The organism is Escherichia sp. HH26CH (assembly GCF_009820205.1).
Taxonomy (GTDB): domain Bacteria; phylum Pseudomonadota; class Gammaproteobacteria; order Enterobacterales; family Enterobacteriaceae; genus Escherichia; species Escherichia coli_F.
Genome location: NZ_VNXM01000012.1, coordinates 458,776 through 574,118 on the forward strand (window position 1 = coordinate 458,776; position 115,343 = coordinate 574,118).

Annotated in this window: 101 protein-coding genes and 11 pseudogenes (2 of these 112 only partly in view); 65 read left to right on the forward strand and 47 right to left on the reverse strand. The window is 48.1% G+C overall.

The annotated features are described in order from the left end of the window. A protein-coding gene (gene tqsA, locus FQ015_RS04245) for an AI-2 transporter TqsA (protein ID WP_097412052.1) crosses the window boundary here: on the reverse strand, positions 1-494 show its 5' portion. It extends 541 nt beyond the left edge of the window; only the first 494 of its 1,035 coding nucleotides appear in the window; it begins with the start codon at positions 492-494; its stop codon lies beyond the left edge, outside the window. 134 nt (positions 495-628) lie between these two features. Here tqsA and FQ015_RS24685 point away from each other — a divergent pair, with 134 nt between their 5' ends. The 3 genes from FQ015_RS24685 (at position 629) to mdtI (ending at position 1,587) form a co-directional block, all read left to right on the forward strand. After that, positions 629-799: a protein YdgV gene (locus tag FQ015_RS24685; protein WP_085948401.1), complete on the forward strand. Its 171-nt coding sequence runs from the start codon at positions 629-631 to the stop codon at positions 797-799. A 106-nt stretch (positions 800-905) separates the two neighbouring features. Further along, the gene (gene mdtJ, locus FQ015_RS04250) at positions 906-1,271 is read left to right on the forward strand and encodes a multidrug/spermidine efflux SMR transporter subunit MdtJ (RefSeq protein ID WP_000276155.1); all 366 of its coding nucleotides are present in this window, start codon (positions 906-908) and stop codon (positions 1,269-1,271) included. Further along, positions 1,258-1,587, forward strand: a complete 330-nt coding sequence (gene mdtI, locus FQ015_RS04255; RefSeq protein ID WP_000046674.1) for a multidrug/spermidine efflux SMR transporter subunit MdtI — start codon at positions 1,258-1,260, stop codon at positions 1,585-1,587. The genes mdtJ and mdtI overlap by 14 nt, the downstream gene beginning before the upstream one ends. A gap of 38 nt (positions 1,588-1,625) precedes the next feature. On the opposite strand, the gene FQ015_RS04260 is transcribed toward mdtI, so the two are convergent. The 3 genes from FQ015_RS04260 to asr all read right to left on the reverse strand — a co-directional run bounded on the left by FQ015_RS04260 (position 1,626) and on the right by asr (position 3,031). Continuing rightward, positions 1,626-2,447 carry a trypsin-like serine peptidase gene (locus FQ015_RS04260; protein ID WP_001260847.1) on the reverse strand — a complete coding sequence of 274 codons (822 nt, stop codon included), beginning with the start codon at positions 2,445-2,447 and terminating at the stop codon, positions 1,626-1,628. 99 nt (positions 2,448-2,546) lie between these two features. Further along, the gene (locus FQ015_RS04265; protein ID WP_000233092.1) at positions 2,547-2,630 is read right to left on the reverse strand and encodes a hypothetical protein; all 84 of its coding nucleotides are present in this window, start codon (positions 2,628-2,630) and stop codon (positions 2,547-2,549) included. A gap of 92 nt (positions 2,631-2,722) precedes the next feature. Next, positions 2,723-3,031, reverse strand: a complete 309-nt coding sequence (gene asr / locus FQ015_RS04270) for an acid resistance repetitive basic protein Asr (RefSeq protein WP_001362115.1) — start codon at positions 3,029-3,031, stop codon at positions 2,723-2,725. Positions 3,032-3,301: 270 nt separating this feature from the next. Here asr and FQ015_RS24690 point away from each other — a divergent pair, with 270 nt between their 5' ends. Next, entirely contained in the window at positions 3,302-3,406 is a 105-nt protein-coding gene (locus tag FQ015_RS24690; protein ID WP_001351109.1) for a KPN_01571 family protein, read from the forward strand. Between the two features lie 47 nt (positions 3,407-3,453). Here FQ015_RS24690 and FQ015_RS04275 read toward each other — a convergent pair whose 3' ends face one another. Next, the gene (locus tag FQ015_RS04275) at positions 3,454-4,707 is read right to left on the reverse strand and encodes an MFS transporter (protein ID WP_039021278.1); all 1,254 of its coding nucleotides are present in this window, start codon (positions 4,705-4,707) and stop codon (positions 3,454-3,456) included. Positions 4,708-4,813: 106 nt separating this feature from the next. Here FQ015_RS04275 and FQ015_RS04280 point away from each other — a divergent pair, with 106 nt between their 5' ends. The 3 genes from FQ015_RS04280 to bioD all read left to right on the forward strand — a co-directional run bounded on the left by FQ015_RS04280 (position 4,814) and on the right by bioD (position 7,882). Continuing rightward, complete coding sequence (locus tag FQ015_RS04280; RefSeq protein WP_160523738.1) at positions 4,814-5,707, forward strand: LysR family transcriptional regulator; 894 nt, start codon at positions 4,814-4,816, stop codon at positions 5,705-5,707. A gap of 134 nt (positions 5,708-5,841) precedes the next feature. Next, complete coding sequence (gene mlc, locus FQ015_RS04285) at positions 5,842-7,062, forward strand: sugar metabolism global transcriptional regulator Mlc (RefSeq protein WP_000225276.1); 1,221 nt, start codon at positions 5,842-5,844, stop codon at positions 7,060-7,062. Between the two features lie 124 nt (positions 7,063-7,186). Further along, the gene (bioD, locus tag FQ015_RS04290) at positions 7,187-7,882 is read left to right on the forward strand and encodes a dethiobiotin synthase (RefSeq protein ID WP_000919226.1); all 696 of its coding nucleotides are present in this window, start codon (positions 7,187-7,189) and stop codon (positions 7,880-7,882) included. On the opposite strand, the gene clcB is transcribed toward bioD, so the two are convergent. From clcB to FQ015_RS04325, 7 genes are all read right to left on the reverse strand, one after another. After that, complete coding sequence (gene clcB / locus FQ015_RS04295) at positions 7,835-9,127, reverse strand: voltage-gated ClC-type chloride channel ClcB (RefSeq protein WP_072039623.1); 1,293 nt, start codon at positions 9,125-9,127, stop codon at positions 7,835-7,837. The two genes, bioD and clcB, sit on opposite strands and share 48 nt — an antisense overlap. 157 nt (positions 9,128-9,284) lie before the next feature. Further along, on the reverse strand, positions 9,285-9,899 hold the full coding sequence (gene dmsD / locus FQ015_RS04300; RefSeq protein ID WP_039021280.1) for a Tat proofreading chaperone DmsD: 615 nt from the start codon (positions 9,897-9,899) through the stop codon (positions 9,285-9,287). A 42-nt stretch (positions 9,900-9,941) separates the two neighbouring features. Next, a complete protein-coding gene (gene ynfH / locus FQ015_RS04305) occupies positions 9,942-10,796 on the reverse strand; it encodes a selenate reductase membrane anchor subunit YnfH (RefSeq protein ID WP_039021281.1) in 855 nt (284 codons plus the stop codon). A gap of 1 nt (position 10,797) precedes the next feature. Beyond that, positions 10,798-11,415 carry a DMSO reductase like molybdoenzyme iron-sulfur subunit YnfG gene (gene ynfG / locus FQ015_RS04310; RefSeq protein WP_032184287.1) on the reverse strand — a complete coding sequence of 206 codons (618 nt, stop codon included), beginning with the start codon at positions 11,413-11,415 and terminating at the stop codon, positions 10,798-10,800. 10 nt (positions 11,416-11,425) lie between these two features. Continuing rightward, a complete protein-coding gene (ynfF, locus tag FQ015_RS04315) occupies positions 11,426-13,849 on the reverse strand; it encodes a selenate/tellurate reductase subunit YnfF (RefSeq protein WP_077782408.1) in 2,424 nt (807 codons plus the stop codon). Between the two features lie 60 nt (positions 13,850-13,909). Further along, on the reverse strand, positions 13,910-16,336 hold the full coding sequence (gene ynfE, locus FQ015_RS04320) for a selenate/tellurate reductase subunit YnfE (RefSeq protein ID WP_039021282.1): 2,427 nt from the start codon (positions 16,334-16,336) through the stop codon (positions 13,910-13,912). Between the two features lie 198 nt (positions 16,337-16,534). Beyond that, positions 16,535-16,840 carry a DUF1161 domain-containing protein gene (locus tag FQ015_RS04325; protein WP_039021283.1) on the reverse strand — a complete coding sequence of 102 codons (306 nt, stop codon included), beginning with the start codon at positions 16,838-16,840 and terminating at the stop codon, positions 16,535-16,537. Positions 16,841-16,947: 107 nt separating this feature from the next. On the opposite strand from FQ015_RS04325, the gene FQ015_RS04330 reads away from it, so the two are divergent. Next, a complete protein-coding gene (locus FQ015_RS04330) occupies positions 16,948-17,658 on the forward strand; it encodes a YnfC family lipoprotein (RefSeq protein WP_077760064.1) in 711 nt (236 codons plus the stop codon). Between the two features lie 2 nt (positions 17,659-17,660). On the opposite strand, the gene speG is transcribed toward FQ015_RS04330, so the two are convergent. Further along, the gene (gene speG, locus FQ015_RS04335; RefSeq protein WP_001138584.1) at positions 17,661-18,221 is read right to left on the reverse strand and encodes a spermidine N1-acetyltransferase; all 561 of its coding nucleotides are present in this window, start codon (positions 18,219-18,221) and stop codon (positions 17,661-17,663) included. A gap of 34 nt (positions 18,222-18,255) precedes the next feature. Beyond that, positions 18,256-18,597 (reverse strand): DUF1283 family protein, encoded by a 342-nt coding sequence (locus FQ015_RS04340; protein WP_039021284.1) that lies wholly within the window; start codon positions 18,595-18,597, stop codon positions 18,256-18,258. Positions 18,598-18,731: 134 nt separating this feature from the next. Here FQ015_RS04340 and FQ015_RS04345 point away from each other — a divergent pair, with 134 nt between their 5' ends. The 5 genes from FQ015_RS04345 to FQ015_RS04365 all read left to right on the forward strand — a co-directional run bounded on the left by FQ015_RS04345 (position 18,732) and on the right by FQ015_RS04365 (position 24,484). Further along, complete coding sequence (locus FQ015_RS04345) at positions 18,732-19,058, forward strand: YnfA family protein (protein WP_001314753.1); 327 nt, start codon at positions 18,732-18,734, stop codon at positions 19,056-19,058. A 205-nt stretch (positions 19,059-19,263) separates the two neighbouring features. After that, complete coding sequence (gene rspA, locus FQ015_RS04350) at positions 19,264-20,478, forward strand: starvation-sensing protein RspA (protein ID WP_039021285.1); 1,215 nt, start codon at positions 19,264-19,266, stop codon at positions 20,476-20,478. Positions 20,479-20,489: 11 nt separating this feature from the next. After that, entirely contained in the window at positions 20,490-21,509 is a 1,020-nt protein-coding gene (locus tag FQ015_RS04355) for a Zn-dependent oxidoreductase (protein WP_000836045.1), read from the forward strand. Positions 21,510-21,566: 57 nt separating this feature from the next. Next, entirely contained in the window at positions 21,567-22,934 is a 1,368-nt protein-coding gene (gene ydfJ, locus FQ015_RS04360; protein ID WP_000151245.1) for an MHS family MFS transporter YdfJ, read from the forward strand. Positions 22,935-23,023: 89 nt separating this feature from the next. Next, the gene (locus FQ015_RS04365; protein WP_160523739.1) at positions 23,024-24,484 is read left to right on the forward strand and encodes a mannitol dehydrogenase family protein; all 1,461 of its coding nucleotides are present in this window, start codon (positions 23,024-23,026) and stop codon (positions 24,482-24,484) included. 35 nt (positions 24,485-24,519) lie between these two features. On the opposite strand, the gene ydfZ is transcribed toward FQ015_RS04365, so the two are convergent. The 3 genes from ydfZ to ydfG all read right to left on the reverse strand — a co-directional run bounded on the left by ydfZ (position 24,520) and on the right by ydfG (position 26,421). Next, a complete protein-coding gene (gene ydfZ / locus FQ015_RS04370; RefSeq protein WP_000214712.1) occupies positions 24,520-24,723 on the reverse strand; it encodes a putative selenium delivery protein YdfZ in 204 nt (67 codons plus the stop codon). A 176-nt stretch (positions 24,724-24,899) separates the two neighbouring features. Continuing rightward, positions 24,900-25,586, reverse strand: a complete 687-nt coding sequence (rspR, locus tag FQ015_RS04375; RefSeq protein ID WP_000215540.1) for a DNA-binding transcriptional regulator rspR — start codon at positions 25,584-25,586, stop codon at positions 24,900-24,902. Between the two features lie 88 nt (positions 25,587-25,674). After that, a complete protein-coding gene (gene ydfG, locus FQ015_RS04380) occupies positions 25,675-26,421 on the reverse strand; it encodes a bifunctional NADP-dependent 3-hydroxy acid dehydrogenase/3-hydroxypropionate dehydrogenase YdfG (RefSeq protein ID WP_000636571.1) in 747 nt (248 codons plus the stop codon). A 136-nt stretch (positions 26,422-26,557) separates the two neighbouring features. On the opposite strand from ydfG, the gene dcp reads away from it, so the two are divergent. After that, a complete protein-coding gene (gene dcp, locus FQ015_RS04385) occupies positions 26,558-28,603 on the forward strand; it encodes a peptidyl-dipeptidase Dcp (RefSeq protein ID WP_160523740.1) in 2,046 nt (681 codons plus the stop codon). A gap of 44 nt (positions 28,604-28,647) precedes the next feature. On the opposite strand, the gene FQ015_RS04390 is transcribed toward dcp, so the two are convergent. Further along, positions 28,648-29,166: a 2-oxo-tetronate isomerase gene (locus FQ015_RS04390; protein ID WP_160523741.1), complete on the reverse strand. Its 519-nt coding sequence runs from the start codon at positions 29,164-29,166 to the stop codon at positions 28,648-28,650. A 278-nt stretch (positions 29,167-29,444) separates the two neighbouring features. Here FQ015_RS04390 and ydeI point away from each other — a divergent pair, with 278 nt between their 5' ends. Both ydeI and dgcZ read left to right on the forward strand, forming a co-directional pair. Then, positions 29,445-29,837, forward strand: a complete 393-nt coding sequence (gene ydeI, locus FQ015_RS04395; protein ID WP_000671737.1) for a YdeI family stress tolerance OB fold protein — start codon at positions 29,445-29,447, stop codon at positions 29,835-29,837. A 254-nt stretch (positions 29,838-30,091) separates the two neighbouring features. Further along, positions 30,092-30,982, forward strand: a complete 891-nt coding sequence (gene dgcZ / locus FQ015_RS04400) for a diguanylate cyclase DgcZ (RefSeq protein ID WP_088541879.1) — start codon at positions 30,092-30,094, stop codon at positions 30,980-30,982. A 114-nt stretch (positions 30,983-31,096) separates the two neighbouring features. Here the strand turns inward: dgcZ and mgtT are convergent, their stop codons facing one another. From mgtT to ydeE, 3 genes are all read right to left on the reverse strand, one after another. Beyond that, positions 31,097-31,201, reverse strand: a complete 105-nt coding sequence (mgtT, locus tag FQ015_RS24100; RefSeq protein WP_212734532.1) for a hypothetical protein — start codon at positions 31,199-31,201, stop codon at positions 31,097-31,099. After that, entirely contained in the window at positions 31,201-31,296 is a 96-nt protein-coding gene (gene mgtS, locus FQ015_RS04405) for a protein MgtS (protein ID WP_000901367.1), read from the reverse strand. Before mgtS ends, mgtT begins: the two co-directional genes overlap by 1 nt. A 126-nt stretch (positions 31,297-31,422) precedes the next feature. Next, positions 31,423-32,610: an efflux MFS transporter YdeE gene (gene ydeE, locus FQ015_RS04410; RefSeq protein WP_095157822.1), complete on the reverse strand. Its 1,188-nt coding sequence runs from the start codon at positions 32,608-32,610 to the stop codon at positions 31,423-31,425. Positions 32,611-32,804: 194 nt separating this feature from the next. On the opposite strand from ydeE, the gene eamA reads away from it, so the two are divergent. After that, positions 32,805-33,704, forward strand: a complete 900-nt coding sequence (eamA, locus tag FQ015_RS04415; RefSeq protein ID WP_032184269.1) for an O-acetylserine/cysteine exporter — start codon at positions 32,805-32,807, stop codon at positions 33,702-33,704. A 30-nt stretch (positions 33,705-33,734) separates the two neighbouring features. On the opposite strand, the gene marB is transcribed toward eamA, so the two are convergent. Genes marB through marR form a run of 3 tightly spaced genes read right to left on the reverse strand, consistent with a single transcriptional unit; the run spans position 33,735 to position 34,823 of the window. Then, positions 33,735-33,953, reverse strand: coding sequence for a multiple antibiotic resistance protein MarB (gene marB / locus FQ015_RS04420; protein ID WP_160523742.1), 219 nt, complete (start codon positions 33,951-33,953; stop codon positions 33,735-33,737). Between the two features lie 31 nt (positions 33,954-33,984). Beyond that, a complete protein-coding gene (gene marA / locus FQ015_RS04425) occupies positions 33,985-34,368 on the reverse strand; it encodes an MDR efflux pump AcrAB transcriptional activator MarA (RefSeq protein ID WP_000091199.1) in 384 nt (127 codons plus the stop codon). Between the two features lie 20 nt (positions 34,369-34,388). After that, positions 34,389-34,823, reverse strand: coding sequence for a multiple antibiotic resistance transcriptional regulator MarR (gene marR / locus FQ015_RS04430; protein WP_000843424.1), 435 nt, complete (start codon positions 34,821-34,823; stop codon positions 34,389-34,391). A gap of 211 nt (positions 34,824-35,034) precedes the next feature. Here marR and marC point away from each other — a divergent pair, with 211 nt between their 5' ends. Continuing rightward, positions 35,035-35,700: an NAAT family transporter MarC gene (marC, locus tag FQ015_RS04435; protein WP_000885028.1), complete on the forward strand. Its 666-nt coding sequence runs from the start codon at positions 35,035-35,037 to the stop codon at positions 35,698-35,700. 24 nt (positions 35,701-35,724) lie between these two features. Here marC and ydeA read toward each other — a convergent pair whose 3' ends face one another. The 3 genes from ydeA to ptrR all read right to left on the reverse strand — a co-directional run bounded on the left by ydeA (position 35,725) and on the right by ptrR (position 39,138). Next, a complete protein-coding gene (gene ydeA / locus FQ015_RS04440; protein ID WP_160523743.1) occupies positions 35,725-36,915 on the reverse strand; it encodes an L-arabinose MFS transporter in 1,191 nt (396 codons plus the stop codon). Between the two features lie 148 nt (positions 36,916-37,063). Continuing rightward, positions 37,064-38,179, reverse strand: coding sequence for a putative protein YneK (gene yneK / locus FQ015_RS04445; RefSeq protein ID WP_160523744.1), 1,116 nt, complete (start codon positions 38,177-38,179; stop codon positions 37,064-37,066). Between the two features lie 77 nt (positions 38,180-38,256). Continuing rightward, positions 38,257-39,138, reverse strand: coding sequence for a putrescine utilization regulator PtrR (ptrR, locus tag FQ015_RS04450; RefSeq protein ID WP_160523745.1), 882 nt, complete (start codon positions 39,136-39,138; stop codon positions 38,257-38,259). Positions 39,139-39,238: 100 nt separating this feature from the next. Here ptrR and sad point away from each other — a divergent pair, with 100 nt between their 5' ends. The 6 genes from sad (at position 39,239) to FQ015_RS04480 (ending at position 46,323) form a co-directional block, all read left to right on the forward strand. Beyond that, positions 39,239-40,627: a succinate-semialdehyde dehydrogenase gene (gene sad / locus FQ015_RS04455; protein WP_160523746.1), complete on the forward strand. Its 1,389-nt coding sequence runs from the start codon at positions 39,239-39,241 to the stop codon at positions 40,625-40,627. Positions 40,628-40,690: 63 nt separating this feature from the next. Beyond that, positions 40,691-41,617, forward strand: a complete 927-nt coding sequence (glsB, locus tag FQ015_RS04460) for a glutaminase B (RefSeq protein ID WP_160523747.1) — start codon at positions 40,691-40,693, stop codon at positions 41,615-41,617. Then, a complete protein-coding gene (locus tag FQ015_RS04465; RefSeq protein ID WP_001191038.1) occupies positions 41,617-41,976 on the forward strand; it encodes a DUF4186 domain-containing protein in 360 nt (119 codons plus the stop codon). The genes glsB and FQ015_RS04465 overlap by 1 nt, the downstream gene beginning before the upstream one ends. 138 nt (positions 41,977-42,114) lie before the next feature. Beyond that, a complete protein-coding gene (locus FQ015_RS04470; RefSeq protein ID WP_160523748.1) occupies positions 42,115-43,533 on the forward strand; it encodes a sensor domain-containing diguanylate cyclase in 1,419 nt (472 codons plus the stop codon). Between the two features lie 227 nt (positions 43,534-43,760). After that, complete coding sequence (uxaB, locus tag FQ015_RS04475; protein WP_160523749.1) at positions 43,761-45,212, forward strand: tagaturonate reductase; 1,452 nt, start codon at positions 43,761-43,763, stop codon at positions 45,210-45,212. A 196-nt stretch (positions 45,213-45,408) separates the two neighbouring features. Continuing rightward, positions 45,409-46,323 (forward strand): bestrophin family protein, encoded by a 915-nt coding sequence (locus FQ015_RS04480; RefSeq protein ID WP_001353193.1) that lies wholly within the window; start codon positions 45,409-45,411, stop codon positions 46,321-46,323. 3 nt (positions 46,324-46,326) lie between these two features. Here the strand turns inward: FQ015_RS04480 and tam are convergent, their stop codons facing one another. The 3 genes and pseudogenes from tam to FQ015_RS24600 form a co-directional block, all read right to left on the reverse strand. Next, on the reverse strand, positions 46,327-47,085 hold the full coding sequence (tam, locus tag FQ015_RS04485) for a trans-aconitate 2-methyltransferase (RefSeq protein ID WP_160523750.1): 759 nt from the start codon (positions 47,083-47,085) through the stop codon (positions 46,327-46,329). 88 nt (positions 47,086-47,173) lie between these two features. After that, positions 47,174-47,284 (reverse strand): annotated as a pseudogene (locus FQ015_RS24500) (hypothetical protein); the annotation flags it as partial. Further along, positions 47,271-47,360, reverse strand: a pseudogene (locus tag FQ015_RS24600) (helix-turn-helix domain-containing protein); the annotation flags it as partial. The pseudogenes FQ015_RS24600 and FQ015_RS24500, both read right to left, overlap by 14 nt. 7 nt (positions 47,361-47,367) lie before the next feature. Between FQ015_RS24600 and tnpA the strand changes: the two are divergent. Further along, positions 47,368-47,793: pseudogene (gene tnpA, locus FQ015_RS04500) on the forward strand (IS200/IS605 family transposase); the annotation flags it as partial. 74 nt (positions 47,794-47,867) lie between these two features. On the opposite strand, the gene lsrG reads toward tnpA, so the two are convergent. The 6 genes from lsrG to lsrA are packed head-to-tail and all read right to left on the reverse strand — an operon-like array spanning position 47,868 to position 53,667. Continuing rightward, the gene (gene lsrG, locus FQ015_RS04505) at positions 47,868-48,158 is read right to left on the reverse strand and encodes a (4S)-4-hydroxy-5-phosphonooxypentane-2,3-dione isomerase (RefSeq protein WP_000558527.1); all 291 of its coding nucleotides are present in this window, start codon (positions 48,156-48,158) and stop codon (positions 47,868-47,870) included. A 23-nt stretch (positions 48,159-48,181) separates the two neighbouring features. After that, positions 48,182-49,057 carry a 3-hydroxy-5-phosphonooxypentane-2,4-dione thiolase gene (gene lsrF, locus FQ015_RS04510; RefSeq protein WP_039021840.1) on the reverse strand — a complete coding sequence of 292 codons (876 nt, stop codon included), beginning with the start codon at positions 49,055-49,057 and terminating at the stop codon, positions 48,182-48,184. Positions 49,058-49,083: 26 nt separating this feature from the next. Beyond that, positions 49,084-50,106: an autoinducer 2 ABC transporter substrate-binding protein LsrB gene (gene lsrB, locus FQ015_RS04515; protein WP_039021841.1), complete on the reverse strand. Its 1,023-nt coding sequence runs from the start codon at positions 50,104-50,106 to the stop codon at positions 49,084-49,086. Between the two features lie 11 nt (positions 50,107-50,117). Beyond that, complete coding sequence (gene lsrD, locus FQ015_RS04520) at positions 50,118-51,110, reverse strand: autoinducer 2 ABC transporter permease LsrD (protein ID WP_039021842.1); 993 nt, start codon at positions 51,108-51,110, stop codon at positions 50,118-50,120. Next, complete coding sequence (gene lsrC / locus FQ015_RS04525; protein ID WP_021552079.1) at positions 51,110-52,138, reverse strand: autoinducer 2 ABC transporter permease LsrC; 1,029 nt, start codon at positions 52,136-52,138, stop codon at positions 51,110-51,112. Before lsrC ends, lsrD begins: the two co-directional genes overlap by 1 nt. Further along, positions 52,132-53,667, reverse strand: a complete 1,536-nt coding sequence (gene lsrA / locus FQ015_RS04530) for an autoinducer 2 ABC transporter ATP-binding protein LsrA (protein WP_000958013.1) — start codon at positions 53,665-53,667, stop codon at positions 52,132-52,134. The genes lsrC and lsrA overlap by 7 nt, the downstream gene beginning before the upstream one ends. A 249-nt stretch (positions 53,668-53,916) precedes the next feature. Between lsrA and lsrR the strand changes: the two genes are divergently transcribed. The 7 genes and pseudogenes from lsrR (at position 53,917) to FQ015_RS04560 (ending at position 63,996) form a co-directional block, all read left to right on the forward strand. Next, on the forward strand, positions 53,917-54,870 hold the full coding sequence (lsrR, locus tag FQ015_RS04535) for a transcriptional regulator LsrR (protein ID WP_160523751.1): 954 nt from the start codon (positions 53,917-53,919) through the stop codon (positions 54,868-54,870). A 78-nt stretch (positions 54,871-54,948) separates the two neighbouring features. Beyond that, positions 54,949-56,541: an autoinducer-2 kinase gene (gene lsrK / locus FQ015_RS04540; RefSeq protein ID WP_160523752.1), complete on the forward strand. Its 1,593-nt coding sequence runs from the start codon at positions 54,949-54,951 to the stop codon at positions 56,539-56,541. A gap of 529 nt (positions 56,542-57,070) precedes the next feature. After that, positions 57,071-62,491 carry an ECSE_1600 family autotransporter gene (locus FQ015_RS04545; RefSeq protein ID WP_160523753.1) on the forward strand — a complete coding sequence of 1,807 codons (5,421 nt, stop codon included), beginning with the start codon at positions 57,071-57,073 and terminating at the stop codon, positions 62,489-62,491. A 214-nt stretch (positions 62,492-62,705) separates the two neighbouring features. After that, entirely contained in the window at positions 62,706-62,972 is a 267-nt protein-coding gene (gene hipB, locus FQ015_RS04550) for a type II toxin-antitoxin system antitoxin HipB (RefSeq protein WP_001296726.1), read from the forward strand. A 20-nt stretch (positions 62,973-62,992) separates the two neighbouring features. Then, a pseudogene (locus tag FQ015_RS24105) lies at positions 62,993-63,052 on the forward strand (hypothetical protein); the annotation flags it as partial. 26 nt (positions 63,053-63,078) lie between these two features. Further along, a pseudogene (locus FQ015_RS24110) lies at positions 63,079-63,420 on the forward strand (type II toxin-antitoxin system HipA family toxin); the annotation flags it as partial. A 112-nt stretch (positions 63,421-63,532) separates the two neighbouring features. After that, a pseudogene (locus FQ015_RS04560) lies at positions 63,533-63,996 on the forward strand (hypothetical protein). A gap of 115 nt (positions 63,997-64,111) precedes the next feature. Here the strand turns inward: FQ015_RS04560 and FQ015_RS04565 are convergent. Continuing rightward, the gene (locus FQ015_RS04565) at positions 64,112-64,306 is read right to left on the reverse strand and encodes an MbcA/ParS/Xre antitoxin family protein (protein ID WP_160523754.1); all 195 of its coding nucleotides are present in this window, start codon (positions 64,304-64,306) and stop codon (positions 64,112-64,114) included. A gap of 116 nt (positions 64,307-64,422) precedes the next feature. Here FQ015_RS04565 and FQ015_RS24605 point away from each other — a divergent pair. Continuing rightward, a pseudogene (locus FQ015_RS24605) lies at positions 64,423-64,653 on the forward strand (hypothetical protein); the annotation flags it as partial. Positions 64,654-65,224: 571 nt separating this feature from the next. On the opposite strand, the gene FQ015_RS04570 reads toward FQ015_RS24605, so the two are convergent. Next, positions 65,225-66,751: a hypothetical protein gene (locus FQ015_RS04570; RefSeq protein ID WP_160523755.1), complete on the reverse strand. Its 1,527-nt coding sequence runs from the start codon at positions 66,749-66,751 to the stop codon at positions 65,225-65,227. A 243-nt stretch (positions 66,752-66,994) separates the two neighbouring features. After that, a pseudogene (locus FQ015_RS24115) lies at positions 66,995-67,141 on the reverse strand (helix-turn-helix domain-containing protein); the annotation flags it as partial. 311 nt (positions 67,142-67,452) lie between these two features. Between FQ015_RS24115 and FQ015_RS04575 the strand changes: the two are divergent. Continuing rightward, on the forward strand, positions 67,453-69,408 hold the full coding sequence (locus FQ015_RS04575; RefSeq protein WP_160523756.1) for an ankyrin repeat domain-containing protein: 1,956 nt from the start codon (positions 67,453-67,455) through the stop codon (positions 69,406-69,408). A gap of 55 nt (positions 69,409-69,463) precedes the next feature. On the opposite strand, the pseudogene FQ015_RS04580 reads toward FQ015_RS04575, so the two are convergent. From FQ015_RS04580 to FQ015_RS04590, 3 pseudogenes are all read right to left on the reverse strand, one after another. Continuing rightward, positions 69,464-69,601: pseudogene (locus FQ015_RS04580) on the reverse strand (helix-turn-helix domain-containing protein); the annotation flags it as partial. A gap of 85 nt (positions 69,602-69,686) precedes the next feature. After that, positions 69,687-69,833 (reverse strand): annotated as a pseudogene (locus FQ015_RS04585) (IS481 family transposase); the annotation flags it as partial. 89 nt (positions 69,834-69,922) lie between these two features. Further along, positions 69,923-70,093: pseudogene (locus FQ015_RS04590) on the reverse strand (alpha/beta hydrolase); the annotation flags it as partial. A gap of 455 nt (positions 70,094-70,548) precedes the next feature. On the opposite strand from FQ015_RS04590, the gene fimA reads away from it, so the two are divergent. The 11 genes from fimA (at position 70,549) to FQ015_RS04645 (ending at position 84,114) form a co-directional block, all read left to right on the forward strand. Then, positions 70,549-71,112 carry a type 1 fimbrial major subunit FimA gene (gene fimA / locus FQ015_RS04595; RefSeq protein ID WP_024218640.1) on the forward strand — a complete coding sequence of 188 codons (564 nt, stop codon included), beginning with the start codon at positions 70,549-70,551 and terminating at the stop codon, positions 71,110-71,112. A gap of 361 nt (positions 71,113-71,473) precedes the next feature. Beyond that, the gene (locus tag FQ015_RS04600; protein WP_160523757.1) at positions 71,474-72,184 is read left to right on the forward strand and encodes a fimbria/pilus periplasmic chaperone; all 711 of its coding nucleotides are present in this window, start codon (positions 71,474-71,476) and stop codon (positions 72,182-72,184) included. Between the two features lie 43 nt (positions 72,185-72,227). After that, a complete protein-coding gene (locus tag FQ015_RS04605) occupies positions 72,228-74,879 on the forward strand; it encodes a fimbria/pilus outer membrane usher protein (protein WP_160523758.1) in 2,652 nt (883 codons plus the stop codon). A 13-nt stretch (positions 74,880-74,892) separates the two neighbouring features. Further along, the gene (locus FQ015_RS04610; RefSeq protein ID WP_160523759.1) at positions 74,893-75,423 is read left to right on the forward strand and encodes a fimbrial protein; all 531 of its coding nucleotides are present in this window, start codon (positions 74,893-74,895) and stop codon (positions 75,421-75,423) included. A gap of 12 nt (positions 75,424-75,435) precedes the next feature. Then, entirely contained in the window at positions 75,436-75,939 is a 504-nt protein-coding gene (locus FQ015_RS04615) for a fimbrial protein (RefSeq protein WP_160523760.1), read from the forward strand. Positions 75,940-75,997: 58 nt separating this feature from the next. After that, positions 75,998-76,912 (forward strand): fimbrial protein, encoded by a 915-nt coding sequence (locus FQ015_RS04620; RefSeq protein WP_000516693.1) that lies wholly within the window; start codon positions 75,998-76,000, stop codon positions 76,910-76,912. A 348-nt stretch (positions 76,913-77,260) separates the two neighbouring features. Continuing rightward, positions 77,261-79,540, forward strand: a complete 2,280-nt coding sequence (gene ydeP, locus FQ015_RS04625) for an acid resistance putative oxidoreductase YdeP (protein WP_160523761.1) — start codon at positions 77,261-77,263, stop codon at positions 79,538-79,540. Between the two features lie 247 nt (positions 79,541-79,787). Further along, complete coding sequence (gene safA / locus FQ015_RS04630; protein ID WP_000543389.1) at positions 79,788-79,985, forward strand: two-component system connector SafA; 198 nt, start codon at positions 79,788-79,790, stop codon at positions 79,983-79,985. A 74-nt stretch (positions 79,986-80,059) separates the two neighbouring features. Then, positions 80,060-80,821, forward strand: a complete 762-nt coding sequence (gene ydeO, locus FQ015_RS04635; protein WP_000060467.1) for an acid stress response transcriptional regulator YdeO — start codon at positions 80,060-80,062, stop codon at positions 80,819-80,821. 398 nt (positions 80,822-81,219) lie between these two features. Then, the gene (locus FQ015_RS04640; protein WP_160523762.1) at positions 81,220-82,902 is read left to right on the forward strand and encodes a sulfatase-like hydrolase/transferase; all 1,683 of its coding nucleotides are present in this window, start codon (positions 81,220-81,222) and stop codon (positions 82,900-82,902) included. 51 nt (positions 82,903-82,953) lie between these two features. Further along, positions 82,954-84,114, forward strand: coding sequence for an anaerobic sulfatase maturase (locus tag FQ015_RS04645; RefSeq protein WP_160523763.1), 1,161 nt, complete (start codon positions 82,954-82,956; stop codon positions 84,112-84,114). Here FQ015_RS04645 and FQ015_RS04650 read toward each other — a convergent pair. Then, complete coding sequence (locus FQ015_RS04650) at positions 84,077-84,199, reverse strand: hypothetical protein (protein WP_123059887.1); 123 nt, start codon at positions 84,197-84,199, stop codon at positions 84,077-84,079. The two genes, FQ015_RS04645 and FQ015_RS04650, sit on opposite strands and share 38 nt — an antisense overlap. Before the next feature lie 213 nt (positions 84,200-84,412). On the opposite strand from FQ015_RS04650, the gene FQ015_RS04655 reads away from it, so the two are divergent. The 14 genes from FQ015_RS04655 (at position 84,413) to FQ015_RS04720 (ending at position 106,642) form a co-directional block, all read left to right on the forward strand. Next, complete coding sequence (locus tag FQ015_RS04655; RefSeq protein ID WP_160523764.1) at positions 84,413-86,098, forward strand: ABC transporter ATP-binding protein/permease; 1,686 nt, start codon at positions 84,413-84,415, stop codon at positions 86,096-86,098. A 37-nt stretch (positions 86,099-86,135) separates the two neighbouring features. Next, positions 86,136-88,508 (forward strand): TonB-dependent receptor plug domain-containing protein, encoded by a 2,373-nt coding sequence (locus FQ015_RS04660; RefSeq protein WP_160523765.1) that lies wholly within the window; start codon positions 86,136-86,138, stop codon positions 88,506-88,508. A 56-nt stretch (positions 88,509-88,564) separates the two neighbouring features. Beyond that, entirely contained in the window at positions 88,565-91,348 is a 2,784-nt protein-coding gene (locus tag FQ015_RS04665; protein WP_202385048.1) for a M16 family metallopeptidase, read from the forward strand. A 360-nt stretch (positions 91,349-91,708) separates the two neighbouring features. Further along, complete coding sequence (locus FQ015_RS04670; protein WP_000358930.1) at positions 91,709-93,109, forward strand: glutamate decarboxylase; 1,401 nt, start codon at positions 91,709-91,711, stop codon at positions 93,107-93,109. A gap of 155 nt (positions 93,110-93,264) precedes the next feature. Continuing rightward, positions 93,265-94,800, forward strand: coding sequence for an acid resistance gamma-aminobutyrate antiporter GadC (gene gadC, locus FQ015_RS04675; RefSeq protein ID WP_000246007.1), 1,536 nt, complete (start codon positions 93,265-93,267; stop codon positions 94,798-94,800). A 130-nt stretch (positions 94,801-94,930) separates the two neighbouring features. After that, positions 94,931-96,250 carry a family 10 glycosylhydrolase gene (locus tag FQ015_RS04680; RefSeq protein ID WP_160523767.1) on the forward strand — a complete coding sequence of 440 codons (1,320 nt, stop codon included), beginning with the start codon at positions 94,931-94,933 and terminating at the stop codon, positions 96,248-96,250. 363 nt (positions 96,251-96,613) lie between these two features. Then, positions 96,614-97,996: a diguanylate cyclase DosC gene (gene dosC / locus FQ015_RS04685; RefSeq protein ID WP_160523768.1), complete on the forward strand. Its 1,383-nt coding sequence runs from the start codon at positions 96,614-96,616 to the stop codon at positions 97,994-97,996. A gap of 24 nt (positions 97,997-98,020) precedes the next feature. Next, positions 98,021-100,420 (forward strand): oxygen-sensing cyclic-di-GMP phosphodiesterase DosP, encoded by a 2,400-nt coding sequence (gene dosP / locus FQ015_RS04690; protein ID WP_160523769.1) that lies wholly within the window; start codon positions 98,021-98,023, stop codon positions 100,418-100,420. 257 nt (positions 100,421-100,677) lie between these two features. Beyond that, positions 100,678-101,259, forward strand: a complete 582-nt coding sequence (ddpX, locus tag FQ015_RS04695) for a D-alanyl-D-alanine dipeptidase (protein WP_039021789.1) — start codon at positions 100,678-100,680, stop codon at positions 101,257-101,259. 13 nt (positions 101,260-101,272) lie between these two features. Next, on the forward strand, positions 101,273-102,823 hold the full coding sequence (locus FQ015_RS04700; RefSeq protein WP_000830536.1) for an ABC transporter substrate-binding protein: 1,551 nt from the start codon (positions 101,273-101,275) through the stop codon (positions 102,821-102,823). 1 nt (position 102,824) lies between these two features. Further along, positions 102,825-103,847, forward strand: a complete 1,023-nt coding sequence (locus tag FQ015_RS04705; RefSeq protein ID WP_160523770.1) for an ABC transporter permease subunit — start codon at positions 102,825-102,827, stop codon at positions 103,845-103,847. Beyond that, positions 103,844-104,740: a D,D-dipeptide ABC transporter permease gene (gene ddpC / locus FQ015_RS04710; RefSeq protein WP_105279167.1), complete on the forward strand. Its 897-nt coding sequence runs from the start codon at positions 103,844-103,846 to the stop codon at positions 104,738-104,740. Before FQ015_RS04705 ends, ddpC begins: the two co-directional genes overlap by 4 nt. Next, on the forward strand, positions 104,737-105,723 hold the full coding sequence (locus FQ015_RS04715) for an ABC transporter ATP-binding protein (RefSeq protein ID WP_032184224.1): 987 nt from the start codon (positions 104,737-104,739) through the stop codon (positions 105,721-105,723). The genes ddpC and FQ015_RS04715 overlap by 4 nt, the downstream gene beginning before the upstream one ends. After that, entirely contained in the window at positions 105,716-106,642 is a 927-nt protein-coding gene (locus tag FQ015_RS04720; protein ID WP_160523771.1) for an oligopeptide/dipeptide ABC transporter ATP-binding protein, read from the forward strand. Before FQ015_RS04715 ends, FQ015_RS04720 begins: the two co-directional genes overlap by 8 nt. A gap of 55 nt (positions 106,643-106,697) precedes the next feature. Here the strand turns inward: FQ015_RS04720 and osmC are convergent, their stop codons facing one another. Further along, positions 106,698-107,129: a peroxiredoxin OsmC gene (gene osmC, locus FQ015_RS04725; RefSeq protein ID WP_000152299.1), complete on the reverse strand. Its 432-nt coding sequence runs from the start codon at positions 107,127-107,129 to the stop codon at positions 106,698-106,700. Between the two features lie 343 nt (positions 107,130-107,472). Between osmC and bdm the strand changes: the two genes are divergently transcribed. From bdm to FQ015_RS04755, 6 genes are all read left to right on the forward strand, one after another. Then, the gene (bdm, locus tag FQ015_RS04730; protein ID WP_000495766.1) at positions 107,473-107,688 is read left to right on the forward strand and encodes a biofilm-dependent modulation protein; all 216 of its coding nucleotides are present in this window, start codon (positions 107,473-107,475) and stop codon (positions 107,686-107,688) included. Positions 107,689-107,789: 101 nt separating this feature from the next. Beyond that, a complete protein-coding gene (sra, locus tag FQ015_RS04735) occupies positions 107,790-107,927 on the forward strand; it encodes a stationary-phase-induced ribosome-associated protein (RefSeq protein WP_000841554.1) in 138 nt (45 codons plus the stop codon). Between the two features lie 156 nt (positions 107,928-108,083). Further along, positions 108,084-109,781 carry a malate dehydrogenase gene (gene maeA / locus FQ015_RS04740; RefSeq protein ID WP_000433464.1) on the forward strand — a complete coding sequence of 566 codons (1,698 nt, stop codon included), beginning with the start codon at positions 108,084-108,086 and terminating at the stop codon, positions 109,779-109,781. Positions 109,782-109,915: 134 nt separating this feature from the next. Further along, positions 109,916-110,926 carry an alcohol dehydrogenase AdhP gene (adhP, locus tag FQ015_RS04745; RefSeq protein WP_000642407.1) on the forward strand — a complete coding sequence of 337 codons (1,011 nt, stop codon included), beginning with the start codon at positions 109,916-109,918 and terminating at the stop codon, positions 110,924-110,926. Positions 110,927-111,111: 185 nt separating this feature from the next. After that, on the forward strand, positions 111,112-111,390 hold the full coding sequence (locus tag FQ015_RS04750; protein ID WP_032303016.1) for a type II toxin-antitoxin system RelE/ParE family toxin: 279 nt from the start codon (positions 111,112-111,114) through the stop codon (positions 111,388-111,390). After that, positions 111,390-111,674 carry a HigA family addiction module antitoxin gene (locus tag FQ015_RS04755; protein ID WP_000781370.1) on the forward strand — a complete coding sequence of 95 codons (285 nt, stop codon included), beginning with the start codon at positions 111,390-111,392 and terminating at the stop codon, positions 111,672-111,674. Before FQ015_RS04750 ends, FQ015_RS04755 begins: the two co-directional genes overlap by 1 nt. Before the next feature lie 228 nt (positions 111,675-111,902). On the opposite strand, the gene fdnI is transcribed toward FQ015_RS04755, so the two are convergent. The 3 genes in view from fdnI to fdnG are tightly spaced (at most 12 nt apart) and all read right to left on the reverse strand, a layout consistent with a single transcriptional unit that may run on beyond the window. After that, entirely contained in the window at positions 111,903-112,556 is a 654-nt protein-coding gene (gene fdnI / locus FQ015_RS04760; protein ID WP_000045646.1) for a formate dehydrogenase-N subunit gamma, read from the reverse strand. Next, positions 112,549-113,433 (reverse strand): formate dehydrogenase N subunit beta, encoded by an 885-nt coding sequence (gene fdnH, locus FQ015_RS04765; protein WP_001240580.1) that lies wholly within the window; start codon positions 113,431-113,433, stop codon positions 112,549-112,551. Before fdnH ends, fdnI begins: the two co-directional genes overlap by 8 nt. 12 nt (positions 113,434-113,445) lie before the next feature. Continuing rightward, positions 113,446-115,343, reverse strand: the 3' portion of a protein-coding gene (fdnG, locus tag FQ015_RS04770) for a formate dehydrogenase-N subunit alpha (protein ID WP_148936353.1). It continues 1,150 nt past the right edge of the window; 1,898 of the gene's 3,048 nt are visible here — the last part of the coding sequence; its start codon lies off the right edge, out of view; it ends in the stop codon at positions 113,446-113,448.

Sequence of the window (115,343 nt, forward strand, 5' to 3'; positions counted from 1 at the left end):
ACTTCGAGCAGCATAAACAACACCGTCAGCAGCAATAAAAATATTGATGACATGGCATTAGATAACTGCGTCAGTAGATTGGTGAGCAAGGTCATCGCTGCGTTCGGGTCAATGTAATGCGCCAGTTGGTCAACTGAGACATCAATCCCTACGCGTTGCAACAACGGTTCAAGAGCTTGAAGTGGTGTCATAATGGAGTTGCGATATTGCGGCAACGTCCTCGTCAATTCATTGAGCGCGGACCCCAGATAAGCTAGCAGCAACACCATTGCCATCACGATGATGGTCATCAAAGTCGACACCGCCAGTACACGCGGCACTCGCCAGCGGACCATGTGTTGCACCAGCGGGTTAAGAATAACAGCAATAAATAATGCGAGAATAAACGGCACGATGATCTCGGCGGCAAAACGGATACCACAGAGAATAATGACCAGCATTCCCAACATAATGACGATTTTTAGACCATTGAGCGTGATGATCGGCTTTGCCATGCTTGTCCCCGTTTTTTCTTTCTTTGCTAATAATAATGTCTTTTTCGTTCCGTCATCATAACGAAAATCAATCCGCTCGGGTAAAGAAGTGAAAATATTTTGAGTTAATTCTTAAGCTATGATACAAATCAGGCGTGTTCAACTACCGAGGACAATTATCATCCGCGATGATGAGAAGCAACACTGCGGATAATTGTAATATTATGGACAATTTGTTCAGGACGTTATTTTCTACATTTACCCATCTTCGTACCTCATCCACTATCTTGCTCGTAGGTGAGCAGCACTGGCGCAACGCGCTTTAGTCCTTTCTTCTGCCTAACCTTGCGCTATGCGCGGGGCTTGATCACTTTGCTCTGGTTTCGCTGAATTGAGCGAAAGATAAAATAATTCTCTTGCAGGAGAAGGACGATGTATATTTATTGGATTTTATTAGGTCTGGCTATTGCTACGGAAATTACCGGCACGCTGTCAATGAAATGGGCGAGCGTCAGTGAGGGTAATGGCGGTTTTATTTTAATGCTGGTGATGATTTCTCTGTCGTATATATTTCTCTCCTTCGCCGTTAAAAAAATCGCCTTAGGCGTAGCTTATGCGCTGTGGGAAGGTATCGGTATTTTATTGATTACCTTGTTTAGCGTTTTGTTATTCGATGAAAGTTTATCGCTGATGAAAATTGCCGGGTTAACGACCCTGGTGGCTGGGATTGTATTAATCAAATCAGGTACCCGTAAAGCGTGTAAACCTGAGCCGGAGGTGAACCATGGCGCAGTTTGAATGGGTACACGCCGTCTGGCTGGCATTGGCAATCGTGCTGGAAATCGTTGCTAATGTCTTTTTGAAATTTTCTGACGGCTTTCGTCGCAAAATCTATGGTTTGCTCTCCCTGGCGGCGGTGCTGGCTGCCTTTAGTGCGCTTTCTCAAGCCGTTAAAGGGATTGACTTGTCTGTAGCCTATGCATTGTGGGGCGGATTTGGTATTGCCGCCACGTTAGTCGCAGGTTGGGTTTTGTTTGGTCAACGTTTAAATCGCAAAGGCTGGATTGGTCTGGTCTTGCTGTTGGCTGGAATGATTATGGTGAAGTTTGCCTGATGAACACGCTGCCCGTGCTGTCGGGCAGCGTTTGAATGCTATTTTTGCAAAAGTTGGTCTAGCTTGTCGCGAAAACCAGTGACAGAAATGGCCCGGTTATCGGCACGCCAGCGATCTTTCGCGGCAGGAGCCGAACTTTGTACGCCAATTAACTGCCAGCCGTCATCGGTATGCAACATCAGTGGCGAACCGCTATCACCCGGCAAAGTATCGCACTGATGGGACATCACCGACGTTTGCGCCCAGCCAGTTACTTCGCAATTTTGATGACTGTATAGCGTATCGAGGTGATCTTCAGGATATCCCGCTTGAGTCACTTTTCGACCTGCCGCTTTTAATGCGGCGGTAAGTGCGGCTTTATCTCCCGCAAATAACGGCAACGGTGTAATGCCAGAAGGGGGATTACGTAGCACAATCAAACCGAAGTCCCACGGCGCAGCTGCGGGAGGAACAATCCAACCATCCCCATCTGCTTTTAACCGCTTTCCCAGTGTCGGGTCAACGCGGCCTTCTATGTCGTGGATCTCATAGCGCCAAAGCCCTTTATTTGACACAAAACGCAGCGCCACCGCTTTATCCGCTTTACCCTTTGGCGGCGTCAATAAACAGTGTCCTGCCGTTAATGCCAGATTGGGGGCAATCAGCGTCGCCGTACATAAATTGCCGCTGGCCGTTTCCAGTTGCCCAACCGCATCCCACGGTGATTGGGTCGTGTCATTCACGGGCACACGATCATCATGACCAAAAAACAGGGTGCTGACCTCATCGTTTGCCGATTTGGCAACGTCTGGTTTATCTGCAAACACAAAAGCAGACGTCAAACTAATTGCACCCAACACTACAGCAATGGTTGTACGCATATCACACTCTGGTGGGTAATTATGATTATTAAAAGCAAACCCTCATAAATACTATAGACGGGACGGGATGAAAGTGGGAGCAAAATCAGATAACTACGATCAGGAAAGATAAAAACGGGTGGCAATCAGTGCGCATAAAATAAGGATGATAAGAATGAACTCAAAGCGATAACGGCCCACCATACTACCCTCCGCTAAAGGCGGTGCCAAACGTTACCCGCTTAGCACCGTAATTTTCAGGCGCGAGGGGGCGCGCCAGCATTACTGTTGAAAACTTACGCTGCGGGTTGTGCAGCAGGTTTTGCCGGTTGCTGATGGCTGTGTTTCTTGGCGTGTTTCTTCGCTGCCTGCGCTTTTTGTTCAGGGGCTTTCTGTTCAGCTTTCGCATTTTTATGATGCTTTTTAGCCGCCTGCGCTTTCTGGGCAGGTGCTGCTTTATGCTGTTTTTTATGATGTGTAGTTTTCGCCGGCGCTGCTTTGGTGGTCGTCGCAGTCGGAGCAGGTGTGGTCGCAGTCTCTGCAGCAAAGGCGGCAGAAGACAGACCCATAGCAGCGGCAACAACCAGAGCTAATACTTTTTTCATTGTCATACCCTCAATTTGTTTTTTCATTTAACCCCACTGCGGGGCCGTTGAAATAACTATATCCCTGGGAATGGCAGACTTCCGTGAGTGGTTGGTTTCAGCGTGTAACGATATGTACAAACGTTAAATAAATTACAGCGTTGATAATAACGTATTGTGACTTAAGGGAAATTTAGCTACCAATAATAGTAGTCTTGATCGGGTTAACTATTTTACTACTTACAAAGCGGTAGAATAACTGCGCATCAGTAATAAATGACACACAGCAAAATGAATCCGTTTATTTGGGTACTTATAATCCTGATGACACTAGATGCGCTGCGGGAATTGGCTGGCGCTTCGTCTATTTTAGGATGGCTATTAACGTTGGTTTGAGCAGGCAATAAGTCCGGATGGGTATTTACCGCAGTCCGGACTTATTTTTAGGCGTGCAGACGACGATGCAAACGCGTCCCGACCAGCAGAGCAATGACCAGCATCAGAGCAATAAATGCGCCGACGCCGTTCCAGCCATAGTTATGCCAGAAAACACCACCCAGCGTCCCGGCAATACTCGACCCCAGATAGTAACTGAACAGATACAGCGAGGAGGCCTGGCCTTTAGCGCGTTTTGCGCGGGGGCCGATCCAGCTGCTGGCAACTGAGTGGGCTGCGAAGAATCCGGCTGAGAAGAGTAACATTCCGGCAAAGATTAGCCACAGCGAGCTGAATAAGGTCATCAGTAAACCAAACAGCATAACCCCCGTCGAAAACAACATCACCGGACCGCGCCCATAACGGGTGGTCATGGTTCCGGCTTTGGGTGAGCTCCATGTACCGGTCAAATAAGCCAGCGATAATAAGCCAACCACGGCCTGACTGACATGCCAGGGGGAGAGCATCAACCGATAGCCGATGTAATTAAACAGCGTGACGAACGACCCCATCAGCAAAAAGCCTTCTGCGAACAATAACGGCAATCCCCGGTCACGCCAGTGCAGACGAAAGTTGATAAATAACGTCTTTGGTCGCAGAGAAGTCGGGCGAAAATGGCGTGATTCCGGGAGGATTTTCCAGAACATCAACGCCGAGGCCAGCGCGAAACAGCCGATAGCCGCCAGAGCAATTCGCCAGTTGAAAAAGTCCGTGAAGACACCGCTAATTAAGCGTCCGCTCATGCCGCCAATTGAGTTGCCGCTGATATACAACCCCATCGAAAAGGCCACGAAACTGGGGTGGATTTCTTCGCTAAGATAAGTCATGCCAACAGCTGCCACGCCACTTAACGAAAGCCCAATCAAGGCGCGCATAATCAAAATGCCGTGCCAGCTGGTCATCATTGTCGAAAGTAACGTACAAATGGAGGCCAACAGTAGCGCCGTGACCATCACTGGTTTGCGACCAATGGCATCGGATAGCGGGCCAGTAAACAGCAAACCGATAGCCAACATCGCCGTTGAAATGGACAGTGAAATACTACTGTTCGCAGGCGTTAAGCCAAACTCCTGCGAAAGCACCGGAAGGATAGGTTGCACACAATAGAGAAGTGCGAAGGTTGCCAGTCCGGCAGAGAAAAGCGCCAGGGTGACGCGCATAAATTGCGGCGTACCGCGTTTAATAAATTGATTTGGCTGAGAAATGCTTTGCTTGTCATTGACGCTTGCCGGAGCGCCATCAACAGTTGTAGTACGGCTCACTTGAAATCCTTGCTAAATATGCCTGTGGATCAGGCTTATGAATAGATTAGGAAAATCGAATTGTTCTGTCTAATATATTAATAATCTCAAATAAGATGTTTTAAATATGAATATTGAACTTCGTCATCTGCGTTACTTTGTTGCTGTTGCGGAAGAGCTGCATTTCGGGCGCGCCGCTGCCCGCCTGAATATTTCGCAACCACCGCTAAGTCAGCAGATTCAGGCGCTGGAGCACCAAATTGGTGCCCGACTGCTGGCACGGACCAATCGCAGTGTATTGCTGACGGAAGCAGGAAAACAGTTTCTTGCAGATAGTAGGCAAATCCTGTCTATGGTGGATGACGCTGCCGCTCGCGCTGAAAGGCTGCATCAGGGCGAAGCGGGGGAGTTGCGCATTGGATTTACTTCGTCCGCTCCTTTTATTCGGGCGGTGTCTGATACGTTATCGCTGTTTCGCCGTGATTATCCCGATGTCCATTTACAAACCCGCGAAATGAACACTCGCGAGCAAATCGCTCCGCTCATTGAAGGAACGCTGGATATGGGATTGCTGCGTAACACAGCGTTACCGGAGACGCTTGAACACGCAGTCATCGTCCATGAACCGCTTATGGCGATGATCCCGCACGATCATCCCCTGGCAAATAACCCGAGTGTAACGCTGGCTGAACTGGCGAAAGAACCCTTTGTCTTTTTTGATCCGCACGTAGGGACAGGGCTGTATGACGATATTCTCGGGCTGATGAGACGTTACAATTTGACGCCCGTCATCACTCAGGAGGTGGGTGAGGCAATGACCATCATCGGTCTGGTTTCCGCTGGTCTGGGTGTTTCAATTTTGCCTGCGTCATTTAAACGTGTTCAGCTCAACGAAATGCGCTGGGTGCCGATTGCTGAAGAGGATGCGGTTTCTGAAATGTGGTTGGTCTGGCCGAAACACCATGAACAAAGTCCGGCTGCGCGTAACTTTCGTATTCATCTGCTGAATGCTCTCAGGTGAGGGAAATTTCAGCGAAAAAGCCCGAAAAATGTGCTGTTAATCACATGCCTAAGTAAAAATTTGACGACACGTATTGAAGTGCTTCACCATAGCCTACAGATTATTTCGGAGCGCGAAAATATAGGGAGTATGCGGTGGTTGCTGAAAACCAGCCTGGGCACATTGATCAAATAAAGCAGACCAACGCGGGCGCGGTTTATCGCCTGATTGATCAGCTTGGTCCAGTCTCGCGTATCGATCTTTCCCGTCTGGCGCAACTGGCTCCTGCCAGTATCACCAAAATTGTCCGTGAGATGCTCGAAGCACACCTGGTGCAAGAGCTGGAAATCAAAGAAGCGGGGAACCGTGGCCGTCCGGCGGTGGGGCTGGTGGTTGAAACTGAAGCCTGGCACTATCTTTCTCTGCGCATTAGTCGCGGGGAGATTTTCCTTGCTTTGCGCGATCTGAGCAGCAAACTGGTGGTGGAGGAGTCGCAGGAACTGGCGTTAAAAGATGACTCGCCATTGTTGGATCGTATCATTTCCCATATCGATCAGTTTTTTATCCGCCATCAGAAAAAACTTGAGCGTCTGACTTCTATTGCCATTACCTTGCCGGGAATTATTGATACGGAAAATGGTATTGTACATCGCATGCCGTTCTACGAGGATGTAAAAGAGATGCCGCTCGGCGAGGCGCTGGAGCAGCATACCGGCGTACCGGTTTATATTCAGCATGATATCAGCGCATGGACGATGGCTGAGGCCTTGTTTGGTGCCTCACGCGGGGCGCGCGATGTGATTCAGGTGGTTATCGATCACAACGTGGGGGCGGGCGTCATTACCGATGGTCATCTGCTACACGCAGGCAGCAGTAGCCTCGTGGAAATAGGTCACACGCAGGTCGACCCGTATGGGAAACGCTGTTATTGCGGGAATCACGGCTGCCTCGAAACGATCGCCAGTGTGGACAGTATTCTTGAGCTGGCACAGCTGCGTCTCAATCAATCCATGAGCTCGATGTTACATGGACAGCCGTTAACCGTGGACTCATTGTGTCAGGCGGCATTGCGCGGCGATCTGCTGGCAAAAGACATCATTACCGGGGTAGGCGCGCATGTCGGGCGCATTCTTGCCATCATGGTGAATTTATTTAACCCACAAAAAATACTGATTGGCTCACCGTTAAGTAAAGCGGCAGATATCCTCTTCCCGGTCATCTCGGACAGCATCCGTCAGCAGGCCCTTCCTGCGTATAGTCAGCACATTAGCGTTGAGAGTACTCAATTTTCTAACCAGGGTACGATGGCAGGGGCTGCGCTGGTAAAAGACGCGATGTATAACGGTTCTTTGTTGATTCGTCTGTTGCAGGGTTAACATTTTTTAACTGTTCTACCAAAATTTGCGCTATCTCAATTTGAGCCTGGAAAGCATAACTTAGACTTTCAAGGTTAATTATTTTCCTGGTTTATATTTGTGAAGCATAACGGTGGAGTTAGTGATGCTGAAGCGTTTCTTTATTACAGGTACAGACACTTCTGTAGGGAAAACGGTGGTTTCCCGCGCATTGCTACAAGCGTTAGCCTCCCAGGGAAAAACGGTTGCGGGATATAAACCCGTAGCGAAGGGGAGCAAAGAGACACCCGAAGGGCTGCGTAATAAAGATGCCCTGGTGTTGCAGAGTGTTTCAACTATTGAACTGCCTTATGAAGCAGTTAATCCTATTGCGTTAAGCGAAGAAGAAAGTAGCGTGGCGCACAGTTGCCCAATCAATTACACCCTCATTTCAAACGGCCTGGCAAACCTGACCGATAAAGTCGATCATGTGGTGGTCGAAGGTACTGGCGGTTGGCGCAGTCTGATGAATGATTTGCGTCCACTCTCTGAATGGGTGGTGCAGGAACAACTGCCGGTGTTGATGGTTGTCGGTATTCAGGAAGGTTGCATTAACCATGCACTGCTAACAGCTCAGGCGATTGCCAACGACGGGCTGCCGCTCATTGGCTGGGTGGCTAACCGAATCAACCCAGGACTGGCGCATTATGCGGAAATCATTGATGTGCTGGGTAAAAAACTTCCAGCACCGCTCATTGGTGAACTGCCTTATTTACCGCGCGCCGAACAGCGTGAACTGGGGCAATACATCCGCTTAGCTATGCTGCGCAGTGTGCTGGCGGTAGATAGAGTCACGGTGTAACGTCCGCGAAATTACCGACGCAATTACGCAGGCAATCAATAAACCGGGGAGTAGCTGATACTCCCCGGTCATTTCACATATCATCAACGTCGACATAATCGGCGCGTGCGTGGTCGCCGCCAACAGTGTCGCCATCCCGGTTAATCCGAGTAAGAGTGTCATTTCTTCGCCGTAAGGAAACCATAACCCCAGGCTACGTCCATACAACATGCCAATGGCAAGACCGATAAAGAGTGTCGGTGTAAAGACACCACCGGGCGCGCCAGAACCACTACTCGCCAGAACGGCAAACAGTTTGCAAAGGAAGATCCCGCCAATGATCATAAACAGTGGCGGGGCGGTTAAAAAGGATTGTACGGTGCTATAGCCGTTGCCCCACACGGCAGGGGTGAACAGAGAAAGCAGACCCACGATCAACCCGCCGAGTGCTAGTTGCCAGGGGGGCGCAAGTTTGAGAATAACAAATCCTCGATGACTGGCGTTCATTAACGTTAACAACACTGGTCCGCATAGACCTGCCAGCACACCAGTACTGATAATCAGCGCATAGTCACGAGCTTGAACCGTCACTGAGAGTTGCACGCTGTAGAGTAATGCATCGCTATGATTAATCAGATTGCTAATCAGCAACGCCACGACAGCAGAAATAACCACCGGTCCGAGAGAGGCCAACATCATAGTGCCAAACAGCACTTCGGCTATAAATAAACTGCCAGCAAGCGGGGCGCGGTAAGCCGCAGCCATTCCCGCCGCAGCTCCACAGGCAATCCATAATTTCCACTCCTGGCGTGGCGTAAAACGCTGAGCAAAACAGGAGGCGGCAAGGGCAGCTAAAAGAATCATCGCACCTTCGCGACCAATTGCGCTGCCGCTAGTTACTACCAGCAGAGAGGCAAGCGATTTGACCAGGCTTGCTGCGTAATCGAATTTACCATCGGTTTGCAACGCTTCCATGTAATCGGTCGGCGCATGAGGGCGTTGCTGGGTAAATTTCTGCCAGCCCATCAGCAACAAACCCGCCGCCAGTCCGCCGAGCGCCGGAGTTAGCAGCCGTCGCCACGGAGAAAGATTCGTCGCTGCATTGACCAGACTGCCGGAGTCATTATTGAGGAACAGCCATTCCAGTAGCAGCATCGCGTGACGAAACGCGGCAACGGCAAAGGCCGCAAGAATACCGACTATTGTTGCGATAAGCAGACGGCGAAACATAGTGCGCAGATCCGGAAAGCTGTGTAGATGGTGCATGAGCAGAAATGGACAATGAAACACGAGCGACTATTTTGCGGCAAAACAGGTTATCGGCAAAAGCAGTGCGTGCTTAAAGCGATAAAATACGTGACGTTGTAACGTATTATTGCCGAATGACGCGTGATTGTCGCCATCCGGCAATATTGCGGCAACTTTATCGAAACAGTGGTTTAACCGCGACAGGAATCAACAGTTGTGATTGCCATTGCGCCAGCGTTAAGCGAGCCAGTTCACCCAGCGCACGGTAGAAAGGGTGTTCTGCTTTTTCGATAAAAATGTCGAGAAAACGTGTTGACCACGGAAAAAGATGCCATGCCAGCAATTCTTCGCATTCTGTCTTGCGACCATTCTCCGCCAACCACGCAGCCATCAACAGCAGTGAACCAAAATGATCTTCCGGTTCGTTTTGCTTCATTTCGAACTGAATGCCTTTCTCGCGCATCCACTGACGAAGTGCCAATGTTGAATCGCCAAACAGCACAGATTCGCGATCCAGCCAGACCGACCCCCACGGCGGAGACGGCAGTGCCCACGGGCCGACAAACAAACGCTGCCAGGCCTGGGCGCGAGTCTCTTCACTCTGTGCCTGAAAAGCCGTCACCAGCGGCGCTAATGACGCTTCTGGTAGAGGCCACTGAGTTTCCCAGCCGTCACTGGTGAGTACCGCAACCAGAGGTGCGGCTTCCGCACTCTCTGGAGCGTAATAAAACAGCGCGCCCAACACGCGCGCCGCGACAGAAAAATTATCTTGCTGTGAAAAATGGGTCATTCCTAACATCCTGAAATGTGCGGGTTTCCCCGCACCAATTTGTTAACCTGCAATAGCCATTCCTACCGTCATGTGCAGGCCATAAAAGAGCGTACGCCCGATCATCTCACCGCCTAGTATGAGGATTAGCCCCAGAACAAGTCCGGCAACGTGAGGTTCACGGCGACGAATGAGCGGACAAAGCCAGCATCCAAGACCTGCGCATAACAATACCACACGCCAGACCTGTAAGGAGGCGTAATCTGGTACCAGTGCGCTGGCTTGTTGTACGGATGAGTGAATAGATGCCAGAGACAAACCTTGCAGCACAATCACCCCGGCACAAGCGATCAGCGCCAGAACGCTAATGATGGCAAATGGTGTGGTATTAAATGTAACGCGGGCTGCCCGCAGAATTGCGGCAGCAAGTATAGGACCGCTCAACAATACCGTCAGGAAGAACGCCAGTGTAGTGTAGCCGTTGTGCCAGGTTGGCACAGTGTCGATTTGATACACGCAGGTCATCATCCAGACGAAAATGACGCCGAGCACCATGCTAACAAGTAACCAGAGTTTCCCCAGCGCTTGCGGCATTTTACCAATGACCGCCACCAGCCACCATAATCCGCCAACGGCAAAAAATATTGAACCGGCAGCAATCTCGTTACTCAGGCCGGAAGCTCCGATTCGATTCAGCGAGTTAAACGCCCGCAGTGGCGATCCCAGGTGCATGACAGAGGCAATAAACCCGATGCCCATCAGCAGCCAGAGGAAAAACATGCCACGGACAATACGCTGACGGTCTGCGTCATTTTTGCTGGCGAACCAGCCGATTCCGCTAATAATCAGCGCGCCTACGACGCATTGGCCCAATACGGTAAAGATAACCAGTGGCCATTCGTGCCATCCATTTCCCATTTTACACTTCCTCCGGATTAGCCAGGTAACCAGTGGTATCGCCGGTCGGGCGGCTGTTGGCGTTAGGTTTGATTACGATATTAGGTTTTGTGAAATGCGCGCGCGGCAGTGGCGCGACGGCAGCCAGAGTACCGTGTTTCTGGCGCAGTTCTTCAATTGGACCGAATTCAAGTGCACGCAGCGGGCAGGATTCGACACATATGGGTTGTTTCCCCTCGGCGACGCGCGAATAACAACCATCGCACTTCGTCATGTGCCCTTTTTCAGCATTGTACTGTGGCGCGCCGTACGGACAAGCCATGTGGCAGTAGCGGCAGCCGATACAAACATCTTCATCAACCACCACAAAGCCATCTTCACGCTTATGCATTGCGCCGCTGGGGCAGACTTTTGTACATGCGGGGTCATCGCAATGGTTACAGGAGATGGAGAGATAATAAGCGAACACGTTCTGGTGCCAGACGCCATTATCTTCCTGCCAGTCGCCGCCAGCATATTCATAAACACGGCGGAAACTGACTTCCGGGCCAAGATCTTTAAAATCTTTGCACGCCAGTTCGCAGGTTTTACAGCCAGTACAGCGGCTGGAATCGATAAAAAATCCATATTGTGTGGTCATGGGCTACTCCTTAAACCTTTTCGATCTGGACGAGATTGCTGTGCGACGGGTTTCCCTTTGCCAGCGGTGAAGGGCGGTGAGAGGTCAGAATATTGATACTGCCGCCGTGATCGACCCGGTCACCAAACATATCCGCATTAAGCCACGCACCTTGCCCGATGGCGGTAACGCCAGGCAGAATACGCGGAGTCACTTTTGCGGCAATCAGCATTTCTCCATTATTGTTAAATACCCGCACGGTATCGCCATGACGGATACCGCGTGCCTGAGCATCAATGGGGTTGATCCACACCTCTTGTGGGCAGGCCTGCTGTAACACATCAATATTGCCGTAGCTGGAGTGGGTACGCGCTTTGTAGTGGAAGCCCGTTAACTGCAGTGGATAGGTTTTCCGCAGGGGATCGTCCCAGCCATCAAAACCTGGGGTATACGCAGGAAGGGGATGAATAATTTCATCTTTTTTCAATTCCCAGGTATCCGCAATCGTCGCCAGTCGTTCAGAATAAATTTCGATTTTCCCCGAAGGTGTTTTCAACGGGTTTGCCTGTGGATCTTCACGGAATGCGCGGAAAGCGACATAGTGTTCTTCCGGGCATTTTTTCTTAAAGATCCCGGTCATTTTCATCTCCTCGTAGTCCGGCATCTCAGGGTTACGTTCCTTCGTTTTCGCATGGAGATATTTTATCCATTCATGCTGACTGCGACCTTCAGTAAAGGTTTGATAAACGTCTGGTCCTAAGCGTTTGGCGACTTCACTCAGCATCCAGTAGATGGGTTTGCGTTCAAATTTTGCTGAGGTTGCGGGTTGGGCGAGGATCACATAGCCCATATTCCCTGCAGATTCATGAGAGATAAGGTCTTCTTGCTCTGTTGGCATCAGGTCGGGCAACAGGATATCGCAATACTTAGCCGAGGCCGTCATGAAGTGGTCAATGCCAACAATCATCTCGCACTTGCTGTCATCCTGAAGCACCTCATGGGTGTGATTGATGTCGCCATGTTGATTGATCAATGTGTTACTGGCGTAGCACCATAAAAACTTGATTGGCACATCCAGTTTTTCTTTTCCACGAACACCATCACGGGTCGCGGTCATTTCCGTACCATGGTCGATGGCATCTGTCCACGTAAAGACGGAAATCTGCGTTTTAACCGGATTCTCGAGCATCGGGAACCATTCTACCCCCAGATCCCAGCTACCTTCGCGTACCCCTGAGTTGCCGCCGTTTATGCCGACGTTACCGGTGAGAACGGAAAGCATGGCAATAGCGCGGGACGTTTGCTCGCCGTTGGAGTGTCGTTGTGGCCCCCAACCCTGACAAATATAAGCAGGTTTTGCTGAACCGATCTCTCGTGCCAACTGGATAATTTTTTCTTCCGGGATGCTGGTGATTTTTGCTGCCCATTCCGGCGTTTTAGCAATGCCGTCAGGCCCTTCGCCCAGAATATAGGCTTTATAATGTGCGTTACGTGGTGCGCTGGGGGGCAGCGTTTTTTCATCGTAACCAACACAATATTTGTCGAGAAATGGCTGATCGACCATGTTTTCCGTAATCAGTACCCAGGCAATCGCACAGGCCAGTGCGCCATCGGTGCCAGGGCGAATGGGCAGCCATTCATCTTCACGCCCGGCAGCTGTGTCGTTATAACGTGGATCAATGACGATCATGCGTGCGTTTGAACGTTCGCGGGCTTGCTCGACGTAGTAAGTGACACCACCGCCGCTCATCCGGGTTTCTGCCGGGTTATTTCCGAACATAACGACCAGCTTCGTATTGGCGATATCATCCGGGCTGTTGCCATCATTGGCACCGAACATATAACTCATTGCGGCACTGATCTGTGCGGTACTGTAGCTGCCATAGCGACTGAGAAAACCACCACAAGAGTTCATCAGACGGTACGGGACGTTTGAGTTGGTGATGTTTCCGCCATCTACGCCTGTTCCATAGAGAACATGTACAGCCTCATTGCCGTAATCTTTTAGGATCCGCCGAAGATTATCACTGATGGTCTCCAGGGCTTCGTCCCAACTTATCCGTTCAAATTTACCTTCACCGCGCTTGCCGACGCGCTTCATGGGATATTTCAACCTATCAGGATGATTCATCCGTCGGCGGATAGAGCGCCCGCGTAAACACGCGCGAACCTGATGATTACCGTAGACGTCGTCACCTGTCGTATCAGACTCCACCCAGTACACAGTGTCATCTTTCACATGCAAACGTAACAGACAGCGGCTCCCGCAGTTAACGGTGCAGGAACTCCAGACCGCTTTCTCTTCTACCGGTGCCTCTGCCGCTCGGACCATTTGGGAAAATGGCAGTGTGAAAGCACTGCTTGCTAGCGCGAGACTGCCAAGAGCGGAGGTTTTCACCAGACTTCTACGGCTGATTTCAGCCGACATGAGCGCCTCTGTGGTATGGATTTTCATCATTACTCACTTATTGCTTTTCAAACAAAATGTCATGTCAAAATTTATGGTCGTAGTGGGTTATATTTTTTCGATCTCGACCAGATTAGTGTGCTGCGGGTTTCCCTTCGCCAGTGGTGAAGGGCGCAGAGTGGTTAGCGTATTCACACAGCCGCCGTGGTCGATTTTATCGCCAGACATATCGGCTTCGTGCCAGGCTCCCTGGCCCATAGCGCTGACTCCTGGCAGAATGCGTGGTGTCACTTTGGCCGGTAACCGAACTTCGCCACGATGGTTAAACACCCGCACCATATCGCCGTTGGCAATCCCACGTTTCTGTGCATCTATAGGGTTGATCCACACTTCCTGACGGCAGGCTGCCTTCAGGACATCAATGTTGCCGTAGGTCGAGTGAGTACGGGATTTGTAATGGAAACCAAACAGTTGTAGCGGGAAGGTACTACGTTCAGGGGCGTCCCAGCCTTCGAAAGTTGAGGCATAAACCGGCAGTGGGCTTATTACTTCATCTTTTTCCAGTTCCCAGGTACGGGCAATTTCCGCCAGTTTGCTGGAATAAATTTCGATCTTACCGGAAGGCGTTTTAAGTGGATTTGTCTCGGGGTCGTCACGAAATGCTTTGTAGGCGACAAAATGACCATTGGGATCTTTACGCTTATAGATACCCATTTTTTTCAGTTCGTCGTAAGACGGTAACGCCGGATCTTTGGCAAGCATTTTGGCGTACAGATGTTGTAACCATTGTTCCTGGGTGCGACCTTCAGTGAACTTTTGATAGACGTCAGGTCCAAGACGTTTCGCGACTTCACTCAGGATCCAGTAAATCGGTTTGCGTTCGAATTTTTCGCTGGTGACTGGCTGAAGGAAAATGAGATATCCCATGTTACCGGCGTAGTCGTTAGGAATAATATCTTCCTGCTCAACGGTCATCAGGTCTGGCAGCAGAATGTCGGCATATTTTGCCGATGAGGTCATAAAGTTTTCGATGACCACAATCATTTCGCATTTCGATTCGTCCTGCAGAATTTCATGCGTTTTGTTAATGTCAGAATGCTGATTAACCAGGGTATTTCCCGCGTAGTTCCAGATGAACTTAATGGGCACATCCAGTTTATCTTTGCCGCGGACGCCGTCGCGGATTGCCGTCATTTGCGGGCCATGATCGATAGCATCCGTCCAGCTGAAGCAGGAGATTGATGTTTTGACCGGATTATCCAGCACCGGCAGGCGTTCTATGGTAATGGTATAGGTGGATTCACGCGCGCCACTATTTCCGCCGCTGATGCCGACATTGCCCGTCAGAATAGGCAACATCGCAATAGCGCGTGCGGTCAGCTCACCGTTTGCCTGGCGTTGCGGTCCCCAGCCCTGGCAGATATAAGCGGGTTTTGCTGTGCCGATTTCACGCGCCAGTTTGATGATACGGTCCACCGGGATACCGGTAATTTGCGAAGCCCACTGCGGCGTTTTTGCTGTTTTATCGTCACCATCACCAAGAATATAGGCTTTATAGTGGCCATTTTTTGGTGCATCTGCGGGTAAGGTTTTTTCGTCATAACCGACGCAGTATTTATCGAGAAAAGGTTGATCAACGAGATTTTCGTTAATCAATACCCAGGCAATGCCCGCTACCAGCGCGGCATCAGTGCCCGGGCGAATAGGAATCCATTCGTCTTCACGACCGGCAGCCGTGTCGGTATATCGCGGATCGATAACAATCATTTTTGCGTTCGATTTCTCGCGCGCTTTTTCAAGCAGATAAGTGATCCCACCGCCGCTCATGCGGGTTTCTGCCGGGTTGTTACCAAACATAACGACCAGCTTGCTGTTTTCAATATCCGTGGTGCTGTTGCCATCATTACTGCCGTAGGTGTAGGGCATGGCACAGGAAATTTGCGCAGTGCTGTAGGAGCCATACTGGTTGAGTGAACCGCCGTAGCAGTTCATCAGGCGTTTGACCGCCGAGGCTGATGGCGAAGAGCGGGTCATATTGCCGCCAACGATCCCCGAAGAGTACTGAATATATACAGCCTCATTGCCATATTGTTCGACGGTTTTCTTCAGGCTACTGGCGATAGTATCCAGGGCTTCATCCCAGCTAATCCGTTCGAATTTGCCTTCGCCGCGTTTGCCCACGCGTTTCATTGGATAATTCAAGCGATCGGGATGATTAATACGCCGACGGATGGACCGACCGCGCAAACAGGCGCGTACTTGATGATTGCCATACTCGTCGCTGCCGGTGTTGTCAGTTTCCACCCAGGTGACTTCATTATCTTTAACATGTAGACGAAGTGCACAGCGGCTACCACAGTTGACGGAACAGGCACCCCAGACCACTTTTTCGCTGGCCTGTTGTACCGCTGCCGCTGCACTGCGCAGGGTGAACGGTAAAGAAAAACCGCCTGCAGCCAGCGCCAGAGAACCTATCGCGGTAGATTTAACGAGTGTTCTGCGGCTGATGCCCACCATTTGTTCATTTTTGGACATAACTCACTCCCTGTTCTTTATCGTTATATAAAAGTTTATATATTGAATATTTAGCGCGCTAACAATAGAGGGAGTCTACCCATTTTGGGTTAAGAATTATTAATCCATATCAATAGAAGGGTATGAGTAATAAGGCGGGATTATGTTGTATGTTCATATCGCCGGACCTGTTGAATCCGGCGTTTAGTCAATAATGTGTTACTGCGGTTCGGCAGGCGCGCCATCCTGAGTAGACTGCGCGGGGGCAGAGACGTTACCGCTGGTGGTGCGGGTGTAAAGAATTTTATGCGTATCATTGGCGCAATGCCCGACGACCTGGGAATCAGGCTGATCAACCTGGTCATTGGGTACAATACTTAACGTGAAGCTGCTTTCAGGTACGCCATTATTGATAATACGCTGTGATATATCGCTCTTTATGCGCTCACAGGAAACCGGGACGGCGAGTACCGTGGGTGAGGCGAGGGCGAGCAGAAGCGCGGCACAGCAAGTTGAGAGTTTCATCATAAGCTCCTTACGCGAATATAACTTCTTTAAGCATAGCATTTAACGTGTAAAGTACTGTATTTGCTACTATGATTGAGAATCATCTCTACTGTCTGGTGACTGTTGTGAAATACAAATTACTACCATGCTTACTCGCGATATTACTCACAGGATGTGACCGCACAGAGGTAACACTTTCATTTACCCCTGAGATGGCCAGTTTCTCTAATGAATTCGATTTTGATCCGCTGCGTGGTCCGGTAAAAGATTTCACTCAGACATTAATGGATGAGCAAGGTGAAGTGACGAAACGTGTTTCGGGGACTTTGTCGGAAGAAGGCTGTTTTGATTCACTCGAATTACTGGATCTGGAAAATAATACCGTGGTTGCCCTGGTATTGGACGCCAATTATTACCGTGATGCCCAGACGCTGGAGAAAAGAGTACGTTTACAGGGAAAATGCCAGCTAGCAGAATTACCTTCTGCCGGGGTGAGTTGGGAAACCGATGATAATGGCTTTGTGATTAAAGCCAGCAGCAAACAGATGCAGATGGAATATCGCTATGATGAGCAGGGGTATCCGCTGGGTAAAACCACGAAAAGTAACGACAAAACATTATCTGTCAGCGCCACGCCATCAACGGATCCGATCAAAAAATTAGATTACACCGCGGTTACTTTACTGAATAATCAACGGGTAGGTAATGTAAAACAGAGCTGTGAATATGACAGTCACGCCAATCCGGTGGACTGTCAGCTAATCATTGTTGATGAAGGAGTAAAACCCGCCGTCGAACGGGTTTATACCATCAAAAATACTATCGATTATTATTAATGCTATTGTGCGGTCGGCTTCAGGAGAGTCTGCCCCGGTGTTTTGTGCTCTGCCAGATACTGATGCTGGAATATGCACATGCGAATGGCATTCCGATATTGACCATTAATAAAGAACTCATGCATCAATTCACCTTCAACCGTAAAGCCAAGCTTACGGTAAATGTGAATTGCTTTTTCGTTCTCTTTATCGACGATCAGATACAGCTTATAAAGATTGAGAACGGTGAAGCCATAGTCCATTGCTAATTTTGCGGCGCGGGTAGCCAGACCTTTCCCCTGATACTCCGGGGAGATAATTATCTGAAATTCTGCGCGGCGATGGACATGGTTAATTTCCACCAGCTCCACCAGACCGGCTTTTTCGCCGTCACATTCCACCACAAAGCGCCGCTCGCTCTGATCGTGAATATGCTTATCGTACAGATCAGAGAGTTCAACAAAGGCTTCGTAGGGTTCCTCAAACCAGTAACGCATCACACTGGCGTTATTGTCGAGTTGATGTACATAGCGTAAATCTTCACGCTCCAGCGGACGTAGCTTAACACTGTGGGCGCTTGGCATAACGTGTCCTTACATTCCTTAAATCAATAACAGGTTAGGGGGTAATAACGCGGCCAGTTCGACGGTCCAGGCAGCGCAATGTATTTGGCTCCCAGTAGGCATTGATGTTGGCACTTTGCTCGCATTTATCGCGGTTATCAAAAGCGGCGTCGGCTTTATCCCACTCTTTTTCAGTGCGTTTATTCACTTTCTGGCGCAGATTGCGCGTGTCATTCCATTGCTCTTTTTCCATAGCGGCGTGCTGGCGGCTTTGTGCACTGTCGCCAGACTCAATCACCAGTTTGTTAGTTTCGGCATGAACAGTTGTGCTCAATGCCAGTGTGCAAGGCAGCAGAAAAGCGAGCAGGCCGATTCGTTTGCTGAGAGTGACTTTCATAATTCATTCCTTGTGTGAATGATTAAAGGCGATTCTACACCATCCACTGTGAACGCAAAACGCACCGGGAGGATGTTTATATTGATGATATTATGTCGCCCTATAACTATACATGATGTCAATAAGTGACAAAGATGATTAAAACAACGTTACTGTTTTTTGCTACTGCGCTGTGTGAAATTATTGGATGCTTTCTGCCCTGGTTGTGGTTAAAACGAAACGCCAGTATCTGGCTGTTGCTTCCGGCGGGGATTTCTCTGGCACTGTTTGTCTGGTTGTTAACGTTGCATCCTGCGGCGAGTGGGCGTGTTTACGCGGCTTATGGTGGCGTTTATGTCTGCACGGCGTTGATTTGGCTGCGCGTTGTGGATGGCGTGAAACTGAGTCTTTATGACTGGACGGGGGCGTTGATTGCGCTTTGCGGCATGTTGATCATTGTTGCGGGCTGGGGGCGCGCGTAAGGACATAAATTCATTTTATCAATAAGATACAAGGAAGTGTCAGCTGACAAAAGGTATTCTATTTCATCTTTTGTCAACCATTCACGGCGCAAATATACGCCTTTTTTTGTGATCACTCCGGCTTTTTTCGTTTTTCATACTTGTATGGTAGTAGCTCAGTTGCGTAGATTTCATGCATCACGACAAGCGATGCAAGGAATCGAACATGAAGATCGTAAAGGCTGAAGTTTTTGTTACCTGTCCGGGGCGTAATTTCGTCACATTAAAAATCACCACTGAGGACGGTATTACGGGCCTTGGGGATGCCACCCTCAATGGACGTGAGCTTTCCGTGGCCTCTTATTTGCAGGATCACCTTTGTCCGCAGCTTATTGGTCGCGATGCACAGCGTATCGAAGATATCTGGCAGTTTTTCTATAAAGGTGCGTACTGGCGTCGCGGTCCGGTGACGATGTCGGCCATTTCAGCGGTTGATATGGCGCTGTGGGATATTAAAGCCAAAGCTGCCAACATGCCGCTTTACCAGTTACTCGGCGGCGCGTCTCGTGAAGGGGTGATGGTTTATTGCCATACCACCGGTCACAGTATTGATGAAGCTCTGGATGATTATGCCCGTCATCAGGAGCTGGGATTCAAAGCCATCCGCGTGCAGTGCGGAATCCCTGGTATGAAAACCACCTACGGCATGTCGAAAGGCAAAGGTCTGGCTTATGAACCCGCAACCAAAGGACAGTGGCCGGAAGAGCAGCTGTGGTCGACGGAGAAATACCTCGATTTCATGCCGAAATTGTTTGACGCGGTACGTAACAAGTTTGGTTTTAATGAACATTTGCTGCATGACATGCACCATCGCTTAACGCCTATTGAAGCGGCGCGCTTTGGTAAAAGCATTGAAGATTATCGCATGTTCTGGATGGAAGACCCGACGCCTGCGGAAAACCAGGAATGCTTCCGTCTCATTCGCCAACATACCGTCACACCCATCGCGGTGGGTGAAGTCTTCAACAGCATCTGGGACTGCAAGCAACTGATTGAAGAGCAACTTATCGATTATATCCGCACCACGCTGACCCATGCAGGCGGAATTACCGGTATGCGCCGGATTGCCGATTTTGCTTCGTTGTATCAGGTACGTACTGGCTCACACGGTCCTTCCGATTTGTCACCAGTCTGCATGGCTGCGGCGCTGCACTTTGATCTGTGGGTCCCCAATTTCGGTGTCCAGGAATACATGGGCTATTCCGAACAAATGCTCGAAGTCTTCCCGCACAACTGGATTTTCGATAACGGCTATATGCATCCGGGAGACAAACCGGGTCTTGGCATCGAATTCGATGAAAAGCTGGCGGCGAAATATCCCTATGAACCTGCTTATCTGCCAGTCGCACGTCTGGAAGATGGCACGCTGTGGAACTGGTAAGGAGTAAGATAATGAAAAGCATTTTAATTGAAAAACCGAATCAACTGGCAATTATCGAACGCGAAATACCCACCCCGTCAGCGGGTGAAGTACGAGTAAAAGTGAAACTTGCCGGAATTTGTGGTTCAGATAGCCATATTTATCGTGGGCATAATCCTTTTGCGAAATATCCGCGCGTCATTGGACATGAATTCTTTGGCGTCATTGATGCAGTGGGTGAAGGCGTGGAAAGCGACAGAGTCGGTGAACGCGTTGCTGTCGATCCGGTGGTCAGCTGTGGGCATTGCTATCCGTGCTCTATAGGTAAGCCGAACGTTTGTACGACACTGGCTGTATTAGGTGTGCACGCTGACGGTGGTTTCAGTGAATATGCCGTGGTGCCGGCAAAAAATGCGTGGAAAATTCCTGAAGCAGTGGCCGATCAATATGCGGTGATGATCGAACCTTTTACCATTGCGGCTAACGTTACCGGTCATGGTCAACCGACTGAAAATGATACCGTTCTGGTTTACGGTGCAGGTCCAATCGGCCTGACGATCGTTCAGGTATTAAAAGGCGTCTATAACGTTAAGAATGTGATTGTTGCCGATCGCATTGATGAACGACTGGAAAAAGCGAAAGAGAGCGGGGCAGACTGGGCGATTAATAACAGCCAGACACCGCTTGGCGAGATTTTCGCTGAAAAAGGCATAAAGCCGACATTAATTATCGATGCGGCTTGTCATCCTTCAATCCTGAAAGAAGCCGTAACGCTGGCTTCTCCAGCGGCACGTATTGTATTGATGGGCTTCTCCAGTGAACCGTCTGAAGTGATTCAGCAAGGAATTACCGGAAAAGAACTCTCTATTTTCTCTTCACGCTTAAATGCAAATAAATTCCCGGTCGTTATCGACTGGTTAAGTAAAGGGTTAATTAAACCAGAAAAACTAATTACCCATACGTTTGATTTCCAGCATGTTGCTGATGCCATTAGTTTATTTGAACAGGATCAAAAGCATTGCTGCAAAGTCTTACTCACTTTTTCTGAATAATACCAATAACGGCGAGTAAGTAGTACGCATCTTACCTCTTTTTTAGAGATAACCATTATGACAATAGAAAAACACGAAAGAAGCACTAAGGATTTGGTGAAAGCAGCAGTATCGGGATGGCTGGGCACTGCGCTTGAATTCATGGATTTCCAGTTATATTCGCTCGGCGCAGCGTTAGTGTTTCATGAAATATTTTTTCCTGAATCATCAACGGCAATGGCGTTAATTCTGGCAATGGGAACCTACGGTGCAGGTTATGTGGCGCGTATTGTCGGAGCATTTATTTTCGGCAAAATGGGCGACAGAATCGGGCGTAAAAAAGTGCTCTTTATTACCATCACTATGATGGGGATCTGTACCACCTTAATTGGTGTGCTGCCGACCTATGCACAAATTGGTGTGTTTGCGCCAATTTTGCTGGTGACGCTGCGTATTATTCAGGGGCTGGGGGCAGGCGCGGAAATTTCCGGTGCCGGTACGATGCTGGCGGAATATGCGCCAAAAGGTAAGCGCGGAATTATCTCCTCATTTGTTGCTATGGGGACTAACTGCGGAACCTTGAGCGCAACGGCAATCTGGGCCTTTATGTTCTTCATTCTCAGTAAAGAGGAACTGTTGGCGTGGGGATGGCGTATACCGTTCCTGGCGAGCGTTGTCGTGATGGTCTTTGCTATCTGGTTGCGTATGAATCTGAAAGAAAGCCCGGTCTTTGAGAAGGTTAACGACAGCAACCAACCGACAGCAAAACCTGCACCTGCTGGTAGCATGTTCCAGAGCAAATCCTTCTGGCTGGCAACAGGGCTGCGTTTTGGTCAGGCTGGTAACTCAGGTTTAATTCAGACTTTCCTTGCAGGCTATTTAGTGCAGACGTTATTGTTTAACAAAGCAATTCCAACAGATGCATTGATGATCAGTTCGATTCTCGGCTTTATGACCATTCCGTTCCTTGGTTGGTTATCCGATAAAATTGGTCGCCGGATCCCGTATATTATTATGAATACCTCTGCGATTGTGCTGGCGTGGCCAATGCTTTCTATCATCGTAGATAAAAGCTATGCCCCGAGCACCATTATGGTTGCACTGATTGTGATTCATAACTGTGCGGTACTGGGATTATTTGCTCTGGAAAACATTACCATGGCAGAAATGTTCGGCTGTAAAAATCGCTTTACCCGGATGGCCATTTCTAAAGAAATTGGTGGTCTTATCGCTTCCGGTTTTGGTCCTATCCTGGCGGGTATTTTCTGCACCATGACGGAATCCTGGTATCCGATCGCCATTATGATCATGGCATATTCAGTGATTGGTTTAATCTCTGCGCTGAAAATGCCAGAAGTGAAAGACCGTGATTTAAGTGCACTGGAAGATGCCGCGGAAGATCAACCGCGTGTTGTAACAGCTGCGCAACCTTCAAGAAGTCTGTAAATCCTCCATCCCTTCTCTTACCGGAGAGGGGATTTTTTATTCATATAACAAAACATGCAGCTTGCCATATTTAAATTTAAGGAATTGTTATGGGAAATAATTTGTTATCAGCAAAAGCGACGCTCCCTGTTTATGATCGTAATAACCTGGCCCCAAGAATTGTTCATTTAGGTTTTGGTGCATTTCACCGTGCGCATCAGGGCGTGTATGCCGATATTCTTGCTTCGGAACATTACAGTGACTGGGGATATTATGAGGTCAACTTAATCGGCGGCGAACAGCAAATTGCCGATTTACAACAGCAAGATAATCTTTATACCGTTGCGGAAATGTCGGCCGATGCGTGGACGGCTCGCGTCGTTGGCGTCGTTAAAAAAGCCTTGCACGTACAAATAGATGGCTTAGAAACCGTGCTGGCTGCGATGTGTGAACCGCAAATCGCGATTGTCTCTCTGACAATCACCGAAAAAGGGTATTTCCACTCTCCGGCGACCGGACAGTTAATGCTCGATCACCCGATGGTCGTTGCCGACGTGCAAAATCCCCACCAGCCGAAAACTGCAACAGGGGTGATTGTTGAGGCGCTGGCTCGCCGTAAAGCGGCAGGACTTCCCGCATTTACCGTCATGTCATGTGACAACATGCCAGAAAACGGTCATGTTATGCGTGACGTTGTCACTTCCTACGCGCAAGCTGTTGATGTAAAACTGGCACAATGGATCGAAGAAAACGTGACTTTCCCATCAACAATGGTGGACCGTATTGTGCCCGCAGTGACAGAGGATACGCTGGCGAAAATCGAACAACTTACCGGTGTGCGCGATCCTGCTGGCGTTGCCTGTGAACCTTTCCGCCAGTGGGTAATAGAAGATAACTTTGTTGCCGGACGTCCGGAATGGGAAAAAGCGGGAGCCGAACTGGTGAGTGATGTGCTGCCTTATGAAGAGATGAAGTTGCGCATGCTCAACGGCAGTCATTCATTCCTGGCGTATCTGGGATATCTTGCGGGATATCAGCACATTAATGACTGCATGGAAGATGAAAATTATCGCCGTGCGGCACATGCCTTGATGTTGCAGGAACAGGCGCCGACGCTGAAAGTGCAGGGCGTGGATCTGCAAAATTATGCGGATCGACTAATTGAACGCTACAGTAATCCAGCGTTACGCCATCGAACCTGGCAGATTGCGATGGATGGCAGCCAGAAATTGCCACAGCGGATGTTGGATTCTGTTCGCTGGCATCTGGCGCATGACAGCAAGTTCGATCTGCTGGCGCTGGGCGTCGCGGGTTGGATGCGTTATGTCGGTGGTGTTGATGAACAGGGAAATCAGATAGAAATCAGTGACCCACTGTTACCTGTTATTCAGAAGGCAGTACAAAGTAGTGCTGAAGGGACAGCGCGCGTCCAGTCATTGCTGGCGATTAAGGCGATCTTTGGTGATGATTTACCGGGCAATAGCTTGTTTACTGCAAAAGTGACGGAAGCGTACTTGTCGTTATTAGCGCATGGCGCGAAAGCGACCGTGGCGAAATATTCCGTGAAGTAAAAAAAGCAATGCCGCCATCGGCGGCATTCACACGCTTAGTTCATGCCGAGACGAATCAGGTCCAGTGGTGCCAGTTTCTCTTCACAACCTTCAACAACTACGGTTTTTCCGCGGCGGATTTGCTCAGCGGTCAGACCTTCAGTATCAATCGACAGGATCTTGCCAGTGTGACCGGTGCCGCTAACCATAACACGGCTGCCAGTGGTGATTGCGTTACGGTTACGATCGTAGGTCGTCATAGGTGTTTTCTCCTTTCTGATTTACAGTCGAAGCCCACGTAACGGGCGCAATATAAATACTCCTGTCGAGTGAAATATTTTTTGTTTTTGATCAAGCTCACATCTTTTTTGATGCATGCATGAGCCATATGACGGAGGGAAAAACTCTCACCCCGGATGGGATGAGAGGAAATGAATTACTCTTCGCTAAACCAGTCGCTGTTTTCCTGGCGGATCTGGCGCACGGATTCGCTGATTTCCTGCAAATGTTGCGTCATTGCACGTTCTACCGCATCGCCATCACGTTTTTGCAGGGCAGAGAAAATCTCAAGATGCTGGCGTAACAGCATTTCTGGTGGAGAAACGTGGTCGAAACTCATATAGCGCACGCGATCAACGGTCGCTTTCAGGTTCTCAATGGTATCCCACGCCAGTTGACAGTCGGCAATCTGCGTCAGGAGTTGATGGAAGTTGTCATCAAGTTCAAAAAAATCATCCAGTTGCTTGCGCTCAATGGCAATGCGTTGCTGGTGAAGATTTTGTTCCAGTTGGTAGCACTGGCTTTCGGTAATCATGCTCGCCGCCCGACGCGCCACCGCGCACTCAATGGCCTGACGGATAAAACTGCCGTTGTGCACCTGGGCCATGGAAATTTTGTTGACGTAGCTGCCACGCTGCGGACGAATTTGAATCAGGCCGTTTTCCGCCAGTTTAATAAAGGCTTCACGAACCGGCTGGCGTGACACATTGAAACGAACAGAAACTTCTTTTTCCGACAACGGTGTGCCTGGTGCAATCAGGCAATGGACAATGTCGCGGCGAAGAATACGATAAATCTGCTGATTGACAGGCTGTGTGGGATTAAGTTGCGTTTCGACGGTCATTCGTTCTTGCTTGTGAGTGAGTTAACTGCATGAGTCTACCACTTTTTTGTGACAAGCAATAACCCGGCAGTTACGCCGGGTATAAAAATTACTGACGGTGGACATTCAGTCCGGCATAGCTTTGGGTAACCGGCATCATTTCCAGGGTATTGATATTGACGTGAGCAGGCAGCGTTGACACCCACCAGACGGCTTCGCTGACATCTTCTGGCGTCAATGCAACTGTGTTTTGATAGGTTTTTTCGGCTTTACCGTCATCACCTTTAAAGCGGACATTAGAAAACTCGGTGCCACCCACCAGCCCCGGTTCGATGTCTGTGACACGTACTGCCGTACCGTGCAGATCTGTGCGTAGATTAAGGCTGAACTGACGAACAAACGCTTTCGTCGCACCATAAACGTTACCACCAGCATACGGCCAGCTGCCTGCCGTGGAGCCAATGTTAATGATATGACCGTGATTACGTTCAACCATACCCGGTAAGACGGCCCGCGTCATATATACCAGGCCTTTGTTGTTGGTATCAATCATCGTTTCCCAGTCTTCAACGCTGGCTTTATGCGCAGGCTCCATGCCCAGCGCCAGACCGGCATTGTTTACCAGGATATCAATATTGCACCACTCGGCAGGAAGCGATGCCAGCATCTCTTCAATAGCGGCGCGATTACGAACGTCCAGTTGGGCGATATACAGATTATCACCCAGTTCGTCTTTTAACTCCTGCAACCGCTCCTGGCGACGGCCAGTGGCGATAACTTTATGCCCTTGTTGAATAAAACGACGAGTAATGCATTCACCAAAACCTGCCGTTGCTCCAGTTACTAAAACGATCATCTCACTGTTCCTCAACGCTTTTGTGTGTCAATAACATAGCACGTGATGCTTAAGAGCGGGTAATACTGGTTTGCAAGATTGCACTCCGTTATCAGTAAGCCTACGCTATGGAACACCTCGCGTTCAGGAGAAGAAAATGACAACAATGAATCCTTTCCTTGTGCAAAGCACACTGCCGTATCTGGCTCCCCATTTTGATCAAATTGCCAATCATCACTATCGACCGGCATTTGATGAGGGAATGCAGCAAAAGCGGGCCGAAATTGCCGCCATTGCGCTCAACCCGCAAACACCTGATTTCAACAATACTATTCTGGCACTGGAGCAGAGTGGGGAACTGCTGACCCGCGTCACCAGCGTTTTTTTTGCGATGACTGCGGCGCATACCAATGATGAATTACAGCGTCTTGATGAGCAGTTTTCCGCTGAACTGGCAGAACTGGCTAATGATATCTATCTGAACGGTGAATTATTCGCGCGAGTAGATGCTGTCTGGCAGCGACGTGAATCCGAGGGGCTTGATAGTGAATCCATTCGCCTGGTGGAGGTTATTCATCAACGTTTTGTCCTTGCCGGAGCCAAACTTGCACAAGCTGATAAAGCAAAATTAAAAGTTCTTAATACAGAAGCTGCGACCCTGACCAGCCAGTTTAACCAGCGGTTACTTGCGGCAAATAAATCCGGCGGTCTGGTTCTGGACGATATTGCGCAACTGGCTGGGATGAGCGAACAGGAGATTGCGCTGGCGGCAGAGGCGGCTCGCGAGAAAGGTCTTGATAACAAATGGCTTATTCCGCTGCTGAATACCACCCAGCAACCGGCGCTTGCTGAACTGCGCGATCGCGCGACGCGTGAAAAACTATTCGCTGCGGGCTGGACGCGGGCAGAAAAAAATGACGCTAACGATACCCGTGCCATTATTCAACGGCTTGTGGAGATCCGCGCGCAGCAGGCAAAACTGCTTGGTTTCCCTCATTATGCTGCATGGAAAATCGCCGATCAGATGGCAAAAACACCTGAAGCAGCACTTAACTTTATGCGGGAAATTGTTCCAGCGGCGCGTCAACGTGCGAGCGATGAATTAGCCTCCATACAGGCGGTTATCGATAAGCAGCAGGGCGGGTTTAGCGTGCAGCCGTGGGACTGGGCATTTTATGCCGAACAGGTACGGCGGGAGAAATTTGATCTTGATGAGGCGCAGCTCAAGCCATATTTTGAATTAAACACGGTGTTGAATGAAGGTGTATTCTGGACCGCGAATCAGCTCTTCGGTATTAAGTTTGTCGAACGTTTTGATATTCCTGTCTACCATCCTGACGTTCGTGTGTGGGAAATTTTTGATCATAATGGCGTGGGGCTGGCGTTATTTTACGGTGATTTCTTCGCCCGTGATTCAAAAAGCGGCGGTGCATGGATGGGCAATTTTGTTGAGCAATCAACGCTGAATGAAACGCATCCGGTAATTTATAACGTCTGCAATTATCAGAAACCCGCTGCCGGTGAACCTGCGTTGTTACTCTGGGATGATGTGATAACCTTATTCCATGAATTTGGTCATACGCTGCACGGCCTTTTTGCCCGCCAGCGTTATGCCACGCTTTCCGGTACCAACACGCCGCGTGATTTTGTCGAATTTCCATCGCAAATCAACGAACACTGGGCAACGCATCCGCAGGTATTCGCTCGCTACGCCCGGCATTATCAGAGCGGGGCAGCAATGCCTGACGAACTGCAACAGAAAATGCGTAAAGCCAGCCTGTTCAACAAAGGGTATGAGATGAGCGAACTGCTTAGCGCCGCACTTCTCGATATGCGCTGGCATTGCCTGGAAGAAAACGAAGCAATGCAGGATGTCGATGATTTCGAATTGCGGGCGCTGGTGGCGGAAAATATGGATCTTCCTGCTATACCGCCACGCTATCGCAGCAGTTATTTCGCCCATATTTTTGGGGGCGGATATGCCGCAGGTTATTACGCTTATCTGTGGACGCAAATGTTGGCCGATGATGGTTACCAGTGGTTTGTTGAGCAGGGCGGATTAACGCGTGAAAATGGGCTGCGTTTTCGCGAGGCGATCCTTTCCAGAGGTAACAGCGAAGATCTGGAACGCCTGTATCGACAATGGCGCGGTAAGGCTCCTCAGATTATGCCGATGCTGCAACATCGTGGCTTGAACATATAAACACCACCAATGGCTGTCCTGGAGATATCGCCAGGCCAGCCTGGTTATAGCAGTAATTGCAGCAGCTGGGCGAGGGCAAACCTCACCGCTAAAGCTAATACCGTTTCGCAGTCGCCAGCAAAATGCATAACCGCAGTGTATTTCTGGCCTTTAATATGCCACGCGAACCAGACGGTACCCGCTGGCGTACCATCTTCACCGCCCTGCGGTCCGCCGTAGCCGGTAATGGCAATACTGACATCAGCATCCGCACGCTCTATGGCACCGGTTGCCATTTCTGCTGCCACTTTCTCACTCACCGCAGAATATCGTTCAAGAGATTGCTGGCTTACGCTGAGGATTTTCATCTTTGCCTGATCGGTGAAAGTAACAAATCCTGCACCGTAAAATTTGGGTGTATCTTCAGCTGCACACAGGGCGCTAGCCAACTTACCGCCGGTGCATGATTCGGCGGTAGTTAAGCGTAATTGATCCGCGATAAGTCTTTGACTCAACGCGGATGTCAGGTTTTCAATAGTGTCGGTATCTGCAAGTTGTACAATTTTATCTCTATTAATGTTCACTGTTGTTTGTCCACGCTATTATTTACAAAGGTAATTTACTTTTTCTGTATACTCTTCCGTTATAATAATTTTCAAATTTATAAATCCGATTATTCTGAAAATGAGTTTAAGACTCTTTAATCTTCTTCTTAACTTTAGTGAGTAAAATTCTCTGAATATTTGACAGCTAGTTGCCTGATTTTAAATGCCTTATAACAATTGGCAGTATTCTTATTTGGCAATTATAAAAATAGCAACCAGACTTAATAAGTCAAACCAAACGCAATTAAGGAGTTAGTATGAAATTTCAGGCCATTGTATTAGCAAGTTTTCTTGTCATGCCTTATGCGTTGGCAGATGACCAGGGCGGTTTAAAACAGGATGCAGCGCCACCGCCGCCTCATGCAATAGAAGATGGCTATCGCGGAACCGATGATGCAAAAAAAATGACCGTTGATTTCGCAAAAACCATGCATGATGGCGCTTCGGTTTCACTACGCGGTAATTTGATTTCTCACAAAGGAGAAGACCGTTACGTTTTTCGCGATAAGAGCGGTGAAATTAATGTTGTTATTCCTGCTGCTGTTTTTGATGGACGAGAAGTTCAGCCGGACCAGATGATCAACATTAGCGGCAGTCTGGATAAGAAAAGCGCGCCGGCCGTCGTTCGGGTCACTCATTTGCAGAAATAAAAATAAATTAGCCTGATGGCCTGAACTACTGGGCCATTAGGGTATTGGGTTATGCTATTTGTCATCCTCTTAATTGCGATAATGCAGAGTTAATTTATAGAATTAAACACTTTTTTATCTGCTGATTTTGTTTTAAATCACAATGTTATCTCAGAGATGGCTCATAACTTCGGATTTCTATGAAAATATTGACGTAATTTTGCTTTTCTCTCGTTAGAATAGCGCGCACAAGGAACTGTGAAAAAGGAGTGGCAATGATCAAGAAGACAACGGAAATTGATGCCATCTTGTTAAATCTCAATAAGGCTATCGATGCCCACTACCAGTGGCTGGTGAGTATGTTTCACAGCGTGGTCGCGAGAGATGCCAGTAAGCCAGAAATAACGGATAACCATTCTTATGGACTGTGCCAGTTTGGTCGGTGGATTGATCATCTGGGGCCACTCGATAACGATGAATTACCTTACGTTCGGCTAATGGATTCTGCCCATCAACATATGCATAACTGTGGTCGGGAATTAATGCTGGCTATTGTTGAAAATCACTGGCAGGACGCGCATTTCGACGCTTTTCAGGAAGGGTTGCTTTCTTTTACTGCGGCATTAACCGATTACAAAATTTATTTGCTGACGATCCGTAGCAATATGGATGTTTTGACGGGTTTGCCGGGGCGTCGGGTTCTTGATGAATCCTTTGATCATCAGTTACGCAACGCTGAACCTCTGAATCTTTATTTAATGTTGTTGGATATTGACCGATTTAAATTGGTTAATGATACCTACGGGCATTTAATCGGCGATGTAGTATTACGCACCCTGGCAACTTACTTAGCCAGTTGGACGCGCGATTACGAAACGGTTTATCGCTACGGGGGCGAAGAATTTATCATTATTGTCAAAGCGGCTAATGATGAAGAAGCATGTCGTGCAGGTATCAGAATTTGCCAGTTAGTGGATAACCATGCCATCGCACACTCTGAAGGGCATATCAACATTACCGTGACAGCAGGTGTGAGTCGCGCATTTCCTGAAGAGCCACTGGATGTGGTCATTGGAAGAGCGGACCGGGCAATGTATGAGGGTAAGCAAACCGGAAGAAATCGCTGCATGTTTATTGACGAACAAAATGTGATTAACCGAGTTTAAGCTCCGTTTAACATTCATTGAGAAAACTGATGCTACTGTGTCAACGATCCGTTATCAGTGCAGGAAAATGCCTGTTAGCGTAAAAGCAAAACACAAATCTATCCATGCAAGCATTCACCGCCGGTTTACTGGCGGTTTTTTTTCGCCGTCATAAAAATCAGGCCCCTTGTACACAGTTGTAACAAGGGGCCGGTTAGGTGAGGGATTATCTCCGTTCATTAGTCATCCCATTTGTGGCTGAAATACGCGGCCAGAAAACCAGAAAATAAAATTATTCCCAGTACGGCCATAAAAACATTCATATTACCCAGCATTATTTGCCTCCGTTTATGGTGTGGTGTGTTTCCTCGCTTACCTTAATTTTCATCTCAATGAGAAAGATATTAGCAGAGGTAACCTAAACGAAGGCTGAATTAAATTTTTATTGTGTTCGACTTAAATCAACAAAGCGCGGGCTGCCCCCACGGTCTTGCACGAATCCCTTTTAACATCAGCACCCACGCAGCAATGATCACCAACGCTAAGATGATAAACAGCGAGGAAGGCGGCAGGCTGGTTAGCACTACGCCACTCACTAATGGGTTAATCGCCGCACCAAGCCAGCCTAAAGACTGAGCGGAAAAATAGCTGGCTTTCATTCCAGGCGGCGCAATATGGTCAATCAACATATACTCGCCCGGCGCATAAATGATTTCACCGACAGTAAATACCGCAGCTGACATACCCCACAATAGCAGGCTGTTGCCGGAAAAAATAAAACCGACCAGCCCAATGACGAAACAGAGGGTGCCTGCTGTCATCAGCGCGCGGATGTTAGCCGGGTTAAGGCGGCGGCCCACGGAATATTGCAACGTAACCACCATGGCAGCATTCACCGGAAGAACAACCGCGACCACCTTTTCGGCAAAATCCCCATCAGCAATCACCATCACATATTGTGAAATGCATGAAGCAAATGCGCCGCTAACAAAAGAAGCCAGAAAACCAGAGCAGGTAAACCACAACAGTGCTTTATCTTGTAATAAAACTTTCGGCGACCAGACACTGCCTGTTTCCGTGGCGATGATTTTCTCGCTGCGCTTTACCCAAATTTGAATGAAAAGCATGGGAAACGCGGAACAGATAGCTGCCAGCCAAAAGGGCAGATTGATGCTCTGCATCACCAACAGCGTGCCGAGCGGCGGACCGATTGTCCAGCCAATGTTGAGCATGGTGTAGTTGATTGAGAAGATTTTCGTTTTGCTGGTGGACGAAAGATTGTCGGCAAACCAGGCTTTCAGCACGGTAGCAAAAACGGAATAGGCGCAGTTAATAAGGGCAAAAAAGAGCACCACCAGCGTCACGTTATTCACTAAAGGAATGGCAATAAAACCGCTAGCGAAGGCGGTAATTGCCAGTAACATATAGCGTTTCTTGTCGAACTTATCCGCCAGGATACCAAAACCGAGGCTAAAAACGACGCCAATAGTGAGCGCAATTGTCATCGCATAACCGATTAGATCGACACTCAGGCTGTACTGGCGACTCAAGTAAATGGTCATAAATGGCAGCGTAGCGCCGCGTCCGATGGTTAATAACAACGACGAGGCAAGAAGGGCGCTGGTAGAGCGTCGTAGGGATAAGTTCATTTGTCTGTCCGGCAGTGCGTTTCGTTATGTTTTGTTTTAGAGATGTAAAGAAATAGCATGGCAAAAATCCGAAGTATAGCGACTTATTTGCGCATTAATGCCGTCGTAACCGGCGACTAACGAATCAACTGTTAAAGAAAAGTAAATTCAGCTAAGTTGATTGCTTACAAAAGATGAAATTCAGAGGCGGTAGAATGTCGCGAAAAGATGGGGTGTTGGCGCTACTGGTAGTGGTCGTATGGGGGCTAAATTTTGTGGTCATCAAAGTGGGGCTTCATAACATGCCACCGCTGATGCTGGCCGGTTTGCGCTTTATGCTGGTCGCTTTTCCGGCCATCTTTTTTGTCGCACGACCGAAAGTACCACTGAATTTGCTGCTGGGGTATGGATTAACCATCAGTTTTGCGCAGTTTGCCTTTCTGTTCTGTGCCATAAATTTTGGTATGCCTGCTGGGCTGGCCTCACTGGTATTACAGGCTCAGGCGTTTTTTACTATTGTGCTCGGTGCGTTTACTTTTGGCGAACGGCTGCACGGTAAGCAACTGGCGGGGATCGCGTTAGCGATTTTTGGCGTACTGGTGTTAATCGAAGATAGTTTTAACGGTCAGCATGTGGCGATGCTCGGCTTTATGTTGACCCTGGCGGCAGCATTTAGTTGGGCGTGCGGCAATATCTTCAATAAAAAAATCATGTCACACTCAACGCGTCCGGCAGTGATGTCGCTGGTCATCTGGAGCGCATTAATCCCGATCATTCCTTTCTTTGTTGCCTCGCTGATTCTCGATGGTTCCGCAACCATGATTCACAGTCTGGTCACTATCGATATGACCACCATCTTGTCTCTGATGTATCTGGCGTTTGTGGCGACAATTGTTGGTTATGGGATCTGGGGGACGTTACTGGGACGCTATGAAACCTGGCGGGTTGCACCGTTATCGTTACTGGTGCCCGTAGTAGGACTGGCAAGTGCGGCACTATTGCTGGATGAACGCTTAACGGGTCTGCAATTCTTTGGTGCGGTGCTCATTATGACCGGGCTATATATCAATGTGTTTGGTATGCGGTGGCGTAAAGCAGTGAAAGTGAGAGGCTAAAAAGCCCCGAGATGTCGGGGCCAGAATAAACTATATAGCGTGTTGATTATAATAGGGCACGCCAAGCGCATCCGATTTATCACTGCCTGTGCTCATGTGGTTAAAATCAAATGGTGATTGTTCCGGTGATGGAGGAACAACCACCACATTGCCACAGGAAGTAACAACCGGGTGCGTGGTTTGTTCCGCAACGCCCTGCGTGGAAAAGAGAATAAGCGCAGCTGCTATTGCGGATAAAAGTGGTTTCATGATTGCCTCAGTGACGTTGTCACGTTATCAACTAGCTGTTGTAATGATTTAATGGATGTAAAAAGCGCGATTCGCCCTGCATATTGGTCATCCGGTATTTATGTGGCGGAACATCAAAGTAATTTTTGAAGGTTCGGGTCAGAGTTTGTTGTGACTCGAAGCCATATCGTTCTGCCAGATAGAGTATCGGCTCGTTACTTTCCTTCAGCTTTTGCGCGATTTCCGTCATCTTACGGCTGCGGATGTATTGGCCTAATGAATGACCGGTTTCTTTTTTAAACATCCGTTGCAGGTGCCATTTGGAGTAACCCGAACGCTCTGACACTTTCTCCAGTGACAGTGGCGATTCCAGGTTGTCCTCGATCCAGTCCAAAATGCTATGAATGGTAATAGCGTCAGTATTGCGTCTGGACATCGTCATACCTCTTTTTTTGTTTACGGCAGGACTTTCTTAAGCAAATGCTCAAGTGTTGCCACTTCGTCCGCCGTCAGGTTTTTTGTTAATTCTTGATGCAGGTCCTGGCCAACTAATTGATGGCATTGTTCACATATTGCCGCGCCGCTGGTGGTAAGTTTTACCAGTACGCCGCGCTTATCATTCGGGTTCGGCAACCTTTCCACCCAGCCTTTACAAACCAGGCGATCCAGCATACGGGTCAGCGCTCCCAGGTCGACCGACAACACTTTTTTCAGTTCAACCGGAGTAATACACGACGCGCAGCGGATAGAGCAGAGCACCTTAAACTGTGCCGCGGTAATATCCAGCGGAGACAGATACTCGTTAAGCAGGCGATCTTTCTTCTGATTAACCATATGGATTAAGCGACCCAATGGAATAATTTCATTGAACAGATCGCTGGTACTTTTCACATTAGTTGCCCTGGCAAGTAATTAGTTGCAGGGGATAATATTGCCCAGGCAAGTATAAGTCAAATGAATGAATTAACCGATGCCACGTTTTGCTAAATCGGTTCAAGTTTTGGTCAATGCGATTCAAGGCTAGCTAAAGAGTGACACTTTATCGTTGTTTACCCCTTATACTTTTCGCTGATAACCCAGATACACAGGATAACAACCACCAATGTTAGATTTATTTAAAGCAATTGGCCTGGGGCTGGTGGTGTTACTGCCGTTAGCTAACCCATTAACAACTGTCGCGTTATTTCTTGGCCTGGCAGGCAACATGAACAGTGCTGAACGTAATCGTCAGTCGTTGATGGCCTCGGTGTACGTATTTGCCATCATGATGGTGGCGTATTACGCCGGGCAACTGGTGATGGATACATTTGGCATTTCGATTCCCGGTCTGCGAATTGCAGGCGGCTTAATCGTCGCGTTTATCGGTTTTCGGATGCTCTTTCCGCAACAGAAAGCGATTGATTCACCGGAAGCGAAAAGCAAGTCGGAAGAGCTGGAAGATGAACCCAGCGCCAATATTGCCTTTGTACCTCTGGCAATGCCTAGTACCGCCGGTCCGGGAACCATTGCGATGATTATTAGCTCGGCGTCCACTGTGCGTCAGAGTTCAACCTTCGCTGATTGGGTACTGATGGCTGCGCCGCCGCTGATCTTTTTCCTGGTGGCGGTTATTTTGTGGGGAAGTCTACGCAGCTCTGGCGCAATTATGCGGCTGGTGGGCAAGGGGGGAATTGAAGCGATCTCCCGTCTGATGGGATTCCTGCTGGTATGTATGGGTGTGCAGTTTATTATTAACGGCATCCTGGAAATCATTAAAACGTATCATTAAAAAAGGCCCAAATGGGCCTTTCAACTATTGCGTCTGTTCTTCGAGTGTCACTGGCCAGCGGCGAAAAATGATGATTGACCATATTAACGCGGCAAAAGCAGGCACCGCGCCCACATAACCAATCATCGACATTGACCAGTGCAGACTGACCTGATTACCTACCAACGCGCCAGCGCCGATTCCAATATTAAATATTCCCGAGAATAGCGCCATCGCGACGTCGGTGGCATCTGGTGCCAGCGCCAGCACTTTAACCTGCATACCAAGCCCGATGATCATCATCGCGATCCCCCAGAAAATACTCAGCACCCCGAGGGGTATTTCACTGTTCGCCGCAGGTAGCAGTAATGCAAGGCAGACCAGCAACAGCGCAATCGCCGTACTCACCAACGTAGACGCATACTGATTACCCAGTTTACCGAAAATAACGCTGCCAATAATGCCTGCACCACCGAGTAATAACAGTAATGCCGTGGCAAAGTTGGCGCTGAATCCCGCAATGTTTTGCACAAAAGGCTCGATATAGCTGTATGCCGTGTAATGGGCGGTGACAACCACCACAGTTAACAAATAAATGCTCATCAATGCCGGGCGGCGGAACAATAGCGGAAGGCTTTTCAACGACCCTGAATGCTCGCTGGGGAGTAAGGGAAGTAACTTAATCAGGCACAGAAGGGTGATAAATGCCCCGATACCGATCGCGAAGAAGGTCATACGCCAACCGAAATACTGCCCCACAATGCGCCCGAGAGGTAAACCTAATACCATCGCCAGAGCTGTACCGGTGGCAATTAAACTCAATGCCTGTGCTCGCTTTCCGGCCGGAGCCATACGGATCGCCAGAGACGCCGTAATCGACCAGAAAATCGCATGTGCAAAAGCTACACCAATGCGACTGATCACCAGAACGGTAAAGCTCCACGACAAAAAAGACAGTACATGGCTGGCAATAAACACCACAAACAGGCAGATCAGTAATTTGCGGCGTTCAACTTGGCTTGTCATTAGCATAAAAGGCAATGACATTAGCGCCACTACCCATGCATAAATGGTTAACATGATACCGACTTGAGCGGTTTGCATATGGAAACTTTGTGCGATGTCAGAAAGCAGGCCAACAGGGACAAATTCGGTAGTATTGAAGATGAAAGCGGCGACTGCCAGCGTAACTACCCGTAGCCACGCCACTTTGCGGGAAACAGTGTTTGTTGTCATAACAGATTATCGGGTGAGTTGCGAAAAGTAATAAAATGATCTTAAAACGGTTAATGATGTGAATACAATGCATTTGTGATCTGGATCGCGTTTTTCGTTTCTCTGACGCTGATTCTGTTCCGCGTCAGAGAGTCGGTAACATCACATTTTAATGACGATCAGGAAGGTCTGGCGTTTTGGTGGCTGATGGTAAAGATGGCCTCACAGGGGAACGAGGCCTGTTGTCCAGTAGTTCTTCGTTACTAATTTTGGGCGGAATTTCATTTTTTACAAAAAGTTTTAAAATCTTGCGTGCCATACGATGGATACTTTTATCTTCACTTAATAATGCCGGTATCAACACATCATTCAGGTCATTTTCATTAGGTTTCATAAAAATTTGAAAGTGCAATAACATATTTGTAAAAAATAAGAATAGACTCTGAAAGTGAGGTATTTCTTTGTTTGATAAAAGCGATAAAAAGCAGATACAAACTTCAGGTAGTACTTGTTTGTTAGAACCTAATGAATCCATGAGGTTTTGTAATAACTCCTCTTTTAATGGGCTATCCTTTATGTCGTAGATGGCGGTGATTAAGTTTGGGTTTTTATTCGCGAACCACCTGTGGACCTGCGGCTTATTCCATAGTCGGGGGAGTATGACAAAATTACCACGAGAGATAAAGTTCAGTACGAATAAATCAAACTGACGTAAGTAATCTGCAGCGGTATGATGCTCAGGAGGAAGAGGTTCAATATGTGGAGTATGAGACCTTTTGATGGGGACGCCGGGGCTGATCATTGGAAATTGTTCAATAAAGTCATTAAGAAACAGAAAGAGCACACGCTCGACGCCGGTCTGAAAGGCCCGACCCATAGTGACAGGCTTTGGGTCGGGAGCACAATAAATATTAATTTCCCCATCGTGGCGAAAATTATCTAAATAAATAGGGCTTAAATTTATTACTACCTGAAATTCAATGTTTTCTTTATGTCTTCCATTCTTAACAGGATACGTGAGTTTAAATTGAACCTTTTCATTGTATAGCGTGTCGTTATCTCGGAAAGTTGTCCTCTGTATATAAGATAGGTTATCAAGATTATTGAATATCTTTTTGGTGTTTGAATTGATATTTAAAGACGTACGCCACTCCTCATCACATATTATAATGCTGAGCGCATCAATAAAATCCTTCAAAACTTCTTTTACCTGAGGTGCAATATTGCGAACGGGAAAATCATCAGGAAGTGAGATGAAATTGCTGATGCTTACTGGCGTAACCATATTTGCCCCATATAGTCATAAGTCATCGGAACATCACTATATAGAGCATATGAGCTGCAAGAACTATCAAAAATAGCTCATTGGGAAGACTGTTTTGCTGAGTCAGGCACATCGAGCAGTTGAATAAACGCTTCAAGAGGACGCGTTTTCGCACCGCGACGCCAGACCAGCCAGGTTGTTAACCAACGCCATTGCTCAGCCAACGGCCACGCTTCAACCTGGTGATGCCCCGGCATACTTTCCAGCATTGAGCGTGGGATAAGTGCAATGCCCGCACCCGCAACCACACAGGCTAACATACCGTGATACGACTCCATTTCATGGATAGTTCCCGGAGCGGCACCGTCAGCATGAAACCAGCTCTCGAAGTGGCGACGATACGAACAATTGGCACGGAATGCATAAATGTTACTGCCATTCACCTGACTGGCACGGGTTACTGGCGCATGTCCTTGAGGCGTGACAATCATCAGCTCCTCGCGGTACACCGGTATCCCGTCAATGGCAGTATGGTTAATGGGCCCATCAATAAACGCCGCATTCAGTTTTCCCTCCAGCACCCCTTCCAGCATAGTGCCGGAAGGGCCGGTGGAAAGTGAAAACTGAATTTTGGGATAACGACGGTTAAATTCCGCCAGCGTGGCCGGAATGCGCACTGCAGCGGTGCTTTCCAACGAACCAAGAGAAAATAAACCTTGCGGCTCATCGCCAGCGACAACGCTCCGCGCTTCATCCACTAACGCGAGAATTTGTTGGCTATAGCGTAAAAAGTTATGCCCGGCAGGCGAGAGACGTAAACGCTGATTCTCGCGAATAAACAGATCAACCCCCAGTTCTGTTTCCAGCTGGCGTAGACGGGTAGTGAGATTCGACGGCACGCGATGCACTTTTGCTGCAGCCTGGGTAATGCTGCCAGCTTCGGCAACCGCGTTGAACATCTCCAGTTGGGTCAGATCCATGGCATTCTCAATTCGTGAATAAGTGGCTTAATATTATTCATTTTCAAGCAAGAGTAAATCTGCGTATCTTTTTACCATAACCCATAAAGGAGATACCCCGATGACCATTACTCCGGCAACCCATGCAATTTCGATAAATCCTGCCACTGGTGAACAACTTTCTGTGCTGCCGTGGGCTGGCGCTGACGATATAGAAAACGCACTTCAGCTGGCGGCAGCAGGCTTTCGCGACTGGCGCGAGACAAATATAGATTATCGTGCTGAAAAACTGCGTGATATCGGTAAGGCTCTGCGCGCCCGTAGCGAAGAAATGGCGCAAATGATCACCCGTGAAATGGGCAAACCGATCAACCAGGCGCGTGCTGAAGTGGCGAAATCGGCGAATTTGTGTGACTGGTATGCAGAACATGGTCCGGCGATGCTGAAGGCGGAACCTACGCTGGTGGAAAATCAGCAGGCGGTTATTGAGTATCGACCGTTGGGGACGATTCTGGCGATTATGCCGTGGAATTTTCCGTTATGGCAGGTGATGCGTGGCGCTGTTCCCATCATTCTTGCAGGTAACGGCTACTTACTTAAACATGCGCCGAATGTGACGGGCTGTGCACAGCTCATTGCCCAGGTGTTTAAAGATGCGGGGATCCCGCAAGGCGTATATGGCTGGCTGAATGCCGACAATGACGGTGTGAGTCAGATGATTAAAGATTCGCGCATTGCTGCAGTCACGGTGACCGGAAGTGTTCGTGCGGGAGCGGCTATTGGCGCACAGGCAGGGGCAGCACTGAAAAAATGCGTACTTGAACTGGGCGGTTCGGATCCGTTTATTGTACTTAACGATGCCGATCTGGAACTTGCGGTGAAAGCGGCGGTAGCCGGACGTTATCAGAATACTGGACAGGTTTGTGCAGCGGCAAAACGCTTTATTATCGAAGAGGGAATTGCTTCGGCATTTACCGAACGTTTTGTGGCAGCTGCGGCAGCCTTGAAAATGGGCGATCCCCGTGACGAAGAGAACGCTCTCGGACCAATGGCTCGTTTTGATTTACGTGATGAGCTGCATCATCAGGTAGAAAAAACTCTGGCTCAAGGTGCACGTTTGTTACTGGGCGGGGAAAAGCTGGCTGGGGCAGGTAACTACTATCCGCCAACGGTTCTGTCGAATGTCACACCAGAAATGACTGCTTTTCGGGAAGAGATGTTTGGCCCCGTTGCGGCAATCACTATTGCAAAGGATGCAGAACATGCGTTGGAACTGGCTAATGATAGCGAGTTCGGCCTTTCAGCGACCATTTTCAGCACCGACGAAACACGGGCCAGACAGATGGCGGCACGTCTGGAATGCGGTGGCGTGTTTATCAATGGTTATTGTGCCAGTGATGCGCGAGTTGCCTTTGGTGGCGTGAAGAAGAGTGGCTTTGGTCGTGAACTTTCCCATTTCGGTTTACATGAGTTCTGTAATATCCAGACGGTGTGGAAAGACCGGATCTGACGCTACATATTCAGCTCTGATATACTCGCAGGTCTTTTCAGACCTGCGGTCCAGGAGTAGAAAGTGGCAGTCGCCATGGATAATGCAATTTTAGAAAACATCTTGCGGCAAGTGCGGCCGCTCATTGGTCAGGGTAAAGTCGCGGATTATATTCCGGCGTTGGCTACGGTAGACGGTTCCCGGCTGGGCATTGCTATCTGTACCGTTGACGGACAGCTTTTTCAGGCCGGAGACGCACAAGAACGTTTTTCCATTCAGTCTATTTCCAAAGTGCTGAGTCTCGTTGTCGCCATGCGTCATTACTCCGAAGAGGAAATCTGGCAACGCGTCGGCAAAGATCCGTCTGGATCACCGTTCAATTCTTTAGTGCAACTGGAAATGGAGCAGGGTATTCCGCGTAATCCGTTTATTAATGCCGGTGCGCTGGTGGTCTGCGATATGTTGCAAGGGCGATTAAGCGCTCCTCGGCAACGTATGCTGGAAGTCGTGCGCGGCTTAAGCGGTGTGTCTGATATTTCCTACGATACGGTGGTAGCGCGTTCCGAATTTGAACACTCCGCGCGAAATGCGGCTATCGCCTGGCTGATGAAGTCGTTTGGCAATTTCCATCATGACGTGACAACCGTTCTGCAAAACTACTTTCATTACTGCGCTCTGAAAATGAGCTGTATAGAGCTGGCCCGGACGTTTGTCTTTCTGGCTAATCAGGGGAATGCTATTCATATTGATGAACCTGTGGTGACGCCAATGCAGGCGCGGCAAATTAACGCGCTGATGGCGACCAGTGGCATGTACCAGAATGCGGGGGAGTTTGCCTGGCGGGTGGGACTACCAGCGAAATCTGGCGTTGGTGGCGGTATTGTGGCGATTGTTCCGCATGAAATGGCCATCGCAGTCTGGAGCCCGGAACTGGATGATGCCGGTAACTCGCTTGCGGGCATTGCTGTCCTTGAACAATTGACGAAACAATTAGGGCGTTCGGTTTATTAATGCAGTCTCTCGATCCACTCTTCGCGCGTTTATCCCGTTCAAAATTTCGCTCTCGCTTTCGTTTGGGTGTGAAAGAGCGTCAGTATTGTCTGGAGAAAGGCGCGCCAGTCATCGAACAACATGCGGCGGATTTTGTCTCTAAACGTCTTGCTCCGGCATTACCGGCTAACGACGGTAAGCAAACCCCCATGCGCGGGCATCCGGTGTTTATCGCTCAGCACGCCACTGCAACCTGTTGTCGCGGTTGTCTGGCTAAGTGGCATAACATTCCGCAGGGTGTTTCGTTAAGCGAGGAACAACAACGTTATATCGTGTCGGTAATCTATCACTGGTTGGTTATACAGATGAATCAGCCATGATAATTGCGGAAAACGATAAAATAGCATTCCCAGGATATCTTTATTTGCCGCCGCTGTCAGCGAACATGCTATCCTTTATGAGAATTTACTTATTACGTTGAGATAATTGCCACCCGCAATTGTATGGACAGATAATTAATGCATGTACAGCCCATTTCAACTTTCCGTTTGTTCCAGGAAGGTCATCTGCTACGTAATAGCATCGCTATTTTTGTGCTAACCACGCTGTTCTATTTTATTGGTGCAGAGTTACGGCTGGTTCACGAACTTTCTCTTTTCTGGCCGCTGAATGGCGTAATGGCAGGGGTGTTTGCCCGCTATGTCTGGCTTAATCGACTGCGTTACTATGCGATCAGTTATGTGGCAATGCTGGTTTATGATGCCATAACCACCGAATGGGGGCTGGTTTCACTGGCTATCAATTTCTCCAATATGATGTTTATTGTTACCGTCGCCTTACTGGTCGCGCGGGATAAGCGTCTGGGGAAAAATAAGTACGAGCCAGTAAGTGCCTTACGGCTATTTAATTACTGTCTGATTGCCGCATTATTATGCGCTATTGTCGGGGCGATTGGTTCGGTCAGTATTGATAGTCTGGATTTCTGGCCTTTGCTTGCCGACTGGTTCAGTGAGCAATTCTCAACGGGCGTGTTGATCGTGCCTTGTATGCTGACGTTGGCAATTCCTGGAGTGCTGCCGCGCTTTAAAGCAGAACAGATGATGCCCGCTATCGCGCTTATTGTGTCGGTTGTTGCCTCGGTAGTCATTGGCGGAGCGGGGAGTCTGGCGTTCCCGCTGCCTGCATTAATCTGGTGTGCAGTGCGCTATACGCCGCAGGTAACATGTCTGTTGACCTTTGTCACCGGTGCGGTGGAAATCGTACTGGTGGCAAATTCGGTGATTGATATCTCGGTCGGTTCGCCGTTCTCTATTCCAGAAATGTTCTCCGCACGTCTCGGTATTGCCACGATGGCGATATGCCCAATTATGGTTTCTTTTAGCGTGGCAGCGATCAATTCGCTAATGAAGCAAGTTGCGCTGCGAGCCGACTTTGATTTTCTGACTCAGGTTTACTCACGGTCCGGTCTTTATGAGGCGCTGAAAAGTCCATCGCTGAAACAGACAAAACATCTGACTGTCATGCTGCTTGATATCGACTATTTCAAAAGCATTAACGATAACTATGGACATGAATGTGGCGATAAAGTGTTAAGCGTGTTTGCCCAGCATATTCAGAAGATTGTCGGTGATAAGGGGCTGGTGGCGCGAATGGGCGGCGAAGAATTTGCTGTTGCAGTGCCATCGGTGAATCCTGTCGATGGTCTGCTAATGGCGGAAAAAATCCGTAAAGGCGTTGAACTGCAACCGTTCACCTGGCAACAAAAAACGCTTTATCTCACGGTAAGTATTGGCGTCGGTAGTGGTTGCGCATCGTACCGAACGCTGACCGATGACTTTAATAAATTGATGGTCGAAGCCGATACATGTCTGTATCGCTCGAAGAAAGATGGGCGCAACCGTACCAGCACTATGCGTTACGGTGAGGAAGTTGTCTGACATCTTTATTCATGCAGAGTGATTTTAACGGAATGTGTTCTACCACTTTATTGAGCGAATAAAAGGCGTAGTTCCTCGATTAAACCATGATCCGCGCCACACTTTTCTCATAAAACTGCTCATTAATCATCAGGAGTTGATCAAAACAGGGGTTCGGCGTATTAAAGTTTGCTAACCTGTCGTACCAATTCAAACAGGTTGTATGACTAATCAGAAGGGAACCCATTGTGAAAACACTAAATCGTCGCGATTTTCCCGGTGCACAGTATCCAGAACGTATCATTCAGTTTGGTGAAGGTAACTTCCTGCGCGCCTTTGTTGACTGGCAAATCGATCTCCTGAATGAGCACACCGATCTGAATTCTGGCGTGGTCGTTGTTCGTCCGATTGAAACTTCATTCCCGCCGTCATTGAGCACGCAGGATGGTCTGTACACCACCATTATCCGTGGTTTGAATGAGAAGGGGGAGGCGGTCAGCGACGCGCGTCTGATTCGCTCGGTTAATCGTGAAATCAGCGTCTACAGTGAATACGATGAATTCCTGAAACTGGCGCACAACCCGGAAATACGCTTTGTTTTCTCTAACACCACCGAAGCGGGTATCAGCTACCATGCGGGCGATAAATTCGATGACGCGCCAGCGGTAAGTTATCCGGCAAAACTGACCCGTCTGCTGTTCGAACGCTTTAGCCATTTCAACGGAGCGCAGGATAAAGGTTGGATCATCATCCCATGTGAACTGATCGACTATAACGGCGATGCACTGCGTGAACTGGTGCTGCGCTACGCGCAAGAGTGGGCACTACCAGAAGCATTTATTCAATGGCTGGATCAGGCTAACAGCTTCTGTTCTACGCTGGTGGACCGTATCGTTACCGGTTATCCGCGTGATGAAGTGGCTAAACTGGAAGAAGAACTGGGTTATCACGATGGTTTCCTCGACACCGCTGAACACTTTTACCTGTTTGTGATTCAGGGGCCGAAATCCTTAGCGACTGAGCTGCGTCTGGACAAATATCCGCTCAACGTGCTGATTGTTGACGATATTAAACCGTATAAAGAGCGCAAAGTGGCAATCCTCAACGGTGCACACACGGCGCTGGTGCCGGTGGCGTTCCAGGCAGGGCTGGATACTGTAGGTGAAGCGATGAACGATGCTGAAATTTGTGCATTCGTTGAAAAAGCCATCTACGAAGAGATTATTCCGGTACTGGATTTGCCTCGTGATGAACTGGAATCTTTCGCTAGTGCAGTCACCGGACGTTTCCGTAATCCGTACATCAAGCATCAGCTGCTGTCTATCGCGCTTAACGGTATGACCAAGTTCCGCACCCGTATCCTGCCGCAGCTGCTGGCAGGGCAGAAGGCAAACGGCACACTTCCGGCGCGCCTTACTTTCGCATTAGCGGCATTGATTGCGTTTTATCGCGGTGAGCGTAACGGAGAAACATATCCGGTACAGGACGATGCCCACTGGCTGGAACGTTATCAGCAACTCTGGAGCCAGCATCGTGACCGTGTTATCGGCACCCAGGAACTGGTTGCTATTGTGTTGGCTGAAAAAGACCACTGGGAGCAGGACCTGACGCAAGTGCCAGGTCTGGTCGAGCAGGTTGCTAATGACCTGGATGCGATTCTCGAAAAAGGAATGCGCGAAGCTGTACGTCCGTTGTGCTAATACTCTGAACCCGGTTTCGACCGGGTTTCTTATTTCACTATATTAGTTACAACATCCTATGTGCCTTTATCATTAACAGGTGCCACATGCAGCACCTGTTAATGTTGTAAGCTTGTAGGTAATTTGTAAGTAGTGTCTTGAGAATGTGAGCGTAATCACGTTTAATAGGGCGACTTTTCCACGCCTGAAGATAACCATGATCGTTCGTCCACAACAACACTGGCTGCGCCGTATTTTTGTCTGGCACGGTTCAGTATTATCCAAGATATCCTCGCGCTTACTACTCAATTTTCTCTTTTCTATCGCTGTTATTTTCATGCTGCCCTGGTACACGCATCTGGGTATTAAATTTACCCTCGCACCATTCAGCATTCTCGGTGTCGCCATCGCCATTTTTCTTGGTTTTCGTAATAATGCCGGGTACGCCCGTTACGTTGAAGCGCGAAAACTTTGGGGGCAGTTGATGATTGCCTCTCGGTCGTTACTGCGCGAGGTAAAAACGACATTGCCGGATTCGGCAAGTGTAAGGGAGTTTGCACGGCTGCAAATCGCCTTCGCCCACTGTTTACGCATGACATTACGCAAACAACCACAGGCGGAAGTGCTGGCACATTATCTCAAGACTGAAGATCTTCAGCGTGTACTGGCTTCAAACACTCCAGCTAACCGTATTTTGTTGATAATGGGGGAGTGGTTGGCGGTTCAGCGACGCAATGGACAGCTTTCAGATATCCTGTTTATTAGCCTCAACGATCGGCTTAACGATATTTCAGCGGTTCTGGCAGGCTGCGAGCGCATTGCCTACACGCCAATTCCCTTTGCCTACACCCTGATTTTGCATCGTACCGTTTATCTGTTTTGTATCATGCTGCCGTTCGCGCTGGTCGTGGATCTGCATTACATGACGCCTTTTATCTCTGTGCTGATTTCCTACACTTTTATTTCGCTGGATTGTCTGGCGGAAGAACTGGAAGATCCCTTCGGTATTGAAAACAATGATTTACCGCTGGATGCCATCTGCAACGCTATTGAAATTGACCTGTTACAGATGAACGATGAAGCAGAAATTCCAGCAAAAATTCTTCCCGATCGTCATTACCAGCTGACGTAATATTTACTCCGTACGCCGGGCAACAATAAACAGACGCGGAAATGCCAGCAGTATCTCTCCGTTCTCTTGCAGTGGATACTGCTCTTCCAGCATCTGATGGTAGCGCGTAAGAAAATGCTGCTGTTCGCTCTCGGTCAGATCCTGTAACCACGGACGTAATCCAGTGGCGGTCACCCAGTCAATAATCGCCTGGTGCGACGGCATCTGGTGATAGTAAGTGGTTCGCCAGATATCGACCTCACATCCGGCTTCGCTCAAAATATCGTAGTAAGCATGAACGCCAGCCAGCGGCTCACGCCCGCGATCCGGATAATTTTGTTCCCAGGCGACTTCGCGCATGAGCACATGGGTTGGCTCTAGCCAGTTATCTGGCATCTGTACTGCCAACACACCATGCGAATTAAGTAAAGAAACCAGATGAGGGAACAATTCGTAGTGGTCGGGCAGCCATTGCAGTGAGGCATTAGCAAAAATCAGATCGAGTGCCTGTTCCGGTTGCCAGTTGCGGATGTCTGCTTCCACGAACTGGCAGTCTGGCAAAGCACTGCGCGCTTCAGCAATCATCGCCGGAGACGAGTCGATGCCTGTTATCCAGGCCGCAGGCCAACGTTGATGCAGCAGGGCGGTGCTGTTACCTGGGCCACAGCCAAGATCGGCAACGTATTCGATATTCTCCAGCGGCACTCTGGCAAGCAGCTCCACCGCCGGACGCGATCGTTCAGCGGCAAAGTGCAGATATAAAGAGGGGTTCCAGTCAGACATATTTTTACTCCCGTCAGCGCGTTACCCCTAGTGTAGATAAAACTGTTGACATCCTCCACGCCCTGAAGGACGTGGATCCCTGCTACGTTCAGGCTGTCGCCTGAATCATTTCGGTGGGTTCCTGCTTCAACGGGCGGCCTGACTGCACCATCCCTCCACAGGCAAGAACGGCGTGCCCCGCCGCTAAAACGACATGCGCCTGCGAAGCGCCTCATTTCACGCTCCTGTTGACCACCGGGTCTTAACTGGAATTTAAATGCCTGTAGTCGTTTCACAGGTCAAATTATATTTTGGTCTGTGAAAAAAGAAACCGATATCCGGCGTGGAAGGCATTGTGTTTTCCTGATGCATGTTCACCTGGTCTTTGTCACCAAATACCGACGCCAGATTTTTGACCATGACGCGACAGAAAAACTACGCACTTACTTTTCAAATGTATGTGCTGATTTTGAAGCTGAACTGGTTGAAATGGATGGCGAACCAGATCACGTCCATTTGTTAATTAACTATCCTCCCAAACTGGCGATATCCAGTCTGGTAAACAGCCTCAAAGGCGTATCGGGTAGGTTACTGCGACGAGATCGACCAGATATTGCAGTCAGGTATTACTACAAAGGCGTTTTGTGGAGTCCAGGCTATTTTGCCAGTAGCTGCGGAGGTGCGCCAATATCCGTCATCCGCCAATACATTGAACAACAGCAAACACCTTGTCAGGTGGAAAACCGCGCCTTATATCCCCGCCCTGAAGGACGGGGTTTTACGGCGCACCGGATAAATTCGACTCACGGCATCAACCCATTGAACAGACGTTTTTTACGCGGCCCGGTCATTAAAGATTCCAGTTTTGCGACACAGGTTTTGTAGTGGGGCGTGGTTTTATGGAACGCCACTGCGTCTTCATCTTTATAGGCTTCGTAGATATAAAAGCGCGAATTCACTTCCGGGTCCTGTAAGACATCGAAGCGCAAATTGCCTTCTTCCTGTACCGAGCCCAGGTGGTTCTGGCGAAAAACTTCGATAAACTCGTCAACCTTGTCTTCATGAACGTTAATTTCAACCAGTGTGACGTGCATAATTCTTCTCCTTAAATCCGCAGTTACTGTTTTTCACTCAGATAGAGTTCATATGCCCGATCAACCGTTTCGTTATGGTGTACCACCCCCTGTACGGCTTTCATCATCGCCACCGGATGGTCAGACTGGAAAATATTACGCCCCATATCCACACCAGAAGCGCCCTGATCGATAGCCTGCCAGCACATTTCCAGCGCCTCGCGCTCCGGTAATTTTTTACCGCCAGCAATAACAATGGGTACCGGACATCCGGCAACAATCCGTTCAAAACCTTTATCGACATAATAAGTTTTGATAATCTGCGCCCCCATTTCAGCGGCGATTCGGGTAGCCAGCGAGAAATAACGCTGATCGCGCACCATATCTTTGCCCACGCCAGTGACTGCCATGGTCGGCATTCCCACTTTCATTCCGGCATCGACCAGTTGAATAATATTTTTAATCGACTGATGTTCATATTCACTGCCGATATAAACCTGCGCCGCCACCGCGCAACTGTTCAGGCGCACGGCGTCATCCATCGATAACGCCACGGCTTCATTACTTAATTCCGCCAGAATAGAGTTCGCACCAGACGCCCGCAGTACTACCGGCTTATTGGTCGCCGGGGGGACTACGCTGCGCAAAATGCCGCGCGTACACATTAATACATCGGCATGTTCAAACAGCGGGGCGATATTTATATCAATGCGTTCAAGTCCGGTAGTCGGCCCCTGAAAATAACCATGGTCAAAGGCCAGCATCACGGTTTTACCCGTTTTCGGATTAAATATCCGTGATAAGCGTGACTGCATTCCCCAATCCAGCGCACCGCAACCTTTCAGGGTAAAAGGGATATTTTGTTGCGGTTGATCGGTGCGAAAATCTTTACCATCTTTAATATCGTCTAAATCTGCCATAACGTACTCCGGTTAAGTAATGCACATCAGAAATCGTATTTGCCGATATTCTCTTTGTTGAATATCACGCGCTCCGGTAACAGTACGATGCCATTACCATCCGCTTCGTAGTCATAGCCCTGAACGCTGTTTGGCGAGACTTCAACCTGACCTACGCCCTGAATATTCAGCTTGTCGCCCGTTTTCATTGATCCTTTTTTCAATAATGCATCCGCGACATAAACTGAAATTTTGCCTTGCTGAACCACATCCCACAGGCCAAATTCTTTCACCGTGCCGCGCTCTACATACGGACGCATCACGTTTGGCGTACTGAATCCGACAATCGCAACTTTGTCATTTTTCAGGTTTTCTGCGGCTTGTGCGGCAGCGGGCAGGGCGTTGGCGTCCGGGGCGATAATGGCGTCGAGATCGCTATAGGCTTTTAATATTCCTTCTGCGGTTTGTAACGATTTAGTGGCATCGTTATAGCCAAACTGCGTAGTGACAATTTCCCAGCCTGGATGGTCTTTGGCGATTTTCGCTTTCGCCTCTTTCACCCACTGGTTTTGGTCCGTAACGGTGGGGCTTGAGTAGAAAAACGCGACTTTGGCTTTGTCTTTATTCACCTGACGCGCCGCCATATCCACCAACATACCACCCAACTGGGCGGGCGTTCCCTGATTAATGTAGTAAGAGCGGCACTCCGGTTTGGTATCAGAGTCCCAGGTCAGCACTCTCACGCCACGTTGCATGGCGCGTTTCAGTGCCGGACACAAGCCATCAGGCGAAACCGCAGAAACGATAATGGCGTTATACCCCTGATTGACAAAGTTATTAATCAACTGTACCTGACCAGAAACACTGGGTTCTGTCGGCCCGTCGTAGGTCACATCAACGCCCAGCTCTTTACCAGCTTGTTGTGCGCCGTTGCCACCGCTGGTAAAAAATCCCACGCCAACCAGTTTGGGAATAAAAGCAATACGCTCTGCGGCCTGTACATTCACAGAAATTGCGGCAATGCCAAGAGCGCTAAGTAAGGCGATTTTCTTAAAGCGATGAAGTGTCATGAAGATATCCTTTATGGCAATGGGTTATTGGCCCGACGCGCCAGCCACTCTTTAATTTGCTGGCGATGCAGGCTAACGGAACGACCTACGACAACGACGATAAGCAGCGCACCGGAAAGGGCGCTGGACACCTGATTTGGCACTCCTGCCATTTGCAAACCTTGTTGCAAATATCCCACTAGTAAAACCGCAATGGCGGTGCCGATAATGGAACCGGAACCACCATAAATATTGGCACCGCCAAGCACCACGGCGGTGATGGCGGGCATCAGAAACGACGCACCGAGATCGGAACGTGCTGAACCAAAATACGATACCAGCAGCACAGCGGCGACCGCAGACGCCAGCCCCGTCATGGCATAGAGCGCACATAAGGTGCGGTTAACTTTAATCGCGCTATAAAGCGCCACGCGCGGGCTTTGCCCAATCAAAAACACATTACGTCCGGCATGGGTTTTATGCAGCCAGAGCCAGAAAACGAGGAGACATATCAGAAAGATAATCAGCGGAACGGGGAGTCCCAGCACATCCAGGTTAGCGAAATCTGTAAACGCCATCGGGAATCCACCAATACCTTCGTACCCCGTCGCCCCAGCCATCCCGGAAAGCAGCAGGGCGCTTCCAGCAAACAGATACAGCGTGCCAAGCGTAATCACCAGCGGGTTAACTTTGGTATAGATAATTAATCCGGCGTTAATCAGACCGCACAATGCGCCGAGCAGTAACGTCAGGATAATCGCCAGCGGCATTGGCACGCCGCCTTGAAACAACACACCCAATGCGATGGCGCACAGGCCGATAGTCGAACCAAACGAAATATCGATCCCGCCACTGACAATCACCATCGTCAGCGGTAGGGCGACAATGCCAATGCAGATAAAGTCACTGGTGCTGAACAGCAACATATTGAGATCTAACATCCGCGGGTTAATTGCACCAAATGCGACAATCTCAATAACGAGCAGTGCGGCAAGAGCTAGTTCCCAACCGTAGCGAATACGCATTACGCGGCCTCCCGTTTTTTACCTGACGAAGCGGGTTTAACGGATGGCGGTGGCGTCATAAAGCGGGCATATTTTTGCCGCCGTAGATTACGTTCCAGCGCACAACGCAGGCGTCCATCAAACACCAGCACCGCCAGCAGAACCAGGCCCGCGATAAAATCATTCCACCATGCCGGAATGCGCAACAGCACCAGTACACTATCGATCTGCGTCAGGAACCATGCGCCGAGTACCGCACCGATGATCGCACCGGAACCGCCGAGCAAACTAATACCGCCCAGCACGCAGGCTGCAATCGCTTTCATCTCCAGCCCGGTACCGGTCTGGTTGGGAATAAAACCGATCTGCGAAGCAAACACAATCCCCGCCAGTGCCGCCATGCAGCCGTTCAACGAAAATGCCACAATCCTAATGGCTTCCGTACGAACGCCCAGTTGACGAGCGCCCTGCAAATTATCGCCCGTGGCATAAAAACTGCGTCCAAACGCCGTCTTCGCCAGCAGCCAGGCCATAAATGCCACCAGAATTATCGTCAACCAACCAATTGCTGAAACGCCAAACAGCAGCGGGGCGGAGAGTTGTTTCAGTTCGGCGGGTAACCCCTCAATCCATTTACCGCCAGTCCACAGCAACATGATGCCCCTGTACAATCCTAATGTACCGAGCGTGGCAACAATGGCAGGGATCTTTAGCCACGCGACCAGTACACCGTTGAAAAATCCCGCGAGCAAACCAAGCAGTAAAGTCGCGACACAAGCAACAGGTAGTGAATACCCCGCGTTCAGTAACATTCCCAACAGCACTGCGCACATTCCGGTAATCGAACCCACTGAAACATCAATATTGCGTGTCAGCATCACCAGCGTCGCGCCCATTGCCAGCAGGATCAGGATTTGCGCGCTGCTATAAACCATGGTCAGCGTTTGCATACTTAAATACTGGCGGTCGAGAAAACCGGGTAATACAAACAGCAACACCACCGCCAGCAGTGCCGTGATTTCACGGTTGTTCTGGATAAACTTCAGCATGATGCCTCCTGACGCTGACTATCGCCGAAGGCAACGCGCATAATGGTCTCGACATTAATATCGCGTCCGGTCAGTGCAGAGTGGGCAATTTCGCCCTGATGCATCACATATACGCGATCTGCCATCAGTTCGATCTCTTCCAGATCAGAGGAGATAAGCAGCACAGCCACATTTTGTGCGGCGATGCTGCGCAACAGCTGGTAGATATCATTACGGGCCGAGACATCCACGCCGCGCGTCGGCTCATCGACAATCAAAACTTGCGGCGAAGCTTCCAGACATTTGGCAATCAGGATTTTTTGCTGGTTGCCGCCGGATAAGGTCCGCGCAGCTTGTTCCGGTTGGTTAAATTTAATATTCAGAGCCCGACGATAACGTTCCAGTGTGGCGTTATCTTTCGCGGTTTTCGCCCAGAATCCACGAAGGTTATGAGTAAGGGCGCAGACATTCCAGGCCAGCGAAGCATCGAGATTCAGTCCGGATGACTGGCGATCTTCCGGCAGATAAACCAGACCGCGCAGTAAACGTTCTCCAGTGGATAATCTATTGATCTCTTTACCATTCAGCATAATGCGTCCGCCACGCAAAGTACGCAGACCATAGAGCGTCTCGGCCAGTTCTGTGCGTCCGGCCCCCACCAGCCCAGCCAGACCCAGAATTTCTCCGGCATTAAGCGTCAAGCTGACATTCATAAAACCTTCGCCGGTCAGGTTTTCCAGTGTCAGCACCGGCGTTCCGGCGGCATGTTGTGGACGGTTGCCAGGTAACTCCAGCCATAATTTTTGGCTGGCAGAGAGCGATTTTTCCCGTAGCGCTGGCGTGATGGCCTGAATAATGTCGTCGGTAGACAGTTCGCTGGTTTTGCCGCTTAAGGCGATGGTTCCGTCGCGCATCACGCTAATTCGATCGGCAATCTGGCGAATTTCCGGCAGCTTATGCGAGATAAAAACAATACCCACGCCAGTAGCAAGCAACTCTTGCAAGCGACTAAACAAACGTTCGGTTTCGGCGGGGGTAAGCGAGGCGGTAGGTTCATCGAGGATCAGAATCCGCGAGTCGCGCATCAGCCCGCGGAGGATTTCCACCATTTGGCGATCGGCGACATCCAGCGATCCTGCCAGACTATGCAGATCAAACTGGCAGCCCAGCGCCGCCAGCAAGTTCTTCAGTTTCTGCATGGAGAGCTGTTTTTTTGCCAGCCCAAACAGAATGTTTTCTTTTATCGACAGGCTTGGGAAAAGCAGCGGTTCCTGGGGAACGAGATAAATACCCAACTGATGAGCATGAACTGGCGTTAATCTGGTGTAGTTGTTGCCCCCAATCTCCAGCGTACCGCTATCAGCAGGGGTAATACCGGCAATGATCTTCATTAACGTCGATTTACCGGCACCATTGCCGCCAAGCAGGGCGTGGACTTCCCCCTGATGCAACGTAAAATCGATGCCTTTCAGGACATTAACCCCTGAATACTGTTTATAAACCGAGCGGGCGCAAAGTAGCGGTAACGCGCGGGTATCACTCGTTAGCATGTTTCCCCCGTTCAGTTTTGCAGGTGAGTTTTGAACAAATGTATTTCTGCTTTCAATTTGTTCATAAACCTTAGGTGGACATTGCACATATTTCCGACGAATAGATCACAATTTATGCTATTTTGATTTTCACGGTTGCGTTTGTTCATGCTCGTAGAGTCAAACTGTGGTTGCTATCACAGATATAAATGCGCAAGAACTGAACAATTGCATTAAAGATTTAAATATGTTCAAAGTGAAGAATGAATTATGACAATCAACGATTCGGCAATTTCAGAACAGGGAATGTGTGAAGAAGAACAGGTCGCGCGGATCGCGTGGTTTTACTATCACGACGGGCTGACCCAGAGCGAGATCAGCGAGCGTCTCGGGCTGACTCGCTTGAAAGTGTCGCGATTACTGGAAAAAGGGCATCAGTCCGGCATTATTCGCGTGCAGATTAATTCTCGCTTTGAAGGCTGTCTGGAATATGAAACTCAATTACGTTGTCAGTTTTCGCTGCAACATGTCCGGGTGATCCCTGGGCTTGCGGATGCTGATGTCGGCGGGCGACTAGGGATAGGCGCGGCGCATATGTTGATGAGTTTACTTCAACCACAACAGATGCTGGCGATTGGTTTTGGCGAGGCAACCATGAATACGCTGCAACGCTTAAGTGGTTTTATTTCGTCGCAGCAAATTCGCCTGGTCACGCTCTCCGGTGGCGTCGGTTCTTATATGACGGGTATCGGGCAGCTTAATGCGGCGTGCAGTGTGAATATTATTCCGGCTCCGCTGCGGGCATCCTCCGCTGACATTGCCCATACGCTAAAAAATGAAAATTGCGTCAAAGATGTTCTGTTAGCCGCACAAGCTGCGGATGTGGCGATTGTCGGCATTGGGGCCGTGAGTCAACAAGACGACGCGACGATCATTCGCTCCGGTTATATCAGTCAGGGCGAACAGTTAATGATTGGCCGAAAAGGGGCGGTTGGCGACATTTTAGGCTACTTTTTTGATGCAAAAGGTGACGTTGTCACGGATATTAAAATACATAACGAACTGATTGGCTTACCTTTAAGCGCGCTGAAGACCATTCCCGTCCGGGTTGGCGTGGCAGGGGGAGAAAATAAAGCCGAAGCCATTGCCGCTGCAATGAAAGGCGGCTATATCAACGCACTGGTTACCGATCAGGACACAGCAGCGGCGATTTTACGTGGTTAAATTTGCATGACCTTATTACCGGGAATGATGGAGAACGTATAGAGGAACAGACAGAACGCATAAGCCGAGGACAATCTAATGGCTCGACTCTTTACCCCTTCAGAATCAAAGTACTACCTGATGGCGCTGGATGCAGGCACCGGAAGTATTCGGGCTGTGATATTCGACCTGGAAGGCAATCAAATAGCAGTGGGACAGGCGGAGTGGCGGCATCTGGCAGTACCGGACGTTCCTGGTTCTATGGAATTTGATCTCAACAAAAACTGGCAACTGGCATGTGAGTGTATGCGCCAGGCGCTGCACAACGCCGGCATAGCCCCGGAGTATATCGCTGCCGTTTCGGCATGTTCGATGCGCGAAGGCATTGTTTTATATAACAATGAAGGAACACCGATCTGGGCCTGCGCCAATGTGGATTCCAGAGCGGCGCGCGAAGTTAGCGAACTTAAAGAACTATACAACAATACCTTTGAAAACGAAGTTTATCGCGCCACCGGACAAACGCTGGCTTTAAGCGCTATTCCCAGATTACTTTGGCTGGCGCACCATCGTTCTGATATCTACCGACAGGCGTCGACCATCACCATGATCAGCGACTGGCTGGCCTATATGCTCAGCGGTGAACTGGCGGTGGATCCCTCTAACGCTGGCACCACGGGACTTCTTGATCTAACCACCCGTGACTGGAAACCTGCATTGCTGGATATGGCCGGACTGCGGGCCGATATTCTTTCTCCTGTCAAAGAAACCGGCACATTGCTGGGCGTGGTAAGTTCACAAGCGGCGGAACTCTGCGGTCTGAAGGCGGGCACTCCGGTGGTCGTTGGAGGAGGCGACGTGCAACTTGGTTGCCTGGGGTTAGGCGTTGTCCGTCCGGCACAAACCGCTGTTCTTGGCGGTACATTCTGGCAGCAAGTTGTAAACTTAGCCGCGCCGGTGACAGACCCAGAAATGAACGTGCGCGTTAATCCTCATGTTATTCCTGGCATGGTACAAGCTGAATCTATAAGCTTTTTTACCGGACTCACCATGCGCTGGTTCCGCGATGCTTTCTGTGCCGAAGAAAAACTGATTGCCGAACGTTTAGGCATCGACACCTATACGTTGCTTGAAGAGATGGCAAGTCGTGTGCCGCCTGGGTCGTGGGGCGTAATGCCGATATTCTCCGACAGAATGCGCTTTAAAACCTGGTATCACGCTGCGCCTTCCTTTATTAATTTGTCTATTGATCCGGATAAATGTAACAAAGCGACATTGTTCCGTGCGCTGGAAGAAAATGCGGCGATTGTATCAGCGTGTAACTTGCAGCAAATCGCTGATTTCTCGAATATTCATCCTTCATCGTTAGTCTTTGCAGGCGGAGGTTCAAAAGGGAAATTATGGAGTCAAATTCTCGCTGATGTCTCGGGATTACCCGTCAATATTCCGGTGGTCAAAGAAGCCACCGCATTAGGATGTGCCATTGCAGCTGGCGTCGGTGCCGGAATTTTTTCATCAATGGCAGAAACCGGAGAACGCCTGGTTCGCTGGGAACGGACGCACACACCAGACCCGGAAAAGCATGAACTTTATCAGGATTCACGCGATAAGTGGCAGGCAGTTTATCAGGATCAGCTGGGGCTGGTTGATCATGGACTGACGACGTCGTTATGGAAAGCGCCTGGGTTATAGTTTCATTGACAGCCACATCATGATGACTGTGGCTGTTAGTTTTTGAGTATTGGCATTCTTATTTCCCTTCTTTAGAGCTGGCTTGTTAAATGCCAGCTTGCAGATTCATCGTTCCATCACCAGTACTATATTCAAGGGAAAATTGCTATTTTTCTTAAAGCATTAAGCATAACCCTTATTTTATAGCGAATATTCCTAAAGGCATTAATGGATGAAAAAGGGTTTTAATAAACTTCTGTTTTTAGCAATTAGTGCTATTCTTTGTTAAATATGATGATGATAATCTTCTTATTGAAAGAAACAGTTTTCTTATTAAGCAACAATAACTCATGGTTCATTTTTAAATAAAATAAGAACTATGCAATTTTTAATCTATCGATTAGAAAGTATTAGCAAATTAGCCAAATTGACACCTTCCCACCTCCAACCAACACTCAATACAGACCTCTGACAACTTAATAAGTTTCATTTTTTACGTCTGATGACTCATCTCTTTCGTGGCTGTATTGTTTGTATATGGAGCGTTTATATGAATAGAATCTATCGCGTGATATGGAATTGCACCCTACAGGTATTTCAGGCCTGCTCGGAATTAACTCGCAGGGTAGGTAAAACATCAACGGTTAATTTGCGTAAATCCTCTGGATTGACAACGAAATTCAGTAGATTGACGCTGGGTGTTTTGCTGGCACTAAGCGGTTCAGCGTCGGGTGCGAGTCTGGAAGTTGATAATGGTCAGATTACCAATATTAATACTGATGTTGCTTATGATGCCTACCTGGTTGGGTGGTATGGCACTGGAGTGCTTAATATTTTGGCTGGCGGTAATGCCTCCTTAACCACTATTACTACCAGCGTCATTGGTGGTAATGAGGACTCAGAGGGCACCGTTAACGTTTTGGGTGGCACCTGGCGATTGTATGATAGCGGAAATAATGCAAGGCCTTTAAATGTGGGTCAATCCGGAACGGGGACGCTGAATATTAAACAGAAGGGGCACGTTGACGGAGGATATTTAAGGATAGGTTCTTCGACAGGAGGCGTCGGGACGGTCAATGTTGAAGGAGAGGACTCGGTTCTGACGACCGAATTATTCGAAATAGGGAGTTACGGTACAGGCTCATTAAATATTACGGATAAGGGTTACGTCACGAGTTCAATAGTCGCCATTGTAGGATATCAGGCGAACAGTAATGGTAAGGTTGTCGTTGAAAAGGGTGGCGAGTGGCTAATAAAAAATAATGATTCCTCAATTGAATTTCAAATTGGTAATCAAGGGACGGGCGAAGCAATTATTCGCGATGGGGGGCTAATTACGGCTGAAAATACGATTATCGGTGGCAACCTCACCGGTATCGGAACCCTGAACGTGCAGGATCAAGACTCTGTCATCACGGTACGCAGACTCTATAATGGATATTTCGGTAATGGCACAGTCAATATTTCCAATAATGGACTGATTAATAATAAAGAATATTCATTGGTGGGCGTTCAGGACGGGGCCCACGGTGTCGTCAACGTGACCGATAAAGGGCATTGGAATTTCCTCGGAACGGGCGAAGCTTTCCGCTATATCTATATCGGTGATGCTGGCGACGGTGAACTTAATGTCTCGAGTGAAGGCAAAGTAGATTCGGGAATTATCACTGCGGGGATGAAAGAAACAGGCACAGGCAACATTACTGTTAAGGATAAGAACTCCGTTATCACTAATCTCGGAACTAATCTTGGTTATGACGGCCACGGCGAAATGAATATCAGTAATGAGGGGCTTGTTGTCAGCAACGGAGGAAGCTCACTCGGTTATGGAGAAACCGGCGTCGGGAAGGTTAGCATCACCACGGGGGGGATGTGGGAGGTCAATAAGAATGTCTATACCACTATTGGTGTTGCGGGCGTCGGAAACCTCAATATCAGCGATGGCGGTAAGTTCGTATCGCAAAATATTACTTTTTTGGGCGATAAAGCAAGCGGTATCGGCACACTGAACCTGATGGATGCGACATCATCGTTCGATACTGTAGGTATCAATGTCGGTAATTTTGGTAGCGGCATCGTAAATGTCAGTAATGGTGCCACCCTTAATTCAACGGGCTATGGATTTATCGGAGGAAATGCCTCCGGTAAGGGGATAGTTAATATTTCAACGGATAGTCTCTGGAATTTAAAAACGTCATCTACTAACGCCCAATTGCTACAGGTCGGTGTATTAGGCACGGGTGAACTGAATATTACCACCGGAGGTATAGTTAAAGCGCGTGATACACAGATAGCTCTCAATGACAAAAGTAAGGGCAGCGTGCGGGTGGATGGGCAGAACTCTCTTCTTGAAACATTCAATATGAACGTAGGGACGACTGGCACAGGTACGTTAACCCTGACGAATAACGGCACGCTGAATGTCGAAGGTGGAGAAGTTTACTTAGGTGTTTTTGAGCCTGCTGTAGGAACGCTAAACATTGGTGCTGCTCACGGTGAGGTGGCGGCAGATGCCGGGTTTATCACCAATGCGACGAAAGTGGAGTTTGGTCTTGGCGAAGGCGTTTTTGTCTTTAATCATACCAATAACAGTGATGCCGGCTACCAGGTCGATATGCTGATTACGGGTGACGATAAAGACGGAAAAGTGATGCATGATGCAGGCCATACGGTGTTCAATGCAGGGAATACTTATAGCGGCAAAACGCTGGTCAATGACGGCCTCCTGACTATTGCGTCACATACGGCAGATGGGGTAACAGGCATGGGTTCGAGTGAAGTAACCATTGCAAGCCCCGGTACGCTCGACATTCTCGCATCAACGAACAGCGCAGGAGATTACACGCTGACCAATGCGCTCAAAGGCGATGGCTTGATGCGAGTGCAGCTGTCATCCTCCGACAAAATGTTTGGCTTTACCCATGCAACAGGAACTGAATTCGCCGGTGTTGCCCAACTGAAAGACAGTACCTTCACACTGGAACGCGACAACACCGCTGCGCTTACTCACGCGATGCTTCAGTCTGACAGTGAAAATACCACATCGGTAAAAGTGGGAGAGCAATCCATTGGTGGACTAGCCATGAATGGCGGTACGCTCACTTTCGATACGGATATACCTGCTGCGACGCTTGCGGAGGGATATATCAGCGTCGATACACTGGTTGTCGGCGCGGGTGACTACACCTGGAAAGGCCGTAACTATCAGGTAAACGGGACGGGCGACGTGCTTATCGACGTGCCTAAACCGTGGAATGACCCCATGGCGAATAACCCTCTGACTACGCTCAATTTGCTGGAACACGATGATAGCCATGTCGGCGTTCAACTGGTGAAGGCGCAAACGGTTATTGGGTCGGGTGGCTCATTAACGTTACGTGATTTACAGGGCGACGAGGTGGAAGCGGACAAAACGTTACACATTGCACAAAACGGAACAGTGGTCGCCGAGGGTGATTATGGATTCCGACTCACGACCGCACCTGGTGATGGTTTGTATGTTAACTATGGGCTGAAAGCGCTGAACATCCATGGTGGGCAAAAGCTGACGTTAGCCGAACATGGCGGAGCCTATGGCGCAACGGCCGATATGTCGGCAAAAATCGGTGGTGAAGGGGATCTGGCAATCAATACGGTGCGACAGGTTTCGCTTTCCAACGGTCAGAACGACTATCAGGGGGCAACCTATGTTCAGATGGGGACATTACGTACCGATGCGGATGGCGCGCTGGGCAATACTCGGGAACTGAACATCAGCAACGCGGCCATCGTCGATCTTAATGGATCGGAGCAGACGGTAGAGACATTCACCGGGCTGATGGGTTCGACTATTTTGTTCAAAGAAGGTTCGCTGACGGTGAATAAAGGTGGGATCAGTCAGGGCGAACTGACAGGTGGCGGAAACCTGAATGTTACAGGGGGAACACTGGCTATCGAGGGGCTTAATGCACGCTACAATGCGTTAACCAGCATTAGCCCAAATGCGGAAGTCAGCCTCGACAATACGCAGGGGTTAGGCAGAGGGAATATTGCCAATGACGGTCTGTTAACGCTAAAAAACGTGACCGGCGAACTGCGCAATAGCATAAGCGGTAAAGGTATCGTGAGCGCAACCGCCAGCACAGACGTAGAGCTGGATGGCGATAATAGCCGCTTTGTGGGGCAATTCAACATCGATGCAGGCAGCGCGCTCAGCGTCAACGAGCAGAAAAACCTGGGTGATGCTTCCGTTATCAATAATGGCCTGCTCACCATCGCCACTGAGCGTAGCTGGGCGATGACGCACAGTATCACCGGTAGCGGCGATGTGACAAAACTGGGGACCGGGATCCTGACTCTTAACAACGATTCCGCGGCGTATCAGGGTACGACGGATATCGTGGGTGGTGAAATTGCTTTCGGTTCCGACTCTGCCATTAATATGGCAAGTCAGCACATTAATATCCATAACAGCGGTGTGATGTCGGGAAATGTCACCACTGCAGGTGATGTGAACGTTATGCCTGGGGGGACACTGCGTGTCGCCAAAACCACTATCGGCGGCAACCTGGAGAATGGCGGCACGGTTCAAATGAACAGTGAAGGAGGAAAACCGGGCAATGTACTGACCGTTAACGGCAACTATACCGGCAACAATGGCCTGATGACGTTCAACACGACGCTGGGCGGCGATAATTCGCCCACGGACAAAATGAACGTGAAAGGCGATACCCAAGGGAACACTCGCGTTCGGGTTGATAACATTGGCGGCGTCGGTGCACAAACGGTCAACGGTATTGAACTCATTGAGGTTGGCGGTAATTCTGCAGGTAACTTCGCGCTGACCACCGGAACTGTCGAAGCTGGGGCTTACGTCTACACGCTGGCTAAAGGGAAGGGGAATGACGAGAAAAACTGGTATCTAACCAGTAAATGGGAAGGCGTAACGCCACCGGATACACCCGATCCCATCAATAATCCTCCTGCTGTGGATCCGGAAGGCCCATCAGTTTATCGCCCGGAGGCCGGAAGCTATATCAGCAACATTGCCGCAGCCAACTCGCTGTTTAGCCATCGTTTACACGACCGTCTGGGTGAGCCGCAGTATACAGATTCACTGCATTCTCAGGGTTCGGCAAGCAGTATGTGGATGCGTCATGTCGGAGGGCACGAACGTTCAAGGGCCGGTGACGGTCAGCTAAATACTCAGGCTAACCGCTATGTATTGCAGCTAGGCGGCGATTTGGCGCAGTGGAGTAGCAACGCGCAGGATCGCTGGCATCTCGGCGTCATGGCAGGCTATGCCAATCAGCACAGTAATACTCAGAGTAATCGTGTGGGTTATAAATCGGATGGGCGCATCAGCGGTTACAGCGCTGGGATGTACGCGACCTGGTATCAGAACGATGCGAATAAGACCGGCGCTTATGTTGACAGCTGGGCGCTGTATAACTGGTTTGATAACAGCGTCAGTTCCGATAACCGTTCTGCTGACGACTATGATTCTCGCGGTGTGACGGCCTCTGTTGAGGGTGGATATACCTTTGAAGCGGGAACATTTAGCGGCAGCGAAGGGACGCTGAATACCTGGTACGTCCAGCCACAGGTGCAAATCACCTGGATGGGTGTGAAAGATTCTGACCATACCCGGAAAGACGGAACACGCATTGAAACGGAAGGTGACGGAAACGTGCAAACTCGACTTGGGGTGAAAACCTACTTGAACAGTCATCACCAGCGCGACAATGGTAAACAGCGTGAGTTCCAGCCTTACATTGAAGCGAACTGGATCAACAACAGCAAAGTCTACGCCGTGAAGATGAATGGTCAAACCGTAAGCCGTGATGGTGCGCGTAATCTCGGTGAAGTACGTACCGGGGTTGAGGCGAAAGTAAATAACAACCTTAGCCTGTGGGGGAATGTTGGTGTGCAACTAGGTGATAAAGGCTATAGCGATACTCAGGGCATGCTGGGTGTGAAATATAGCTGGTAAACCGTATAAGCCGCATGTCGAAGATGGCATGCGGCTGCTTAATATTGCCGACTTCAAACGACTTTTAAATCCTCCTTTTTATCCGCGATCGCGGATAACACAGTGTTTATCCCGTAGAGCGGATAAGATGTGTTTCCTGATTGACTTTATCCCCACTAAAGGATAAAACTGATAATATCCCCTTGAGCGGATAAATATGCTGTGGACGTATGACATGATGAGCTTTCAGAAGATCTATAGCCCAACGCAATTAGCGAATGCAATGAAACTGGTTCGTCAGCAAAATGGCTGGACGCAGAGCGAGCTGGCGAAAAAAATCGGTATTAAGCAGGCGACAATTTCCAATTTCGAAAACAATCCTGACAATACCACGCTCACGACATTTTTTAAGATTTTACAGTCGCTTGAACTCTCAATGACGCTATGCGACACGAAAAATGCCTCGCCAGAATCAACAGAACAGCAAGATCTGGAGTGGTAATGCCTAAACTTGTCACTTGGATGAACAACCAGCGGGTAGGCGAGTTAACGAAGTTAGCCAATGGCGCGCACACCTTTAAGTATGCACCGGAGTGGTTAGCTAACCCACGCCATTTTACGACATCATTTCAGCATTTCCGGTATTGGGTGGCGCAGGAATACACATCAGCGATCTCAAACTGGCAATGGGGCTTAACGCATCCAAAGGCAAAAAAACGGCAATCGATAAAATTTATCCGCGACATTTTCTGGCGACAGCAAAGGTGCTGAAATTTCCGGAAGTGCAGATGCATGAAATCCTGAGTGACTTTGCCAGAATGATTCCGGCAGCACTGGATAACGTGAAGACTTCATTACCGACAGATTTTCCGGAGAACGTGGTGACGGCAGTTGAAACCAATGTGTTGAGGTTGCACCGTCGGTTAAGCCGAGAATACGGTATTAAGTAAGATATGGGGTTTGGCCGTTGTTAATGAGCAGGACAATCATGACCGCCAACGACTGGATTCTCCCTTGGTTTATGTTAGTGCGCATAATGTATATTATGTTAAATAGCCTATGATGGTAAACAACTTCATATCTCTCCATTGCCTCTCACGAAAGGAACTGGACACACTGATCGAGCACGAATTACAACTGATACTGGCTGAAGGCTTTGACAAGTCCCCTATTTCCGCCAAGGCCCTGCATATTCGGCTCAAGGCAAAAGGTATCGTTAACGGTGGTTTAAGTACGCTGAGCAGCCTTGAGCGAAAACGCCTAATTGCTGCCTATGTTGATCAGCAACTTGGCCCGTTGAATCTACGCCCAAAAGAAAAACAGCAATACGTCAACCGCAAAACCCGTCAGGCCTTGCTGGCCAGAAACCAGCAGTTGCAGGCGGAAGTCAGTGAACTGCAAGACCAACTGGCGCAGAATACCCTATCGTTGATAGAAATTGTCAAAGCGGTAAAAATCAATACGGTTATTCCGGTGGAAAGTCTGTTGCCAAACATGTAATTCGGGAGTTACACAAGTCGTCATAATGCTGGTTATAATTTTCGGCAAAGGGCATGGACGATTTCTTTCCGTCATTCTGTATATTGCTTACCTTCCCAAATTTCTCCAACCGTTAGTTGGAGAAATTAGATGAGTCGTAAATCATGAATAAACCCCTTGCTCTATTCGAAAAATGAGCATGGTAACTTTCAACACCCCCTCTTCTGAGTCCATTATCTCAGAGGGCGTTTTCCACTGTAATGCTCTGTTTGGTTCATTGCACCAGTTTAATGCTGCACTTTCGTTACCTTCAAAAAGATCAATAGCCTTTTGAAGAACATCATTTTTTGTCAGCATGTTTTACACCTGAAGACGTTTTGAGTGCTTCGATAAGACTACTTCGCTCTTCCTCTGTCATCCGGGATATGAGCAATGCAAGTTCTGCTGTTGTCTGATCATCACAAAAAAAGTAACACAGTGGTGCAAACATTCAAATAAGAACTCTTATTGAAAAATACAGCAGTGAATTGGAAAAAGTGTCAGGAGCAAAAGAAATTTATGAAGAATTGATAATTCCCGTGCCGAGCAGAGAAAATGAATTCCGGAAACTTTCTCTTGAGCAAGATAAAAGACATATTAAGATAAATGAAAAAATAAAAACACTGATTAGGATTGGTAATAAAAATATTACAATAAGGCAATGAATTTTAAAAAGGATTTGAAGTTTAATACAGTCATGAAAAAGAGAGGGCAAAGCCGACCCCGCCCTCTCCCTTCATGCACTGATAAGCCTCACTAATAGGAGTGTTAGCAGCGCGTACCACTGTATGCTAGACCTGAAAAATATAATCTCAGTCAGTCCCAGATGCAACCTTTAACACTTCAACGCAACAAATTAAACAACGAATAGCCACAAACGTGTAGACAGTGCACTGATACGGATAAAAGTAACGCTCCTGAATTGCTCAATCAATGATATATACCCTGTTTTACTGACATATCTGACAGCGGGTGGATTTCCTTCAATTATTGATATAACACCATACGCACTACATCTGTCTCCACCAGAATATGAGGTGAAATTGTTGCGCACCGGTTAATCCGGGTGTACTGGTCAAACTGTTTTTACGGTGCGCCTGTTTTATAGCCTTCAGTTGCGCAATGCGTCGACTCGCATGGTTTTCCTCATGACTGCCGCTTTACCATTGCGCAATTCACCGATGTAGTCGGTGCCCCCCGGAAAATCAAACGGTTCTGGTTGTTCTCTGTACTGCTTCAGGGCGTATAGCCCGATACCTCAGCAGACGGGTTTTCCCTGGAGCGAGGCCTCTGGGGTTCATAATTAATCGTACAGCCAAAGTACCAAGCGTTCGGCCGGCTGGGCGGCAGGCTGGGCTTGCTGGTCAGATTGTTCCAACACACATTAAGCATCTCCAGTCCGCTGGGCAGGCGGTCCGGCAGGCTGGTCAGCTGGTTATTACTCACATCAAGCACCTTCAGCCTGACGGGCAGCACCGGCAGATGGATCAGCTGGTTATTACTCACATTAAGCGTCCTCATATAGCCGGGCAGCTCCGGCAGGCTGCTCATGAGGTTAAAACGCACATCAAGCGTCACCAGCCCGGCGGGCAGCGCCGGCAGGCCGGACAGCTGATTATTACTCACATCAAGCATCACCAACCCGGTGGGCAGCACCGGCAGGCTGCACAGCCGGTTTCTACTCACATCAAGCTTCTCCAGACTGGCGGGCAGCACCGGCAGGCTGTCCAGCCCGTTTCTTCTCACATCAAGCTCCTCCAGCCCGGTGGGCAGCTCCAGCCCGGTGGACATGAAGAGATTGTTTCCACCCACATTAAGGTGCTTCAGCCCGGCGGGCAGGACAGGCAGGCTGCACAGCCGGTTTCTACTCACATCAAGCTTCTTCAGCCCGGCGGGCAGGACCGGCAGGCTGTCCAGCAAGTTTCTTCTCACATAAAGCTCCTCCAGCCCGGTGGGCAGGACCGGCAGGCTGCACAGCTGGTTTCCACTCACATCAAGCTTCTCCAGCCCGGCGGGCAGCTCCGGCAGGCTGGTCAGCATCAGATTTGCCAGTTCTAGTTCCAGTGCCGAAGCACTATTGCATGCTCTATTGTATATATATGCCTTCACCCTACTAAGAGCTTCTGCCCTGTATTCCCCGGGAGCATTCACCTTGGCCCAGGCACGCCATGCCGTTATCTGGGCCACCCAGTCCGGGACTTTATCGATATACTTCCGGAGCAGTTTACAGTGTGGTTTATCGCCAGTCAGAGTTACAGACAACGCTACTTTTGGCATACCTGGTATGTACATTGTCATGATGGGCTCATCGACGACGGACAGGTTCAGTAAGAGCCCTATCGGCGGGTCTTCCTTTTTGGCCGGGATGGTGTAAATATTGGGATTGTCTGTGGACTCGAAGCTCAGGAACATATTTGTCAGCTGATCACTTTTGGTCAAACATTGATCGTGAAGGAGGGAACGACAAACCATGTGGATGAAAGTTTCTTCGGATGCGTTGTGTAATATGGTTGTATAATCTGATGAGGATAAATCATCCCAGTTTTCTATCTTGCTGGTCTTGCTGGTCTTGCTGGTCTTGCTGGTCTTGCTGGTCTTGCTGGCTGCGATATCGTTTAATGAATTGTTTAATAAATCGGTTAATACATAGCCGATATGAAGACGGTTTGCTGTCTGGCTGGATTCATCGGGTGCCCAATATTCATTTTCATTGGGTTTAACATATACACCGGATGCACCGGATAAAGAAGTAGGCTGGAGCATGATACCTCACAAAAATGTGTTGATGAAAAGCCGGATTCTGTCCATATTCCCGTGAACCGGCTATCAAAATTCGCGCATTTTGCCAGGTATTCATGTGGTTAAAATTTATCTGGTGCGTTTCCGGTGGTTTTGCAGTTCACCAGCTACAATCGCTAGCAACGGCACATTTATACTCAACATAAGTTAAATCATATTGACTGTTAACTTACTTCATGAACCAAGATGCATCGTCAATGGCGGCTTAACATGGCGTCCTGTCTCATAATGATTCATACGACTGCTAACCGATGCAGGGTCAAAGCCAACAAGGAGACCCAGAGAGCGCTGTGATAATCCCGCCCTGCATCTCGCTTCCTTAAGTCGCTCTGGTATCGGATTTTTTTCAGACACTGATTCATCTTCATTTGCCTCGAATGCTTAGAACGAAGAATGGAATGAATCGTATCATCATGTGACCCCGTAAATTTCTCGTTCAAGTCAGTTGCAACTCGAATTCGAATATCGTGAGGCAGGTGCCCCAGGTGGGGTAACTTCTGAATGACAAAAGCATAAAAGAAATCATTTAAAATGAGCGATATTTGATAGTTTTTCTCCGGTTTTAAAATAGTATCAGGTGAATCTTTATCCCGGCATTATCCGGGATAATATTCAGATTTCTGTTAATGTCAGTAATGGGTTCGATAAATTAAAAGGTGATTATTATGATGTCCGTTAATGGTGATGTCCACACTATAATACTCAGATCTTCTACTACAAATACTACAAAAGACCTGTACTATGATGGAAACAAGATGCCACTGGCGGGTGTCAAAGCCATACTTGATACAAGTACCGGAGGATTTTCCAGTTGGGTCAAAAAGTTATTATATGCTATTGCTCATTTGTTAGGAAGCGAAAAAATTCCGAACAATGAGAATATGCGGGAAGGCATGGAATATCTTAAATTGATTTTTAAAAGCGCCATTCAGGAAGAGAAGTACAGATATGTCATCCGGGATGAGAGTGGCGAGGTTTATGTAGAAATAAACTTTGCCCCGGAAGCGAAACTGTTGTCCATCAGTTGTGCCGGGGGGAACGAATCAATATGTTGTACAGAAAAAGAGTTTACAAACGTTAAACAAAACCTCATAGAAAAATATTGTCCGAGAAATTACCAAACGTCCTATGATCTGGTTGCGAATAAGCTTTACAGGTATGACATTTTAGAAGAGCTGATGGCTTGCGACAACAGGGGTGAGAGCATTTTGTTCAGGGCTATGCGGGACGGGGATACAGATTTGATTGAAAGCCTTCACCTGTCCGAACTTACCAGTAAAGGCGAACTCACCTCCAGTAAGATGCTAAAATTACTGGAGGTGTCAAGCGAAGGGGGTACCCCGGGTTTGTATATGGCCATGAAGAACGGACGCTATGGCATGCTGTATACAATACTGGGCTTGCTCGCCAAACTGCCCGATAATTATAACATTAACAAAAATGATGTACTGAGGTTACTGAAAGCAAAAAACTCTGATCCAAGATCTAATTCGATTGAAGGGTTGGAAATTGCCATGACGGAAGGACATGATAAAATACTGATAACGATGTTGGAAATGCTTCCCGACGTGGTCGAGAGGTTTGGAATTACCAACGATGAGATGCGGGATTTAATCAATCCACGTAGGGGTGATGATCGCGCTTTGAGCAAAGCCATGCTTAATGGGAAAGAAAACATAGTAACCGCTATGCAACTGTTACTCCCCGACCATGCCGAGAAATTACAACTCAGCAAAGAGGATGTCTTTAATATACTGTCTTCATTCAACGATAAAACTTCCCAAAACCCCTCGGGTTTATTTAAGGTCATGTCACATGGGAAGGTAAATATGCTGAAGTTCATGCTGGATAATCTCTGCGCGCTACCGGAGGAGGTATTTACCAAAGAGGATATTCTGGGTTTCCTGGCTGTAAAAAATGCGAATGGCATGACGGGGATGGCGCATGCTATGTCTTATGGTCATGTGGAAATAGTGAAGGCCATGCTGGACCGTCTTTGCTCGATGAAGGGGGAGTTTAATATTACCAAAGACTATGTCCTCAATAATATACTGGCTTCAAAAAACGGCAACGGCTGGACAGGGATATCTTTAGCCATAGCGCACGGACATGTGGAAATACTGAAGACCATACTGGACGCGCTCCCCATGCTGAATGATAAGTTTGACATTACCGGCGCGGATATACAAAAGTTTCTGTTTGCAAAAATCGACGAAGACATCTCGGGTTGGACCAAAGGTATGGACAGAGGGAATAAGGACAAACTGATAAGCATGTACAAAATGCTGTTCGATAACATACTGATGGATAATAAGTCAGATATTCCTGTTGATTTGCTGAGGGAATTAAATATTGTCAGCCATATTGTATTGACAGAAACTGGAAAACCAAAAACAGACGAAATAGCAAGGCAGTCTGAAACCAGCCTCACCTACGGACAACTCCGGCAATGGAGTGATCTGAGTGTACGGCGGGCGGCCAGGAGTTTAGAGGATTACTGTCGGAACCTAAACATTAATGTGGACACTGTCAAACCCTACCTGACCCCAGACGGGCTTACCCCCCTCGGCGAAGAGATGCGGGATAATGTAAAAGTGCCGGGGCTCACTGTTGTGGGGTAAGGCCCTGCACATCCCGTGGCCCCCTGCATGGCTATAGCATGGAAAGCGGAAGAAAAAGCGCAATGAGGTCGTAGGACGAACGGTTCGGGGAAGGTTGAAGAGTACGTATCTGGTCCTGAAGACCGGATAAACCTTCATCGGTCCAGCGTTTAAGCCACTTGTAGCTAGTGGCAGGAGAAATGCCGTAGTGACGAACCCTGTAAATAATTCTGTGTAACTGCCCACGATTAAAGGTGGCCGCTCAGGCGGTCACCGTATTCGATAATAAATGGTGTGATTCATAGACATCGTTTCAATTTTCTCAGCTCAAGTTCAAGCTGGTTATTCTGTTCCTGTATATGCTCCTCATTGGGCTGATAGTTTGCGTGAACGGCATCAGAGTATGGCGTTTTCTTAGCAAGTTCAAAGTAGCCCGCCATCGGAGTTATCAGCCACCCACAGCTGGTCAGGATGTTCTGCCACGAACTGACGATTCACACAGTCGCCTGCGGCAACGACTTTCCTGCTGACTGTAAACAGAACGACGGTCGGCGGTGAAATAACGGTCTTTGCCCTCACCTACGCCATGGCCCAGCGCCCGGCTCATGTCGTACATCACGTTAGTAGCCATCGCTTTCACGCGGGCATCCATTGCGGCGTCGTTCAAAACCATACCTCCCCAGCCGCAAATACCGGGTAACCTGATACTTCACAATAAGATTGGTGCGTGGATGATAGATTGCCAAATAATAATCCATCAAGAGATAATGACAACAAAAAACATCAAACATTCCTAATGTTATTTGGCCATATAAAACATTAATAACTCTTGACCTTTCCTGACATTTTCCATATTCGCAATCATATTCTGTTTAGACGTTGTTTATAAACATCATGCATAATGAAATCGTCATGTTACTTGGCGATATAAAAAAGTCTTTGAAAATACTCTCTACAACAAGTGCAGTTATAAGCTTGTTGTGACTGAGCGTCCTTGTGATTTAAAGATATTATCGTTCTTCATCAGATGTAATAACTCAGGAAATTATATTTTCAGGGTGACAGGCTAATCAAGAATGATTCTTTTTTATAAGCAATAACCGAATGACTGAATTGTTATATTTCTTTATTCAGCTGCTTAAATATAAACTTTGGAGAATTATGAAACTCAAACATGTCGGAATGATTGTCGTTTCTGTGTTGGCGATGTCTTCGGCTGCGGTTAACGCAGCCGAAGGTGATGAGTCAGTTGCGACCACCGTAAATGGCGGTGTTATTCATTTTAAAGGTGAAGTGGTAAATGCCGCTTGTGCGATTGACTCAGAATCAATGAACCAAACGGTTGAGCTGGGTCAGGTCCGTTCTTCTCGCCTGGCTAAAGCGGGTGACCTCAGTAGCGCTGTAGGCTTCAATATCAAGCTGAATGATTGTGATACCAATGTTTCCAGTAATGCGGCTGTTGCATTCCTTGGGACTACTGTCACCAGTAATGACGATACGTTGGCGCTTCAGAGTTCAGCGGCAGGCTCTGCCCAGAATGTCGGTATCCAAATTTTGGACCGTACGGGGGAGGTATTAATACTGGATGGGGCAACTTTTAGCGCTAAAACTGACTTGATTGATGGCACGAATATACTGCCATTCCAGGCTCGTTATATTGCCCTCGGGCAGTCAGTGGCCGGTACTGCAAATGCAGATGCGACCTTCAAAGTCCAATACCTATAATTGAGTATTCAGGTGGCTATACGTCATCTGAAATTAAAACAGGGTGTGTGTGGCATGGCTACTCACACCCGAAAAAATTCATCAATGTTTATCTCATTATTACTAAGGAATGACTTATATTTTGGAACGATATGAAAAAATCATAGAGTATCTAAACGATTAATAAACAAGGCAGTTAAAATTACTGTGATTTTAAAAATCACTCTGAAGACAATTTTTTATTTCAATAGAGAACCAAGTTTTATTACCAGCGCATTAAGTCTGGAAACCCGGCCATCCGCCATAGCATTAGCAATATTTACCATTTTCTGATGTGACGGTTTCCCCCGCTTAGCCTATCAACACATGGAGAACACATCAGATGCAGACGACTCGTACGCCCTACTCTGTTTCTTTTATGGCGACAGTATTACTTTCATTGGTCTTTCTTTGCCATAGTACCATTGCCAATGCAGCGGTAGCTCTAGGTGCAACTCGTGTAATCTTTCCAGCAAATCAGAAACAGGTTTTATTGCCTGTCACGAATAATGATCCTGCCAGTGTCTATCTTATTCAGTCATGGATAGAAAATGCGGGTGACCAAAAAGATACCCAGTTTGTCATTACCCCACCGCTTTTTTCGATGCAAGGCAAAAAAGAGAATACGCTGCGGATTATCAACGCCACTAATCATCAGTTACCGAGCGACCGGGAAAGCCTGTTTTGGGTAAATGTCAAAGCTATTCCTGCTATGGAAAAAGATCAGAAAAATGCAAATACATTACAGCTCGCAATTATTAGCCGCATAAAAATGTTCTATCGCCCAACGAATTTGGCAATGGCACCTGACCAAGCTCCGGAAATGCTTCGTTTCCGCCGCAGTGGTAGCAAACTGACACTTATTAATCCGACCCCCTACTTCATTACCGTAACGAATATGAAAGCAGGAAATAGCGATCTCCCAAACACCATGGTGCCTCCAAAAGGTGAAATTTCGGTGGATTTTCCTCATGGTACATCCGGGGATATCAGCTTTCAGACGATCAATGATTACGGTGCATTGACACCGCGTATTAAGGCAACCATGCAGTAACAACTGACCTAATTAATAAGCATAAACTCAATCGGAACTAATAATGACAGCCTTTCGTGCCGCATTTAAGGCATATCGTATGCATCATGTGTTACTGCTGCCTCACTTTGCACGGCTTACCTTTGCCCTTGGCTTAGCTACAGCGATTTTTCCCGTAGAAGCAGAGTATTATTTTAATCCACGGTTTTTAAGCAATGATCTTGCTGAGTCTGTTGATTTATCTGCCTTTGCTAAGGGACGCGAGGCACCACCTGGTACATATCGGGTCGATATTTATTTGAACGACGAATTTATGATCACTCGGGATGTTACTTTTGTTGCAGATGATAATAACGCAGATCTCACCCCATGTCTGAGTACAGACCTTCTTGTCAGTCTTGGCATAAAAAAATCAGCGTTATTAGCCAATAAGGGCCATTTGGCAGGAAAAAATGTGCCGGATAACAACACATGTACACCACTTCAGGATCGTTTGGCCGACGCATCTACTGATTTTGATGTTGGTCAGCAACATCTGTCGTTCTCCGTTCCACAGATTTATGTCGGCAGAATGGCCCGTGGTTATGTCTCTCCTGACCTGTGGGAAGAAGGAATAAACGCAGGCCTACTGAACTATAGTTTTAATGGTAATTCTATCAACAATCGTAGTAACCATAACGCCAGCAAAACCAACTATGCATATCTGAATTTGCAGAGTGGCATCAACATTGGCAGTTGGCGACTACGTGATAACTCAACGTGGAGTTATAACAGTGGGAGTAACAACCCATCTGACAGCAATAAATGGCAACATATCAATACGTCTGCTGAACGTGACATTATTCCCTTACGCTCACGGTTAACGGTGGGTGATAGTTATACCGATGGCGATATTTTTGAAAGTGTGAACTTTCGTGGCCTTAAAATAAACTCAACGGAAGCGATGTTGCCCGATAGCCAACATGGTTTTGCTCCGGTGATTCATGGTATAGCCCGTGGCACAGCCCAAGTCAGTGTTAAACAGAACGGATACGATGTTTATCAGACTACGGTCCCTCCCGGTCCTTTTACTATTGATGATATTAACTCTGCGGCTAATGGCGGTGATCTGCAAGTTACGATAAAAGAGGCAGACGGCAGTATTCAGACTTTATATGTCCCTTATTCATCTGTCCCGGTTCTCCAACGTGCTGGTTATACGCGTTATGCACTTACCTTGGGAGAATATCGTAGTGGAAATAACCTGCAAAGCTCCCCCAAATTCATTCAGGGCAGCGCAATGCATGGTCTGGAGGGAAACTGGACACCTTATGGCGGGATGCAAATTGCAGAAGATTATCAAGCTTTCAACATGGGTATTGGTAAAGATCTTGGCCTTTTAGGTGCCTTTTCTGTCGATATCACGCAAGCCAATACGACACTTGCGGATGATACTCGTCACAGCGGACAATCGGTAAAATCTGTTTACAGTAAATCTTTCTATCAGACGGGAACGAATATCCAGGTCGCAGGATATCGATATTCTACGCAAGGATTTTATAACTTATCTGACAGTGCATACAGTCGAATGAGTGGTTACACCGTCAAGCCTCCGACCGTAGACACCAATGAACAGATACAATTTATTGATTATTTTAATCTGTACTATAGTAAGCGTGGTCAGGAACAAATAAGTATTTCCCAGCAGCTTGGAAATTACGGTACGACCTTTTTCAGTGCCAGTCGCCAAAGTTACTGGAACACGTCACGCAGCGATCAGCAAATATCATTCGGGTTAAATGTACCGTTTGGCGATATTACGACTTCGCTGAATTACAGCTATTCCAGTAATATATGGCAAAACGATCGGGATCATTTACTCGCTTTTACACTTAATGTTCCCTTCAGTCATTGGATGCGTACAGACAGTCAGTCGGCATTTCGTAATTCAAACGCTAGTTATAGCATGTCAAACGATTTGAAAGGCGGTATGACCAATCTATCTGGGGTTTATGGCACACTGCTGCCGGATAATAACCTGAATTATAGTGTTCAGGTCGGTAATACCCGCGGAGGTAATGCATCATCTGGCACCAGTGGTTACAGTTCTCTTAATTATCGAGGGGCTTACGGTAATACTAATGTCGGTTACAGTCGTAATGGAGATAGCAACCAGTTTTACTACGGAATGAGTGGTGGAATTATTGCTCATGCTGATGGTGTCACCTTTGGACAGCCGATGGGTGACACTATGGTTCTGGTTAAGGCTCCTGGCGCGGAGAATGTTAAAATAGAGAACCAGACAGGAATACATACAGACTGGCGTGGCTATGCAATATTACCATTTGCGACAGAATATAGAGAAAATCGTGTCGCTCTTAACGCTAATTCCCTTGCCGATAATGTTGAACTGGATGAAACCGTGGTCACGGTCATCCCTACTCATGGTGCTATTGCCAGAGCAACATTTAATGCACAAATCGGCGGTAAAGTATTAATGACTCTGAAATACGGCAATAAACCAGTTCCATTCGGTGCAATTGTGACTCACGGTGACAATAACAATGGCAGCATTGTTGCTGAAAATGGTCAGGTCTATCTGACAGGACTTCCACAATCAGGAAAATTACAGGTTTCATGGGGCAACAATGCAAACGCTAAATGTATTGTTAATTACAAGCTTCCTGAAGTCTCTCCTGGGAACTTACTGAGTCAGCAAACAGCAGTCTGTCGCTAAGGAACACTAGATTATGAAACACAATAGCATTATTTTCCTCGGTTTATGTCTGGGGTTAACCACCTATTCTGCTTTATCTGCAGATAGCGTTATTAAAATTAGCGGGCGCGTCCTGGATTATGGCTGCACAGTTTCATCTGATTCGCTTAATTTTACCGTAGACCTACAAAAACACAGTGCCAGGCAATTCCCAACGACTGGAAGCACAAGTCCAACCGTTCCTTTCCAGATTACGTTAAGTGAATGTAGCAAAGGGACTACGGGGGTTCGGGTTGCATTTAGCGGGATAGAGGATTTAGAAAATAATACTCTGCTGAAACTGGATGAAGGAAGCAATTCTGCTTCCGGTTTGGGTATTGAAATTCTGGACGGAAATATGCGCCCAGTAAAAATAAATGACCTTCATACCGAAATGCAGTGGATCCCTCTGACTCCTGATAAGGATAATATTTTGCCTTACTCGGCCCGTTTGAAGTCAACACAAAAGTCCGTCAATCCAGGACTGGTTAGCGCTTCGGCAACATTTACCCTTGAATTTCAATAATCAGAGTCAGATATGAATAGAACTTTCCAAAGACTTCTGTTGGCTACGCTCTGTGCGCTATTTTCAGCAACTCTTCAGGCCGCTGATGTCACTATCACTGTTAATGGTCGGGTAGTCGCTAAACCCTGCACTATTCAAACCAAAGAAGCTAACGTTAATCTCGGGGATCTTTATACACGCAATCTGCAACAACCTGGTTCTGCATCTGGCTGGCACAATATTACTTTGTCATTAACCGATTGTCCGGTTGAAACAAGTGCAGTGACGGCAATCATGACAGGTTCAACTGACAATACGGGTTATTACAAAAATGAAGGTAGTGCCGAAAATATTCAGATAGAGCTGAGGGATGACCAGGATGCTGCGTTAAAAAATGGCGATAGCAAAACGGTTATTGTTGATGAGATCACACGTAATGCACAGTTTCCACTTAAGGCAAGAGCTATCACGGTGAATGGAAACGCAAGCCAGGGAACAATCGAGGCGCTAATCAATGTGATCTATACCTGGCAATAACATCGATTCGATTTTATAAGCCTCTTTTTTAAATCAATTTTTAACCTAAGGATTTATCATGGGAAAAAAAATTAGTATAAATGTCCTGTTCAGTATTTATTTTCTTTTGATGGCAGGTAAAGTCTTCGCCTTCAGTTGTAATGTTGATGGTGGGTCAAGTATTGGCGCAGGTACAACTTCTGTGTATGTTAATCTCGATCCTGTCATTCAACCAGGTCAGAATCTGGTTGTAGATTTGTCTCAGCATATAAGTTGCTGGAATGATTACGGCGGCTGGTACGACACAGATCATATTAACTTAGTACAAGGCTCAGCTTTCGCAGGCTCCCTACAGTCATATAAAGGATCGCTGTACTGGAATAATGTGACCTACCCCTTTCCGTTGACGACAAATACCAACGTGCTGGATATTGGTGATAAGACACCGATGCCCTTACCGTTAAAACTCTATATTACCCCTGTCGGGGCGGCCGGTGGCGTTGTCATAAACGCGGGAGAAGTTATTGCTCGCATTCATATGTATAAAATTGCAACGTTAGGAAGTGGAAATCCGCGTAACTTTACATGGAATATTATTTCAAATAACAGTGTTGTTATGCCAACGGGCGGCTGTACCGTTGATAGTCGTAATGTCACAGTGAGTCTCCCGGACTTTCCTGGAAGCGCAGAAATACCCTTGGGCGTATATTGCTCAAGTGAGCAAAAGCTCTCATTTTATCTTTCGGGCGCTACCACTGACAGTGCCCGACAAGTGTTTGCTAATACAGCACCTGACGCAACAAAAGCATCAGGAGTCGGTGTCTCCCTGATGCGTAATGGAAAAATACTGGCTACGGGAGAAAATGTCTCCCTGGGAACTGTAAATAAAAGCAAAGTACCCCTGGGCTTAAGTGCAACTTATGGACAGACAGGAAGCAAGGTCGCAGCTGGAGCAGTACAGTCAGTCATTGGCGTTACATTTATCTATGAATAATTGTGATGTTGGCCCTGTTATACTTTAGGTTGTGCTTTCCATTCACTAAAATTACGCGGATAATTCTTTCCTGAAAGAAATTATCCTACACCTGTAAGAAAATCCGCGCACAATTGAAGTCAGAGTCTTATTTTATATATTGAAAAGTATGTTAACTTAAAGACTATGAGAGATGATGCTTAACTTATCGCATTTATACTATTCTGTTATGTGACGATAATGAGTTAAAAATAGAATGAGAGTAGCCCCCTACTCTCATATATCCAAATGGCCGATAAACCCATTATATATACTGCGCATCATCGCTATTACAAATCCTAATAATTCATTTCCACACAGGATAAGCTGATGAAGAAAAAAATTGAATCCTACCAGGGAGCTGCCGGTGGTTGGGGGGCTGTCAAATCTGTAGCGAATGCAGTCCGTAAGCAGATGGATATACGCCAGGAAGTGATTGCCATGTTTGACATGAATAAGCCAGAAGGCTTTGACTGTCCAGGATGTGCATGGCCAGATCCTAAGCACAGCGCGTCATTCGACATTTGTGAAAACGGCGCAAAAGCAATCGCCTGGGAAGTCACCGATAAGCAGGTGAATGCCTCTTTTTTCGCTGAGAATACGGTTCAATCATTACTTACCTGGGGAGATCACGAACTCGAGGCTGCGGGGCGTCTCATTCAACCTTTGAAATATGATGCCGTCAGCGACTGTTACCAGCCATTAAGCTGGCAACAAGCTTTCGACGAAATTGGCGCACGTCTTCAAAGTTATAGTGATCCAAATCAGGTTGAATTCTATACTTCGGGCCGCACTTCCAATGAAGCTGCCTTTCTTTATCAGCTTTTTGCCCGTGAATACGGTACCAATAACTTTCCCGACTGCTCAAACATGTGCCATGAACCGACCAGCGTGGGTTTGGCAGCGAGTATCGGCGTGGGTAAAGGGACCGTGTTACTGGAAGACTTTGAGAAATGCGATTTAGTCATTTGCATTGGGCATAACCCTGGTACAAACCACCCTCGCATGCTGACTTCGTTGCGCGCTTTAGTGAAACGGGGAGCGAAAATGATTGCCATCAATCCTCTGCAGGAGCGTGGCCTGGAGCGATTTACCGCACCACAGAACCCGTTTGAAATGCTGACGAACTCCGAGACTCAATTGGCTAGTGCTTACTATAATGTGCGCATTGGTGGCGATATGGCGTTGCTAAAGGGGATGATGCGCCTGTTAATTGAGCGCGATGATGCTGCAAGTGCTGCGGGTCGGCCCTCATTGCTGGATGACGAATTCATTCAAACGCATACCGTCGGCTTTGACGAGCTACGCCGTGACGTTCTCAATTCCGAGTGGAAAGATATCGAACGTATTTCTGGACTAAGTCAGACACAAATCGCCGAACTTGCTGATGCATATGCCGCTGCCGAACGAACCATTATCTGTTACGGAATGGGGATCACTCAGCACGAACATGGTACCCAGAACGTACAGCAACTTGTCAATCTGCTGTTGATGAAAGGTAACATTGGCAAGCCTGGTGCGGGTATCTGCCCACTACGTGGTCACTCTAATGTACAGGGCGACCGAACCGTCGGTATCACCGAGAAACCGTCTGCAGAGTTTCTGGCTCGCCTGGGTGAGCGCTATGGCTTCACCCCACCTCATGCACCTGGACATGCTGCAATTGCCAGCATGCAAGCAATATGTACGGGGCAGGCTCGAGCATTGATCTGCATGGGGGGCAACTTTGCACTGGCAATGCCAGATCGGGAAGCGAGCGCTGTACCGTTAACGCAATTAGATCTGGCGGTACACGTAGCCACTAAGCTTAACCGCTCTCATCTGCTGACCGCACGGCATAGCTATATCCTGCCGGTTCTGGGACGTAGCGAGATTGACATGCAAAAAAGCGGTGCGCAGGCGGTAACCGTTGAGGATTCAATGTCAATGATTCATGCCTCGCGTGGCGTGTTAAAACCCGCAGGTGTCATGCTGAAATCAGAGTGTGCTGTGGTCGCGGGAATCGCGCAGGCAGCGCTCCCTCAGAGCGTGGTGGCCTGGGAGCATCTGGTGGAAGATTATGATCGCATTCGCAATGACATTGAAGCTGTGCTGCCAGAGTTCGCCGACTATAACCAGCGCATCCGCCATCCTGGTGGTTTTCACCTCATAAACGCAGCTGCTGAAAGGCGCTGGCTGACGTCGTCAGGTAAGGCTAATTTCATTACCAGCAAAGGGCTGTTAGAAGATCCCTCTTCGGCGTTTAACAGTAAGCTGGTCATGGCGACAGTACGCAGTCACGATCAGTACAACACGACGATTTATGGTATGGATGATCGCTATCGAGGGGTATTCGGTCAACGAGATGTGGTCTTCATGAGTGCTAAACAAGCTAAAGTTTGCGGTGTAAAAAACGGCGAAAGAGTTAATCTTATTGCACTCACGCCAGAGGGTAAGCGTAGCTCACGCCGCATGGATAGATTAAAAGTGGTCATTTACCCCATGGCTGACCGCTCACTGGTGACCTATTTTCCAGAATCGAATCACATGCTAACACTTGATAACCACGATCCATTAAGTGGCATTCCTGGCTATAAAAGTATTCCGGTTGAATTAGAACCATCAAATTAATTCGCCTCCTCATTTCTTCTGCTGTCATCCGCACAGCAGAAGAATTCCTCATTGACCATTGTCGCGCAATTTACTCACATGTGCTAAATTAAACTGCTCGCTATAAGATTTATACCTCCGCCTACAGCTGTAAGAAACTCCGCTCAGTACTGAAGCACCAGTCCTATTTCCTCTTTTTTCCAGCCTGTTATATTAAGCATACTGATTAACGATTTTTAACGTTATCCGCTAAATAAACATATTTGAAATGCATGCGACCACAGTGAAAAACAAAATCACGCAAAGAGACAACTATAAAGAAATCATGTCTGTAATTGTGGTTGTCTTATTACTGACACTTACGTTGATAGCCATTTTTTCGGCAATTGATCAGCTGGGTATTTCAGAAATGGGTCGCATTGCAAGAGATCTTACACATTTCATTATCAATAGTTTGCAAGACTGAAAATAAACAGCAAATTATAAATATGAAATGTTAAAAAAGTATCGATAAAAACTTTATTGTTTTAAGGAGATAAAATGTCGCTCGTTTGTTCTGTTATATTTATTCATCATGCCTTCAACGCTAACATTTTAGATAAAGATTACGCCTTCTCTGACGGCGAGATCTTGATGGTAGATAACGCTGTTCGTACGCATTTTGAACCTTATGAGCGGCATTTCAAAGAAATTGGATTTAATGAAAACACCATTAAAAAATATCTACAATGCACTAATATTCAGACAGTGACTATGCCTGTTCCTGCGAAGTTTTTACGTGCTTCAAATGTACCAACTGGATTACTTAATGAAATGATTGCTTATCTCAACTCTGAAGAACGCAATCATCAGAATTTTTCTGAACTTTTGCTTTTTTCTTGCCTGTCTATTTTTGCTGCATGCAAAGGTTTCATTACATTATTAACTAACGGTGTGCTATCCGTATCAGGGAAAGTGAGAAACATTGTCAATATGAAGCTGGCACACCCATGGAAACTAAAAGATATTTGTGATTGCCTGTATATTAGTGAAAGCCTGCTGAAGAAAAAACTAAAGCAAGAGCAAACGACATTCTCACAAATTCTTTTAGATGCCAGAATGCAACACGCAAAAAATTTGATACGCGTAGAAGGTTCAGTCAATAAAATTGCCGAAAAATGTGGTTATGCCAGTACATCTTATTTTATTTATGCTTTCCGCAAACATTTCGGCAACAGTCCAAAGAGAGTTTCAAAGGAGTACCGTTGTCAAAGGCACACGAATATGAACACGGGCAACACGATGAATGCTTTGGCTAATTGATTATTCGCTCACAAATAGTCAACCACACGCTAAGTAAGAATTAAAGGGGCAGCTATTACCTGCCCCAATGTGTCATTACGAATTGTATTTTATGATGAGAATTGGTGATATACATCACATATTTATGAATCTAAATAATCTGTTTCATATTTATTTATGATCCCAATGCAATAAATTGCCATCAAAACACATAAATACACTAAATATCAATTAGTTAGATATTTATCATTGAGAAATTACTTGGCTCAACAGAAAGCAATGTCAACGCTTTTTAGACTGTTGTTTCTCTTTTTTTAGCCAAATCTGCTATCTCTTTATGTGACTCACTTCACTTACATCATCTTATTTCTCTTCGTAAAATTACTTTGGAATTAAGTACAATAAGAAGAGGAACATTTATGAAGTCTGCATTGAAGAAAAGTGTCGTAAGTACCTCGATATCTTTGATACTGGCATCTGGTATGGCTGCATTTACCGCTCATGCGGCAGATGATGTAAAGCTGAAAGCAACTAAAACAAACGTTGCTTTCTCAGACTTTACGCCGACTGAATACAGTACTAAAGGAAAGCCAAATATCATCGTACTGACCATGGATGATCTGGGTTATGGACAACTTCCTTTTGATAAGGGTTCTTTTGACCCAAAAACAATGGAAAATCGTGAAGTTGTCGATACCTACAAAATAGGGATAGATAAAGCCATTGAAGCTGCACAAAAATCAACGCCAACACTCCTTTCGTTAATGGATGAAGGTGTACGTTTTACTAACGGCTATGTGGCGCACGGGGTTTCCGGTCCCTCCCGCGCCGCAATAATGACCGGTCGAGCGCCCGCTCGTTTTGGTGTGTACTCCAATACTGATGCTCAGGATGGTATTCCGCTGACAGAAACTTTCTTGCCTGAATTATTCCAGAATCATGGTTATTACACTGCAGCAGTAGGTAAATGGCACTTGTCAAAAATCAGTAATGTGCCAGTACCGGAAGATAAACAAACGCGTGACTATCATGACAACTTCACCACATTTTCTGCGGAAGAATGGCAACCTCAAAACCGTGGTTTTGATTACTTTATGGGATTCCACGCTGCAGGAACGGCATATTATAACTCCCCTTCACTGTTCAAAAATCGTGAGCGCGTCCCCGCAAAAGGTTATATCAGCGATCAGTTAACCGATGAGGCAATTGGTGTTGTTGATCGTGCTAAAACACTTGACCAGCCTTTTATGCTTTACCTTGCTTATAATGCTCCGCATCTGCCAAATGATAATCCTGCACCGGAGCAATATCAGAAGCAATTTAATACCGGTAGTCAAACAGCAGATAACTACTACGCTTCCGTTTATTCTGTTGATCAGGGTGTAAAACGCATTCTCGAACAACTGAAGAAAAACGGACAGTATGACAATACAATTATTCTATTTACCTCCGATAATGGTGCAGTTATCGATGGTCCTCTGCCGCTGAACGGAGCGCAAAAAGGCTATAAGAGCCAGACTTATCCTGGCGGTACCCATACACCAATGTTTATGTGGTGGAAAGGAAAACTTCAGCCCGGTAATTATGACAAGCTGATTTCCGCAATGGATTTCTACCCGACAGCTCTTGATGCAGCCGATATCAGCATTCCAAAAGAGCTAAAATTGGATGGTGTTTCATTGCTGCCCTGGTTGCAAGATAAGAAACAAGGTGAGCCACATAAAAATCTGACATGGATAACATCTTATTCTCACTGGTTTGATGAGGAAAATATTCCCTTCTGGGATAATTACCACAAATTTGTCCGCCATCAGTCAGACGATTACCCGCATAACCCCAACACCGAGGACTTAAGCCAATTCTCTTATACGGTGAGAAATAACGATTATTCGCTTGTCTATACAGTAGAAAATAATCAGTTAGGTCTATACAAACTGACGGATCTACAGCAAAAAGATAACCTTGCCGCCGCCAATCCGCAGGTCGTTAAAGAGATGCAAGGTGTGGTAAGAGAGTTTATCGACAGCAGCCAACCACCGCTTAGCGAGGTAAATCAGGAGAAGTTTAACAATATCAAGAAAGCACTAAGCGAAGCGAAATAACTAAACCTTCATGCGGCGGATTTTTCCGCCGCCTTATTGAGCGAGATAGCGATGCACGTTACAGCCAAGCCCTCCAGTTTTCAATGTAATCTCAAATGTGATTACTGTTTTTACCTTGAAAAAGAGTCGCAGTTTACTCATGAAAAATGGATGGATGACAGCACTCTGAAAGAGTTCATCAAACAATATATCGCAGCGTCTGGCAATCAGGTCTATTTTACCTGGCAAGGCGGTGAACCCACTCTGGCTGGCCTGGATTTTTTCCGTAAAGTTATTCACTATCAACAACGCTATGCAGGCCAAAAACGTATTTTTAATGCATTACAAACGAATGGCATTTTATTGAATAATGAATGGTGTGCCTTTCTCAAAGAACATGAGTTTCTGGTTGGTATCTCGATCGATGGACCCCAGGAGCTACATGACCGTTACAGACGCAGTAATTCAGGTAACGGTACTTTTGCAAAAGTGATAGCAGCCATCGAGCGTCTGAAATCATATCAAGTAGAGTTTAATACGTTAACCGTCATTAATAACGTTAATGTCCATTACCCTCTTGAGGTTTATCATTTTTTAAAATCTATCGGCAGTAAACATATGCAATTTATCGAATTGCTCGAAACCGGGACGCCGAATATTGATTTCAGTGGTCATAGTGAGAACACATTCCGTATCATTGATTTTTCTGTGCCTCCCACGGCTTATGGCAAGTTTATGTCAACCATTTTTATGCAATGGGTTAAAAACGATGTGGGTGAAATTTTCATCCGTCAGTTTGAAAGCTTTGTCAGCCTTTTTTTGGGGAATGGGCATACCAGTTGTATTTTCCAGGAGTCCTGCAAGGATAATCTGGTTGTTGAAAGTAATGGAGACATTTACGAATGCGACCATTTTGTCTATCCACAGTACAAAATTGGAAACATTAATAAATCGGAACTCAAAACGATGAACAGTGTACAACTGACAGCGCAAAAAAAACGGATTTCAGCAAAATGTCAGCAATGTGTATATAAACCTATCTGCAATGGTGGTTGCCCTAAGCATCGTATTACTAAAGTAAACAATGAGACTATTTCCTATTTTTGCGAAGGTTATAAAATCCTTTTTTCAACCATGGTACCTTATATGAATGCCATGGTGGAGTTAGCTAAGAACAGAGTACCGCTTTACCACATTATGGATGTTGCAAAACAAATGGAGAATAATAAATAACGCACTCTATTAGCTTCAGTCTTAGCCTCCTTCTTATGAACTTAACAAGGCACCCGACATAACTTCCTGTCGGGTGTTTCGTCATCATCATCTTCCCGTGCGAAGTAAGAGCTTAAATCCTGGCTTACGTGGTGTGAGTCAGAGCATCAGCAATGCCCTTGATTATCAATAGCATAACCATAACAACTGAAAATCAAATATTTCTTTATATTTCAAATTGTTAAATGACACTTAAATAAATTTCATCAGTAAATCATTGCCATAGATAATCATTGGATGGCACAATCAATTTTCGCTAATGATAACCATTCCCATTACGTTTTGTATGTTGATAGCAAAGTATCTCTGTCTGCTGAAGCCCTTTTGGCTGCGTAAGAATAATAAAACTTCAGTGTTGTTAATCATTATTATCCTCGCCATGATCCTTGGCGTGGTTAAAATTCAGGTCTGGTTAAACGACTGGAATAATGATTTTTTCAATGCGCTAAGCCAGAAAGAAACTGATAAGCTTTGGCAGCTTGTCCTTTGGTTCCCTGCCCTGCTGGGGATCTTTGTATTAATATCCGTAAACAAAAAATGGTTAATTAAACTACTGACTATTCGCTGGCGCGAATGGTTAACAGATTACTACCTTAATCGCTGGTTTGCAGATAAAAACTACTACTTCACGCAGATCTACGGCGAGCATAAAAATACAGATAACCCTGACCAACGTATCGCTGAAGACATTCTCTTACTGATCAGCAAAACGCTCAGCCTTTCATTTGGCTTCATCCAGTCACTTAGCATGCTGATCACCTTTACCGTTATTCTTTGGCAAAGCGCGGGTACGCTCTCATTCACTATTGGTGGAACTGAATGGAGTATCCAGGGGTATATGGTCTATACTGTCGTGCTCATTGTGATCGGTGGAACTTTATTTACCCATAAGGTTGGTAAACGTATTCGTCCGCTTAATGTGGAAAAACAACGTAGCGAAGCGACATTTCGAACTAATCTTGTGCAGCATAATAAGCAGGCAGAACTGATTGCGCTAAGCAATGCTGAGTCTCTACAACGCCAGGAGTTGAGCGAAAATTTTCATACCATTAAAGAGAACTGGCATCGTTTAATGAATCGTCAGCGGTGGCTTGATTACTGGCAGAATATTTATTCGCGCTCGCTTAGCGTTCTTCCCTACTTTCTGTTATTGCCGCAGTTTATTAGCGGACAGATCAATCTGGGCGGACTGATGAAATCACGCCAGGCATTTATGCTGGTATCGAACAATTTAAGCTGGTTTATTTATAAATATGATGAACTTGCTGAACTGGCTGCGGTTATCGATCGCTTGTATGAGTTCCATCAACTCACCGAACAGCGCCCTACGAATAAGCCTAAAAATTGCCAACATGCGGTACAAGTGGCTGACGCGAGTATTCGTACTCCTGATAATAAGATCATATTAGAGAACCTGAACTTTCATGTTTCGCCAGGCAAATGGCTATTGCTGAAAGGTTACTCTGGTGCGGGAAAAACCACACTGCTTAAAACATTATCCCACTGCTGGCCGTGGTTTAAAGGTGATATTTCTTCTCCTGCTGACAGTTGGTATGTATCACAAACACCGTTAATCAAAACTGGCTTACTGAAAGAGATTATTTGTAAAGCACTTCCCCTGTCCGTAGACGATAAATCGTTGAGCGAAGTACTGCATCAGGTTGGTCTGGGGAAATTGGCTGCGCGTATTCATGACCACGATCGCTGGGGAGATATTCTTTCCAGCGGCGAAAAACAACGTATCGCCCTGGCTCGATTAATTTTACGACGTCCGAAATGGATATTTCTTGACGAAACTACCTCTCATCTTGAGGAACAAGAGGCTATCCGCTTACTGCGTTTAGTGCGTGAAAAACTACCCTCAAGCGGCGTCATTATGGTCACACATCAACCTGGTGTCTGGAGCCTGGCTGATGATATTTGCGACATTAGCGCGGTTTTATAAAAACAATAAAAGCCCTGCTGTACGGAGATAAAAATAAATGAAGCGAGTTCTTATTCCTGGCGTCATTTTATGTGGCGCTGATGTGGCGCAGGCTGTCGATGACAAAAATAAGTACATGCCTGTTTTTGAAGAGATGACGGTCTATGCTCCTGTCCCTGTGCCTGTAAACGGGAACACGCATTACACCAGTGAAAGTATAGAGCGCCTACCGACCGGGAATGGCAATATCAGCGATCTGCTGAAAACCAACCCCGCGGTGCGCATGGATACAACGCAAAGTACTTCGTTGAACCAGGGCGATATTCGTCCGGAGAAAATCTCTATTCACGGTGCATCGCCCTATCAGAATGCCTATTTGATTGACGGTATTAGTGCAACGAATAACCTGAACCCAGCGAATGAGTCCGATGCCAGTAGTGCAACTAATATTAGCGGGATGTCACAGGGGTATTATCTTGATGTCAGCTTACTGGACAATGTGACGCTTTATGACAGTTTTGTGCCGGTTGAATTCGGTCGCTTCAATGGCGGGGTAATTGATGCAAAGATCAAACGCTTCAACGCTGATGATAGCAGCGTGAAACTGGGTTATCGCACTACGCGTTCGGACTGGTTAACATCGCATATCGATGAGAATAACAAGAGCGCATTTAATCAAGGTTCTTCAGGAAGTACTTATTACTCTCCAGATTTTAAAAAGAACTTTTATACCTTGTCGTTTAATCAGGAACTCGCCGATAACTTTGGCGTTACCGCCGGTTTATCCCGTCGCCAGTCTGATATTACCCGCGCGGATTATGTTTCGAATGACGGCATTGTCGCCGGTCGGGCACAGTATAAAAACGTTATCGATACCGCATTGAGTAAATTTACCTGGTTTGCCAGCGACCGCTTTACCCACGATTTAACATTAAAATATACCGGCTCCAGTCGTGATTATAATACCAGCACCTTCCCGCAGTCTGATCGCGAAATGGGTAATAAATCCTACGGTCTGGCATGGGATATGGATACGCAGCTCGCATGGGCCAAACTACGTACCACCGTTGGTTGGGATCATATTAGTGATTATACCCGTCACGATCATGACATCTGGTACACCGAACTTTCATGTACATATGGTGATATTACAGGGCGTTGCACCCGTGGCGGATTAGGACACATTTCCCAGGCTGTAGATAATTACACCTTCAAAACACGCCTGGACTGGCAAAAATTCACCGTGGGTAATGTTTCGCATCAACCCTACTTCGGCGCGGAATACATCTATTCCGATGCATGGACTGAACGCCATAACCAGTCTGAATCCTATGTGATTAATGCTGCCGGAAAGAAAACTAACCATACCATTTACTATAAAGGTAAAGGCAGCCTGGGAATAGACAATTACACGCTGTATATGGCGGATCGCATTAACTGGCGTAATGTGTCGTTAATGCCCGGCGTGCGGTATGACTATGATAACTATCTGTCAAACCACAATATCTCCCCGCGCTTTATGACGGAATGGGATATTTTTGCTGATCAAACCTCAATGATTACCGCAGGTTATAACCGTTACTATGGCGGGAATATTCTTGATATGGGATTACGTGATATCCGCAATAGCTGGACGGAATCGGTATCAGGCAATAAAACCCTGACGCGCTATCAGGATTTGAAAACGCCTTATAACGATGAACTGGCAATGGGATTGCAGCAAAAAATCGGTAAGAACGTTATTGCGCGCGCAAACTATGTTTACCGTGAAGCGCATGATCAAATCAGCAAAAGCAGTCGTACCGACAGCGCGACTAAAACCACCATTACTGAATATAACAACGACGGTAAAACCAAAACGCATTCGTTCAACCTCAGTTTTGAACTGGCCGAACCCCTGCATATCAGCCAGGTAGATATTAACCCGCAAATTGTCTTTAGCTATATCATGAGCAAGGGCAACTTGTCGTTAAACAATGGTTATGAGGAGAGCAATACCGGTGATAACCGGGTGGTTTATAACGGTAATCTGGTCTCTTACGATAGCGTTCCAGTGGCGGATTTTAATAATCCACTAAAGATCTCCTTAAACATGGATTTCACGCATCAACCGAGCGGGTTGGTGTGGGCGAATACGCTGGCCTGGCAAGAAGCGCGTAAAGCTCGCATTATCCTGGGTAAGACGAATGCGCAATACATCAGCGAATATTCAGATTACAAGCAGTATGTTGACGAAAAACTGGATAGCAGCCTGACCTGGGACACCCGCTTGTCCTGGACGCCACAATTTCTGAAACAACAAAACCTGACGATCAGTGCCGATATTCTCAATGTACTGGATAGCAAAACCGCTGTTGACACAACGAATACCGGCGTGGCGACCTACGCCAGTGGCCGTACTTTCTGGCTTGATGTCAGCATGAAATTTTAATAGTTCGGATTTTACTTAACCGGGTAAATTCGCCCGGTTTTCGCATGGAGATAATTATGAGAAACCTCTGTTTCTTACTGACGTTAGTGGCAACTCTGTTGCTCCCCGGGCGACTGATTGCCGCCGCCTTACCGCAGGATGAAAAGTTAATTACCGGGCAACTGGACAATGGCTTGCGATATATGATTTATCCGCATGCTCAACCTAAGGATCAGGTAAATTTATGGCTGCAAATTCATACCGGTTCATTGCAGGAAGAAGACAATGAGCGCGGCGTGGCTCATTTTGTAGAACATATGATGTTTAACGGCACAAAAACATGGCCGGGTAATAAAGTCATCGAAACATTTGAGTCAATGGGCCTGCGTTTTGGTCGCGATGTTAATGCCTATACCAGCTATGACGAAACGGTGTATCAGGTGAGTTTGCCGACTACGCAGAAACAAAATCTGCAACAAGTGATGGCAATCTTCAGTGAATGGAGTAATGCCGCAACCTTTGAAAAACTCGAAGTAGACGCTGAACGTGGCGTAATTACTGAGGAATGGCGTGCCCATCAGGATGCGAAATGGCGCACCTCTCAGGCGCGCCGCCCTTTCCTGCTGGCAAATACCCGTAATTTAGAGCGTGAACCTATCGGCCTGATGGATACTGTCGCCACGGTCACACCGGCACAATTGCGCCAATTTTATCAACGCTGGTATCAACCAAATAATATGACCTTTATCGTGGTCGGCGATATTGACAGTAAAGAAGCGCTGGAGCTGATTAAGGATAATTTAAGTAAGCTTCCGGCTAACAAAGCAGCTGAAAATCGCGTCTGGCCGACAAAAGCCGAAAACCACCTGCGCTTTAATATCATTAATGATAAAGAAAACCGGGTGAACGGCATCGCACTCTATTATCGCCTGCCAATGGTGCAAGTGAGCGATGAGCAAAGCTTTATCGAACAAGCTGAATGGAGCATGTTGGTTCAGCTGTTCAATCAGCGTCTGCAGGAACGCATACAGTCGGGCGAGTTGAAGACTATTTCTGGTGGCACTGCGCGCAGCGTTAAAATTGCACCCGATTATCAGTCGCTGTTTTTCCGTGTAAATGCACGTGACAATAATATGCAGGATGCTGCGAATGCATTAATGGCAGAGTTGGCAACCCTCGATCAACATGGTTTTTCTGCTGAAGAACTCGACGATGTTAAAACTACCCGCCTAACCTGGCTGAAAAATGCGGTTGATCAGCAAGCTGAACGCGATTTACGTATGCTGACCAGTCGCCTGGCGTCCAGCTCGTTAAATAATACGCCGTTCTTGTCGCCGGAAGAGACATACCAACTTTCGAAACGTCTGTGGCCGCAAATTACCGTGCAAAGTCTGGCGGAAAAATGGCAGCAGCTAAGAAAGAACCAGGACGCATTTTGGGAGCAAATGGTGAATAATGAGGTTGCAGCCAACAAAGCATTATCTCCTGCGGCTATCCTGGCGCTGGAAAAAGAGTACGCCAACAAAAAGCTGGCAGCTTACATCTTCCCTGGCAGAAATTTATCGTTAACAGTAGACGCTGACCCACAGGCGGAAATTAGCAGTAAAGAAACACTGGCTGAGAATCTGACATCATTAACACTTTCTAATGGTGCCAGGGTTATTCTGGCAAAATCAGCGGGTGAAGAGCAAAAGCTACAAATTATTGCCGTATCTAATAAAGGTGATTTAAGTTTCCCTGCGCAGCAAAAATCACTTATCGCGCTGGCAAATAAAGCGGTGAGTGGCAGCGGCGTTGGTGATCTCTCCTCTTCCAGCCTGAAACGCTGGAGTGCGGAAAACTCGGTAACCATGAGCAGCAAAGTCAGTGGGCTGAATACGTTGCTCTCCGTGAGCGCGCGGGCTAATAATCCTGAACCTGGTTTCCAGTTGATTAACCAGCGAATCACTCACAGCACGATTAATGACAATATTTGGGCATCGCTACAAAATGCTCAAATTCAGGCGTTGAAAACGCTAGACCAACGTCCAGCAGAGAAATTCGCCCAGCAGATGTATGAGAAGCGCTATGCTGATGATCGTACGAAATTACTGCAAGAAAAACAGATTGCACAATTTACTGCCGCAGACGCGCTGGCAGCCGATCGCCAGTTATTTTCATCTCCAGCGGATATCACGTTTGTCGTTGTCGGTAATGTCGCAGAAGACAAACTTCTGCCGTTAATTACGCGTTACTTAGGATCAATAAAACACTCTGATTCGCCATTAGCCGCAGGTAAACCATTAACTCGCGCGACGGACAACGCATCGATTACTGTAGAAGAACAAAATGAACCTGTGGCACAGGTTTCACTGTGGAATCGTTATGATTCCCGGACACCTATTAATCTGGCGACACGTATGGCGCTGGATGCCTTTAACGTTGCCCTGGCTAAAGATCTGCGCATTAATATTCGTGAACAGGCATCTGGGGCATACAGCGTTTCTTCTCGCCTCTCGGTTGATCCTCAGGCCAAAGATATCACCCATTTGCTGGCTTTTACTTGTCAACCAGAACGGCATGAAGAACTGTTAGCGTTAGCGAATGAAGTGATGGTTAAGCGTCTGGCTAAAGGGATCAGTAAGCAAGAACTGAACGAATACCAGCAAAACGTTCAGCGCAGCCTCGATATCCAACAGCGTAGCGTTCAACAATTAGCGAACACCATTGTAAATAGTCTTATTCAATATGACGATCCTGCCGCATGGACTGCGCAGGAGCAATTATTGAAACAAATGACGGTAGATAATGTTAACACTACGGTTAAACAATATCTTTCTCATCCGGTGAATACCTTTACCGGAGTATTACTACCAAAATAATGACGTCCCCCGTCAACATATCGTTGGCGGGGGTTTTAGCAACAGACGTTATTTTATATAATAATTTTATGAATGCGTTCAAAATAACAACCGAGTACTAATAATGATATTTTAAGGGCTAATTTTTATGTGATAATTCACCAGAGTTAGAAAGCGCGTCAAAATAATGACATACAACACCACACTACAACCCATTACACCCTACACTATTGTTTTTTAACGTAAATATATTTTTCCCATAATATCTCACGATAAATAACATTAGGATTTTGTTATTTAAACACAAGTCCTTTGCACTTGCTTACTTTATCGATAAATCCTACTTTTTTAATGCGATCCAATCATTTTAAGGAGTTTAAAATGGATAAGAAGCAAGTAACGGATTTAAGGTCGGAATTACTCGATTCACGTTTTGGTGCGAAGTCTATTTCCACTATTGCAGAATCAAAACGATTTCCGCTGCACGAAATGCGCGATGATGTCGCATTCCAGATTATCAATGATGAGTTATATCTTGATGGCAACGCTCGTCAGAATCTGGCAACGTTCTGCCAGACCTGGGACGACGAAAATGTTCACAAGTTGATGGATTTATCTATTAACAAAAACTGGATCGACAAAGAAGAATATCCGCAATCTGCAGCTATCGACCTGCGTTGCGTAAATATGGTTGCTGACTTGTGGCATGCGCCTGCGCCGAAAAATGGTCAGGCCGTTGGCACCAACACCATTGGCTCTTCCGAGGCCTGTATGCTCGGCGGGATGGCGATGAAATGGCGTTGGCGCAAGCGTATGGAAGCCGCAGGCAAGCCAACGGATAAACCTAATCTGGTGTGCGGCCCGGTACAAATCTGCTGGCATAAATTCGCCCGTTACTGGGATGTGGAACTGCGTGAAATCCCTATGCGCCCCGGTCAGTTGTTTATGGATCCGAAACGCATGATTGAAGCCTGCGACGAAAACACCATCGGCGTGGTGCCGACTTTCGGCGTGACCTACACCGGTAACTATGAATTCCCGCAACCGCTGCACGATGCACTGGATAAATTCCAGGCCGACACCGGTATCGACATCGACATGCACATCGACGCCGCCAGCGGTGGCTTCCTGGCACCGTTCGTCGCCCCGGATATCGTCTGGGACTTCCGCCTGCCGCGTGTGAAATCGATCAGTGCTTCAGGCCATAAATTCGGTCTGGCTCCGCTGGGCTGCGGCTGGGTTATCTGGCGTGATGAAGAAGCGCTGCCGCAGGAACTGGTGTTCAACGTTGACTACCTCGGCGGTCAGATTGGGACTTTCGCCATCAACTTCTCCCGCCCGGCGGGTCAGGTGATTGCACAATACTATGAATTCCTGCGCCTCGGTCGTGAAGGCTATACCAAAGTACAGAACGCTTCCTACCAGGTTGCCGCTTATCTGGCGGATGAAATCGCCAAACTGGGGCCGTATGAGTTCATCTGTACCGGTCGCCCGGACGAAGGCATCCCGGCGGTTTGCTTCAAACTGAAAGATGGTGAAGATCCGGGATACACCCTCTACGACCTCTCTGAACGTCTGCGCCTGCGCGGCTGGCAGGTTCCGGCCTTCACTCTCGGCGGTGAAGCGACCGACATCGTGGTGATGCGCATTATGTGTCGTCGCGGCTTCGAAATGGACTTTGCTGAACTGTTGCTGGAAGACTACAAAGCCTCCCTGAAATATCTCAGCGATCACCCGAAACTGCAGGGTATTGCCCAGCAGAACAGCTTTAAACATACCTGATAACGTTTAACGGTAACGGTGTCCCGAAACGAATCCGTTTCGGGACAATTTCCAAAGTCTGTTCACTGGCATTAGCAACGGAAAATATTGTTCTGAATGTGCTTCAGAACAAAACAGGTGCGGTTCCGACAGGAATACCGTTTTAGGGGGATAATATGGCTACATCAGTACAGACAGGTAAAGCTAAACAGCTCACATTACTCGGATTCTTTGCCATAACGGCGTCGATGGTAATGGCTGTTTATGAATACCCTACCTTCGCAACATCGGGCTTTTCATTAGTCTTCTTCCTGCTTTTAGGCGGGATTTTATGGTTTATTCCCGTGGGGCTTTGTGCTGCGGAAATGGCCACCGTCGACGGCTGGGAAGAAGGTGGTGTCTTCGCCTGGGTATCAAATACTCTGGGGCCGAGATGGGGGTTTGCAGCGATCTCATTTGGCTATCTGCAAATCGCCATCGGTTTTATTCCAATGCTCTATTTCGTGTTAGGGGCACTCTCCTACATTTTGAAATGGCCAGCGTTGAATGAAGACCCCATTACCAAAACTATTGCAGCACTCATCATTCTTTGGGCGCTGGCATTAACGCAGTTTGGTGGCACGAAATACACGGCGCGAATTGCTAAAGTTGGCTTCTTCGCCGGTATCCTGTTACCTGCATTTATTTTGATCGCATTAGCAGCTATTTATCTGCACTCCGGTGCTCCCGTTGCTATCGAAATGGATGCGAAAACCTTCTTCCCTGACTTCTCTAAAGTGGGCACCCTGGTTGTATTTGTTGCCTTCATTTTGAGTTATATGGGCGTTGAAGCTTCCGCAACCCACGTCAATGAAATGCGCAATCCCGGGCGCGACTATCCGTTGGCTATGTTACTGCTGATGGTGGCGGCAATCTGCTTAAGCTCTGTTGGCGGTTTGTCTATTGCGATGGTCATTCCGGGTAATGAAATCAACCTCTCCGCAGGTGTAATGCAAACCTTTACCGTTCTGATGTCACATGTGGCACCGGAAATTGAGTGGACGGTTCGCGTAATTTCCGCTTTGCTGTTGCTGGGTGTTCTGGCGGAGATCGCTTCCTGGATTGTTGGCCCTTCTCGCGGGATGTATGTCACCGCGCAGAAAAACCTGCTGCCAGCGGCGTTCGCTAAAATGAACAAAAATGGCGTACCGGTAACGCTGGTTATTTCGCAGCTGGTGATTACTACTATCGCGTTGATCATCCTCACCAATACTGGTGGCGGTAACAATATGTCCTTCCTGATCGCCCTGGCGCTGACGGTGGTGATTTATCTGTGTGCTTATTTCATGCTGTTTATTGGCTACATTGTGTTGGTTCTTAAACATCCTGACTTAAAACGCACATTTAATATCCCTGGTGGTAAAGGGGTGAAACTGGTCGTGGCAATTGTCGGTCTGCTGACTTCAATTATGGCGTTTATTGTTTCCTTCCTGCCGCCGGATAACATCCAGGGTGACTCTACCGATATGTATGTTGAATTACTGGTCGTTAGTTTCCTGGTGGTACTTGCCCTGCCCTTTATTCTCTATGCTGTTCATGATCGTAAAGGCAAAGCGAATACCGGCGTATCTCTGGAACCAATCAACAGCCAGAACGCTCCGAAAGGTCACTTCTTCCTGCACCCGCGTGCACGTTCACCACACTATATTGTGATGAATGACAAGAAACACTAACCATGTCTGAATGGTTATAAGACAAGGGAGCGATAATTCATCGCTCCCTTTTTCGTGCTCGCTGTCGTATTGACTTAACCGGGATAAGTACGAGAATGAGCGCACATCTGTTTACCGGAAACCAGCATATATGGATATCTGCTCCCGAAACGAGAAATTAGCGATTAGAAGACCAGCGGTACTGGTTGCACTGGCACTTTTACTGTGTAGTTGCAAAAGCACGCCCCCAGAGTCAATGGTGACACCACCAACAGGTTCGAAGCCACCAGCTACGACGCAACAATCGTCACAACCGATGCGTGGCATCTGGCTGGCCACAGTGTCTCGCCTCGACTGGCCACCGGTTTCCTCGGTTAACATTAGTAACCCCACCAGCCGGGCACGTGTACAACAACAGGCGATGATCGACAAACTGGATCATCTGCAACGTCTCGGCATAAACACGGTCTTTTTCCAGGTCAAGCCGGACGGTACCGCCCTGTGGCCATCGAAAATTTTGCCGTGGTCCGATCTTATGACCGGAAAGATTGGTGAAAATCCAGGTTACGATCCGCTGCAATTTATGCTCGACGAAGCCCACAAGCGTGGGATGAAAGTACACGCCTGGTTTAACCCTTACCGCGTATCGGTTAATACAAAGCCTGGTACTATCAGGGAACTGAATAGCACCCTGTCTCAACAACCAGCCAGCGTCTATGTGGAACACCGCGACTGGATCAGAACGTCCGGCGATCGCTTTGTCCTCGACCCTGGTATTCCTGAGGTTCAGGACTGGATCACATCAATAGTCGCGGAAGTGGTTTCCCGCTATCCGGTAGATGGCGTGCAGTTTGACGACTATTTCTATACTGAGTCACCAGCTTCACGGCTAAATGATAACGAAACGTACCGCAAATACGGAGGCGCATTTGCGTCAAAAGCAGACTGGCGGCGCAACAATACTCAGCAGTTAATTGCTAAGGTATCGCACACCATTAAAAGCATTAAGCCGGAAGTCGAATTTGGCGTTAGCCCGGCAGGCGTGTGGCGTAACCGATCACACGATCCGCTCGGTTCCGATACCCGAGGCGCGGCAGCCTATGACGAATCCTATGCTGACACCCGTCGATGGGTGGAACAAGGATTGCTGGATTACATTGCTCCCCAAATTTACTGGCCGTTCTCACGGAGTGCCGCACGTTATGACGTTTTGGCAAAATGGTGGGCGGATGTCGTTAAACCGACCAGGACCCGCCTGTATATCGGTATCGCCTTCTATAAAGTGGGTGAACCTTCAAAGATAGAACCAGACTGGATGATTAACGGTGGCGTACCGGAACTGAAAAAGCAGCTCGATCTTAACGATGCTGTACCAGAAATCAGCGGCACAATCTTGTTCCGTGAGGACTATCTGAACAAACCTCAGACTCAACAAGCGGTCAGCTATTTGCAAAGTCGTTGGGGCAGTTAAACTTGTAACATGGCCGGTGCTTTACTCACCGGCTTGTTATCCTCTTGAAATATCCCACTAATAATCATGCTTATTTAAGCCAAATTAACCACGCAATTAACCACTCTTAGTTTAATAGCCATAAAACCCCTAATAAAAATGTATGAATATGAAAACCCTACGGTATTCGCTGTTTCCGAAAAATAATTACGATGGGCTATACTCTTCTGAAGAACAGTAGCGTAGATTGAAACTGTCCTAAGTCGCTTATTTGTTTTCAGTATATCTTCATATTTCAGGAGAATATGTGCAGTTAGTCGATCTCGCACGTTGCGTTTCGTTTTTGATTCCGTCTGCTTTCTCAGCCTTATAAGGGTGTGAATTATGGAGATGTATTTTAAAAGAATGAAAGATGAGTGGACCGGACTTGTCGAACAGGCAGATCCGCTCATTCGTGCCAAAGCCGCGGAAATTGCCGTTGCGCATGCCCATTACCTGAGCATTGAGTTTTATCGGATTGTCCGTATTGACCCGCATGCCGAAGAATTCTTGAGTAATGAACAAGTTGAGCGGCAGCTGAAAAGTGCGATGGAACGCTGGATTATTAATGTGCTTTCTGCCCAGGTTGACGATGTTGAAAGGCTAATACAAATCCAGCATACCGTCGCAGAAGTGCATGCCCGCATCGGCATTCCAGTAGAAATTGTCGAGATGGGGTTTCGGGTGCTGAAAAAAATCCTCTATCCGGTGATTTTCTCTTCGGATTATTCTGCCGCAGAAAAACTTCAGGTCTACCATTTCTCGATTAACAGTATTGATATCGCGATGGAAGTCATGACCCGCGCGTTTACCTTTAGTGACAGTAGTGCCTCAAAAGAAGATGAAAACTATCGTATCTTCTCGTTACTGGAAAACGCCGAAGAAGAAAAAGAACGCCAAATAGCCTCAATCCTTTCATGGGAAATTGACATTATCTATAAAGTTCTGCTGGATTCTGATTTAGGCAGTAGTTTGCCTTTAAGCCAGGCTGATTTTGGCCTGTGGTTTAACCATAAAGGTCGACATTATTTTAGCGGCATTGCCGAAGTGGGTCATATCTCCCGCCTGATTCAGGATTTCGACGGTATTTTTAATCAAACCATGCGTAATGCAAAAAATTTGAGCAACAAAACTCTGCGGGTGAGATTTTTATTACAGATAAGAAATACCGTATCGCAAATTATTACCTTGCTGCGTGAATTATTTGAAGAAGTATCTCGCCACGAAGTGGGTATGGATGTACTGACAAAATTACTTAACCGCCGCTTCCTGCCGACCATCTTTAAACGCGAAATTGCCCATGCCAACCGGACCGGCCCCCCCCTGTCAGTGCTGATTATTGACGTTGATAAATTCAAAGAGATCAACGATACGTGGGGCCATAACACCGGTGATGAAATTTTGCGTAAAGTTTCTCAGGCCTTTTACGACAACGTCCGCAGTAGTGATTATGTTTTTCGTTACGGGGGAGATGAATTTATCATTGTTTTAACTGAAGCTTCGGAAAACGAAACGTTACGTACCGCAGAACGTATTCGCAGTCGGGTGGAGAAAACCAAACTGAAAGCCGCAAACGGCGAAGATATTGCCCTCTCACTTTCCATCGGTGCCGCCATGTTTAATGGTCATCCTGACTATGAGCGCCTCATTCAAATAGCCGATGAAGCTCTGTATATCGCCAAAAGACGAGGTAGAAACCGTGTTGAACTCTGGAAAGCCAGTCTTTAGATGCGCCAGGATGCAGAGGTAATCATGAAGCTAACCGATGCGGATAATGCCGCCGATGGCATTTTTTTCCCCGCCCTTGAGCAAAATATGATGGGCGCGGTGTTAATTAACGAAAATGATGAAGTGATGTTTTTCAACCCCGCCGCAGAGAAGCTCTGGGGATACAAACGTGAAGAAGTCATTGGCAATAACATTGATATGCTGATTCCGCGGGATTTGCGTCCTGCGCATCCTGAATATATCCGTCACAACCGTGAAGGCGGTAAAGCGCGCGTCGAGGGGATGAGTCGGGAGCTGCAGCTGGAGAAAAAAGACGGCAGTAAAATCTGGACCCGTTTTGCGCTATCGAAAGTGAGCGCCGAGGGTAAAATTTATTACCTGGCGCTGGTACGGGATGCCAGCGTAGAAATGGCGCAAAAAGAACAGACCCGACAATTGATTATTGCCGTTGACCATCTCGACCGACCGGTGATTGTCCTCGATCCGGAACGCCATATTGTGCAGTGCAATCGCGCATTTACCGAAATGTTTGGTTACTGCATTAGCGAAGCCAGCGGTATGCAGCCCGATACACTCCTGAACATTCCTGAATTCCCTGCCGATAACCGCATTCGTTTACAACAGTTGCTATGGAAAACCGCCCGCGATCAGGATGAATTTCTGCTGTTGACGCGCACCGGTGAAAAAATCTGGATTAAAGCCTCTATCAGCCCGGTCTATGATGTGCTCGCGCATCTGCAGAACCTGGTAATGACTTTCTCGGATATCACCGAAGAACGGCAAATCCGCCAGCTTGAAGGCAATATTCTCGCCGCCATGTGCAGCAGCCCGCCATTTCATGAAATGGGGGAAATCATTTGTCGTAACATCGAATCTGTTCTCAACGAATCGCATGTTTCGCTGTTCGCGCTGCGCAACGGGATGCCGATACACTGGGCGTCATCTTCGCACGGTACAGAAGTTCAAAATGCGCAAAGCTGGTCAGCGACCATTCGTCAGCGTGATGGCGCACCGGCGGGGATCCTGCAAATTAAAACCTCGTCAGGAGCAGAAACCAGCGCCTTTATCGAACGCGTGGCAGATATCAGCCAGCATATGGCCGCGCTGGCGCTGGAACAGGAAAAAAGCCGTCAGCATATTGAACAACTCATCCAATTTGATCCGATGACCGGTCTGCCAAATCGCAATAACCTGCACAATTACCTCGATGACCTGGTCGACAAAGCCGTCTCTCCGGTGGTCTATCTCATCGGTGTTGACCATATTCAGGATGTGATTGATAGCCTTGGCTATGCGTGGGCCGATCAGGCATTGCTGGAAGTGGTCAATCGCTTTCGTGAAAAACTCAAACCGGATCAGTATCTCTGTCGTATCGAAGGTACGCAGTTTGTCCTAGTGAGCCTGGAAAACGACGTCAGTAACATTACCCAAATCGCCGATGAGCTACGGAATGTGGTCAGCAAGCCGATAATGATTGACGATAAACCATTCCCGCTCACCTTGAGCATTGGCATCAGCTACGACGTGGGTAAAAACCGCGATTACCTGCTCTCCACTGCCCATAACGCGATGGATTATATTCGCAAGAATGGCGGTAACGGCTGGCAGTTCTTCAGCCCGGTGATGAACGAAATGGTGAAAGAACGATTGATATTAGGCGCAGCGCTGAAAGAAGCGATTAGCAATAACCAACTGAAACTGGTTTACCAACCGCAAATCTTCGCAGAAACGGGTGAACTGTATGGTATCGAAGCCCTTGCTCGCTGGCACGATCCTCTGCATGGTCATGTGCCCCCTTCACGGTTTATTCCTCTCGCAGAAGAGATTGGCGAAATCGAAAATATTGGGCGCTGGGTCATCGCGGAAGCTTGCCGTCAGTTAGCAGAATGGCGTAGCCAGAATATTCATATTCCAGCGTTATCCGTTAACTTGTCTGCGCTGCACTTCCGCAGTAATCAGCTGCCTAATCAGGTGTCTGATGTAATGCAAGTCTGGGGCATTGACGGCCACCAGCTAACGGTGGAAATCACCGAAAGCATGATGATGGAACACGATACGGAAATTTTTAAGCGCATCCAGATCCTGCGCGATATGGGCGTGGGTTTATCGGTAGATGATTTTGGCACGGGTTTTTCCGGGTTATCCCGCTTAGTCAGTCTTCCGGTAACGGAAATCAAAATTGACAAAAGTTTTGTTGATCGTTGTCTGACGGAAAAACGCATCCTTGCCTTACTTGAAGCTATTACCAGCATTGGGCAAAGCCTCAATTTAACCGTCGTAGCGGAAGGCGTCGAAACCAAAGAGCAATTTGAGATGCTACGCAAGATCCACTGTCGCGTTATTCAGGGATATTTCTTTTCCCGGCCCCTGCCCGCCGAAGAAATTCCAGGCTGGATGAGTAGCGTGTTACCGCTGAAAATCTGACAAATCCCTCTCGCCCGCACTCGCGGGTTTTCATTTAACGTGACACTGTCACTTAAATACTGTGATTTCAGCTACGATTCCGGGAGATTCCTTCCTTAACTTCCCCTCTTGCACCAAAACTGCACTACGCTGCACAAATGTTGATCAAAAGTTAAAAAATATAACTTTAAGCCAGCATTCTGGCGCTTATCCCGGCATGGCATGAGATCTGCATAAGCGGAAAGCGCAGCAATTTTTGTCTTATACAGGAACCGTTTATGTCGGATACCACCGAACTGGTTGATTTAGCCGTGATCTTCCCTGATCTGGAGATCGAATTGAAATACGCCTGCGCTGATAACATCACGGGTAAAGCTATTTATCAGCAAGCGCGTTGTCTGTTACACAAGGATGCGATTACCGCGCTGGCGAAAAGTATCAGTATCGCCCAGCTGTCAGGTTTACAACTGGTGATTTACGATGCGTATCGCCCACAACAAGCACAGGCGATGTTGTGGCAAACCTGCCCAGACCCGCAATATGTTGTTGATGTGACGGTCGGTTCTAATCACAGCCGTGGCACCGCGATCGACCTGACGCTTCGTGATGAGCACGGGAACATCCTCGATATGGGCGCAGAGTTCGATGAAATGCACGAACGTTCCCATGCTTACCATCCTTCTGTCCCGCCCGCCGCTCAGCGCAATCGGCTGTTGCTGAATGCGATTATGACTGGCGGTGGCTTTGTCGGTATCCCGAGCGAATGGTGGCACTTCGAATTACCCCTGGCAGCAAGTTACCCACTACTCGCTGATCAATTCACCTGTTTTATATCCCCTGGCACACAGCACGCCAGTTAATCAGGAAACTGTCATGAAGAGATCGATTTCGTTTCGTCCTACATTGCTCGCGATCGTCCTTGCCACAACAATGCCGGTTGCGCACGCCGCCGTACCGAAAGATATGCTGGTGATCGGTAAAGCTGCCGACCCACAAACCCTCGACCCGGCGGTGACAATTGATAATAACGACTGGACAGTGACCTACCCGTCTTATCAGCGACTGGTTCAGTACAAAACGGACGGTGATAAAGGCTCAACCGACGTTGAAGGCGATCTGGCGAGTAGCTGGAAAGCGTCTGACGATCAAAAAGAGTGGACGTTCACCCTGAAGGACAATGCTAAATTTGCCGATGGCACACCCGTCACTGCCGAAGCAGTAAAACTCTCTTTTGAGCGGTTACTAAAAATCGGTCAGGGGCCAGCAGAAGCATTTCCCAAAGATTTAAAGATTGATGCTCCCGACGAACATACGGTGAGGTTTACCCTTAGCCAGCCATTCGCACCGTTCCTCTACACGCTGGCGAATGACGGTGCATCCATTATCAATCCGGCGGTCTTAAAAGAACATGCGGCCGATGATGCCCGTGGTTTCCTCGCGCAAAATACCGCTGGCTCCGGACCGTTTATGCTGAAAAGCTGGCAAAAAGGTCAGCAATTAGTTCTGGTGCCAAATCCGCATTACCCCGGCAATAAACCGAACTTCAAACGGGTATCGGTAAAAATTATCGGTGAAAGTGCCTCCCGTCGCCTGCAGCTCTCCCGTGGCGACATTGACATTGCCGATGCGCTGCCGGTGGATCAACTCAACGCCCTGAAGCAGGAAAACAAAGTCAACGTGGCAGAGTATCCGTCACTGCGCGTCACCTATCTGTATCTCAATAACAGCAAAGCGCCACTTAATCAGGCGGATCTGCGTCGGGCCATTTCCTGGTCTACCGATTATCAGGGTATGGTTAACGGCATTCTGAGTGGTAACGGAAAACAAATGCGCGGCCCGATTCCGGAAGGCATGTGGGGATACGATGCGACGGCAATGCAATACAACCATGACGAAACGAAAGCCAAAGCCGAATGGGATAAAGTGACGAGCAAACCCACCAGCCTGACGTTTCTCTACTCCGATAACGACCCGAACTGGGAACCTATTGCTCTGGCAACACAATCCAGCCTCAACAAGCTGGGCATCAATGTGAAGCTGGAAAAGCTGGCGAACGCCACCATGCGCGACAGAGTGGGTAAAGGTGATTACGACATCGCGATTGGCAACTGGAGTCCGGATTTTGCCGACCCGTATATGTTTATGAATTACTGGTTTGAGTCAGACAAAAAAGGTCTGCCGGGTAACCGCTCGTTCTATGAAAACAGTGAGGTCGATAAGTTACTGCGCAATGCGCTAGCGACCACCGACCAGACGCAGCGTACCCGGGACTACCAGCAGGCACAGAAAATCGTCATTGATGACGCTGCTTATGTGTACCTGTTCCAGAAAAACTACCAACTGGCGATGAACAAAGAGGTGAAAGGCTTTGTGTTCAATCCCATGCTGGAACAGGTCTTCAATATCAATACCATGAGTAAATAACGTGACCTTCTGGAGTATTTTACGCCAACGCTGCTGGGGGCTGGTGCTCGTGGTGGCGGGCGTCTGCGTGATTACGTTTATTATCTCGCACCTGATCCCCGGCGATCCGGCGCGGTTACTGGCGGGTGACCGCGCCAGCGATGCTATCGTGGATAATATTCGCCAGCAACTGGGACTGGACCAGCCACTGTACGTACAGTTTTACCGCTACGTCAGCGACCTGTTTCAGGGTGACCTGGGAACATCCATTCGTACCGGGCGTCCGTTGTTGGAAGAGTTGCGCATATTTTTCCCGGCGACGCTGGAACTGGCATTTTGCGCCCTGCTGCTGGCACTCCTGGTTGGTATCCCGCTGGGCATACTCTCTGCAGTCTGGCGAAATCGCTGGCTGGATCATCTGGTGCGAATAATGGCCATTACCGGAATCTCCACACCTGCGTTCTGGCTTGGGCTGGGCGTCATTGTGCTGTTTTATGGCCATCTGCAAATTCTTCCCGGCGGCGGAAGGCTTGATGACTGGCTGGATCCACCAACGCACGTTACCGGCTTTTATCTGCTCGATGCGCTGCTTGAAGGCAACGGTGAAGTCTTCTTCAATGCGCTGCAACATCTCATCTTACCGGCATTAACGCTGGCGTTCGTTCACCTGGGGATTGTCGCTCGCCAGATCCGCTCAGCTATGCTGGAACAATTGAGTGAAGACTACATTCGTACCGCCCGGGCCAGCGGCTTGCCCGGCTGGTATATCGTTTTATGTTATGCGCTACCCAATGCGTTGATCCCCTCGATTACCGTATTGGGGCTGGCGCTGGGCGATTTGTTGTATGGCGCCGTACTCACCGAAACCGTTTTTGCCTGGCCCGGAATGGGTGCATGGGTAGTAACATCAATACAGGCGCTCGACTTCCCGGCAGTGATGGGCTTTGCCGTCGTGGTTTCATTTGCTTATGTGCTGGTCAACCTGGTGGTGGATTTGCTCTATTTGTGGATTGATCCGCGTATCGGACGTGGAGGTGATGAATGATGCTAAGCGAGGAAACGTCCGTCGTACGCCCACCAAAACAAACGCGATTTAACGGTGCAAAACTGGTATGGATGCTGAAAGGCAGCCCGCTCACCGTGACCGGCGCAGTCATCATTGTATTAATGCTATTGATGATGATTTTTTCACCGTGGCTGGTGACGCATGATCCCAACGCCATTGATTTAACTGCCCGCCTTTTGCCGCCTTCTGCGGCGCACTGGTTTGGCACCGATGAAGTGGGACGCGATCTGTTTAGCCGCGTACTGGTCGGCAGTCAGCAATCAATTCTCGCCGGATTAGTGGTGGTCGCCATTGCGGGTATGATGGGTTCGCTACTCGGGTGTCTATCCGGTGTGCTTGGCGGACGCGCAGACGCGATCATCATGCGCATCATGGACATTATGCTGTCGATTCCTTCGCTGGTGCTGACAATGGCGCTGGCTGCCGCACTTGGACCGAGTTTGTTTAACGCCATGCTGGCGATTGCTATCGTGCGAATCCCGTTTTATGTGCGCCTGGCGCGGGGGCAAACATTAGTTGTCCGCCAGTACACTTACGTTCAGGCGGCGAAAACCTTTGGTGCGTCACGCTGGCATCTGATCAACTGGCATATTTTACGTAACTCCCTGCCGCCGCTGATTGTGCAGGCATCGCTGGATATTGGTAGCGCGATTTTAATGGCCGCCACGTTGGGATTTATTGGCCTGGGTGCTCAACAACCGAGTGCTGAATGGGGGGCGATGGTGGCGAATGGTCGCAACTATGTGCTCGATCAATGGTGGTATTGCGCATTTCCGGGGGCAGCGATTTTGCTTACCGCCGTCGGGTTCAATCTCTTTGGTGATGGTATTCGCGATCTGCTTGACCCGAAAGCAGGAGGAAAGCAGTCATGACCCAACCCGTTCTGGACATTCAACAGCTGCATTTGAGTTTCTCCGGTTTTAACGGCGACGTTCACGCGCTCAACAATGTGTCATTGAAAATCAACCGCGGTGAAATTGTCGGTCTGGTGGGAGAATCCGGCTCGGGTAAATCAGTCACTGCAATGTTGATTATGCGTCTGTTACCGACGGGCAGTTATTGCGTACATCGGGGACATATTTCACTGCTGGGAGAAGATGCTCTTAACGCTCGGGAAAAACAGCTTCGTCAATGGCGCGGCGCACGAGTGGCGATGATCTTTCAGGAACCGATGACCGCCCTAAATCCGACACGTCGAATAGGTCTTCAGATGATGGACGTGATCCGGCATCATCAACCAATAAGTCGTCGGGAAGCCAGAGCTAAAGCGATTGCCCTGCTGGAAGAGATGCAAATCCCGGATGCCGTGGAAGTTATGTCGCGCTATCCGTTTGAGCTTTCAGGTGGTATGCGCCAGCGGGTAATGATTGCGCTGGCATTCTCCTGCGAGCCGCAATTGATTATTGCCGACGAACCGACTACGGCGCTGGACGTCACGGTACAGTTGCAGGTACTGCGTCTGCTTAAACATAAAGCCCGCGCCAGTGGAACTGCGGTACTGTTCATCAGCCATGATATGGCCGTGGTGTCGCAACTGTGCGATAGCGTTTACGTGATGTATGCCGGAAGCGTGATCGAGAGCGGTATGACGGCAGACGTTATCCATCATCCCCGGCATCCGTATACCATTGGTTTGCTGCAATGCGCACCGGAACATGGAATACCACGCCAGCCATTACCCGCCATTCCAGGGACGGTACCAAACCTCACCCATTTGCCTGACGGCTGCGCTTTTCGCGATCGTTGCTATGCGGCAGGTACACAGTGTGAAAACGTCCCGGCGCTGACAGCGTGTGGTGACAACAACCACCGCTGCGCCTGTTGGTATCCTCAGCAGGAGGTCATTAGTGTCTGACACGTTATTAACGTTACGCGACGTCCATATCAATTTCCCGGCCCGAAAAAACTGGCTTGGTAAAACTACGGAACATGTTCATGCCATCAATGGTATTGATTTACAGATCAGTCGTGGTGAAACCTTAGGGATCGTCGGTGAGTCAGGCTGCGGCAAAAGCACCCTCGCACAGCTTTTAATGGGTATGCTGCAACCGAGCCACGGGCAGTACATCCGTTCAGGATCACAACGCATTATGCAGATGGTGTTTCAGGACCCGCTCTCTTCGCTTAATCCGCGCTTACCGGTGTGGCGCATCATCACGGAACCGCTCTGGATTGCTAAGCGTAGTAGTGAACAACAGCGGCGAGCGTTGGCAGAGGAGCTGGCTGTGCAGGTGGGTATTCGTCCGGAGTATCTCGACCGCTTGCCTCATGCGTTCTCAGGCGGGCAGCGGCAACGTATCGCCATTGCCAGAGCACTCTCTTCGCAGCCTGACGTGATTGTGCTTGATGAGCCCACCTCGGCGCTGGATATCTCCGTCCAGGCGCAGATCCTCAATTTACTGGTAACGCTACAGGAAAATCGCGGGCTGACTTATGTGCTGATTTCACACAATGTCTCGGTGATACGTCATATGAGCGATCGGGTGGCGGTGATGTATCTCGGACAGATTGTGGAACTAGGAGACGCGCAACAGGTGCTGACAGCTCCGGCACATCCATACACCCGATTATTGCTGGATTCCCTCCCCGCCATTGATAAACCGCTGGAGGAAGAATGGGCATTGCGTAAAACGGAACTACCAGGAAACCGCACGCTGCCGCCGGGCTGTTTTTTCCGCGAACGTTGCCCCCTGGCAACCCACGGATGTGAAGTCCGGCAATCATTAACAATAAGGGAGGACGGACGTGAGATACGGTGCTGGCGGGCGCTGTAGAGACGCTAACAACGCATCAGGCAATCACGCGCCTGACGCGTCATACGGCAACGCTTTATGATTTCAACTGGTAATCAAGCGTAATTTCCGCTTTCAGTACCTGAGAAACCGGGCATCCTGCTTTTGCTTTCTGGATAATGCCGTCAAAGGTAGAGGCATCAATACCCGGCACCGCAACTTCGCTCTTCAGGGCGATTTTAGTAATCGCAAACCCGGCATCCACTTTATCCAGCGACACATCGGCGGTGGTATCAATCGATGATGGCGTGAATCCCGCTTCCCCCAGCATTAATGAAAGTGCCATTGAGAAACATGCTGCATGCGCCGCGCCAATTAGTTCTTCAGGGTTAGTTCCTTTTTCGCCTTCAAAACGCGTATTAAATCCATACGGCTGTTGGTTCAGCACGCCGCTCTCGGTGGATACGGTTCCCTTCCCGCGTTTGATATCGCCTTCCCAGTGTGCCTGACCTTTCTTATGGATTGTCATTGTTGCTCTCCTGTGGGCTTAAAAAGGAAATTATAGACTACGTGAGAAACAGTATGAGGTTAAGCAGGATATTCCGAATAGAATCCGGCGAAAATATTATCTATGTACTTAAATAAAATTCCCACAATAGATAACCGGGAATATATAACTCAAGAGATATTGCATCAATATCAATCAACTCACACCAATAATATTCCCATTAATATCATGGAGTTAAAATATAAAAATCATCAACCAGGACTAATCTTAACAACGAAGCGGCAAATATTTGCCATGCTGAATGTGCTTTATAAATCTGCGATCCGTAGCAGACACCATAAATACACAGACACGGAGAATCACTATGTTTACTTATTATCAGGCAGAAAATTCAACAGCAGAACCCGCTCTGGTTAATGCCATTGAGCAAGGCCTTCGGGCAGAACACGGTGTTGTCACTGAAGATGACATTCTCATGGAGCTGACCAAATGGGTGGAAGCTTCTGATAACGACATCCTCAGTGATATCTACCAACAAACGATCAATTATGTGGTCAGTGGCCAGCACCCTACGCTTTAAGGTGCTATGCTTGATCGGCAACCTAATTTAGGGGTTTAGCACGTGTTTCTTCGCTACGGCGATGTTGTCCTTAAAACTAGCAACAGGATTGAGGAGTTAAAATGAAATCGAACCGTCAGGCACGTCATATTCTTGGACTGGACCATAAAATTTCTAACCAGCGCAAAATAGTTACCGAAGGTGATAAATCCAGCGTGGTAAATAACCCAACCGGCAGAAAACGTCCCGCTGAAAAGTAATCTTTAACAATCAGTCCTCAATGACGATTAAACACCATTGCCTGCGCAATGGTGTTTTTGTTTTTAACTGCTTTATACTTGGAGCCGATGCCCTGGCGGTAAAGCAAAGACGATAAAAGCACCCCAGGGATGGATATTCAAAAAAGAGTGAGTGACATGGAACCAAAAACAAAAAAACAGCGTTCGCTTTATATTCCTTACGCTGGCCCTGTACTGCTGGAATTTCCGTTGTTGAATAAAGGCAGCGCCTTCAGCATGGAAGAACGCCGTAACTTCAACCTGCTGGGGTTACTGCCGGAAGTGGTCGAAACCATCGAAGAACAAGCGGAACGCGCATGGATCCAGTATCAGGGATTCAAAACCGAAATCGACAAGCACATCTACCTGCGTAACATCCAGGACACTAACGAAACCCTCTTCTACCGTCTGGTAAACAATCATCTTGATGAGATGATGCCCGTTATTTACACCCCAACCGTCGGCGCAGCCTGTGAGCGTTTTTCTGAGATCTACCGTCGTTCCCGCGGCGTGTTTATCTCATACCAGAACCGCCACAATATGGACGATATTCTGCAAAACGTACCGAACCATAATATTAAAGTGATTGTGGTGACGGACGGCGAACGTATTCTGGGGCTTGGTGACCAGGGCATCGGTGGGATGGGTATTCCGATCGGTAAACTGTCGCTCTATACCGCCTGCGGTGGCATAAGCCCGGCGTATACACTGCCGGTGGTACTGGATGTCGGGACGAACAACCAGCAGTTGCTTAACGATCCGCTGTATATGGGCTGGCGTAATCCACGTATCACTGACGACGAATACTATGAATTCGTGGATGAATTTATCCAGGCTGTGAAACAACGCTGGCCGGACGTGCTGTTGCAGTTTGAAGACTTCGCACAAAAAAATGCGATGCCGTTACTTAACCGCTATCGCAATGAAATTTGTTCTTTTAACGATGATATTCAGGGCACCGCGGCGGTAACAGTCGGCACACTGATCGCAGCCAGCCGTGCGGCGGGCGGTCAGTTAAGCGAGAAAAAAATCGTCTTCCTCGGCGCAGGTTCAGCAGGATGCGGCATTGCTGAGATGATCATCGCCCAGACCCAGCGAGAAGGATTAAGTGAAGAAGCGGCGCGGCAGAAAGTCTTTATGGTCGATCGCTTTGGTCTGCTCACCGACAAGATGCCGAATCTGCTGCCTTTCCAGACTAAACTGGTGCAGAAGCGCGAAAATCTCAGTGACTGGGATACTGACAGCGATGTGCTGTCACTGCTTGATGTGGTGCGCAATGTCAAACCGGATATTCTGATTGGCGTCTCAGGACAGACCGGGCTGTTTACGGAAGAGATCATCCGTGAGATGCACAAACACTGCCCGCGTCCGATCGTGATGCCGCTGTCTAACCCGACTTCACGTGTGGAAGCCACACCGCAGGACATTATCGCCTGGACCGAAGGTAACGCGCTGGTCGCCACCGGCAGTCCGTTTAATCCGGTGGTATGGAAAGATAAAATCTACCCCATCGCCCAGTGTAACAACGCCTTTATTTTCCCGGGCATCGGGCTGGGCGTTATTGCTTCCGGCGCGTCACGTATCACCGATGAGATGCTGATGTCGGCAAGCGAAACGCTTGCTCAGTATTCGCCGCTGGTACTGAACGGCGAAGGTCTGGTACTGCCGGAACTGAAAGATATTCAGAAAGTGTCCCGCGCAATTGCGTTTGCGGTTGGCAAAATGGCGCAGCAGCAAGGCGTGGCGGTGAAAACGTCTGCCGAAGCTCTGCAACAGGCCATTGATGATAACTTCTGGCAAGCCGAATACCGCGACTACCGCCGTACATCTATCTAAGCCTGCGCCCGGTAGTGACTGCTACCGGGCAATTTTCCTCTTCCTTTTTCAGATCTCATCCATACTGGGTAGTGGCGAATAAATCTCATTTGCCTCACCTGCTATGCAGAACATCATCCGAAAAGGAGGAAACTATGAAGGCTGCAGTTGTTACGAAGGATCATCATGTAGACGTTACGGATAAAACACTGCGCTCACTGAAACATGGCGAAGCCCTGCTGAAAATGGAGTGTTGTGGCGTATGTCATACCGATCTTCATGTTAAGAATGGCGATTTTGGTGATAAAACCGGCGTGATTCTGGGCCATGAAGGCATCGGTGTGGTGGCAGAAGTTGGCCCCGGCGTTACCTCATTAAAACCAGGCGATCGCGCCAGCGTGGCGTGGTTTTACGAAGGTTGCGGTCATTGCGAATACTGTAACAGCGGTAACGAAACGCTCTGCCGTTCAGTAAAAAATGCCGGATACAGCGTTGATGGCGGCATGGCTGAAGAATGCATCGTGGTCGCCGATTACGCGGTAAAAGTGCCCGATGGCCTGGACTCGGCGGCGGCTAGCAGCATTACCTGCGCGGGTGTCACCACCTACAAAGCAGTAAAACTGTCAAAAATTCGTCCAGGACAGTGGATTGCTATCTACGGTCTTGGCGGTCTGGGCAACCTCGCCCTGCAATACGCGAAGAATGTCTTTAACGCCAAAGTGATCGCCATTGATGTCAATGATGAGCAGTTGAAACTGGCAACCGAAATGGGTGCAGATTTAGCGATTAACTCACGCACCGAAGACGCCGCCAAAATTGTGCAGGAAAAAACCGGTGGCGCTCACGCAGCGGTGGTGACAGCGGTAGCTAAAGCTGCGTTTAACTCAGCGGTCGATGCCGTTCGTGCAGGCGGTCGTGTTGTGGCTGTCGGTCTGCCGCCGGAGTCTATGAGCCTGGACATCCCACGGCTGGTGCTGGATGGTATTGAAGTGGTCGGTTCGCTGGTCGGCACGCGCCAGGATCTCACCGAAGCCTTCCAGTTTGCCGCCGAAGGTAAAGTGGTGCCAAAAGTTGCCCTGCGTCCGTTAGCGGACATCAACACCATCTTTACTGAGATGGAAGAAGGCAAAATCCGTGGCCGTATGGTGATTGATTTCCGTCGCTAAGAGGCCTTTGCTGCGACTGCCATGTTTGAGTCGCAGCCTGTTTTGCGAGACGCTTTCCGCAATTTCACTCTTCTTCTTTTCCTCCCCCATCTTTCCTCTCACAATTCACGAAAACGTAGCGAAATTTGTTGCGCTGCACGGAACAACAGTGATAGTGTTCCTTTCGAAGGAACAAGGATGAAGAGATGATAATGAATTTCAGACACAAGGGATTGCGTGACTTGTTTCTTCTCGGCAAAACCTCCGGCGTTATACCGACGCAAATCAAACGATTACGCCACCGACTCGCTGTGATTGATGCAGCAAGCTGTCTTGCTGATCTCGATATGCCCGGTTACCGACTACACCCGTTAAGCGGCGATCGTGATGGAATTTGGGCGATATCTGTCTCGGGCAACTGGCGAATCACATTTGAATTCGTCAATGGCGATGCATACATACTGGATTACGAGGACTATCACTGATGAAAATGGCCAATCATCCCCGCCCGGGGGACATTATTCAGGAATCACTGGACGAACTTAATGTCAGCCTGCGCGAGTTTGCCAGAGCAATGGAAATTGCGCCCTCAACGGCAAGCCGATTGCTGACCGGAAAAGCCGCGTTGACGCCAGAAATGGCGATTAAACTTTCCGTGGTGATCGGCAGTTCGCCGCAAATGTGGCTGAATCTACAAAACGCCTGGAGTCTGGCAGAGGCAGAAAAAACGGTAGATGTGTCGCGATTACGCCGTCTGGTTACGCAATAAAAAAATGGCACCTTATAAAGCGCCATTTGAAACTGATGGCAAACGCAACATTGCCTGATGCGCTACGCTTATCTGACCTACACGTTCACTGCAATCTATTGGATTTGAACGGTTTGTAGGCCGGATAAGGCGTTCACGCCGCATCCGGCATGAATAAAGCCTATGTTGTCTACAATATGAAAATGGCGCCTTTTACAGCGCCATTTTCAGCTTAAAGTTCAAAAGAGATTATATCCCTTCTTCACTCTCTTTTTTCGCTTCTGCCTTCTCGATTTCACGATACCAGCGTGGATGGTGTTTCTTCGCCCAACGACGGCTCACCTTCCCTTCGATCATCCCTTTAATCGACCCTTTCACCCAGAATGCCATATACATATGAATCAGGATGGCGTGGATCAGGATGATACCCGCAGCCGCGTGAATCAACAGGCTATAACGGACAACCTGTATCGGGAAGTACTGCGCAAAGTACGGACGCCAGATAATCACCCCGGTCACCAGCAGCACGAAAATCATGCTCATGATCGACCAGAACATCATCTTTTGCCCGGCGTTGTACTTACCAACATCCGCCACTTTGTGTTCATTGCCTTTTAATACTTCGACAATGTTCAACAGCCACGGAATATCTTTCTTATCCGGGATGTTGTGATGCACAAAACGCACAAACATAAACATCAGCGCGACGAAAATCGCAATGCCGAAGAACGGGTGCAAAATGCGTCCCATCTGCGGCGTACCGAAGGTTTGCGTCAGCCATTGCAGCGTCGGGAAGAAGAACGAAATCCCGGACAGCGCCACCAGGAAGAAGCAAATCACCACGGTCCAGTGACAGGCGCGATCAATAAACTTGGTGCGCACAATCATTTTCGACTTACTCATGATGATCCTCCTCGTCATCGTCCACTTCCTTATTCGGGCCAATACCGATGTAGTGGAAAATTAACCCGGCAAAAGTGGCGATAAAGCCAGCCGCTGCCAGCGGTTTCAACGCGCCTTTCCACAGATTTACCGATGTATCGATCTTCGGATCTTTCGGCAGACCGTGATACAGCTCCGGCTGATCGGCGTGATGCAGCACGTACATGACGTGCGTACCACCGACCCCTTCCGGGTTGTAGACGCCAGCATGTTCGTAACCACGCGCTTTCAGTTTCGCCACGCGCTGTTCCGCCAGCTCCAGCATCTCCTTCTTGGTGCCGAAGTGGATAGCCCCGGTCGGACAAGTTTTCACACAAGCCGGTTCCTGACCAACGCTGACGCGATCGACGCAGAGTGTGCATTTATATACCCGGTTATCCTCTTTGTTGAGGCGTGGAATATTAAACGGACACCCGGCAATGCAGTAACCACAGCCGATGCAGTTTTCCGACTGGAAATCGACAATCCCGTTAGCGTACTGAATGATCGCACCAGCAGACGGGCACGCCTTCAGGCAGCCCGGATCTTCACAGTGCATACAACCGTCTTTACGGATCAGCCACTCCAGCTTGCCGTTCTGTTCGGTTTCGCTAAAGCGCATCACCGTCCAGGACTTGGCGCTCAGATCGGCGGGGTTATCATAAACCCCGACGCAGTGCCCCACTTCATCACGGATATCGTTCCACTCCGAACACGCCACCTGACAGGCTTTACAGCCGATACAGGTGGAAACGTCGATAAGTTTCGCGACTTCTGCTTTGTAATCACGCACCTGAGAAGGCGGCGTGATGGAGTTAGTTGCGGACCTTTTGATAATGTCCTGCGTTTCCATAGCCATCTGTTCGCCCCCTTACGCCTTCTCGATGTTGACTAAGAACGCTTTATATTCCGGCGTTTGCGAGTTTGCATCACCGACATTCGGCGTCAGAGTGTTAGCGATATAACCTTTACGCGCGACACCCTCAAAGCCCCAGTGGATTGGAATACCCACCGTTTCAACCTGCTGACCGTTTACATTCAGCGGTTTCAGACGGCGCGTTACCACAGCCACCGCGCGGATAAAGCCACGCTTGCTGGAGACAGTGACACGATCGCCATTGGCAATGCCTTTCGCCGCCGCCAGCGTTTCGCTGATTTCCACAAACTGTTCCGGCTGAGCAATTGCGTTGAGCAACGCGTGCTTGGTCCAGGTGTGGAAGTGCTCGGTCAGACGATAGGTCGTACCCACATACGGGAACTGCTCTTTTTTACCCATCCGCAGCGCGTCTTGTTCATACAGACGAACAACCGGGTTAGACACCACGTTCGGATGCAGCGGGTTAGTGCCCAGCGGCGTTTCAATTGGTTCGTAGTGTTCCGGGAACGGACCTTCCGCCATTTTGTTGATGGCAAACAGGCGTCCCATCCCTTCCGGCTGCATGATAAACGGCCCGGTTGGTGTACCCGGTGCGGCATTGCCGAAGTCCGGAATATCGTTACCCGTCCACTTGCTGCCGTTCCACTGGATCAGCATCCGTTTCGGATCCCACGGTTTACCGTTGATATCCGCCGAAGCACGGTTGTAGAGTACGCGACGGTTGAGCGGCCACGCCCAGGCCCATCCCAGCGTATTCCCCAGACCGGACGGGTCGGAGTTATCGCGGTTGGCCATCTGGTTGCCCTGCTCTGTCCAGCTACCGGTGTAGATCCAGCAAGAAGATGCGGTTGTACCGTCATCACGCAGATGCGCAAAGCTACTCAGTAACTGACCTTTCTTCGCAATCAGCACGCCATTGGCGTCATAGAGATCTTCCAGCGCATAGCCGTTGTTCTCTTTTGCCACTTCGTCAGACTGCGGCTCGTGCGGCTGCTTGTAGTTCCAGCTCATCTTCATCAGCGGTTCTACACCTTTACCACCTTCGGCTTTGTACAACTCGCGAAGATGATGGTAGATACCCGCCAGAATTTCGCCGTCGTTACGTGCTTCGCCTGGCGCGTCCTGACCTTTCCAGTGCCACTGCAACCAGCGACCGGAGTTAGCGATAGAACCATCTTCCTCAGCAAAGCAGGTCGAAGGCAGACGGAATACCTCTGTCTGAATAGACGCCGGATCGACATCGTTCGACTCGCCGTGGTTCTGCCAGAAAGTAGAGGTTTCAGTCACCAGCGGATCGATAACCACCATGTACTTCAGCTTGCTCAGGCAGCTCACCACTTTGTTTTTGTCCGGGAAGGACGCAACCGGGTTAAAGCCCTGGCAGAAATAACCAGTGACTTTGCCTTCGTCCATCATGTTGAAATACTTGATGACGTCGTAGGTCTGGTCCCACTTCGGCAGCCAGTCGTAGCCCCAGTTATTCTCTTTCTGTGCGGCATCGCCGTAGAAAGATTTCATCAGGCTAACGAAGAACTTCGGATAGTTGCTCCAGTAGTTCACCTGATCAGCCAGCGTCGCTTTCGGCGTGTTCGCTTCCAGATACGACTGCAAATCAACCTGTTTTTCTGACGGCAGCGTCAGATAACCCGGCAGGCTGGTAGAGAGCAGACCTAAGTCAGTCAGGCCCTGAATGTTGGAGTGACCACGCAATGCGTTCACGCCGCCACCGGCCATACCCATGTTACCGAGCAGCAACTGGATCATCGCCATAGTACGGATGTTCTGCGCACCCACGGTGTGTTGGGTCCAGCCCAGTGCGTACAGGAAGGTGGTTGTGCGATCCGGCGCGCTGGTGGAGGCCAGCACTTCACACACTTTCAGGAAGTCAGCTT

What these genes read in the sequence shown, in the direction of transcription:
- mdtI (WP_000046674.1), top strand. Translation starts at nt 1,258, where the DNA reads ATGGCGCAGTTTGAATGGGTACACGCCGTCTGGCTGGCATTGGCAATC.
- bioD (WP_000919226.1), top strand. Translation starts at nt 7,187, where the DNA reads ATGCTGAAGCGTTTCTTTATTACAGGTACAGACACTTCTGTAGGGAAA.
- lsrK (WP_160523752.1), top strand. Translation starts at nt 54,949, where the DNA reads ATGGCTCGACTCTTTACCCCTTCAGAATCAAAGTACTACCTGATGGCG.
- ynfG (WP_032184287.1), bottom strand. Translation starts at nt 11,415, where the DNA reads ATGACCACACAATATGGATTTTTTATCGATTCCAGCCGCTGTACTGGC.
- lsrR (WP_160523751.1), top strand. Translation starts at nt 53,917, where the DNA reads ATGACAATCAACGATTCGGCAATTTCAGAACAGGGAATGTGTGAAGAA.
- dosP (WP_160523769.1), top strand. Translation starts at nt 98,021, where the DNA reads ATGAAGCTAACCGATGCGGATAATGCCGCCGATGGCATTTTTTTCCCC.
- ydeE (WP_095157822.1), bottom strand. Translation starts at nt 32,610, where the DNA reads ATGAACTTATCCCTACGACGCTCTACCAGCGCCCTTCTTGCCTCGTCG.
- FQ015_RS04345 (WP_001314753.1), top strand. Translation starts at nt 18,732, where the DNA reads ATGATTAAAACAACGTTACTGTTTTTTGCTACTGCGCTGTGTGAAATT.
- lsrF (WP_039021840.1), bottom strand. Translation starts at nt 49,057, where the DNA reads ATGGCAGATTTAGACGATATTAAAGATGGTAAAGATTTTCGCACCGAT.
- FQ015_RS04650 (WP_123059887.1), bottom strand. Translation starts at nt 84,199, where the DNA reads ATGACGAAACACCCGACAGGAAGTTATGTCGGGTGCCTTGTTAAGTTC.
- FQ015_RS04755 (WP_000781370.1), top strand. Translation starts at nt 111,390, where the DNA reads ATGAAAATGGCCAATCATCCCCGCCCGGGGGACATTATTCAGGAATCA.
- FQ015_RS04615 (WP_160523760.1), top strand. Translation starts at nt 75,436, where the DNA reads ATGAATAGAACTTTCCAAAGACTTCTGTTGGCTACGCTCTGTGCGCTA.
- mgtT (WP_212734532.1), bottom strand. Translation starts at nt 31,201, where the DNA reads ATGAACGGAGATAATCCCTCACCTAACCGGCCCCTTGTTACAACTGTG.
- FQ015_RS04645 (WP_160523763.1), top strand. Translation starts at nt 82,954, where the DNA reads ATGCACGTTACAGCCAAGCCCTCCAGTTTTCAATGTAATCTCAAATGT.
- gadC (WP_000246007.1), top strand. Translation starts at nt 93,265, where the DNA reads ATGGCTACATCAGTACAGACAGGTAAAGCTAAACAGCTCACATTACTC.
- adhP (WP_000642407.1), top strand. Translation starts at nt 109,916, where the DNA reads ATGAAGGCTGCAGTTGTTACGAAGGATCATCATGTAGACGTTACGGAT.
- FQ015_RS04355 (WP_000836045.1), top strand. Translation starts at nt 20,490, where the DNA reads ATGAAAAGCATTTTAATTGAAAAACCGAATCAACTGGCAATTATCGAA.
- ynfE (WP_039021282.1), bottom strand. Translation starts at nt 16,336, where the DNA reads ATGTCCAAAAATGAACAAATGGTGGGCATCAGCCGCAGAACACTCGTT.
- yneK (WP_160523744.1), bottom strand. Translation starts at nt 38,179, where the DNA reads ATGGTTACGCCAGTAAGCATCAGCAATTTCATCTCACTTCCTGATGAT.
- osmC (WP_000152299.1), bottom strand. Translation starts at nt 107,129, where the DNA reads ATGACAATCCATAAGAAAGGTCAGGCACACTGGGAAGGCGATATCAAA.
- ynfH (WP_039021281.1), bottom strand. Translation starts at nt 10,796, where the DNA reads ATGGGAAATGGATGGCACGAATGGCCACTGGTTATCTTTACCGTATTG.
- marB (WP_160523742.1), bottom strand. Translation starts at nt 33,953, where the DNA reads ATGAAACCACTTTTATCCGCAATAGCAGCTGCGCTTATTCTCTTTTCC.
- dgcZ (WP_088541879.1), top strand. Translation starts at nt 30,092, where the DNA reads ATGATCAAGAAGACAACGGAAATTGATGCCATCTTGTTAAATCTCAAT.
- dosC (WP_160523768.1), top strand. Translation starts at nt 96,614, where the DNA reads ATGGAGATGTATTTTAAAAGAATGAAAGATGAGTGGACCGGACTTGTC.
- FQ015_RS04640 (WP_160523762.1), top strand. Translation starts at nt 81,220, where the DNA reads ATGAAGTCTGCATTGAAGAAAAGTGTCGTAAGTACCTCGATATCTTTG.
- FQ015_RS04260 (WP_001260847.1), bottom strand. Translation starts at nt 2,447, where the DNA reads ATGCGTACAACCATTGCTGTAGTGTTGGGTGCAATTAGTTTGACGTCT.
- sra (WP_000841554.1), top strand. Translation starts at nt 107,790, where the DNA reads ATGAAATCGAACCGTCAGGCACGTCATATTCTTGGACTGGACCATAAA.
- FQ015_RS04660 (WP_160523765.1), top strand. Translation starts at nt 86,136, where the DNA reads ATGAAGCGAGTTCTTATTCCTGGCGTCATTTTATGTGGCGCTGATGTG.
- FQ015_RS04570 (WP_160523755.1), bottom strand. Translation starts at nt 66,751, where the DNA reads ATGCTCCAGCCTACTTCTTTATCCGGTGCATCCGGTGTATATGTTAAA.
- FQ015_RS04325 (WP_039021283.1), bottom strand. Translation starts at nt 16,840, where the DNA reads ATGAAACTCTCAACTTGCTGTGCCGCGCTTCTGCTCGCCCTCGCCTCA.
- FQ015_RS04365 (WP_160523739.1), top strand. Translation starts at nt 23,024, where the DNA reads ATGGGAAATAATTTGTTATCAGCAAAAGCGACGCTCCCTGTTTATGAT.
- FQ015_RS04655 (WP_160523764.1), top strand. Translation starts at nt 84,413, where the DNA reads ATGATAACCATTCCCATTACGTTTTGTATGTTGATAGCAAAGTATCTC.
- FQ015_RS04750 (WP_032303016.1), top strand. Translation starts at nt 111,112, where the DNA reads ATGATAATGAATTTCAGACACAAGGGATTGCGTGACTTGTTTCTTCTC.
- FQ015_RS04600 (WP_160523757.1), top strand. Translation starts at nt 71,474, where the DNA reads ATGCAGACGACTCGTACGCCCTACTCTGTTTCTTTTATGGCGACAGTA.
- rspA (WP_039021285.1), top strand. Translation starts at nt 19,264, where the DNA reads ATGAAGATCGTAAAGGCTGAAGTTTTTGTTACCTGTCCGGGGCGTAAT.
- asr (WP_001362115.1), bottom strand. Translation starts at nt 3,031, where the DNA reads ATGAAAAAAGTATTAGCTCTGGTTGTTGCCGCTGCTATGGGTCTGTCT.
- bdm (WP_000495766.1), top strand. Translation starts at nt 107,473, where the DNA reads ATGTTTACTTATTATCAGGCAGAAAATTCAACAGCAGAACCCGCTCTG.
- clcB (WP_072039623.1), bottom strand. Translation starts at nt 9,127, where the DNA reads ATGCACCATCTACACAGCTTTCCGGATCTGCGCACTATGTTTCGCCGT.
- mdtJ (WP_000276155.1), top strand. Translation starts at nt 906, where the DNA reads ATGTATATTTATTGGATTTTATTAGGTCTGGCTATTGCTACGGAAATT.
- FQ015_RS04620 (WP_000516693.1), top strand. Translation starts at nt 75,998, where the DNA reads ATGGGAAAAAAAATTAGTATAAATGTCCTGTTCAGTATTTATTTTCTT.
- maeA (WP_000433464.1), top strand. Translation starts at nt 108,084, where the DNA reads ATGGAACCAAAAACAAAAAAACAGCGTTCGCTTTATATTCCTTACGCT.
- FQ015_RS04545 (WP_160523753.1), top strand. Translation starts at nt 57,071, where the DNA reads ATGAATAGAATCTATCGCGTGATATGGAATTGCACCCTACAGGTATTT.
- speG (WP_001138584.1), bottom strand. Translation starts at nt 18,221, where the DNA reads ATGCCAAGCGCCCACAGTGTTAAGCTACGTCCGCTGGAGCGTGAAGAT.
- FQ015_RS04465 (WP_001191038.1), top strand. Translation starts at nt 41,617, where the DNA reads ATGCAGTCTCTCGATCCACTCTTCGCGCGTTTATCCCGTTCAAAATTT.
- sad (WP_160523746.1), top strand. Translation starts at nt 39,239, where the DNA reads ATGACCATTACTCCGGCAACCCATGCAATTTCGATAAATCCTGCCACT.
- ptrR (WP_160523745.1), bottom strand. Translation starts at nt 39,138, where the DNA reads ATGGATCTGACCCAACTGGAGATGTTCAACGCGGTTGCCGAAGCTGGC.
- FQ015_RS04665 (WP_202385048.1), top strand. Translation starts at nt 88,565, where the DNA reads ATGAGAAACCTCTGTTTCTTACTGACGTTAGTGGCAACTCTGTTGCTC.
- FQ015_RS04680 (WP_160523767.1), top strand. Translation starts at nt 94,931, where the DNA reads ATGGATATCTGCTCCCGAAACGAGAAATTAGCGATTAGAAGACCAGCG.
- ddpX (WP_039021789.1), top strand. Translation starts at nt 100,678, where the DNA reads ATGTCGGATACCACCGAACTGGTTGATTTAGCCGTGATCTTCCCTGAT.
- ydfG (WP_000636571.1), bottom strand. Translation starts at nt 26,421, where the DNA reads ATGATCGTTTTAGTAACTGGAGCAACGGCAGGTTTTGGTGAATGCATT.
- lsrC (WP_021552079.1), bottom strand. Translation starts at nt 52,138, where the DNA reads ATGCTGAAGTTTATCCAGAACAACCGTGAAATCACGGCACTGCTGGCG.
- lsrA (WP_000958013.1), bottom strand. Translation starts at nt 53,667, where the DNA reads ATGCTAACGAGTGATACCCGCGCGTTACCGCTACTTTGCGCCCGCTCG.
- lsrG (WP_000558527.1), bottom strand. Translation starts at nt 48,158, where the DNA reads ATGCACGTCACACTGGTTGAAATTAACGTTCATGAAGACAAGGTTGAC.
- dmsD (WP_039021280.1), bottom strand. Translation starts at nt 9,899, where the DNA reads ATGACCCATTTTTCACAGCAAGATAATTTTTCTGTCGCGGCGCGCGTG.
- ydfZ (WP_000214712.1), bottom strand. Translation starts at nt 24,723, where the DNA reads ATGACGACCTACGATCGTAACCGTAACGCAATCACCACTGGCAGCCGT.
- ynfF (WP_077782408.1), bottom strand. Translation starts at nt 13,849, where the DNA reads ATGAAAATCCATACCACAGAGGCGCTCATGTCGGCTGAAATCAGCCGT.
- FQ015_RS04670 (WP_000358930.1), top strand. Translation starts at nt 91,709, where the DNA reads ATGGATAAGAAGCAAGTAACGGATTTAAGGTCGGAATTACTCGATTCA.
- FQ015_RS04715 (WP_032184224.1), top strand. Translation starts at nt 104,737, where the DNA reads ATGACCCAACCCGTTCTGGACATTCAACAGCTGCATTTGAGTTTCTCC.
- FQ015_RS04610 (WP_160523759.1), top strand. Translation starts at nt 74,893, where the DNA reads ATGAAACACAATAGCATTATTTTCCTCGGTTTATGTCTGGGGTTAACC.
- ydeA (WP_160523743.1), bottom strand. Translation starts at nt 36,915, where the DNA reads ATGACAACAAACACTGTTTCCCGCAAAGTGGCGTGGCTACGGGTAGTT.
- ydfJ (WP_000151245.1), top strand. Translation starts at nt 21,567, where the DNA reads ATGACAATAGAAAAACACGAAAGAAGCACTAAGGATTTGGTGAAAGCA.
- hipB (WP_001296726.1), top strand. Translation starts at nt 62,706, where the DNA reads ATGATGAGCTTTCAGAAGATCTATAGCCCAACGCAATTAGCGAATGCA.
- FQ015_RS04470 (WP_160523748.1), top strand. Translation starts at nt 42,115, where the DNA reads ATGCATGTACAGCCCATTTCAACTTTCCGTTTGTTCCAGGAAGGTCAT.
- eamA (WP_032184269.1), top strand. Translation starts at nt 32,805, where the DNA reads ATGTCGCGAAAAGATGGGGTGTTGGCGCTACTGGTAGTGGTCGTATGG.
- fdnI (WP_000045646.1), bottom strand. Translation starts at nt 112,556, where the DNA reads ATGAGTAAGTCGAAAATGATTGTGCGCACCAAGTTTATTGATCGCGCC.
- ddpC (WP_105279167.1), top strand. Translation starts at nt 103,844, where the DNA reads ATGATGCTAAGCGAGGAAACGTCCGTCGTACGCCCACCAAAACAAACG.
- dcp (WP_160523740.1), top strand. Translation starts at nt 26,558, where the DNA reads ATGACAACAATGAATCCTTTCCTTGTGCAAAGCACACTGCCGTATCTG.
- ydeP (WP_160523761.1), top strand. Translation starts at nt 77,261, where the DNA reads ATGAAGAAAAAAATTGAATCCTACCAGGGAGCTGCCGGTGGTTGGGGG.
- ydeO (WP_000060467.1), top strand. Translation starts at nt 80,060, where the DNA reads ATGTCGCTCGTTTGTTCTGTTATATTTATTCATCATGCCTTCAACGCT.
- rspR (WP_000215540.1), bottom strand. Translation starts at nt 25,586, where the DNA reads ATGACCGTCGAAACGCAACTTAATCCCACACAGCCTGTCAATCAGCAG.
- FQ015_RS04565 (WP_160523754.1), bottom strand. Translation starts at nt 64,306, where the DNA reads ATGCTGACAAAAAATGATGTTCTTCAAAAGGCTATTGATCTTTTTGAA.
- FQ015_RS04340 (WP_039021284.1), bottom strand. Translation starts at nt 18,597, where the DNA reads ATGAAAGTCACTCTCAGCAAACGAATCGGCCTGCTCGCTTTTCTGCTG.
- FQ015_RS04480 (WP_001353193.1), top strand. Translation starts at nt 45,409, where the DNA reads ATGATCGTTCGTCCACAACAACACTGGCTGCGCCGTATTTTTGTCTGG.
- fimA (WP_024218640.1), top strand. Translation starts at nt 70,549, where the DNA reads ATGAAACTCAAACATGTCGGAATGATTGTCGTTTCTGTGTTGGCGATG.
- ydeI (WP_000671737.1), top strand. Translation starts at nt 29,445, where the DNA reads ATGAAATTTCAGGCCATTGTATTAGCAAGTTTTCTTGTCATGCCTTAT.
- FQ015_RS04605 (WP_160523758.1), top strand. Translation starts at nt 72,228, where the DNA reads ATGACAGCCTTTCGTGCCGCATTTAAGGCATATCGTATGCATCATGTG.
- mgtS (WP_000901367.1), bottom strand. Translation starts at nt 31,296, where the DNA reads ATGCTGGGTAATATGAATGTTTTTATGGCCGTACTGGGAATAATTTTA.
- tam (WP_160523750.1), bottom strand. Translation starts at nt 47,085, where the DNA reads ATGTCTGACTGGAACCCCTCTTTATATCTGCACTTTGCCGCTGAACGA.
- FQ015_RS04575 (WP_160523756.1), top strand. Translation starts at nt 67,453, where the DNA reads ATGATGTCCGTTAATGGTGATGTCCACACTATAATACTCAGATCTTCT.
- lsrB (WP_039021841.1), bottom strand. Translation starts at nt 50,106, where the DNA reads ATGACACTTCATCGCTTTAAGAAAATCGCCTTACTTAGCGCTCTTGGC.
- FQ015_RS04265 (WP_000233092.1), bottom strand. Translation starts at nt 2,630, where the DNA reads ATGGTGGGCCGTTATCGCTTTGAGTTCATTCTTATCATCCTTATTTTA.
- FQ015_RS24690 (WP_001351109.1), top strand. Translation starts at nt 3,302, where the DNA reads ATGAATCCGTTTATTTGGGTACTTATAATCCTGATGACACTAGATGCG.
- safA (WP_000543389.1), top strand. Translation starts at nt 79,788, where the DNA reads ATGCATGCGACCACAGTGAAAAACAAAATCACGCAAAGAGACAACTAT.
- fdnH (WP_001240580.1), bottom strand. Translation starts at nt 113,433, where the DNA reads ATGGCTATGGAAACGCAGGACATTATCAAAAGGTCCGCAACTAACTCC.
- lsrD (WP_039021842.1), bottom strand. Translation starts at nt 51,110, where the DNA reads ATGCGTATTCGCTACGGTTGGGAACTAGCTCTTGCCGCACTGCTCGTT.
- marA (WP_000091199.1), bottom strand. Translation starts at nt 34,368, where the DNA reads ATGTCCAGACGCAATACTGACGCTATTACCATTCATAGCATTTTGGAC.
- marC (WP_000885028.1), top strand. Translation starts at nt 35,035, where the DNA reads ATGTTAGATTTATTTAAAGCAATTGGCCTGGGGCTGGTGGTGTTACTG.
- FQ015_RS04700 (WP_000830536.1), top strand. Translation starts at nt 101,273, where the DNA reads ATGAAGAGATCGATTTCGTTTCGTCCTACATTGCTCGCGATCGTCCTT.
- FQ015_RS04280 (WP_160523738.1), top strand. Translation starts at nt 4,814, where the DNA reads ATGAATATTGAACTTCGTCATCTGCGTTACTTTGTTGCTGTTGCGGAA.